Origin of the sequence: Parabacteroides sp. AF27-14, assembly GCF_003635425.1 — a bacterium.
In the GTDB taxonomy this organism is placed as follows: domain Bacteria; phylum Bacteroidota; class Bacteroidia; order Bacteroidales; family Tannerellaceae; genus Parabacteroides; species Parabacteroides distasonis.
Genome location: NZ_QTLZ01000001.1, coordinates 408,934 through 493,911 on the forward strand (window position 1 = coordinate 408,934; position 84,978 = coordinate 493,911).

At 46.7% G+C, this 84,978-nt stretch carries 59 protein-coding genes, 1 rRNA gene and 1 pseudogene; 45 read left to right on the plus strand and 16 right to left on the minus strand.

The genetic code is table 11. From position 1 onward, the window contains the following. Positions 1-44 precede the first annotated feature (44 nt). Positions 45-1,569: ribosomal RNA gene (locus DWY79_RS01825) — 16S ribosomal RNA — on the minus strand. 611 nt (positions 1,570-2,180) lie between these two features. Here DWY79_RS01825 and DWY79_RS01835 point away from each other — a divergent pair. The 10 genes from DWY79_RS01835 (at position 2,181) to DWY79_RS01875 (ending at position 8,758) form a co-directional block, all read left to right on the plus strand. After that, on the plus strand, positions 2,181-2,792 hold the full coding sequence (locus DWY79_RS01835; RefSeq protein WP_048926875.1) for a DUF4373 domain-containing protein: 612 nt from the start codon (positions 2,181-2,183) through the stop codon (positions 2,790-2,792). After that, on the plus strand, positions 2,695-3,309 hold the full coding sequence (locus DWY79_RS01840) for a DUF6633 family protein (RefSeq protein WP_087345024.1): 615 nt from the start codon (positions 2,695-2,697) through the stop codon (positions 3,307-3,309). Before DWY79_RS01835 ends, DWY79_RS01840 begins: the two co-directional genes overlap by 98 nt. Beyond that, a complete protein-coding gene (locus DWY79_RS01845; protein WP_005863971.1) occupies positions 3,296-3,523 on the plus strand; it encodes a DUF4248 domain-containing protein in 228 nt (75 codons plus the stop codon). The genes DWY79_RS01840 and DWY79_RS01845 overlap by 14 nt, the downstream gene beginning before the upstream one ends. 248 nt (positions 3,524-3,771) lie before the next feature. Further along, positions 3,772-4,218, plus strand: coding sequence for a hypothetical protein (locus DWY79_RS01850; protein WP_227713785.1), 447 nt, complete (start codon positions 3,772-3,774; stop codon positions 4,216-4,218). A gap of 11 nt (positions 4,219-4,229) precedes the next feature. Further along, positions 4,230-4,451: a hypothetical protein gene (locus DWY79_RS01855; RefSeq protein ID WP_005863967.1), complete on the plus strand. Its 222-nt coding sequence runs from the start codon at positions 4,230-4,232 to the stop codon at positions 4,449-4,451. Positions 4,452-4,520: 69 nt separating this feature from the next. Continuing rightward, complete coding sequence (locus tag DWY79_RS22465) at positions 4,521-4,811, plus strand: hypothetical protein (protein ID WP_005863966.1); 291 nt, start codon at positions 4,521-4,523, stop codon at positions 4,809-4,811. 39 nt (positions 4,812-4,850) lie between these two features. After that, positions 4,851-6,014 carry a 6-bladed beta-propeller gene (locus DWY79_RS01865; protein ID WP_048926877.1) on the plus strand — a complete coding sequence of 388 codons (1,164 nt, stop codon included), beginning with the start codon at positions 4,851-4,853 and terminating at the stop codon, positions 6,012-6,014. 16 nt (positions 6,015-6,030) lie between these two features. Then, positions 6,031-6,171, plus strand: a complete 141-nt coding sequence (locus DWY79_RS22540; protein ID WP_005863964.1) for a hypothetical protein — start codon at positions 6,031-6,033, stop codon at positions 6,169-6,171. Positions 6,172-6,324: 153 nt separating this feature from the next. Next, a complete protein-coding gene (locus DWY79_RS01870; RefSeq protein ID WP_122368744.1) occupies positions 6,325-7,539 on the plus strand; it encodes a 6-bladed beta-propeller in 1,215 nt (404 codons plus the stop codon). 7 nt (positions 7,540-7,546) lie between these two features. Continuing rightward, positions 7,547-8,758: a 6-bladed beta-propeller gene (locus DWY79_RS01875; protein ID WP_008773300.1), complete on the plus strand. Its 1,212-nt coding sequence runs from the start codon at positions 7,547-7,549 to the stop codon at positions 8,756-8,758. Between the two features lie 75 nt (positions 8,759-8,833). Here DWY79_RS01875 and DWY79_RS01880 read toward each other — a convergent pair whose 3' ends face one another. Further along, the gene (locus DWY79_RS01880; RefSeq protein WP_005863959.1) at positions 8,834-9,949 is read right to left on the minus strand and encodes an ATP-binding protein; all 1,116 of its coding nucleotides are present in this window, start codon (positions 9,947-9,949) and stop codon (positions 8,834-8,836) included. Between the two features lie 184 nt (positions 9,950-10,133). Here DWY79_RS01880 and DWY79_RS01885 point away from each other — a divergent pair, with 184 nt between their 5' ends. The 13 genes from DWY79_RS01885 to DWY79_RS01945 all read left to right on the plus strand — a co-directional run bounded on the left by DWY79_RS01885 (position 10,134) and on the right by DWY79_RS01945 (position 26,190). Continuing rightward, positions 10,134-10,568, plus strand: a complete 435-nt coding sequence (locus tag DWY79_RS01885) for an HU family DNA-binding protein (RefSeq protein WP_005863956.1) — start codon at positions 10,134-10,136, stop codon at positions 10,566-10,568. After that, positions 10,565-11,035, plus strand: coding sequence for an N-acetylmuramoyl-L-alanine amidase (locus DWY79_RS01890; RefSeq protein ID WP_008773299.1), 471 nt, complete (start codon positions 10,565-10,567; stop codon positions 11,033-11,035). The genes DWY79_RS01885 and DWY79_RS01890 overlap by 4 nt, the downstream gene beginning before the upstream one ends. 70 nt (positions 11,036-11,105) lie before the next feature. After that, complete coding sequence (locus DWY79_RS01895) at positions 11,106-12,080, plus strand: FecR family protein (protein ID WP_122368745.1); 975 nt, start codon at positions 11,106-11,108, stop codon at positions 12,078-12,080. 262 nt (positions 12,081-12,342) lie between these two features. Further along, complete coding sequence (locus DWY79_RS01900; RefSeq protein ID WP_122368746.1) at positions 12,343-15,486, plus strand: SusC/RagA family TonB-linked outer membrane protein; 3,144 nt, start codon at positions 12,343-12,345, stop codon at positions 15,484-15,486. 19 nt (positions 15,487-15,505) lie between these two features. Then, entirely contained in the window at positions 15,506-17,074 is a 1,569-nt protein-coding gene (locus tag DWY79_RS01905) for a RagB/SusD family nutrient uptake outer membrane protein (RefSeq protein WP_008773297.1), read from the plus strand. 72 nt (positions 17,075-17,146) lie between these two features. Further along, entirely contained in the window at positions 17,147-18,691 is a 1,545-nt protein-coding gene (locus tag DWY79_RS01910) for a Gfo/Idh/MocA family protein (protein ID WP_036611143.1), read from the plus strand. 98 nt (positions 18,692-18,789) lie between these two features. After that, entirely contained in the window at positions 18,790-19,596 is an 807-nt protein-coding gene (locus tag DWY79_RS01915) for a DUF1080 domain-containing protein (RefSeq protein WP_005863943.1), read from the plus strand. 6 nt (positions 19,597-19,602) lie between these two features. Continuing rightward, the gene (locus DWY79_RS01920; protein ID WP_057317643.1) at positions 19,603-20,325 is read left to right on the plus strand and encodes a galactosamine-6-phosphate isomerase; all 723 of its coding nucleotides are present in this window, start codon (positions 19,603-19,605) and stop codon (positions 20,323-20,325) included. A 15-nt stretch (positions 20,326-20,340) separates the two neighbouring features. Further along, a complete protein-coding gene (locus tag DWY79_RS01925) occupies positions 20,341-21,267 on the plus strand; it encodes an ROK family protein (protein WP_005863941.1) in 927 nt (308 codons plus the stop codon). A gap of 11 nt (positions 21,268-21,278) precedes the next feature. Then, positions 21,279-22,562 carry an MFS transporter gene (locus DWY79_RS01930; protein ID WP_122144389.1) on the plus strand — a complete coding sequence of 428 codons (1,284 nt, stop codon included), beginning with the start codon at positions 21,279-21,281 and terminating at the stop codon, positions 22,560-22,562. A gap of 117 nt (positions 22,563-22,679) precedes the next feature. Next, a complete protein-coding gene (locus DWY79_RS01935) occupies positions 22,680-24,659 on the plus strand; it encodes a glycoside hydrolase family 97 protein (RefSeq protein WP_122144390.1) in 1,980 nt (659 codons plus the stop codon). A 158-nt stretch (positions 24,660-24,817) separates the two neighbouring features. Then, on the plus strand, positions 24,818-25,534 hold the full coding sequence (locus DWY79_RS01940) for a ThiF family adenylyltransferase (protein ID WP_036611158.1): 717 nt from the start codon (positions 24,818-24,820) through the stop codon (positions 25,532-25,534). Beyond that, the gene (locus tag DWY79_RS01945; protein WP_122144391.1) at positions 25,531-26,190 is read left to right on the plus strand and encodes an ABC transporter ATP-binding protein; all 660 of its coding nucleotides are present in this window, start codon (positions 25,531-25,533) and stop codon (positions 26,188-26,190) included. The genes DWY79_RS01940 and DWY79_RS01945 overlap by 4 nt, the downstream gene beginning before the upstream one ends. Here the strand turns inward: DWY79_RS01945 and DWY79_RS01950 are convergent. From DWY79_RS01950 to DWY79_RS01980, 7 genes and pseudogenes are all read right to left on the minus strand, one after another. Then, positions 26,184-32,036 carry a hypothetical protein gene (locus tag DWY79_RS01950; RefSeq protein WP_122368747.1) on the minus strand — a complete coding sequence of 1,951 codons (5,853 nt, stop codon included), beginning with the start codon at positions 32,034-32,036 and terminating at the stop codon, positions 26,184-26,186. The two genes, DWY79_RS01945 and DWY79_RS01950, sit on opposite strands and share 7 nt — an antisense overlap. A 42-nt stretch (positions 32,037-32,078) precedes the next feature. Next, positions 32,079-33,695, minus strand: a pseudogene (locus tag DWY79_RS01955) (hypothetical protein). A gap of 24 nt (positions 33,696-33,719) precedes the next feature. Next, entirely contained in the window at positions 33,720-34,847 is a 1,128-nt protein-coding gene (locus tag DWY79_RS01960) for a FimB/Mfa2 family fimbrial subunit (protein WP_122144435.1), read from the minus strand. 167 nt (positions 34,848-35,014) lie between these two features. After that, positions 35,015-37,138, minus strand: a complete 2,124-nt coding sequence (locus DWY79_RS01965) for an Mfa1 family fimbria major subunit (RefSeq protein ID WP_233563930.1) — start codon at positions 37,136-37,138, stop codon at positions 35,015-35,017. A gap of 54 nt (positions 37,139-37,192) precedes the next feature. Further along, a complete protein-coding gene (locus DWY79_RS01970) occupies positions 37,193-38,662 on the minus strand; it encodes a DUF3868 domain-containing protein (protein ID WP_009016481.1) in 1,470 nt (489 codons plus the stop codon). Between the two features lie 18 nt (positions 38,663-38,680). Next, positions 38,681-39,271 carry a DUF3575 domain-containing protein gene (locus DWY79_RS01975; RefSeq protein ID WP_005860604.1) on the minus strand — a complete coding sequence of 197 codons (591 nt, stop codon included), beginning with the start codon at positions 39,269-39,271 and terminating at the stop codon, positions 38,681-38,683. A gap of 641 nt (positions 39,272-39,912) precedes the next feature. Further along, positions 39,913-40,872 (minus strand): site-specific integrase, encoded by a 960-nt coding sequence (locus DWY79_RS01980; protein ID WP_122368749.1) that lies wholly within the window; start codon positions 40,870-40,872, stop codon positions 39,913-39,915. Positions 40,873-40,990: 118 nt separating this feature from the next. On the opposite strand from DWY79_RS01980, the gene DWY79_RS01985 reads away from it, so the two are divergent. The 8 genes from DWY79_RS01985 (at position 40,991) to DWY79_RS02020 (ending at position 54,837) form a co-directional block, all read left to right on the plus strand. Further along, a complete protein-coding gene (locus tag DWY79_RS01985; RefSeq protein ID WP_122368750.1) occupies positions 40,991-42,355 on the plus strand; it encodes a sodium-dependent transporter in 1,365 nt (454 codons plus the stop codon). 77 nt (positions 42,356-42,432) lie between these two features. Beyond that, entirely contained in the window at positions 42,433-43,164 is a 732-nt protein-coding gene (locus DWY79_RS01990) for a helix-hairpin-helix domain-containing protein (RefSeq protein WP_036614968.1), read from the plus strand. Positions 43,165-43,250: 86 nt separating this feature from the next. After that, on the plus strand, positions 43,251-44,942 hold the full coding sequence (locus DWY79_RS01995; RefSeq protein ID WP_122368751.1) for a helix-turn-helix domain-containing protein: 1,692 nt from the start codon (positions 43,251-43,253) through the stop codon (positions 44,940-44,942). Positions 44,943-45,074: 132 nt separating this feature from the next. Further along, on the plus strand, positions 45,075-48,032 hold the full coding sequence (locus tag DWY79_RS02000) for a hypothetical protein (RefSeq protein WP_122368752.1): 2,958 nt from the start codon (positions 45,075-45,077) through the stop codon (positions 48,030-48,032). Positions 48,033-48,052: 20 nt separating this feature from the next. Then, positions 48,053-50,992, plus strand: a complete 2,940-nt coding sequence (locus DWY79_RS02005; protein WP_008773280.1) for a hypothetical protein — start codon at positions 48,053-48,055, stop codon at positions 50,990-50,992. Between the two features lie 10 nt (positions 50,993-51,002). Beyond that, positions 51,003-52,289 (plus strand): hypothetical protein, encoded by a 1,287-nt coding sequence (locus tag DWY79_RS02010; RefSeq protein ID WP_121772794.1) that lies wholly within the window; start codon positions 51,003-51,005, stop codon positions 52,287-52,289. 11 nt (positions 52,290-52,300) lie between these two features. Beyond that, positions 52,301-53,947, plus strand: coding sequence for a hypothetical protein (locus tag DWY79_RS02015; RefSeq protein ID WP_121772795.1), 1,647 nt, complete (start codon positions 52,301-52,303; stop codon positions 53,945-53,947). Between the two features lie 125 nt (positions 53,948-54,072). Continuing rightward, positions 54,073-54,837, plus strand: a complete 765-nt coding sequence (locus DWY79_RS02020) for an AAA family ATPase (RefSeq protein ID WP_008773277.1) — start codon at positions 54,073-54,075, stop codon at positions 54,835-54,837. A gap of 2 nt (positions 54,838-54,839) precedes the next feature. Here the strand turns inward: DWY79_RS02020 and DWY79_RS02025 are convergent, their stop codons facing one another. Both DWY79_RS02025 and DWY79_RS02030 read right to left on the minus strand, forming a co-directional pair. After that, complete coding sequence (locus DWY79_RS02025) at positions 54,840-55,346, minus strand: flavin reductase family protein (RefSeq protein ID WP_008778870.1); 507 nt, start codon at positions 55,344-55,346, stop codon at positions 54,840-54,842. A gap of 39 nt (positions 55,347-55,385) precedes the next feature. Further along, positions 55,386-57,713: a TonB-dependent receptor gene (locus tag DWY79_RS02030; RefSeq protein WP_122368767.1), complete on the minus strand. Its 2,328-nt coding sequence runs from the start codon at positions 57,711-57,713 to the stop codon at positions 55,386-55,388. Positions 57,714-57,888: 175 nt separating this feature from the next. Here DWY79_RS02030 and DWY79_RS02035 point away from each other — a divergent pair, with 175 nt between their 5' ends. Together DWY79_RS02035 and DWY79_RS02040 are read left to right on the plus strand one after the other, a co-directional pair. Then, positions 57,889-59,289 carry a sodium:alanine symporter family protein gene (locus DWY79_RS02035; protein WP_122368753.1) on the plus strand — a complete coding sequence of 467 codons (1,401 nt, stop codon included), beginning with the start codon at positions 57,889-57,891 and terminating at the stop codon, positions 59,287-59,289. 20 nt (positions 59,290-59,309) lie between these two features. Beyond that, entirely contained in the window at positions 59,310-60,518 is a 1,209-nt protein-coding gene (locus DWY79_RS02040; RefSeq protein WP_057328949.1) for an acyloxyacyl hydrolase, read from the plus strand. A 2-nt stretch (positions 60,519-60,520) separates the two neighbouring features. Here DWY79_RS02040 and DWY79_RS02045 read toward each other — a convergent pair whose 3' ends face one another. Next, positions 60,521-61,741, minus strand: a complete 1,221-nt coding sequence (locus DWY79_RS02045; RefSeq protein WP_122368754.1) for a pitrilysin family protein — start codon at positions 61,739-61,741, stop codon at positions 60,521-60,523. A gap of 174 nt (positions 61,742-61,915) precedes the next feature. Between DWY79_RS02045 and DWY79_RS02050 the strand changes: the two genes are divergently transcribed. The 9 genes from DWY79_RS02050 to DWY79_RS02090 all read left to right on the plus strand — a co-directional run bounded on the left by DWY79_RS02050 (position 61,916) and on the right by DWY79_RS02090 (position 73,855). Continuing rightward, complete coding sequence (locus DWY79_RS02050; RefSeq protein ID WP_121962622.1) at positions 61,916-63,484, plus strand: ATP-binding protein; 1,569 nt, start codon at positions 61,916-61,918, stop codon at positions 63,482-63,484. A gap of 4 nt (positions 63,485-63,488) precedes the next feature. Next, on the plus strand, positions 63,489-65,135 hold the full coding sequence (locus DWY79_RS02055) for a M20/M25/M40 family metallo-hydrolase (RefSeq protein WP_122368755.1): 1,647 nt from the start codon (positions 63,489-63,491) through the stop codon (positions 65,133-65,135). 94 nt (positions 65,136-65,229) lie between these two features. Continuing rightward, a complete protein-coding gene (locus DWY79_RS02060; protein WP_005860581.1) occupies positions 65,230-65,841 on the plus strand; it encodes an SIS domain-containing protein in 612 nt (203 codons plus the stop codon). A gap of 17 nt (positions 65,842-65,858) precedes the next feature. Further along, positions 65,859-66,788, plus strand: a complete 930-nt coding sequence (locus DWY79_RS02065; RefSeq protein WP_005860579.1) for a carbohydrate kinase — start codon at positions 65,859-65,861, stop codon at positions 66,786-66,788. A gap of 73 nt (positions 66,789-66,861) precedes the next feature. Further along, positions 66,862-67,917: a tyrosine-protein phosphatase gene (locus DWY79_RS02070; protein ID WP_005863891.1), complete on the plus strand. Its 1,056-nt coding sequence runs from the start codon at positions 66,862-66,864 to the stop codon at positions 67,915-67,917. Positions 67,918-68,040: 123 nt separating this feature from the next. Continuing rightward, positions 68,041-69,813: a DEAD/DEAH box helicase gene (locus DWY79_RS02075; protein ID WP_048926899.1), complete on the plus strand. Its 1,773-nt coding sequence runs from the start codon at positions 68,041-68,043 to the stop codon at positions 69,811-69,813. Between the two features lie 120 nt (positions 69,814-69,933). Continuing rightward, on the plus strand, positions 69,934-70,974 hold the full coding sequence (locus DWY79_RS02080) for a S9 family peptidase (protein ID WP_057327052.1): 1,041 nt from the start codon (positions 69,934-69,936) through the stop codon (positions 70,972-70,974). 27 nt (positions 70,975-71,001) lie between these two features. Continuing rightward, complete coding sequence (locus DWY79_RS02085; protein WP_057327051.1) at positions 71,002-72,612, plus strand: dipeptidase; 1,611 nt, start codon at positions 71,002-71,004, stop codon at positions 72,610-72,612. Between the two features lie 73 nt (positions 72,613-72,685). After that, positions 72,686-73,855 carry an aminopeptidase C gene (locus DWY79_RS02090; RefSeq protein WP_005860557.1) on the plus strand — a complete coding sequence of 390 codons (1,170 nt, stop codon included), beginning with the start codon at positions 72,686-72,688 and terminating at the stop codon, positions 73,853-73,855. Between the two features lie 139 nt (positions 73,856-73,994). On the opposite strand, the gene DWY79_RS02095 is transcribed toward DWY79_RS02090, so the two are convergent. After that, positions 73,995-76,127, minus strand: a complete 2,133-nt coding sequence (locus tag DWY79_RS02095) for a S46 family peptidase (protein WP_005863884.1) — start codon at positions 76,125-76,127, stop codon at positions 73,995-73,997. Positions 76,128-76,156: 29 nt separating this feature from the next. Next, a complete protein-coding gene (locus tag DWY79_RS02100; RefSeq protein ID WP_122368756.1) occupies positions 76,157-77,515 on the minus strand; it encodes a TIGR00341 family protein in 1,359 nt (452 codons plus the stop codon). Positions 77,516-77,647: 132 nt separating this feature from the next. Here DWY79_RS02100 and DWY79_RS02105 point away from each other — a divergent pair, with 132 nt between their 5' ends. Next, positions 77,648-79,735, plus strand: coding sequence for a sensor histidine kinase KdpD (locus DWY79_RS02105; protein ID WP_122368757.1), 2,088 nt, complete (start codon positions 77,648-77,650; stop codon positions 79,733-79,735). On the opposite strand, the gene DWY79_RS02110 is transcribed toward DWY79_RS02105, so the two are convergent. Both DWY79_RS02110 and ruvB read right to left on the minus strand, forming a co-directional pair. After that, complete coding sequence (locus tag DWY79_RS02110) at positions 79,732-81,228, minus strand: lipopolysaccharide biosynthesis protein (RefSeq protein ID WP_008778890.1); 1,497 nt, start codon at positions 81,226-81,228, stop codon at positions 79,732-79,734. The two genes, DWY79_RS02105 and DWY79_RS02110, sit on opposite strands and share 4 nt — an antisense overlap. A gap of 11 nt (positions 81,229-81,239) precedes the next feature. Beyond that, the gene (gene ruvB / locus DWY79_RS02115; protein WP_010182716.1) at positions 81,240-82,265 is read right to left on the minus strand and encodes a Holliday junction branch migration DNA helicase RuvB; all 1,026 of its coding nucleotides are present in this window, start codon (positions 82,263-82,265) and stop codon (positions 81,240-81,242) included. Between the two features lie 128 nt (positions 82,266-82,393). On the opposite strand from ruvB, the gene DWY79_RS02120 reads away from it, so the two are divergent. Further along, entirely contained in the window at positions 82,394-83,569 is a 1,176-nt protein-coding gene (locus tag DWY79_RS02120; RefSeq protein ID WP_005863873.1) for a 6-bladed beta-propeller, read from the plus strand. A 282-nt stretch (positions 83,570-83,851) separates the two neighbouring features. Beyond that, the coding region (locus tag DWY79_RS02125) for an AAA family ATPase (protein WP_122368758.1) at positions 83,852-84,978 on the plus strand (1,127 nt) is incomplete at its 3' end.

Consider the following 84,978-nt stretch of genomic DNA (forward strand, 5'->3'; position numbering starts at 1 on the left):
GGACATCGCCGACACTTGGCCAGCGACGGAATCCTTCGCTCCAGAAAGGAGGTGTTCCAGCCGCACCTTCCGGTACGGCTACCTTGTTACGACTTAGCCCCAGTCACCAGTTTTACCCTAGGCCGATCCTTTCGGTTACGGACTTCAGGTACCCCCGGCTCCCATGGCTTGACGGGCGGTGTGTACAAGGCCCGGGAACGTATTCACCGCGCCATGGCTGATGCGCGATTACTAGCGAATCCAGCTTCACGGAGTCGGGTTGCAGACTCCGATCCGAACTGAGACGTGGTTTGGGGATTCGCTCCCTGTCGCCAGGTGGCTTCCCTTTGTCCACGCCATTGTAACACGTGTGTCGCCCCGGATGTAAGGGCCGTGCTGATTTGACGTCATCCCCGCCTTCCTCGCAGCTTACGCTGGCAGTCCCACCAGAGTCCTCAGCATCACCTGTTAGTAACTAGTGGCAAGGGTTGCGCTCGTTATGGCACTTAAGCCGACACCTCACGGCACGAGCTGACGACAACCATGCAGCACCTCGCAAACGGCTATTGCTAGAAAAGGTGTTTCCACCTCGGTCCGAATGCGTTCAAACCCGGGTAAGGTTCCTCGCGTATCATCGAATTAAACCACATGTTCCTCCGCTTGTGCGGGCCCCCGTCAATTCCTTTGAGTTTCACCGTTGCCGGCGTACTCCCCAGGTGGATCACTTAACGCTTTCGCTGTGCCGCTTACACTGTATCGCAAACAGCTAGTGATCATCGTTTACTGCGTGGACTACCAGGGTATCTAATCCTGTTTGATCCCCACGCTTTCGTGCATCAGCGTCAGTCATGGCTTGGCAGGCTGCCTTCGCAATCGGGGTTCTGCGTGATATCTAAGCATTTCACCGCTACACCACGCATTCCGCCTGCCTCAAACATACTCAAGCCCCCCAGTTTCAACGGCAATTCTATGGTTGAGCCACAGACTTTCACCGCTGACTTAAAAGGCCGCCTACGCACCCTTTAAACCCAATAAATCCGGATAACGCTCGGATCCTCCGTATTACCGCGGCTGCTGGCACGGAGTTAGCCGATCCTTATTCATAAGGTACATACAAAACAGGACACGTCCCGCACTTTATTCCCTTATAAAAGAGGTTTACGATCCATAGAACCTTCATCCCTCACGCGACTTGGCTGGTTCAGGCTCGCGCCCATTGACCAATATTCCTCACTGCTGCCTCCCGTAGGAGTTTGGTCCGTGTCTCAGTACCAATGTGGGGGACCTTCCTCTCAGAACCCCTATCCATCGTCGGTTTGGTGGGCCGTTACCCCGCCAACTGCCTAATGGAACGCATGCCTATCTATCAGCGATGAATCTTTAGCAAATATCCCCATGCGGGGCCCCTGCTTCATGCGGTATTAGTCCGACTTTCGCCGGGTTATCCCCCTCTGATAGGCAAGTTGCATACGCGTTACTCACCCGTGCGCCGGTCGCCGGCGGGTATTGCTACCCCCGCTGCCCCTCGACTTGCATGTGTTAAGCCTGTCGCTAGCGTTCATCCTGAGCCAGGATCAAACTCTTCGTTGTTTAAATTGTTTTATGTCCTCGCTCCGGAATCCGTTATTGTAGTCCAAAGTCATACTTCTTTGACGGTATCAATCCGGAAAATTAATTTTCCTAATACTTGTACTACTTGTTGAATTATGTAAATCTCTCAAAGAACTCTCTCGCTATCGTTTCTCGATTGCGGCTGCAAAGGTAAGGACTTTTTTTTAATCTCCAAATTTTTCGGTGAAAAATTCTCGATTTATTTTCTCTCGTCGATCTCCGGGCGGTTGGAAATTATCGCTTGGCCCAGCCAACCTCATCCCCTACCCAAGGATACCTCCACGTTTCCATCATTTCTGAAGCGCCGTTCTCTCTCGAATGCGGGTGCAAAAGTAATGCTATAAAACATACGGTCCAAATTTATCGGGCATTATTTTGCAAGTTTTTTACGGCAACGGATATCGGGTACATTATAATATAGGATACCCTATTTAGAGTCTATATTCATCTAAAATAACTAAGTTCGCATCAAAATAGAGTTGGAAGAGAGTGTCGAATTTCGTTTTCGAGTTTGTTAGCCGAACCTTAAACCTATTTCTTCATCCCTCGTACGGGAAACTAATCTGAATGCCACACTAAATTAAAAAATTATGTCGAGACCAATCAAGAAAGGATTAAGTTATTTTCCACTGGACACCGATATGCTGTCCGATCGAAAAATACGTCGCTTATTTCAAAATTATGGATGCGAAGGTTTCTCCACCTACATGGCGATCCTGTGTGAAGCGTATGGCACCACGGGATATTACATCCGATACACGGACGATTTCTGTTTTGATATCGGATTTACGCTCAATCTGAAGGAAGAACAGATCCGTGAGATCATCGGATTTTGTGTTGAGATCCGATTATTTAATCAGGAACTATTCGCCCTGCAAGGAATCCTCACATCTTTCGGAATCCAATCCCGCTATCGGGAAATCAACAAGCGGAGCATATCCCGTATCTCCCCCGAATGGGAAATCCGGGAAGAGACCGCCCCTATTTCTACGGTAGAAATATCGGTTCCTGTTACAGAAACCCCGGTTTTAGCGACAGAAACAGCCCCAAAAGGAAAAGGAAAAGGAAATAAAACAAACACGGTAACAAAAATTCAAGCTAGAAATGAACATTCGACCTCAAATGATAACGGAGAGGCAGGCCGCAGAGCCGAGTTACTCCAAATGGCAGCCAACGCCACAAGCGCTAGCCGACATGCGTAAACGATACGGAGACGCCCAAGGTTTCCTATCGATATTCACCCCCGATCTACAGATCGCCGCCGCCCGTCACCCGGAGCGGACCTATACGGGCACGGCCCCTACGCTGGCCACGATAGCCGTCGGCTACGGTGAACCGGTAGCTATCGTATGGATCTGCATCCAGCTGGAGAACGTAAACCTGTTCGCGGGGGTAAAAGAGAAAATGCCCGTCAGCCGCCAAAAAGAGCTGTCAGCCTTGATTCTCACAGAGTACCCATTTTTAAAGGCTTCCGAGATACTCCTTTTCTTCCACCGGCTGAAATGCGGACGGTACGGACGCTTCTACGGATCGGTGGATGCCTTGACCATCACGACCTCGCTCCTGCAATTCATGGACGAGCGACGGAAAGAGAGCGTCCGCTACCGGCAACCGGACACGGCAGCTCCCGCCACGACCACCCCCTCCTCGAGTGGTATCACGTATGAAGAGTATTTAAGATTAAAAAAACAAAAACAGCAACACCATGAACACGAATAGAATCTATGGCCATCAAGAGTTGGCCCTTTTATATTTCCCGAACGTACTCCCCTCCTCGGCCTCCACACAATTGACCCGTTTCATCCGCCGGGACCCGGAGCTACTGTCTGCCCTCGAAGCCATCGGCTATCGTAAAGGCATCCGCCTTTACACGCCCTTGCAAGTGCGGACCATCGTCGATCATATGGGTGACCCCGAGAATTGGAATCTTTAATTTCCAAGCCTCAATTATCAATTTTCCATTATTAACGGCATAACGGTGATTTCTCCCGTAATCCAACTCTTTTTTTCGAGCGAATCACGGCCGTAAATGTTCTCAAAAAAACACGTACATGTTTTTCGAAAAACACGTACGACTTTTTCCGAAAACACGTACGTCTTTTTTTCGGGTACAAATCCCGACATTGACCGACACTGACCGACTGCCCTTTTTTCAGTCTCTTACCTTTGCGGAAAAAAGAAATGATGAATAAACTTGTATGTATCGGGCTAATTACCCTATCCGCATTGTCTTGCTCGGTTTCACGAGATAACAAGCAAAGGCTGTATAAACACGAGAAAGACTCCCTCTCGGCAATCCGTATCGACCATCTCTTTCGCCAAGCCAAAAGCGACAGCCGGAATCACCTATCGGCCACCCTGCGCCAAGTAACCTTCTCTTCCCCCGACAGTTCCGGGCGGCAATATCCGCTGTCCGTGACCACCGCCACCCTGCAAGAACAATCCCGGCGATCGGCAACAGACACCTCTTCCCTATCCAGCGCCCAACGATCCACGCAAACCAGTACCGCCACGCACGTATCGCAGGAGAGCAAGGAGCGAAAAAGACAGGCGACCCCTTGGTGGCTATGGCTAGCGCCGGGCCTTGCCCTCATCGTGATTCTCAAAAAAACGACCTCGACAAAATAAAAACTCATCCTATGAACCATAAAAGAAATAAGTATCAGAAAAGAATAAATATACAATTAACAGTAGCCGTGATGTTATGCCTAGCCGGCCTCTCGCTGCTGTTCATGGGATTCTGGTGTAGCCCCACGGGAGAGATCCATAATTCCGTATTAATCGGCTTCGGTGAGGTCTCCACTTTCGCCGGCGCCCTATTCGGGGTGGATTACAAATATAAGGAGAAAAGGAACTATTAAGAAATAAGAAAACGGTAGGTGATAGTATAAATTTTTTTATTACTTTTACCCCTTACATATAATGGACTTATGAGAAAAACCTTTGTTTACCTCTTAATACTAGGCTTAACCTATTTTATTTCTTGTGATAGGCCAAACCATCACCCTTCAATCTTCCAGAAGGTAGAGAGATTAATGCCCCAACATCCGGATAGCGCCTTGGCACAAAAACAGTGGGAACAAGCGGCTTTATTATCCAAACGCTATGAGTTATCGCATGATTCCATAGAAAAAGCACGTCTGGAACAAGAGCTGGAAACAGAAAAGAATAAATGTATAACCTTGAGCAAAAGAAAAGACGTTCTAACCTATGTCATGTAAAAAAATAGCGGAATAAACAATAAATAAAATAATAGGCAAATGAAAACATTCAGTTTTATAGGAGTAACCATCCTGTTTGTAGTGACAGGGTGTGGAGGCAGTCATTCATCGACCGATGAGTTTATTACCGTAGATGTAAATGAAAGTTATTCAACCAAAAAAGAACTGGTACTGCAAGACTTCATGGATGTGGAATACATTCCTCTGGAAACAAACGATGAGTTTATTAATCAGGGATATGTACAAGCGGTTGGTGAAAAATACATAATAGTGGCAAATTATAATAATGATGGGAATATATTCGTATATGACCGGAGCGGAAAGGCCATCCGTAAGATAAACCGTAAAGGACAAGGAGGGGAAGAATATATAAATTTTAGATGTGTTACGTTGGACGAAGAAAACAATGAAATATTTATAAATGATCACTATAAGAAAAGAATAAAGGTTTATGATTTAGAGGGAAATTTTAAACGCAGTTTGAAGCAGAAAACAGAAGGTGACTCTCAGTTCTATTGGGAAATATTCAATTATGACAAAGAAAATCTGATTTGTTACGATGAAATCAATGCTGAGATACCCTTCCTGCTCGTATCGAAGCAGGACGGGAGCATAACCAAGGAAATAAGACCTTCCTTTAAAGAGAAGAAGTACTTTTTTCAAGTCTTACGGATGGAAAATAGTACAAGAGCTGCCGGACCGGGATCTTACAGCAGAATCACTCCGTTTAATGGTAATTGGATTCTATTAGAACCCTCATCAGATACGATCTACACATTGATGCCCGATTGCAGTTTACGTCCGTTTATCGCACGAACGCCACCTATCCATACCATGGATCCGGAAGTGTTCTTGATTCCGAGGTTGATATCCAATCGCTATTATTTCATGGAAGGTATAAAAAACGTATATGATTTCAGGAAAGAAGAAGGATTCCCTAAAACCTACTTTGTGTATGATACCCAAGAAAAGGAGTTTTCTAGGTATATTATATACAATGGAGATTATACTTCTAAAAATGAATTCTATATGGTTATGCTGACCCCTATCAATGCCCAAGGTGAATCATGGGCTACCCTGAACGCTTTCGATCTTTGCCGGGACTATCAAAAGGGAAAGTTGAAAGGCAAACTAAAAGAAGTGGCCGCGACATTGGAAGAGGATGACAATCGGGTGGTAATGTTGGTGAAATCTAAAAAGTAAAAAAATATCAACAGTGATGGAAAACAATTCATCAGCTGGTGGTCATAGGGAATCACGCCAACACGAAGGATGCCGTCATCCGGATAAGGCATTGGAACGATCTGAGGTGAACATAGAGGGCTTTACTACCAACAAAAAGAGCCTCAATAAATGCTAGACAACACCTTTACGAAAATATCGGAGATATTATTTGCTTATATACAGGAAGAAGTATATGTTTGTCGTGAGGACTCTGTAAACACAAATCATCATTCCATTTTCATGGAATGATTCAACTTGTGTAATATTCATTGTTTAAATAATAAAACGCATGAATAAAATCATATATTACGTATCGATCACGTTACTAACGGTTGTTTCCTCATGCGGAAATAAAGAGACAAATGTATCCAGAAAGTTGACCTTGGATAATTGCCCGGTCATAGCACAGGTTATTAATCTGCAAGGAGATCCGGTGACTAATTTAGACTTTTCTTCCGTAAAGGATACATTCAATTTACCATTAAGCTCCTTGCTATCTTCCTTTCAAGTTATTCGCCTAGAAAATTCGGAAGACGCACTGACCGCCGCAGGACAAGATACCCATATAGCCGTGAGTGACCATTATATTTTAGTGAAATCTTTTAGGGCAGGCTCTTCCTGTAAGCTCTATAACCGTAATGGGGATTTCATCAGAAAGATCTCCTCCCAAGGACAAGGGCCGGATGAATATAACTTATCTATTTATGATCAGTATTTAGATGAAAATAATAATAAAATCTATCTAATGGAGATTCGTGCCTCTAAGATATTAGTGTTTGACCTCGACGGGCAGCCACAAAAACACATTCCTCTGGCCTATATAACCCATAAAGGACGATTTGTTATCAATGACGAGAAAAAAACAGTAACCGTCATGTGCATACCTTTTCAGGGAACTCCCACCGCATTGATCTGGACACAGGATTTCGAAGGCAATATCATCCAAGAATATCCGGTCTCCGACCAATTCATGTTGATCCCAAGCACTTACGATTATGAGGCACGGGAGTCCTTGAATACCAACGCTTCCGACTTCTATCTTCATAATTGTATAGCCTCGCAAGACACACTTTATCATTATGACATAGACTCGAATACGCTACACCCTGTTTTTACGATGCATACGGGTCATGAGCCGATCTGCCATTATTTCACGGAGCTGCCCAATCACTTTCTAGTCACTTGGTATACGCAAACCTCTTGGAATAATGAGTTACCCCGTTTCCCGAAAATCCTAGTAGACAAACAAAGCCTTAAAGGTTGTTTCGTGAATTTGAAATGGAATATGCTAGGGAATATAGATGGGCCTACCAATCCGTCCTTCAATCGAGGTTATTTCACTGCGATCATGGAACCTTACGCATTAAAAGAGCAATTGGAAAAAGTTTTGATTTCCAATCAAAAACTATCTCCGGAGGTGTTGAGAAAAGTAAAAGAGTTGAATAATCGAATTACCGATGATGATAATTGTATCGTCTTTATAGGAAAATTGAAAACAAAATAAAAGAAACATGAAAGCCATAATCACAATCTCAGCGATATGCATACTTTTAACGGTAGGATGCAATCGAAACCCAGAGAATCCGGATAAGTTGCGAACCATACTTTTCGAGCGATGCATAGAGACAGAGCAAAAGATGAAAATCTCCGAGATAGCCGATACCATTGAGTATTTAGAGTTGAAGACTCCACATGATATCGTAATCTCCCGCATCTTAAACATTGTCTGCGGTGATAATTTCTGGTTGATTCACACAAGGCAAGGAATTTACAAATTTACAAGAACCGGTGAATTCGTTAAACAGATAGGCCGTCAAGGACAAGGACCCGACGAATATCTCTATATTCTAGGCATAGATATAAATCCTACTCGAAAAGAGATCATCCATGCGGATACGCAACAGATCTTATATTATGATTACGATGGAAATTTTCTTCGGAAGGAGAAAATTAATGATTACTTTTTTAATATAGTCTTTGTGGATTCTGTATTATGGACTTGTAATCTTTGTATGCATATAGATAAATATATGGCTTGCGCATTGAGTTTAGCGGGTGATACCGTTACTGTCATGCCCAATCCGAATTATGGGATAGAGAGTCTCAACGAGGGATTTTCTTTTGTCTCCTCCTCTGAATTGAGAGAATTCTCGAAATATAAAGAGAATGTTTATATGAAAACCCGCTCGTCAAGAGATACCGTATATCAGTTATCGGGAACAAAATGGAGACCTTATCTCTATCTAGATATGGGTAAATACCAGATGCCCATAGAGTACGAGGCTTGGTATTCCGAGGACGCATATAACAAAAATGCGATTAATTATTGGAATATACCAAGATTGGAGGAAGACGATCGTTACTTCTTTTTCACCGCAGTCAGGCAAAAGCAGACTCAACGGGGAGAGAATGAGAATGATTACAAATTCGTGATTTACGATAAAAAAGAGAGGGAGGGTTTTGTTGTGAAAAATGAGGACGGGATGAAAATCACCGACGATATTTTAGGTGGCCCCAATTTCTGGCCTCGTTGGAGTACTAACGACCTATACATTACGACCATGGAATGGTTCGACCTAGCGCAATGGATAAAGGATAAGAAACGCACCCTATCCCCTACCTTGCAAAAACAGTTCGAAAGTTGGGGAGAAGACACAAATCAACTGATCGTGTTGTGTAGAAAAAAGAGAACAAATATTTTGGCATTTGGGCAAAGAAGATAATCCCATCATAATATTAATGGAATAATTTTTGGTAGTACGAGCGAACTGTGTCAACTAAATATTTTTCATCCGTTGTCATATCCGGCTGAGCCAAATAGACATGAACCTATCATACACGATATACCCATCCGGTTGCCTCAATATAAACTCCTTATCTATTAATATCCTTAAGGAAGTATTCACGCTACTCACCGCCTTCAAATCATACTTTTTGATGAAGGCGGCAGCATTGACCTCCCGGACGATCCCTTCCTTGGCGATCGCTTTCAATAGCTGGATTTGATTAAATGTCAACAATTGGAAATAAGTCTGGTAGGTATATTCTTCTTCCCGTAAGATCTCCATCATGAGAGAATCAAGAAGCTCCGGAGAAAGTGTTTTTTCCGGTAAAGCGAAGAGACGGTTCAAAAGATATTGCACATACCAAGTATGCCCATCTACCCATGTGTACACCTTATCAAATATTTCTTCCGGAAGCTCCTTCCCTTCCTTCTCGAAGAAAGAATGGGCAAAGGAAAAATACACCTCCTTGCTGATCTTGTCTAAAAATAATTTCTGGGTGGATTGATAGAAGGGGCGCTTGATTGAGAAGAATATATATTCCATCAAGTGCTTTTTACTCCCCGAAAAGATAAAATGAACATTCGGCAAAAATTGAATATAAGAACGCAATAGGCCTTCCACCCCTTTCTCCGGATATTCCATGATTTGCTGGAACTCGTCAATAGCCAGATAACATTCTCTTCCAGACTGCCGCAAGTAGTCGAAAATCTCCTTCAGCGTCTCCTCCTCTTTCGAAGGGACGATATCCAAGGATACAGACGGAATGCCCGATAACTCATCCATTGTTATCACGGGACGGCAACTCTTAAAAAAAGAAAGCAAGGTCTTCAGCGTAGATTGAGAGAGACTATCCAGCTTACCTAAGATCTCCCTTCCCAACAAAGCGACAAACTCACGCAAATTTTGAGTAGAGAAAATATCTAAGTAGAAGCACTTGGCATTCTTCTCCTTTTCTTGTAGCGTATAAAAAACATTCTTGATCAAACCGGTCTTTCCCATACGGCGAGGGCTTACCAACGTGATATTTCTCCCATTATGAAGAGCGGATAAAATCACTTCTGTCTCTTTCTCCCGATCACAAAAATATTCTGGACCTTGATAACCAACTATTAAAAAAGGATTATTCATATTCAGCACCTTATTTGCATTACGCAATTCACGTAACGCAAATTACGTAATAAAATACCAGAATAACAAGTAAACCGACTACTACTTACATATCCCGACACTCACCGACACTCGCCGATTCCCGTTTTTCAGAGGGTCTATCTTTGCATTGTCATTAGTAATTAACCTTTTAAAATTTAAAATTATGGCAGTGAAATTTAAAGTAGTAAAGCGTAAGGTATTGAACGGCGCAGAGAAAGACTCAGTAAAAAACTACGCGATCGCTAAAACGTCGGGGACTTCGGACCTCAACAAATTATGTAAACTGATTTGCTCTCGCTCCACGCTTTCGTCGGCGGACGTGAAAGCGGTGCTCGATTCATTAAACTGGGCGATGGATCTGGAACTTTCCTCCGGCAACGTGGTGCAATTGGGAGAATTTGGAAACTTCCGTATGTCTATTAACTCCGAAGGAACGAATACGCCCGAGGACTTCGACGCCACCAAGATAAAGGGGGCACGTATTATCTTTTTCCCGGGCTCGGCCCTGCGGACTACCCGCAATGAGGTGAATTTCGAGCCTCTGGAGGTTACGAAAAAGAGCGCAGGTTCTGATAGCGAAAGCCCGGACGAGATATGAGAAAAATTGACCTGATCGTGATTCATTGCTCGGCAACCCGTGAGAATACGGACTATAGCCCGAAGCAACTGGAGAGTGACCACAAGGCACGGGGATTCCTCCGTGCCGGTTACAACTTCTACATCCGTAAATCGGGAGAAGTGGTGAACCTGCGCCCGCTAGAGCAAATTCCGGCTCATGCGAGAGGACACAACAAACACAGCATCGGGATTTGCTACGAGGGTGGACTGGACATCACCGGACAGCCACGGGATACCCGCACACAGGCTCAAAAGACCTCGTTGTTACGTTTGATCCGGCATCTCTTAATCTGCTTTCCCGGCTCATGGGTCTGTGGGCACCGGGATCTCTCGGAGGACTTAAACGGAGACGGGACGATCTCGCCGGATGAATGGATCAAACAATGCCCCTCATTCAACGCGATCCCCGAATACAAAGAACTCGTGTATGAGCTACGAAAAAAATAAGTAAAAAATCTATGCTCCCACTAAGGGTTTTCAAATTTGGTTGCGACTATTAGTATAGAAACAACTTAAAATGGAGAATAGCATAGATCATATTATCACAAGGATATTAAGTGGCAACAGCTCCTCGGAAGATTTTCTTTCGCTGAGCGAATGGCTGAACGCAGACGAAAAGAACAAAAAAGAATTTCGGTTGCTAAAGAGTTATTGGGATGCGGAAGTCTCGTTCAGCCATTCCTTAATGCCTAATGTGTCCCTCGATAATTTGAGAAAGAAGATCGACGATCAAAGCAGGCAAAAGAGATTGAGGCTGATCCGTTTCATCGCTACTCCCATTGCGGCGGCAATCGCCTTTCTTGTTCTGTTTTTCGCTACGACGCACTTAAATACCCGGGAAGGGAAGGTTCAGCAATTCTATACCTATATAACCGATAAAAATAAATCTCATTTTACATTGGATGATGGTACGAAGATCATTTTGAACCGGAATAGTCGCTTTACCTACTCTGACGCATACGGTACGGATCAGCGAAAGGTTAATTTGGAAGGAGAAGCCTATTTCGAGGTGGCGAAAAATCCGGAAAGACCTTTCATCGTCGATATGGGAAATGCCTCCATACGGGTATTAGGAACGACCTTTAGTGTAAAAGCCGATAAAGGGAAGGATCAGATCACAGCCGTCCTGCTGGAAGGGTCTATCCGTTTCGAAAGCCCGACACAACAAGTCTTACTCGCTCCCAACCAGCAACTTACATTCATCCGTTCAACGAACAAGATTGATATCCAATCCGTCAACGCAAAAGAAAATCTGGCATGGAAAGACGGCTTGCTAAAGTATAAATCAATAGCGCTTTGTACCTTGCTGAATGAGCTTGAGAAAAGATACGAGATCCCGATCCATATAGAAAACAAGAGATTGCTGGACCCGAATGTCACTGTATCCGGAACATTCAGCGAGGATCAATCTTTAAAGGAGATTTTACAAGTAATATCTCGCAGTTTGCCGATCAAATGGTCACAAAGAGATGGAACTTACTATATTCAATAAAATAAAAATATCAACACATCTTAAAAAAACAAGCAATGCCTATGAGATAACACGGATCATATCTTTCAAAAAAACAAAACCGGCTGCAAAAATACAGCCGGCCCCATTAAAAAGAATTAATTCCTGCTTCTGCTACTCCACGACCAAATTTTGTGGCAGACGCATATTATCAACCTTTTATCAGTACAAAAATATGGAAAATGTTTCGTATTATAGGTCTTTTAGGTCCAAAGACTTAAAAAAAATGCTCTCGGTCCTAAAAATGTCCTTTATTTTACTTTTCTTGACACTGTTCCAAGCGGTAGCGACTAATTCCTATTCACAATCTGTAACGATTTCCGTGAAGACAGATCAGGCCCCGCTAACCGATCTATTCGCTATTATAGAAAAACAAAGCGATTTCTTATTCTTCTATGTGGATTCTGACGTAAAGAACGTAAAAGTGAGCGTGAACGCAACCGATAAGTCCATAGAAAATATCTTATCGCAAGCACTACGCAACACGAGTTTGAAATATTCGATCGAAGGACGGAATATCAATGTATTTAATAAAAACATTGTCGCCCAGCAAACTAAAAAACGTATTACCGGTGTCGTTAAAGATGCGGAAGGAAACGCTATTATCGGCGCTAACGTTGTCGAGAAAGGCACGACCAACGGTACGATTACGGATCTGGACGGTAAATACATGATGGAAGTATCCTCAAACGCGACCCTTGAGTTTTCCTATATCGGTTACATGACACAGTTGCAACCGGTAGGCGGCAAAAACGAGATCAATGTAAACCTGAAAGAGGACACTCAAAAACTGGACGAGGTAGTCGTAGTAGGTTACGGTACACAGACAAAACGTGAGATTACCGGTTCTATCACCAATGTGACCGCTGAGGATTTCAACCAAGGTCTGACTCGTAACGCAGCGGATTTGTTACAAGGTAAGGTGGCAGGTTTAACGATCAATACGGGTTCCGGCGACGTAACGGGCAACTCGACGATTCAATTAAGAGGTATGTCAACCTTGCAAAAGGACCAAGGTCCGTTGGTTGTTATCGATAATGTACCGGGCATGGACATGTCTACGGTTAATCCGCAGGATATCGAATCTATCTCTATCTTGAAAGATGCGTCTTCAGCCGCTATCTATGGTTCCCGTTCAGCGGGTGGTGTTATCCTTATCACTACGAAGAAAGGTTACGCCAGCAAACCGACCATCGCTTATAATGGAGCGTTCGGTGTATCTACCTTGGCCAACAAGCCGAATCTGCTGACGGCGGACCAATGGCGTAGCTATACTTCCTCTACCCCGGGTAAGGATGGTAAGGATTTTGACATGGGAGCGAACACGGATTGGTTCGACGAGATCACGAGAATCGGTTTCCAACAGGATCATGCCGTGTCTTTATCAGGAGGTGGTTCACACCATAACTATAGAGGTTCCCTTTCTTATATGCAACGTGAAGGTATCGCACGCGATAACTCCATGAACCGTTACAACGCCCGTTTCCAATTCTCCCAACGTGCGCTGGAGGATCGTTTGAAAGTAAGCATCACCGGCGTGGCTACCGTTACGGATAACGCACCGACAAATACGACAAACTTCTTGCTTGCCTACAATATGATTCCCGTACGTCCGGTTAAGCTAGAGGATGGATCTTGGTTCGACACACGTGAATACGACCAAGGAAACCCGGTACGTAACCAGAAAGAGAATACACATAAGAACCGCATCAATAATTTCTATGGAACCGCTGATGTCGGTTATACAATTATCGATGGCTTAGAGGCTAAAGTTCTTTTAGCTAAAAGCCGGAACACGGAAGATGAGAGTAAATACAGTAGCATCGAGTCTCAAGCCGGCTACAACGATGGCGGTAAGGCCGAACGTTGGTCGAGATTGCGTGATAAGGATTTGATGGAATGGACCGCCAATTACTCGGCAGAGTTCAATAAGCATAAGATCAATGCCTTGATCGGTTATTCTTGGGAAGAAGAGAATTATGAGGAGACTCACGTACAGACCCGTGGTTTCGTCACTGATTTATTAGGTGCTAACAATTTAGCCGCAGGACAAAATCTGAATCCGGGAGACGCAGAGTCTCAAAAATGGCAAAGTCGCCTGATCTCTTTATACGCAAGAGCCAATTATAGCTTCAATGAGAAATATATGTTGACAGCTACCGTACGCCGGGATGGTTCTTCTAAATTTGGAACGAATAACAAATGGGGTACCTTCCCTTCCGTTTCCGTGGGTTGGAATATCACCCAAGAGTCATTCATGGAAAAAGTAAACTGGCTTAACGACTTAAAGTTAAGTGTCGGTTATGGTATCACTGGTAATCAAACAGGATTGGACCCCTACAAAACCCTCGAGCTTTACGGCACAGATGGTGTATATTATGATACCGGTTCTTGGTTGCCTTCTTATAAGATCAGCCAGAACGCCAATCCGGACCTAAAATGGGAACAAACAGCGATGTTGAACATCGGACTTGATTTCTCCGTATTGGATAGCCGCCTAGGAGGTCGTATCGAATGGTATAACAAAAAGACCTCTGACATGCTTTATACCTATCCGGTACCAACCCCTCCTTATTTATATAATAAGATCATGGCAAACGTAGGTGATATGCGTAATACGGGTATCGAGTTGAGTTTGAACGCAGACGCTATCCGCACAAAGGATTTCGACTGGAACATTTCCTTGAACTTGGCTCACAATGAAAATGAGGTAACTCGTTTATCCAACGATGTATTCACGATGGATAAGATCTTATTAGGTGACGTATTCATCCGGGGTGGAAGCTCTAGAGGTACGCACGTATTGGAAGAAGGACGTCCTATCGGACAATTCTATGGCTTGGTTTGTAACGGTATTGACGAGAACGGTAGATATATCTTGGTAGATAAAGACGGCGACGGCGAGATTTCCGATCCGGCGGATTACGACTACATCGGTTCCGCACAGCCGAAATTGACTTACGGTATCACCAACTCTTTCCGTTACAAGAATTTTGACTTATCATTCTTCTTGCGTGGAACGATCGGTAATGATATATTGAACGCGACCCGCATGGCATACGCTCAATCCGGATTCCTGCCGGGAACGAATGCGCTGGACGATCCATTGACCTATACGTTAAGCGAAACTCCTAGATTCTCCAACTATTATTTAGAGAAAGGATCTTTTATGCGTCTCGACAACTTGACTTTAGGTTATAAGATCAAAGCTTTGAACGGTATCCGTGTTTATTTCACGGCACAAAACCTATTCGTTATCACGAAATATAAAGGTCTTGATCCCGAAGTCCCTATGGATTCAGGAGACGGTTTAACCCCGGGTGTAGAACCTCGTGAATTTTATCCGAAGGCACGCACATTCTCTGTTGGATTAAACTTGAATTTCTAATACATAAACAGTAACGATCATGAAAAGATTATTCAAAAATATAATATGTGCCGTACTCGCTCCGGTAGCGCTTGTCTCTTGCATGGATTTGGACGAGAACGTATACGACAAACTTCCTACCGACGAATTCGGGACAACGGAAAAGCAGATCAACGCAATCATGGCTCCGGCATATCAATCTTTGAAAAATATGCTAGCCTACGACGGTCCTTGGGGGGCGGCCGATATGACAGCCGATATCTTGATGGCACCGACACGTGTAGGTGGTGACTGGTGGGACGGTGGACAGTATATGGAACAATGTATGCATAGCTGGAAACCGAACTCTTACTCTGTAGAAAATTGCTGGGATTATTGTACGGGAGGCCTAACTACGGTTAACTCCGTATATAATATTATAGAGAAAAGCGAAGCCATGAGCGATGAGCTTAAGCTTCAATACTTGTCCGAGTTAAGAGGATTACGCGCTTTCTGGTATTATGTAATCGTAGATATCTTCGGTAACGCTCCACTAGTGACAGATTTTGAGGATACCTCCTTACCCTCCAGCACAAGCCGTGCGGACATTTATAAATATGTGGTTAAGGAATTAACCGAGATCATCCCGAACTTGCGCTCCGATGTATCAGATGCCAGCTACGGTAAGTTTACGCAAGGTGCAGCCCGCATGGTATTGGCGAAGATGTACCTCAACGCCGAGGAATGGATCGGTGAACCGAACTGGAAAGGTGTTGTGGAGCAGTGCGACGAGATCATGAAACTCGAATATATCATCGAACCGAATTGGAAAACCAATTTCGAGGTTCATAACGAGGTATCACGAGAGATCATTCTCCCGATCTGCTACAAGGCATCCGATGAGTGGGGCAACTCTATCCATCTTTGGACATTACATTATCTGGATCCCGATGTATTAGGTTTCACCGGCGGTATGTGGAACGGTATCAACGCCCAACCGGATTTTGTTCGTACATTTGATACGGAAGATCCTCGTTACGAAGGTTCGTTCTTGATCGGCCCGATGATCGACCCTAGCACGGGAGAGATTTTGAAAACGACCCTAGGACATGACTTGATCCATACGATCGACTTAAATGTAGTAGCGGGAACAGAGAAAACCGATGCGGACGGTAACTTAACCCCGTGGGGCGAGGTTCACCAAGAAGACGGCGCACGTATCAATAAGTGGGTATATGAGAAAGGCATGCAAAATACCAATATGGAGAACGATATCGCTATTTTCCGTCTGGCCGATGTATACCTGATGAAAGCGGAAGCCTTGGTTCGCATGGGCGGGGATCTCGGTGAAGCTACTCGTCTGGTAAACGCTATCCGGGAAAGGGCTTATGGTAATTCCGATCATAATTACACGAGCGTGACATTAGATGATATTTATAACGAGCGTGGTTATGAGTTGGCATTCGAATTTGTCCGCCGCCAAGATATGATCCGCTTCGGGACTTATCTGAAACCGAGATATATGAAGCCGAAACAGACTCCGGAATATCGTAAGATCTTCCCGATCCCGTTCAAGGCTTGGCAGAAGAACAATAATTTGGTTCAGAACCCGGGATATCCGGCATTCTAATCATATCAGTCTGTTTTTAATATCAATTCTTTAGACCCCAATTCAATTATTAATCATAATATGAACAAATTTATGAAAGAGGTAAATAAACAATCCAGTCCAACTGGAATCTCTAGAAGGGAATTCCTTGGGATGGCAGCCACAGGCGCTGCCGCCCTTACGATCCTGCCCAGCTTTACCGTAGCGGGATTAGGACATGTAGCTCCCAGCGATAAGCTTTATATCGCGAAAATAGGCTGCGGCGGTATGGGAGCCGCCGATTTGGGTAGCTTAATGAATACGCCGCATAAGAACGCGGCGATCACCTGTCTGTGCGACGTGGATGACCGTCAGTCTGTCGACGCTCGCAAGACCTACCCGAAGGCGAAGTATTTCAACGACTTCCGTGAGATGTACGAGAAGGAAGGCAAGAACTTCGATGCCGTATGTATCTCCACCCCGGATCATAACCATGCGATCCAAGCTTTCGGCGCTATGCGGATGGGTAAGCACGTATATCTGCAAAAACCGATCGCGCACGATATTTACGAGGCACGTATCCTTACCGAGGCTGCCAAGAAATATAAGGTCGTGACCCAGATGGGTGACCAAGGTAACTCTTGCGACGGTATGCGTACCCTTCGTGAATGGCTCGAGGCAGATCTGTTGGGTGACATCCAGAAAGTATATTGCTGGACCAACCGCCCCGTATGGCCGCAAGGTATTCCTTGGTCGAACCAGAAACCGCCTGTTCCTAAAGGCTTGAATTGGGATTTATGGTTAGGAACAGCGGAGTATGTAGACTATGTGGATAATTTGGTTCCGTTCAACTGGCGTGGTTGGTGGCGTTTCGGTACAGGCGCTCTTGGAGATATGGGTTGCCACATCATCGGCCCTCCATTCAAATTGCTTCAATTAGGCTATCCGACCGAGGTTTCTTGCAGCACGACCAATGTTTACTCCGGAATCTTCGAAGAAGCCTATTATCCTGAAAGTTGCCCGGTAGCCAGCTCGATCCGTTATAAATTCAAGAAGAAAGACGGAAGCGACTTGAGCCTATATTGGATGGACGGCGGTATCATGCCAGAACGTTTCGAGGAGATCGACCCAGATGCCGATATGACCTGCACGATGGGAGACTTGGATATGATGGACGTGGAAGGCGCAACCGTATTCGTAGGTACGAAAGGTATGGCTTCTTGCGGCTGGGGTGGTTCCGATCCAAGATTCTGGCCGAAGGGGGTAAAGGCGAACAAGAAACCTTTATTCGACAAAGACGTGAACATTCCTCATAAATATAAACGTATCGAAGGGGGTACGAATGGCCACTATTGGGCATGGATCGACTCTTGTATCGCAGGGTACGACAAGGCGGACGTAGAATCTCCGTTCGAAGGATACGCCGGTCCGTTGACGGAGACCGTATTGATGGGTAACTTGATCTTACGGAGCCATAATATCCGGGAACAAGTGAAACATAACGACTCGATCTACGGAGAGCGTGAAGGCTTCATCTATCCGGGAAGAAACAAGACTTTCCTATGGGATGGAGCGAATATGCGTATCACCAATTTCGAGCAGGCGAACCAATTCATCAAGCGGAAATACCGCGATGGATGGGAAGACCTGAAGTTATAAAAGCTAACAGGAATCTAACGGTAACCTAACAGGAACCTAACAAATTCCTAATAATTATCTAACAAGTTTCTAACAAACAACAAACATTCATAATAGCGATGAAAAAGATTTATAGCAGTATTATGGCCGTAGCCTTATTCGCATCGGCCTTGTCATGTACCTCCGGCGGTAATACCAACGATGCCGGAACGCAAACCGCCCAAACCCAAGCCCTTGATAGCGACGGTATCCCTACGGGAGGCGAGTGGATCACGATGTTCGACGGCAAGACCTTGAACGGATGGCGCGGCTATTGCCGTCAGGATGTACCCCAAGGTTGGGTGGTTGAAGACGGATCGATCACCTATAAAGGTAGCGACAATAAGGCAGACACGGGCTTCGGCGACTTGATCTACGACAAGAAGTTCAAAAATTTCGTTTTCGAGATCGAATGGAAGATCGACAAGGCCGGTAATAGCGGTATCTTCTATACAGCGCAAGAAATTGAGGGTACACCTATTTATTACTCCAGCCCAGAATATCAGTTACTCGACAACGAGAATATGCCGGACGCATGGGAAGGTTGCGACGGTAACCGTCAGGCCGGTGCCGTATATGACATGATTATGCCGGATCCACAACCCGTAAAACCGTACGGAAACTGGAACAAGACGAGAATCGTTGTCTATAACCAACGCGTGATCCATTACATGAACGACGTGAAAGTGCTGGAATTCCAGTTCGGTACACCGGTATGGCGCGCGTTAGTGGATCATAGTAAGTTCAGCAAGTTCAGCACGAGTCCGGAGAAATGCCCGGAAGCTTACGACTTGATGCTACAATGCGGAAAACAACCGGGTTACATCGGTATGCAAGATCACGGTTATGGTGTTTGCTTCCGCAATATCCGAATCAAAGAGCTCTAAAATCGTATGAGAATAGAGATTTGTCAATCTTATGAGGCATTAAGCCTTAAGGCAAAAGAGATTGTTACCTCAGAGTTAGGGCAGCACAAGGCACTTACGCTTTGTGCCGCCACTGGGGGCTCTCCTACCCGGATGTATGAGTTGCTGGTAGAGGAAGCCGGTCGCCAACCGGAATTATTCTCCCAATTCACGGTACTAAAGCTTGATGAATGGGGAGGAATCCCGATGGACCACCCGGGTACGTGCGAGTCGTATCTACGGAACTATTTCGTAGGTCCGCTTCAAATCCCGGAAGACCGGTATATAGCGTTCCAAAGCGATCCGGAGAACCCTGAGGCGGAATGTGAGCGGATCCAACAGATACTGGATCAAAAAGGCCCTATCGACATTTGTATATTAGGAATAGGGATGAACGGCCATATCGCCTTGAACGAGCCGGCTCCTTCCTTGCATACGAATTGCCATGTGGCTCATCTGTCCCAGAAATCCTTGCAACATCCCATGATCGCCGGGGATACGGAGAAACCGGGATACGGACTGACATTGGGCATGGCGAATATCTTTCAGTCACGCCTGATTATCCTTCTTATCAACGGGATAAAGAAAAGGGAGATTACTCAAGCTTTCCTTGAACAGAAGATCTCGACGGAGTTGCCGGCCTCCTTATTGTGGCTGCACCCGAACGTGATTTGCCTGATCGACGGGGAAGCGGCGCATAGTTCTAATTAAGCTTTTACAATTATCATGAAATACGCTATCGCATTAGACATTGGAGGAACAAGCATAAAATATACTCTTGTGAACCAGAATGGCGACATTCTTTACGAATCGTCGGAAACCACACAATCAAAAGAGAATCCACGCCCATTATCCGATACCATAAAAAGTATCGTACGGAAAATGACAGACTACGCCCGTTCCCGGGATTGGGGGATTTACGGAATTGGCATAGGTGTACCTTCCGTAGTAGATAATGGGGTGGTTCTCTTTGCCAATAATCTTCCTGAACTAGATAACCAACAATTGGATCTTGCGTTAGCGGAATTTAATCTACCGGTATTCATCGACAACGACGCAAACCTTATGGGGTTGGGCGAGGTGATATATGGGGCGGCTAAAGGTCTCTCCGATATCGTTTTCCTGACGGTGGGTACCGGCATAGGGGGCGCCTTGTTCTTGAACGGCCGGCTTTATGGCGGCTACCGGAACCGGGGCACCGAACTTGGGCACTTAATTATTCATGGTCTGAATGGGAATCAATGTACTTGCGGAGCGTCCGGTTGCCTAGAGGCACACGCTTCCGTAAGTGCGTTGATCGCCTTATATCGGCAATTATTGGAGAAGAACGGACGGGAGATACCTTCCCGTATCGATGGAAAATATATAGTAGAGCGCTATAAAGCTCAAGAGAAAGAGGCCGTACTCGCTATGGAGGATCATTTCCGGAATCTGTCCCTAGGCGTAGCGAGCCTTATCAACATTTTCGCTCCGCAAAAGGTGATTATCGGCGGAGGCATTTCGGAATCCGGAGATTTCTACATTGACAATATACGGGAGCAGGTCGGGAAATACGTGATGAAGGAAACCTCGTACTTCACGACTATCGAGCTTGCCCGATTAGGAAATAAGGCCGGATGCCTCGGGGCGGCGGCATTGGTGTTTAATCATTGAATCTATCTATCATGAATAAGAATAATTGGATCGTACTCCTCATCTTGTGTATTTGGTTTGTCATTTCTTTTGTTACCAATATATTAGGCCCTATGCTACCGATGATTATCGATAGTTTTGGGCTGAGCCTGACATTGGCCGCATTCTTACCGTTCTCATTTTTCTTGGCATATGGCATCATGTCGATCCCGGCAGGAATGATCATCGAGCGTTTCGGGGGAAAGATTTCCTTATTGATCGCTTTCAGTCTGGCATTTTTGGGTGCGGGGCTTTTCGTCATGTTCCCGACCTACCCTATCGTATTAACTTCCCTTTTCGCTATCGGTCTGGGCATGGCGATGCTACAGGTGATCATATTGCCTTTGATGCGTGAGGCGGGTGGAGAGAAAAAATATGCCTTTAATCAGGTATTGGCCCAGATCGTATTCGGGGCCGCTTCTTTCATGAGCCCGTTCGTCTTGGCCGGACTTATGCGGAAATTAACCGGTGAGGATTCGGCAAACGACTTCTTCATCCGTTTCCTCAAAGGGATAACGCCGGAGAGCTTACCTTGGAGCTCGCTCTATTTTATCTTTACGATTGTTTTTGTCATCATGTTAGTGGTTATCTCTTATGTCAAATTCCCGAAAGTAGAATTAAAGGAAGATGAGAAGGCGGGAACGATACAAAATTATAAGGAATTGCTCAGGCAAAAACAAGTTATATTCTATTTCTTAGGGATTATCGCTTATGTGGGAACCGAGCAAGGATTGGCGAATTGGATGAGCCTTTTCTTGAATATGTATCATGGGGTCAGCCCGGAAGGAGCCGGGGCTACTACGGTTGCTTGGTTCTGGGGATTGATGTCCATCGGTTGCTTGTTGGGATTGGTGATCGTTAAGTTAATCGACTCAAAGCTGATGTTACGTATCTTCTCGATGATAGCGATCCTTAATTTAGCGATAGCGCTCTTCGGTCCTACGCAAGTAGCGATTATCGCTTTCGCTTGTTGCGGCTTCTCGATCTCGATCATGTTTTCGGTGATATTCGCCTTAGCCCTTAACTCCGTGGATAAGCATCATGGGGCTTTTTCCGGTATCCTGTGTACGGGTATTTTCGGTGGGGCATTGATTCCGTTCATCATTGGTGGACTTGGAGATCTGATCGGGCTACGTTACTCTATGTTCTTCTTGTTTATCACGCTCGGTTATATCTTAAGCATTTCCTATTGGGCCCATCCATTGGTCAAGAATGAAACGATTCATCTTAAAGATTTGCTGAAGCAACTCATCCACCCCCAAAATACACCTAATTAAACTCCCCTAATTGTAGAGACGGGGCACGCCCCGTCTCTACAACTAGATGAATTCCCTCAAAAGAAAGAGGGAATTTTAATTAGTAAGCATTATCTTTGAAACATAAAATCAGTATCCATGAAAAAAGAATCTATCTACTTAATCTTATTTTTCACGCTACTCAGCCTTTCTATCTATGCGAACAAGAACGTACGATTGACCTCGCCGAATGGCAAGATCAAGTTCTCGCTGGCCCTAACGGAAAAAAGTCCGGTATATAACATAGAGTTCAATAAGCAAATGCTGATCCAAGACTCCCCGCTGACATTGACATTCGATAACGGGGCATTTGGCGAGAAGCTGAAGATGAGCAGGCCGGTGTTCAGCACGAAAGAAGAGACCTATGAGCTGATCGTCGGTAAGGCGAAACATATACATAGCCTTTCCAAAGAGGTAATCATCCCGCTAGAGGAAACCGTTCAGCCTTTTCGCAAGATTAATCTGGTCGTAAGGGCTTTCGATGACGGTATCGCCTTCCGCTATGAGTTTCCGAAGCAAAAAGGATGGGATTCGTATATCATGTATGACGAGGGAACCAGCTTCAACCTACAAGGTAACCCGAGCGTAACCACTTTATTCCTCCCCAACTACCAAAGTTCCCACGAAGGTAAATATACGGTCACGGATTATGCCGACATGGATAATAAACGATTGATGGATATGCCCGCCCTGTTCTCTTTCCCGAACCATGTTTATATGGCGATTACCGAGGCGGCGGTTCGTGATTACGCCGGTATGTACCTATGGAAAGAAAACGGGGCTCTTCTCGGGAAACTATCACCTAAACTGGGACAAGAGCGTATCAAGGTAGAGGCATCCCTACCCCATCAATCCCCTTGGCGGGTCTTGATGATCAGCGATCAAATCGGTTCCTTGATAGCGTCCAATATCCTTACGAATCTCAATGAGCCTTGTAAGATAGAGGATACGTCTTGGATTAAGCCGGGTAAGACTACTTTTACGTGGTGGAACGGAAATGTCGTTCCGGATACGACTTTCCTTGGCGGAAACAATTTACCCACGAATAAATATTACATTGATTTCGTAGCCCGTAACGGATTGGATTATCACTCGATCTACGGGAACGCCGAGCAAGCTTGGTATGACGAGGATGGAGCCGGATTCGGTTCTCCGGGCCCGAAAGCGGACATCTTGAAAGTCGTTCCGAGCCTCAATATGCAGGAGATTTGCGATTACGCCAAGAGCCAAGGCGTACGTATCCATTTATGGACCAACTGGAAACCTCTGTACGCGAAGATAGACGAGGCTTTCGCCCAATTCGAGAAATGGGGAATCGCCGGCATGATGATCGATTTCATGGATCGAGACGATCAAGAGATGATCCGCATCCAAGAAGAGTTCTTGGCGAAGGCGGCCAAGCATCATCTATTCGTGCAATTCCACGGAGCTTGCAAGCCGTCTGGATTGAACCGTACCTATCCCAATGAGTTCACCCGCGAGGGTACGCTTAATTATGAGCATTGTAAATGGGACAAGGATACCGATGCGGATCATGACATCCATATGCCTTTTACCCGTTTATTAGCGGGAGCGACAGATTATCATTTAGGTGGTTTCCGCTCTTTGCCAAGGGATAAGTTCAAGAACCAAGAACGTAACCCTTACGTAATGAGTACCCGTTGCCATATGTTAGCGATGTACGTGGTATTAGAGAGCTATCTCGGCATGATTTGCGATACGCCGGAGGCTTACGAGGGACAACCGGGATTCGAGTTCCTGAAAGCCGTGCCTACGACTTGGGACCAAACAGTCGTTCCGAACGCTTCCGTCAATGAATACGTAACGATCGCCCGCAAAAAGGGAGAGGATTGGTTTGTCGGTACGATCAATAACAGCCAAGCACGCAGTATCGATGTAGACCTCAAGTTCTTGGATAAGGACAAGAAATATAAGATAACGATCTATAAAGATGCTGAAGATACGAATATAGACTCGAACAAACTCGTAAAAGAGGTTAAGGAGATCACCTACAGGGATAAAATCACCCTTCCGCTGGCCTCCGACGGAGGATCGGTCTTTCATATTCAACCCATCTGACGCAATCCACCCACTGCAACCCGGGTTGCAGTGGTACTGCAAGGCTGATGCAGTAATACTGCAACGCCCGTGCAGTAACAAGACACAAAGCTTTCGGATAAAAGCAAGTATTGGAGGAACCGGAACAATTGATTACTTTTGTCCTCAAAAGTATATAAATGAGTTACAATTGGAATACACGGACGGAACTTTTGTTTGGAGCCGAGCGTATGGAGCGCTTATCCCGTAGCCATGTATTGGTAGTTGGGTTAGGAGGTGTGGGAGCTTATGCCGCCGAGCAGATTTGCCGGGCCGGAGTAGGAAAGATGACAATCATAGACGCCGATACGGTAAACGAGAGTAATATCAACCGCCAATTGCCCGCCCTTCATTCCACCCTAGGGATGCCGAAAGCCGAGGTCGTAGCCAAGCGTTTGCTCGATATCAATCCCCAGTTGCAACTAACCGTCCTAAATGAATTCCTGCGAGACGAACGGACGGAGGAGGTACTCCTATCGGCCCCTCTCGATTTCGTGGTAGATGCCATCGATTCCCTAAGTCCCAAAGTATTCCTCATGTACCAGGCTTATATCCATAAGATACCCATCGTGTCCTCCATGGGGGCGGGCGCTAAGGTAGACCCGTCCTTGGTACGGATTGCGGATATCTCCAAGACAATCAATTGCGCCCTTGCGAAAGCGGTGCGGAAACGGTTGCGTCCTCTAGGCGTAAGCAAGGGGATTCCCGTCGTATTTTCCACCGAGTTCGCCGATCCGGACGCCGTGATCGAAGTTGAAAACGAAACATGTAAACGTACGACCACGGGAACGGTCTCTTATATGCCGGCCACGTTCGGTTGTTTCCTTGCCTCGCACGTCCTAAGAAACTTGATATGATACAAACCAAAGGAATAACGAAAAGTTTCGGTGCCTTACAAGTATTGAAAGGCATCGACCTCACGATAAACAAGGGCGAGGTTGTCGCTATCGTAGGCCCCAGCGGGGCGGGTAAGACAACTTTGTTGCAAATCATCGGCACGCTCGACGCACCGGATAGTGGGCGACTGGTTATCAATGGCACGGAGACAAGACGATTGGGCGATAAGGAACTGGCGGCTTTCCGCAACCGGAATATCGGCTTCGTCTTCCAGTTCCATCAATTACTGCCGGAGTTCACGGCCTTGGAAAACGTGATGATCCCGGCACTGATCGCCAAGGAGAAATCGGCCGTGGCCGAGAAGCGGGCGAAAGAGATGCTGGACTTCCTAAAACTCTCCGATCGCATGGCACACAAGCCTGCCGAGTTATCCGGTGGAGAGAAACAACGGGTAGCGGTAGCCCGTGCGCTTATCAACAACCCGGCGGTCATCCTAGCCGACGAGCCTTCCGGAAGCCTCGATACCAAGAACAAGGAAGAGTTGCACGCACTCTTTTTTGAATTGAGGGACCAGATGAACCAGACGTTCGTCATCGTGACGCATGACGAACAACTGGCTACAAATACAGACCGTGTAATCCATATTAGAGATGGAGTGGTAGAAGCTGCTTATTGAACCCGCAGCTTCACCGTCTTCTGGTCGTGGGCGATCTCCGCACGGATGATGTAGATGCCTGCCGGGAGATCGAACGTATAAGTCGGACGAGCGGGATATAAAGTACGTACCAAACGACCCATCGGCGTAAACACCTGTATCCGCTTCAACGCCTCGCTAGCACTGGCCACTACCCTACCCGATACGGCGGAATAGACAGAGATAGATTCTACGTTGTCTACCCCCTCATTACCGGTAGGCGAGCCCGCACTTAGGAAGTAACGTCCATGGCTGCTACCGTCCAAACGCAAGGTATACGTATTGTCCGACAGCTCCGTACTTTTACGGGTCACGGCATCGTACAGGTAAAGCGTCTCCGCCCAATCGCCGATACCCTCTATCGTCAGTGTAACCTCGCCCTTACCCTCGCCGGCATATACGCCAAGGGGCACTTGGTCGATCCGTCGTACTACGTTCACACCCACGGCACGAGTCCCGGCGATAGTGTACACCTGCGGGATCTCCTCCAGTTCCGTATCCAGCAAGATTACGGCATCCTTATCTGCCTCATAGCTGTTCGTAGCATCATCCTGCCGCGTCAGCAAGGCCGTGCTACGATATGCATCCCGCTCCGCCGTCAGCCTCAATACCGGGTTCTTGGCCGTAGCGGTACGCAAGGAAGAAGAGACCTTCTCCGGCTCTCCTTGCATCATGGAGGGATCGAAATGAACGACCTTCAGATCGGCACCGGTTGTCGTACCTTCCGCTTTCGTTTGAGCCGCATCTTTCAGCTCTACGAAGAAGGCTTGCATGGGGACGATAACGGCTCCGGATGTAGCATCAGTAACATTTCCACCTTCCCATGCCACATCAGGTGTACCGACAACAAGCCCCTCCTTCACATCCAATTTCCAATATTTTTGCTCTAAGATAGCCTCATTCTCTTTCAAGAAACGAGCGATATCCAACGGATACATATACGGATTACCCAACAGGAAGTGCTTACCGTCGCCATCAGCAATGACACGGACGGTTCCATTATCCGTATTCCACCATTCTTCCGTTCCATTCGCATCTGTCAATACCATCTCGATAGGCTCGTTATCCGCCAGCTTGCCGGCATTGATCCGTTCCGCTAAAGTCGGGGCTTTGGTCATGGCTTTTGTCAATGGCTCGTATTTGTACCCCGTATCCGCTTTCGGTAAGCGTACCAATACTTTCTCGCCCAAGCCGGTCGCATTCTTCTTTTCTACGCTGGCATAGAATCCCTTTCCCAAAGCGTAGGGGACGTTCACATCATTGTATTCACGGCTCCAATTGGATTGGACTATCTCGTAATTCTTCTTGTCTAATTCATCGTTCCCCAAAATCAGATTGGGATTCTTATTAAGATTCGGATCTACCGGATCGACCTCACTCTTCGGCACGTACATCGTGATCGCCTTGTCCCAGGCTTTCTGGTAGAAGGCAGGGGCTTGGCGGTCGTTGTTGGCCGTGTTGTATTTGATATCAGCGAAGGCGTAGGTATTCTGTCGGCCCGTGTTCTTTACGGTGTACATATCACCGGCGAATACACTTTGCAAAGGCGATGCCATCCAATACTTCGCATCAGGTGTCATCTCGAATTCCACACGGGCGGTGTCGTACGTCAGGAATTGCTGACGGCGTAACTGCGCCTCGGGTTTGAAATAGATGGCCTTTACCTTATTTATATAGTACGGGGTTACGATCGTACTATCTCCGTCTTTGTCTACCGCCATATCATATTGGATATACTTGGTAGCCTTTGATGAGTTCGCTTCGGGAATCTGTAACAAATGATCTTTCGTCTTCAAGCCTTCCAATTCCAGCGTCTGCCCTTCCGGGATCGTGATACGGGTGAAATGAAGCGGGGCGAAGGCGGCGGTCAAGTCTGCATCATTGCCGTTGGCATCCGCATTGTTTGTTCCGTTTGGATCTATATACAATTCCCCTTTCGTAGACTGATGCCAGTTTCCGTCATTATACCATACTTCGGCATTCGGGCCTTTCCACGTCAAGTATTCCGGTACGATCTTGATAAGTAAGGTAGCATATCCCTCGCAAGAGCCTTCTACGAAAGTTCCGTTCTTATATTCACCGAATGGAATATAAAGTGAATAGATTTGCCCTTCAGCGAATTTTTCATAGGCACCCTCCTCAAAGGTCATCGAGAATAACCCGCCGCCATTATCAGTTTCAGTTTCAGCTTTCGCAGACAAAGCCGTCAAATTACCTACCTCTATATAAGTCTGTCCTTGCCGCAAGAATATAGTCGTAGCGTTACCGTTAGGTTTACCCAATTGGTCAGATCCTTCCATACCCATTGTCAAGCCTCTTCCTTGAATAGGAATATTGGTTATGCTTCCCTCCACGATATTCGGCAAGCCGATACGCAGGGGCACATTGGGATAATGCTCCATATCTTTCGGGTACTCCACATCCGGAAAGCCGGCTAACAATGTCGGGGCGGGAGCGGCTTCCAATGTTTTTTCCTGAGGTTGTTCGCAGAAAAGCCACTCGCGTCGATTGCCTTCAATAATTTTCTCTGGCAGATAAGGAATCGCTACCACTTTTTTTACCCAACGGAATTCCGCATATCCAAACTTCCCGCCAATCACTAATTTTGGCTCTGTGTCCACATCACCTAAGAGCAATGTCTTCAATTCCTTAATTAAACGCTGATCCGTATATTTGTCTTCACAATACTCAATCAAAGCTTCCGCCGGGAAAGACAAGGCTTTCTTGTCATCAAGAAGTTGATCTCTATAAGACCTCAATATCCCATCTAATGATTCCCCATACCTCTCATTGAACGATGCAAATTCCAGCGAGTCGCCCAAGAACCAATCGAACGTATATGAATAATCCTTGAAAGCTTCTATCTCTTTAAACTTATTCAGTTCCCCTGTCGGATTTTGGTTATCATCTAACTCTTCAACCCATACGGTCGCTTCCTCAATCTGACTGATCCGTCCCTCGCAAGCAATCATGCCCTCCGGCAAATCACTTTTGGTATTCGCTACGACCGTGAAGGAAGGGAGTACGGTGAAAGGGGTGGTCAGCAAGCAAGGATCTTGGAAACTACTTCCCGCATAGGCATTCGGGAAATCCACGACTTTATCGCTAGTAACTGTCGCGGCCGCACTAAAGATTACCACATCATACTTACCGGAGGCAGGCTCTACCTTCGTCCCGCTTCCGTAAGGTCTCTCACCTTTATATCTCAACTCAGTCTTGTCCACATCAATGGCACTTAAATGGATGATGTTTGAATCTTCCCCATCCCACCAAGGCACACGAGGACGAGAAATACCCATTACCGAACAAACGGCTCGTATCAGTTCTTCGTATATATCGTCATATCCATCCATTATTCTATCTATCTGGTCCCCTATTGTTTGCGGATCAGGAATGTTATAGTCCCATTCTGAGTCTGATTTACCACAAAGCTTTCCTAAATTTTGTTTCAAATATGCGATATACTCATCTTTCGGGAACGGATCCCCATTTGTTTTTTGGGCACCCTCTTCTATGTCCTTATCCCAAACTCCTTGCTCAGCTGCATCATATAAGAAATCATTGATCATACGCAGGTTTACGACAATTTGTCGTCGCATCGCAGTTTCATAATTTGTCAGATCCTCAAATCCTTGATGCTTTAACCCATCTTTAGTCGGAACGATAATACGATACACTTTGCTTCGGTTGTTATAGTTCTCATTCTTATAGTCCTTCAAATCCGTATTCAATGTAATCCAATCGTATGGTTTATCTATAGCTCCGGTTTCCCTTTTATCGGTAGCTCCAATATAAACGTTGCCGATCGTAGGATTAAGATGACTTTCCCTTTCCTTTGGATCTCCACCCATCAAACCATAGCGGTATTTCCATATATGCTTTGAATCTTCCGTTATTTTATTCCCCATATTCAGATCGGACAATACATCCGGATTAATGCTCCAACCCATATTCTTGAGCAGAAGTTCGTAATCCGTGGCAACGGTCAAGTTGGCAGAAGAGCACACGTCTACTCGCTTTACGTCGATCTTGGGCTTGGTACGGTAGATACGCAAGCCGTCGATAGCGTAATCCGCGCCGTTAGCATGGATTGTGTTGTTTTGTACCTCCAGATAAAACTCTTTATATACACTAATATTTTGTACTAAAGAGAAAGTATAAACTAACTGTTGCCATTCACCGAGACAGTCATCTCCATCTATCGCATCACCGGAAGTAAAGCGATGCAAAATATCCTCTTTACCATCCTCCTTTCTCCCAATAAAAAACAGATTAATATTAGGAGGAAGATTCGCTGTACCTTTACCTGTCATATCATTCACCCAAAAGTTCACTAAAAGTCCCGTATTCGCACAGATAGTTCCCTGATCTAACGGGATTTTAACCAAACGTCCCGGCAAGTTCGCAGCATCCACATAATAGAAATATCCTAATTTTTTACCTTTTGTATTATAATAGGTTCGATCATATACTTCTTTATCCACACCACTATTAGCAAAAAACCAAAAATTTTGTCGGTCATCATAGAAGACTTCTTTCTGTTTGGATATACCTTTAACATTTGCTGTACGGAACAATCCATATTGGTTTTGAAGTGTTTGAAAACGAGGATCCCCCCCCCATTTACCATATGCTTTTTGTATTTTATAATTATAAGGCGCATAACCTGTCATGTCCCGCTCTAACCAATATCCTGCAGTGTTTTCTTCAGTAGGGAAACCAATATTTGATATATTTCTCAGAGGTTCGGCCTTTAACTCTTCAATCGTTATCGAATCTTTTCGGTCGAAGTTTATATAACCTATCAACTCATAAAGTTCCTGATTATCGTCCGGATTTCGCGCTGGATACTTCGACCTTTCCGGATCTTTTTCCAACATAAAACCGGCACCCTTCTGCTTAATAATATTATACCGATAAATCAAGGGACTCTGATTCTCTAATGAATCAACCGCCCAAATCGTCAACTTCGTAGTATCTTTAGTAAAAGATAAACTGTCTACCATTGTTTTCCAACGATTCAACTCTTTTACAGTCCCATCTATAGCATATTTATACTTCTCCCCCACAATGAGCTCTCCGTCTGTATACCAGGCATAGTTATTAGCGGTCATACCTATTTGCACATTGACATTTCTCGCATCCTCTGAAACATACAAATTTTCTTCGATAAAAGGTTTATCAAGGATATTAGCACCGGAAGTTTTAATCCGTTCCGCAATTTCAGATGCAGGCCGAATTATAAACTTATAACGTACTGAAAGTTCAGGTTCGGTAAATGTTCTACCATCTGCGCTTATTTTATAATCATCCGCATTCAAGCTCACATCGCAAAAAACACTATCCTCTGCCACTACATCCATATCATATACGACAGTAGAAGCTCCTGTCGCATAATTACCAGCATCTTTATTAAAAAATCCTTTATACCAAAACAGAGAAGTATCAATCTTTCGTAATGATGTCCTATAAAGCTGATTACTTAATGAACCTCCATCTACATAAGAACCATCCGTCATAGGATTTATATCTTTTCCTGTTATACCCTTGCTAGTCAAATTCCCATTTTCATCAAATCGATACCAACGGACATACCAACGATAATTTTGATCAGTACTTCCATCATTGTTTCTCAGCTCGGGTATAAACAACTGTTTCTCTTTGCCTTTCTGAAAATACACCGTATCCACACGCTCCGAAACAACTTGACGTTTGCCAAATTTATATTCTATTTTTGTAATCTGCGCCGGCGCAACCGCACTAACAGACAAGATCAACAAGCAAGTTAATAACAAGGATTTATATCGTAGGTTGATTGATGGTTTCATCCGTCGGGTCCTCCTTTCTTAGTTTTAGTTACTATATTATGGTTATTGTTTGTAATTTCTTATCTTGATGGTATAAGGGATTTGCATCTCTTGCTTCTCCTGATCCACGTAATAGTTTATAATGAGCGTGAGGATGACCGTGGCCTCCGCTTTTCCACCCAGTTCTTGGGTATGGATCGTGAAGGAGCCTTTCTTTCCTTCCTTGACCGAAGCCTCGGGAAGGTAGAAACGCTGTTTCTTGTCACAATCCTCTCCATTTACGGCCGTAATAAGGTGCTTATCATCATCTTTCACTTGGATCGAACTAAATTTCACCGTTTCCGGGACTGTTTCATCCTGCGGGAGACCTTTGATCGTGAAATCTCCTGTCACGCCTTCTATCCTAGATATCTCGAAACGGATCGACAAGTCACCGGCGGCTTGCAGGGTATGCTCAACAGGCGTCAGTATCTACACGCCCGTCTTCTCACCATAGACCAAGGCGGTCGGGTAGACCCCGATGGGGAGGCGTTGCTCGGCTACTTCCAATTTCGTCGTGATGTTGGTTATCAAGACAGGGATGACCAGCAGGTCATTGCGGCGTACGAAGTCGAAGCCCGTGAGGTGCTCCGTACGAGGGCGGCCTTCGATCTCTACACCGAGGTGGATGCCACTGCCGTTCTCTCCGACGGCCGCATTGGTTTCAGGAATGTAGCGAATATAAGCCCGTTTACTACCGTTCTCGCCGTCCACAGGTTTGGCTTGTATTTCTTTTTCATTATCACCGGGTTTGATAGATTCAGTATAAAGATCCTCTAGACTTACTACAGAAGGATTCGCATCTTTCGGAAAAGATGGAACCAAAGGCTCTTCCAAGTCCTTGTCATCCTTAAACTCCAAATAATTCTCATTTCCCCAAGGCAAGAGCCAGATCGGCAGGCTTCCCTTGCGGAGGTTCATGATGTCCAATCGGTTTACGGTTATGGATTTATCTAAGTTATTGGTTATCTCCACTTGCACCTTGCCGATCATGCGGATCAAGGGAATCTCGAATTTGTTCTCTGCCGGAACGGGCAATACCGTATGCTTTTGGGCGTAACTGCTCATAGGGATGCGCTTTCGAGACGCTTCCTCGCCTCCGAATTTACCCTTTTTCTCCTCATTCCTTGTATCGATACTCGTTCCCGAGTCCAATATCTTCACCTCCGACAGCTCCGCCAAGGAATGTGCCCCGGTAATTTTTTGATACAACGATGTACCATCTTCCAGCGACTGCAAATTGGCGAACGCATAAAAAGAGTATTTGCCGAGGGGTAACCTCATCTCTACCTCCGTACGAGAATCAGGATCAGGATCATTGATATCCGGCGTCCACGTACCCTCGCTAGATGTATATCCGGCCAATTCAGCGTTCTCATCATCATACGCCACCACCAGCCAGTCCGTGATGTCTCGCTCGTATTCATCATCATCTTCCCAAGTAATTGTCTCGCCGGCTTTCGTTTGCGGCGGTCGTGCCGAGCGGGAAGTCCGCAGGGTGATGGTCACGACACAACTGTTCGGGTCATCGTTGGGGAGATCGCCCCCCCGGTCTTCGCCGCAGGCTACGCAGAGCCAGCAGAGGCAAAGACCGGCGGCGACCGCCATCAATTGGTTATATAGGGTATAACGTCTCATCATTCGCGCTATTTAATAAATCTCAGTTTACAATATACCATCGTTGATACGGATCACCCAGTCTTTCACCTGTATCTTGAAGCAGGCGTACCCCACGATCGTAGGGTCTTCCGGATCAGGCCCATCGGGATTATCCGGGTTGTCAGGATTGTCAGGGTTGTCAGGGTTGTCCGGTCCCGGCGGATCCGGAGGCGTAGGCTTATCCGGGCAATCGGGGCATACCTTCGGCGTAAGGAAGAAGATGATCGAGTACTCATCCTGCCGGTCCAGATACTCCTGCGGGGAGATACGGTGCCCCTCCATCTTGGTGAGAAGGAGGTAATCGTTGAGGTTCACGTTCAGCACATCCTTCTCCCATCCGTGGTGACGGATGATGAGGCGGTAGTTGCGACCCGCCATCAGGCGCATGGTGTTCATCTCGGCCACGGCCACGTATTGCCCGCCCACGGTAGCGCCGGGAGTCGGGTCGGCTCCCAGCTCCACGTTCTCCGTATAATAAGGCAGGTAGTGGATGGTGGGATCTTGCAGCAGGGAATTGTCGTAATCCATATACCCGTTGTCGGCCACGATCCGGAAGGAGAAGTTATTCACGTCCATGTCCTCCCCCATCACGTTTTGCAGCACGACACGTAGCTTGTTGGTATTCTTGGCGAGGCTGATCACCTTCTCCTCGGGCATGTCGCGCGTCACGGTGAAGGTATCGAGGCTATGCCAAAGCGGGTGCAGCTCGTTGGGTTGTGTCGTATCGTCCTCGCGCAAGGTACGTACCTTGACGTCTTGCGCCCTCTCGACAACCCGCGACGCCTCGGCGGGATCGTTCCACGCGTAACTGCCCTTGTCCAGCCCGGCCCAAGAGACTACCTGATAGGTACCCGGCTCCATGTCGAGGGCGATGGAGTTCCGCTCGTCCAGCTCGCTCTTCTCGATCCGCCGCAGGAAGAGGAAGTTCCCTTCTTGGTCGCAGAAGAAGAGCGTAACGAAGTCTACCTCATGCTGGAAAGCGTCGGCGAATTTCATATTATAGTCGTACTTGAAATACAGGCGGAACTCGCAAAGCGGCAGCGAGTCGTCGTGTATCCAATCGCAAGCGTATAGCCCCACGGACAAGGCAGCTACGCCAATCAACTGTTTGCAGGTATGAAATAAACGGTTCATAATCATTTTATTAAGATACACAGTAATCCTCCGACCGTACTACCGGGGATGGAGGTAAACCATGATGCCCATTATAAGGTTCTTATGATGGGCATCGTAAGGTGGCTTGGATGGGCATCGTAAGGAGCTTACAATGCCCATCGTAGGAATCCCCCGGAGGGGTAGGGTTAAATAATGATGTCTTTGTTCGTGCGTTTCACCCAATCTTTCACGTAGATGGTGACGTCGATGGTAACATCATCCGTCTCATCCGGTTTGTCCGGCGTATCCTTACCCGGCGTGTAAGGCAGCGGGTCACCTAAACCACGCACACCCGTCACGTACAATTGGTACACGTTGTTACGCACGATACAGAACTCCATCACGCCCATCATACCATCGTTCCCGTTATCGTTATGACGGATCCAGAACTTGTAATAGCTCTTTCCGCCTTTGTATAAGGAAACGTTGTAGAATTGGTACAAATTACCGATCTGATCCGGGGTGAAATCATTCGGATCAGTGTAGGTATCAGGGAGATGACCACCGCCATTCTCATTTTGTTTCTTTCTAAATTCAGTATAGCATAGGCGCATTTTTAGCTCTTCACTCCAGTTTGTTTCGCCCTTAATCATGTCACTAAGATATTTCTTAAACGCGATCTCAAATCCGTTCTGATCAGACATGGAATTAATCGCCTTTTGTACATCAGCAAAATCCGGTAATGTTGTCATCCCATCCCAGCCATTCATTAAGCCTTTCAATAAATTAGGATTCGAACCCTCTTCCAAATTAAATGCGCAAGCGGCAACAGACGGAAGATCTTTATAGACAGAACGGACAGTCGCACCCACACCGTTCTTATGGACTGCCAAAAGGAATGTTTTATTGTTATCTAAAGGAACAGACTCAATAGAACCCGCATCTTTATTATAGAAACTGACTTTAAAATTATCACCATCTGGCATAAACTCAGACTCGAAAATAACGCCGGTAGAATAACCATTTACTTGCGCCTCACGATCCAACGTGTTCTCCTTGGTGTACACGACGGGGTAATACGTTCTATCATTCATTCCTTTATAATAAGGTTCAGTCTCAGCCTCAGGAATCTTAGACATATTCTCAACCCTATTTAAGTCTTTGTTTTCCGGATTAAAATAGTTGATATAAAAGTCCTTGAATTGAGCCCAAGGATTATCGCCTTCATTCATAGGTACCTTTTTTTGGCTGATCGACGGATCCAGCACATAATTATAAGAGCCATTCGCCTCATTTAGCGTCATCATAGACCATACTTCATCACCCAAATATTTAAAGTCATTACCACTTTTAGTATAATTTCCAGCCATCGCATCCGCTAAACTTGACCCTTCGCCAAAGTTCTTAGTCGCTTTAGGAGAGACCTGCTTAAACACGTAGCTGTTACCCTTCCATTGGTTCACGACCTTGTAACCCGTCAATTTGAATGAGCCTTTATTCTTTACCGGAGAGCTTTCGAGTATTTTATCTGTCTCTAATACAGCAGCATATTCCAAGTCGATACGTGCGGCCATACGCTCCACGAATACGGTTGTTGTCGCCGGTTTCGTCTCATCTGTATTTTCCACGGAAATGCGAACAAGCGAATTCCCTATGCCATCTACGCCTTTCATCTTGTGCGTAGACATAATGAAGTGATCCGCTTTCGAAACCTGATTAGTGCCAGTCCATAAATCCTTTAAAGTTACTCTGTCTCGTAAGTCACCCAAAGTAGTAATACCCTCTATTCTATTTCCGGCATTAACTACCGTAAAGACTTGATACGTATGTCCTTCTGCTGTCAGCTCCTCATTCATCGTCACCTTCATCGTCACTTTTCCGGCACTGTCATGATTAGGCTCGCCACCTCCACTCGGATCAACACCGGTCTTAGATTCATACCAACCCTGTCCGGCAATCTCTAAACTTTTATTTACGTCATCATTAAAGAAGTCCAAGGGGTTAGAGTCAAATGTATTACCGTCATATTTCACCAAGAAGATATTAACATCATACACCTTACCCTCATTAGCGCCATCGAACTCTTCCAAGAAACCGTTGCCGTCCTCGCCCCAGCCGGCACCACCGCCATTAGGATTAGAAGGAGTTCCTCCCGCCTTCGTCAATGCCCCCTTCGACACCGTGGAGACGTTCACTGTCATATAGACTTTGCCGCCATCGTCCTCACCACCGGAATTGCCTCCGTTTTCGATATCATCGGAGCAACCCGTAACCGCCAGCAAGAAAGCGGCGGCCGCGCTTAATAAATAATTCTTTTTCATGTTTCTCATCCGTTTTTATATTTGACACTCATTATTATCATCCTGCGATCACGACTCTCGCCATCAATCAGCCAGTTCCTCCCGCTTCGCGGCGATCTGCCTCAAGTTCTCCTCCACCTGCGAGGCTACGGAAGGATCGTCGGACAACTTACCCAGCAGAGCCTCCGCCTCGTCCAAGCGGTTCTCCAGCATGGCGATGGCCGCCTCCGCCAAGGTACGCTCCGCGGAATCGGAAGTCTTCGCCAGATAACGGTGGGCCGATTCCAGGCGACCCACGTCGATCGCCGTAAGGGCGGCGTTCAGGTTCGATACCGGATCGTCCGGATACATGCGCACGGCAATCTCGAACACCTCGCGGTAAGCGTCGCTACCCGGTTCCATCGTCTGCGCCACCCGGAACATCTCGTTTAGACTCAACTGCCTAGGGTCCGAATAGATCAGCTCACGGGCCTCCTCTACCGTAAACGAGCGGATCGTGTAGCGCACCGCGTAATCCGAATGGCGCAAGGCGGGATAAATATCGCGCAAGAGCACCCGATACGAGGCCCCCCCGTTCAACGCCTTCAGCTTCGCCTCGCGGCGGTCGTAATCCTTCGGTTCGTCCGCACGGATGATGGCCAGCAGCTCCTCCTTGTCCGCAAGCGAGGAGTTCTCCACCCGTTTCTCCAATCCGGCCCAGTCCTCCGGCTCGAAATCCACCGTGAAACGGGCCTGCTCGAAGTGGTAAAGGCCCTTCACATATTCGATCAACGCCTTGGCGCGATGCTCGGCCAAATAAGTGTTATGCTTATAGGTACCTTCCGGCGATGCGAAACCCTTGATATATACCTCTGTGATGGTAGCGTAAGGATCCTCCTTCACCGACGACACGGTCTCAAGGATCTTGCGCAGCTCCGAGGGATTATCGCGATACTCGGGATATATCTCCGTGCGGTTCACCGGGAAGTCGAGGAAGGCGCTTCCTTCCTTCACACGCTCTTTCACACGCTCCGCCTCCGGCGTGACGTAGGCCAAAAGCGGCCGCAATACCACAGGCTCCGCGATTCGGATCGGGAAAAGCGGCGACTTGTCATTACTCAACGCCTCCCAACCACAACCGCAAAAATCGGCTACCAGCGACACCTCCGAACGCTCCATCCACTTGGCGAAAGGAATGGAGGCATGGTAATCGAACGTCTGCTCCTTCCCATTGTGACGGCGTAAGACAAACTCTCCGTTCGCCGTCGCGTCGCGCCCGGACCGGTCGTACTGGATCTGGCGGTTACGCCCGTTCACGATCACGGGAGGCAAAGCCCTTACGCTATCGCCCCGCTCGATCAGCGGCGTACAGACCAAACTCCGGTTGGCCGATAGCGACAACTCATCCAGCGCTAGTTTCATATCAATTATCAAGCGATCGCCCACATGCTCCACCAACCGCTCCTTCACGACGATGGCGGTAGCCGTCTGCTGCGCCTGTACGGGAATCGTAGTACCCACACAACCGGCCAAACAGGCGATCCCAAGTATCATCCATCCTTGTAGATTCTTCATTTTTCAGTCCTCCATCGATTAAAATTGGTAAATGAGATTGATCGCCGCCTGCGTAGGCCCGAAGTAATGCTTCTTGATCCCTTCTTGCTTGCGGCCGCAATTCGCGCAGGGATACTTGTCCGACTTCAAGTACAGATAGCCCACGCCCACCGTGGCCTCCAAGTTCCAATGGCGAGACAGCAGCCACGAGTATCCATAACTGATACCGGCTCCCGCGCCCCATCCCTGGTGACGCTCGCCCTCTGTACCCAGCCATTTGATATCGGCTACATTATATAATAGGTACGGAGTATGCACGCCGAGGAAATGGCCGTTAAACGTCTCGCAAAACCAATACCTCAACTCCGGGTGCAGACGCAAATGCTTCAGTGAGCGGCCATAACTCCCATCATCGTTCTTGCCGCTGAACGGATTCAAGCCTGCCTCCAACTCAAGCGTCCAATGACGGGCGAGATAAACTTCAGCCCCCAAATTAAACGTGGCAGTAGCCCAATAAGGAATATTACTCTTGATCCCAATCATGGAGCCTTTCCCTTCGGCCGGTACCCCCTGCGCTCTCGAAAGAAACGGGACTGCCAACAAGAATAGCATGAAAATCGTCTTCTTCATTCTTTCTTATTCATTATGGTTGTTAATCTTATATCTTCTCACCCTTCTGCCCCCTCAAGACCCAACTTCCTAAAATCAACTAACGGCAAGAATGGCCCGTGGACTTATTTATGGAATAAGGAGCCTCATAGAACTTATTTATGGAATAAGGAGTTTTAGCGTCAAAATAGTAACTTCCTCCCTATTAGTTCACAAAAATACATAATAAATATTTTATTATCACAACTTTTTTGCGTTAAAATTGTTAAGTCTCTTCCACTGAATAAGGGATTTAGGGGAAGTTATGTCTCTAAAATGAACCATATTCACCTTTATTGATTCACTCTCCCAACAAAGGAAGAATTTCTATACTCTAAAAATTCCTATTGAATATCAAAAATAAAAATACAATAAGCTCGTTATGACAGACCTATATATAAGCCGTTGATTGATAATCGTATAGAAACACGATCATATTTATCCGAAAACATGTACGTGTTTTTCAAAAAACATGTACGTCTTTTCAGAAAAACACGTACATGTTTTCCTGCAACGTTCTGTGTGGTTTATTGGCATACTATAAAAAATAACAATAAGATGTGATGTAACGTTTCTTTTTCGTCAACCCTTTTGAAACGCTAAACCTTATTCCATAAATAAGTTCACAAACCATCCATCCTTTTCTCTAAAATCCGATTTACAGAGCCTATCACCTTCATGTTCGCATGAGCCAAACGTGATATATCCAATTCTTCCAGATAAAAACGAGTCGTTTTCTCCGACGAGTGCCCCAACGCCTGGCTGATCAAGGCCATCGGCATATCGCAACGTAAAGCTTCTGATGCCCAGCTATGGCGAACAACATACGACGTAAACGGATTCGGTAACCGTAAAGTTTGCCCAATCCGTTTCAGCCGGGCATTATGCCGAGCCAAGCTACGCTTATACCTCAAATGGTCCGGATTCCCGGGCGGAAGAATCGGGAACAAATACGACGATCCGGTCGCTCGCTGCCGATCCGCGTATTTCCGGATCAATTGCAACATACTACTGGTTATCTCCAACCGGATCATACGTCCTGTCTTATGACGGTGATATACCAACTCATTCCCCCGGATATTCTGCCTCGTCAAGTACGCTATATCCACAAAAGGCATCCCGCAAGCCATAAAACTGAATAGGGAAAGATCTATCGATAATTCCACTTGCGGGTCATCCGCCACCTTGATCTGAGCGATTTGCTGGAACAAAGATGCGGGAATCGCACGCCTCGCCGTCATCGCACGCCGGAGTTTCAAATTCTCAAACGGATAATACGACGCAGGAATCAACGACTCTTGGCAAGCCGTATTATAAAGCGCCCGCAAACTACTGATATACGTATTTACCGTATTAGTAGCTAATCCTTTTCCCTGAAGATACGTGATGAAATCTATCACCAACGCACGATTCAAATCGGCCAAACAGAACCCCGGGTTCTTCACGAATCTTAAAAAATGCCTTACGGCCACCTCATACAACTCAGCTGTCCCTTCTTTCTTTAACTGCCGTTTCATGTCTCTTCGTTTTCCCATATAATCCATCAATGAGATTGCTAACTTTTTCTTACGTCCTCGTTTCATACTCCTTTCACTAAATTATTTATACTTTACACGAACAAATTAATTCAAATTATTACTTTTGCTCCCGAAAATAAGAAAATAGGTAACAATTAAAAGCATAAAAGCAACAATAAATAATATGGCAAACAATCGAGTCACATTCGGTAGTAAATTGGGCGTAGTACTAGCTACCGTAGGATGCGCCGTCGGATTGGGAAGCGTATGGCGCTTCCCGTATATGCTGGGAGCGAATGGAGGTGCGGCCTTCCTACTGGTCTACATACTTTTCATGATATTCTTGGGCATTCCGGTAATGATAACCGAGTTTTTCATCGGCCGGCATTCCCGCAGCAATACGGTGGGTTCTTTCAAGAAAATGGCTCCCGGTACAAAATGGTGCTGGATTGGGTACAACGGTATCTTGGCCGCGTTTTTGATCTTAAGTTATTACTCGGTCGTCTCCGGTTGGACGCTTGAATATGTTTGGCAAACGCTAAGTGGCCGTTTGTATGGACAGCCGGATATAGACTATACGGCCGATTTTCAGGATTTCGCTTCCAATGTCTTCCGTCCGATCTTTTGGATGGGCGCTTTTATCGGGTTGACTCACTTCGTGATTGTCTCGGGTGTAGAAAAAGGTATCGAACGGGCCTCTAAGATCATGATGCCGCTTTTATTCTTGATCTTGCTGATCATGTGCGTACGTTCCGTGACCTTACCGAACGCTGAGGCCGGATTGCTTTTCCTTTTCAAGCCAGACTTTAGCAAATTGACTTCCTCAGTGGTCTTGAGCGCACTAGGACAGGCTTTCTTCTCTTTGAGTTTGGGTATGGGCTGCTTGATCACTTACTCCTCTTACTTCGGGAAAGATACGAATATGCAGGCCACCGCTTGGCAGGTGACAATCATTAATACGCTTGTCGCCGTATTGGCCGGTATCATGATATTCCCGGCGGTATTCAGTTTCGGCATCACCCCTTCCGCTGGCGCGGAACTCGTGTTTATCACGTTACCGAACGTATTTGGGCAATTACCGCTGAGTGGCTTGTGGTCCTGTATTTTTTATATCTTGCTAGCGATGGCGGCACTGACTTCCACGATCTCTTTACATGAGGTAGCTACGGCCTACGTTCTTGAGGAGTTCCATATGACACGCAAGAAAGCGGCTTTGATCGTTTCCTTAGGAGTCTTTTTCTTAGGTATTTTCAGTTCACTCTCATTCGGGGTGATGAAAGGATTCACGATTGGAGGCTTGGCCTTTTTCGACGCGCTGGATTACTTGACCGCCAAGATCATGCTACCGCTGGGAGGTATGCTCACTTGTATTTTCGTAGGTACACGTGTCGATAAAAAAGTATTGAAAGCCGAGTTGACCAATGAGGGGACTCTTAAGTTACGTCTTTTCGGCGCTTACGTATTCTTTATGAAATACGTGGCCCCAATCGCCATCGGTATCGTATTTTTGAACGAATTAGGGATCTTGAAATGGATTACCGGTAAATAATACCGAGAATTCCTTGTCAATAGAAACGGAACTTCTACCTTTGTCGGTGGAAGTTCCACAAATCAAAACATAAGACTATGAAATGGCGTGATTTACTTTATTTCTCCAAGGGAGAAAGGCAGGCTCTTACCCTACTCCTTTCCTTAATAGCGATGGCATGGATCGCAATTATCTTGACGGATTTTTCCCGGACAAAGGTTCTGCCCGATGATCTGGTCACGGACAATATGAAACAAGACACCTCCCTTCCAATTACCCCGAACGGAAATCCCCCGAATCCCACCCGGAAAGAAAACAAATTCCACTCGAAAGAAAACAAAGTTCCCTCCGAACGAAATCCCAAACGCATCCGAAGGGAATCAAACCTCCATTTACCCTCATATCCAAAGGTAGAAAAATGGCCGTTAGGAACAGTTGTAGAATTAAATTCGGCCGATACCACCGCCCTAAAGAAAGTTCCGGGAATTGGTAGCGTCTTCGCCAAACGGATCATTAAATACAGGGAGCTATTAGGGGGCTTTTATAGTGTAGAGCAATTAGGGGAAGTATATGGTATCGACGAGAAACGCTATGAATCGATGAAATCGTGGTTTTCGGCAGACCGATCGGCTATAAGTCAGCTACCTGTCAACCAATTGTCGGCTAAAGAACTGGCAAGTCACCCATATGTCAGCTATAAACAGGCCCGGGTTATCGAGCGACAAGTCCGGAAGAAAGGCAAGTTACAGGGCTGGGAGAACCTAGCCTTACTGGAGGAGTTCACGGAATACGACCGGGAGCGGTTACGGCATTACTTCTCATTCCAATAGATAAAAAATCAGGTTATTCATAGAATCTTAATGCCCATCAAAAACAGATTATCCGTATCTTTGTGATCTTGAAATAACATATATTAATGAAATACTTCTTATCGATAAAATATATCCTCATAGTCTCTCTCCTACTTATCGGGGCATTGCCTTACGTTAAGGCGGAAACGACAAACCCAGTCTCCTCCCCGGATTCTTTCGAGACATTAAAGAAAGAGGCACGCAAAAGCGAATCACCCGACGATTGGAAGCGAGTTATCAATAACGCCCAAGCCCGGAAAGACACGGCAGACCTTGGATTCGCCTATGCCTCCTATCTGCAAGCGATGGCGAATATGCGTCCCGCCGGATTCAAGGAAGAGGCACGCCCTATCATGACTTTCCTGCTCGACACCCGGCAATATGACTACTACTTCGCCTTATACAACCTGCTTATCAGCCGCTTGTTCTCCGATCAAGCCTATCGCCATGCACAAGAGGAGGCCGAGCTTATGTATCAGCAAGCCAAGGGGATCGGACAACCCGTAGGTATGGCGATGGCCCTTAGGGTACAAGGCCAGATCTTCTACAAGCTCAACCTATACGAGAAGGCATATTCCGTATTACGGGAGGGCTCGCAAACCTGCCCTTCTTATAAAGAAAGCCTAAACGCCTTCACGACGGCACAAAGCCTGTGCGAATGGCAAATCATGACTTGCCAGAAAGCCGAGAGGTATGAGGAGATACTTCCCCTCGCCGACCTATATGGTGAAATGCTGGCTTACTGGAATGGGAAAGGCTGGAAAGACCCTAGCGGACATTACCCTGTCACCCATCTCTCCCTTCGTGCCATCGCTCTACTAAAAGCCGGACGGAAAGAGGAAGCGAGAGACTGCCTGCGGGAAGCCCGCACTTATATCCTTCCCGCCTTCCCCGCCCGTGCTTACGAGCATTTCTATGAGGCCCGTTATTTACTGCATTACGAGGAAGGAGCCTATAAAGAGGCGATAGCCGACATCGATACGTTGCTGGAGACACACCGGGATTATTACCCTTTCTACCTAAATGACATACGAACCAAGGCCGAACTATTATCTTTAAGCGGACAACCTCAGCAAAGTATCCGGCTGTATCGCGATTATATCCAAGCCAACGATTCCATCGCGAAAGAGGAGATCGCACGCCAGCTTGATGAATTGCGAATCCAATACGAAGTGGAGAAGACCCAGCAGGAGAACCTACAAAAAACACGGTATTTACAACTAGCTTTTATCATCATCGGTCTCGTCACCCTCTTACTTTCCTTATATATTATCTATACCAATAAACTAAACGCAAAGAACCGGCTACTCGTAACCCGGTTGGAAGAACGCGACAAATGGACGAAGAACTTCTTATCCCTTGAACCGGAATCAGAGGGACAACCGGCTGCGAAAATCACCAATCCACCCACGTCTTACGAGATCATACAACGCTTAGGCGCATTCATGATCAACGAACGGCTCTACCAGAATCCGGCATTAGACCGGAAAGAACTCGCCAAAGCCTTACAGATTAATGAACGGACACTAGCGAATGCCCTACGGGAAGAAAACGACCAGACCGTATTGGAATATATAACAATGTATCGCTTGGAAAACGCCCTCCATCTGCTCTCCCTAAAAAATCCAGTCACCTTAAAGGAAATAGCGGAACAATGCGGCTTCGGTACATTGCGTACTTTCCAGCGATTCTTCCGCAACAGATACGGGATGCCTCCCTCTCAATACCGGGAGATTATAGGCGAGAAAGAGAAATAAACCACGATGGATTCGTGCTTTTCGAGAGAAAAGCGAATTTGTCGCTCTCCTATACCGGAATTGTCGCTATTCTTTTCTTGCCCCGAACCCTACGCCCAAATACCTTTGTCCCCAAAACAAATTACTCTGTATATGAAAAAAACAAGCTGGCCGTTTTATCTCTTTTGCCTATGTGGCTTATTATTGCTCGCCTGCCAAGACGATAACGATTCGGGAGTCACGCCTCCGGGAAACGGGGACACGTTCGAGGGCTCTCAATATGTAATCACCCTGCAAGACGAGACGGAGAATTTCCATTACCCCGAGTTTATCTGTACGATGCGTACGGAAGACGGCACGGTCATTACCCGCAGGGGAGGGCACATACGTCTGGATGGTCAATCGATCCTGACCCTCGACACCGGATTGAAAGAAGGCATCTATCGGTTGCTGTACCTGACTACTCCTGTCGTAACAGAGGCCGAGGCCGATACCACTTGGAATGAATACGGGCTGGGATGCCGGATAGAGATATCGAAAGGTACGGTAAGGGTTCTCGATCCGTACAACAAGATGGCGAACCTGTCTGGAAGCGGAACCGCGGAGGATCCCTTTATCATCAGTAGTTACGATCACTTGAAACGCCTCCGCAGCATGACGAACGATCAAACCCAGAATGAATTTCTGACGGCAAGTACCTATTTCCTGCAAATAGCGGATATCAACATGGATAAGGCTTCCTATGATAGCGACCACCAGTTCGGCTGGCTATCGATCGGTAATGTCCCTAACAATCCGTTCCGGGGTATTTACGATGGCAACGGCTATAAGATCAAAAACCTGTGGGCCACCCGCCAGAACTCCACCGGTATCGCCCTCTTCGGTTACACGGAGAAAGCCATCTTTAAACATGTATGGATGGAGAATCCCAAGATGGAAGGGAATTTCGCAGTCGGCGCATTGGTCGGAGGGGCGGTATCGGCGGGCGATATGCGTGATAAGACCTCGCTCATTGGTTGCACGACTTCCGGCGGTTATATCAAGGCGAGCAAAGGAAGCGTAGGGGCCGGAGGACTGGTCGGCGTGGTAGACCTGTACGGAATGATCGCGATGGACAGTTGCGTTAACACGAGCACCCCCGTTTCCGGGTCGTATGGTGTCGGCGGTTTGTTGGGAGTCGGTTCGTTGTATTCCCAATCCTACCTGCAACAATGCGAGAATCACGCATCCGTGAGCTCGGACTATACGGGAGCCGGGGGCTTGGTGGGTTCTGTCGATTCCCTGTCTATCCTAGGGTGCGTAAATACGGGTGACATCACAGGCTCCAAGGCCTATAATCCCTCGGATGCGAGCAACGGCGGGTATGCCACCGGAGGTATCGCCGGAGGTACGGGTGTCTCTTACATATATGCGAGCACGAATGAGGGAAATATCGATGGTTACATCGGCGTGGGCGGCATTATCGGCAGTACCCGGTTGGGTTCAGATGAGTTGCTTTTCAATAACACGTTGGTAAAATCATGCGGAAATACCGGGGCGGTATCCGGTAAATCTTCGGTCGGCGGTATTTGCGGTGAGGCACAATTAGGATGCTACGCCGTTTATAACACGGGAGCGGTATCGGCCTCGGCTAGCGGCTCGTTCGTGGGCGGTATCGCCGGAAATACATCCATAGCGGTGGTGCATAACGCATTGAATACCGGAAAGGTATCCGGAAATAACAGCGAAAGCGCCGGTGGCGTGGTTGGCAAGGTTACTTGGGGTGCCTTCTTCGCCAGTCAGAACTTCGGGGATCTGGATGTTAATGCCAATTATGCCGGTGGTATCATCGGATTGGCCGGAAACTATACGATGATCAATTATTGCGGAAATATGGGCTATATATTGAACAGCGGAACCGGTCCGACCGGCGGGTTGGTCGGAGAGATCGGCGATCCGAGAGAATGGTCAAGCGAGGCTATCGCGAGCTGCGTCATAGGAAGCGTGGAATGTATGTTGGGAATATTAGGGCCTGTCATAGCGGTAGCCGGTTCGGCTCTGGAAACCGCGGCCACTACCGGAGAAAAAATTTTTAAAGGAATAGTACATGTCTTACATGTTGGAGAAACAGTGGCGGATTGGCTCCTGCTAGTCGCTGATAAAACCATGTTCCGGATCGGAGTCTCTGAAATGCTGAGCGAGGAGGAAGCCGAGCTGATGGAGGCTTCTCTCAAAGCGAAAGTATCAGAGATAGATGATGCCATTAACGACAAGATGGCCAACATCCGGAACGGCTATGCGCTGTCGGCTGGCATATTACCCTCTAGCCTGAATCAAGGAACGGCCACCGATTTTATCAATAACACGAACACGTTATTGACCTTCTACGAAACCTCCGATGATAATAACAATACGATCAACTACAACATAAATCATAAACGTGAGGAACGCTACGAGCATATTGAGCAGAACAAACATATCAAAGAGATCGTGCAAAAAGTAATCGCAGGAGTTTGCATCTGCGCAGCGGCGACGGCGGGTGTCGTTTCCGGCATAGCTACCGGCGGTACTACGACAGCTGCCGTATTCGCCACGATCGGCACGGTCGCGACCTTAGTGGGTGGAGTCAACGCAATTGTCGAAGGAGCCACCGACTATCAAAACAACGCTGTCATCATCTCGCAGTGTGTCAATATGGGACGTGTCAAAGCGGACAACGCTAGCCGTATCGGTGGCATCGTGGGGCACATGCAACAATACGGTATCGTTAAGGACTGCCTCAACGGGGGACGTTACGAGGGCAACTCAACCAAGGCCGGAGGTATCGTAGGCCGGGGCGATAGCCGATTTGAGGCACACAACTGTTTAAATGTGGGTGATAAATGGAAGGATCCGCTGATTAATAGTTACGGAGACTTCACATCGCTTTCGAACCTTTATTATTATGGCCAACCGGTAATATACGAAAATAACTCTTATCTGACAAACCTGTCTATCGACGAACTCTGCGACCCCAAGAAGTACAAAAACTGGGATATTAACAAGACGAACTCGATCTGGCATGTAACTGAGAGCAAAGGAAACTTCCCCGTTCCTTTCCATTCGGAAATGGAAGAGGAGATCAAGGAATAATCATTAATACATATCATAAAATGAATACAACAAGAATCCATATCATAGGTCTTCTCATGGCCTTGACAACTTTCCTTTGGACAAGTTGTAGCGATGACGAACTCTACCGGTCGAATGAGCAGGGCTCCCGCCTAGAGGAAATGGGAGACTTCAAGTTAAGCTCTTTCACCCTAGAGAAAGGGATCTGGGAAATCGCCGATACGATCCAGCAAATCAAGATCCACCTCAAATCGCATACCGACGATTCCATACGGGCATACGACGCTGCCGTGCTACATAGCGAAAGCAATCCTTCTTACAGCATCTATATCCCGAAGACAGACGAGATACCGGATAGCGACTACGACCTGACCGCATTCCTTATGGACGGGACCAAGTTAGGCACCAAGCTGAAGGTCACTTTCCGGGACGAGATGCTCCATACGATCATGGCCTCAACGGTACAGTATGACTTAGAGGGGGAAGGAACGGCAGAGAAACCTTACTTGATCGGCTCACAGGAGGATTTCGGCATGCTTGAATATGGCCTTAACCGTTATGATACCATCGCACACGCAGCCGGGCTCTATTTTAAACAAACCGCAGATTTCGAAGCCCCGCATCGTAGCGACGTGTACGACGGACGTTATACTTTTGGCGAGTCCTTTGCCGGTATATACGATGGTGACGGCAAGTCCATCACGATCGCCTATCTCGGTGCACAGGCAGAGAGTGATACCACTGTCGGTCTTTTTAAAACATTATATGACGGTGCTCAGATAAAGAACCTGACTATCAGAGCCAATATGCAGGGAATTAAAAAGAATGGAGGAATGTTGGCAGGCTCTTCGCAAGGAAACGTGACGCTTACGAATGTAACCGTTAGCGGTAGCATCACCGACAGCAACGAACATATCGGTGCCTTTATCGGACATGCCACAGGAAACCTGACCGCTGAACATTGTCGTCTTTTCGCCTCTGTCCATGCGAACAGTTATGTCGGTGGACTTGTCGGGTACATGGAGAACGGAATGCTTACGGTAACTGATTTCTCGAACTTACAAGAAAATTCCATGCCTTTCCTTTTCACGGTTCACGCAGGCAACCGGGGAGCCGGAGGCATAACCGGAGGTATCATGAAGGGAGGGTGTGCCTTTAAGGATATCACTCTCCAGCATTCCATAGAGAAAGAGGATTCCGGACTAAAGGTTATTTATGCTGGAGCAGACCGGGCCGGCGGACTTGCCGGTGAGATGGCACTCAACGAGGCCAGTAGCTTGAATAATATCAACATATGGGCTCCTGTCCGCTCGGAACAAAAAGATGCCGGCGGACTCGTTGGTACCGCGACCTTGACCGCCCCACTAAGTGTAAGCAACTGCACATTCGCCTCCTTGGTGAAAAGTAATGAGAAAGCCGCCGGGTTTTTCGGCTATTTAAAATGCGACAATCACTTGAACTTGGCAGAAACCAACCAGATCGTGCAAGTAAATAACGGATACCTCAACGTAGAGGCAAATAAGTACGCAGGCGGTATGTTCGGCTATGTGTATGGCGATATCAAAACGAGCGGCCTTTGCCTTATCAACATAAACGTGACCGCCACATCGAATTTCGCCGGAGGTATCATCGGAGAATTGGAGCATGGGACATTGGAAACGAAAAACTTCAGCCTCGATAACGATATGCAGGTGTATGGCAACGACGCTACCGGCGGACTGGTCGGATATGCCAATAGCAGTACGATCAAAGGGGATATAGGTGACTTGAACTTCTCCTCCATCCCCTCTCCCGACAGCTTTAAAAGCAACTATTCGGGAAAGGTCTCTTCTCCGGGAGCAGATGGAAAAGGTACGTCTATGGGAGGACTCGTCGGGTATGCCTTACATTCTCATCTGGATCATCTTTGTTTCACAGGTTCTGTTTTTGGTAGTGACAGAGTGGGTGGAATCGTCGGGCATATAAGAGGCACGGCAAGTATCACCCACTGCGTAAACAATGCCAACATTGTCGAGAATAGCACTAACACATGCACCGGAGGTATCGCGGGTAAAGTGGACTTCACCGAAGGTACTTACACGCACATGATTAATTACAGTAATATCGCAGGCATGGAGCAAACGGGGGGTATCTTTGGTTATATCGGATTAGAGACCTCCACCACCCATAACCTCAACATCCAATACGCCGTAAACGCAGGAGAGGTAAGCGGAAGCCAGAACGTAGGAGGATGTGTCGGACGTTTGTATGACGACATGAATGACGTGGAGCACAAGATCTCTTATTGTGCCAACTACGGGAAAGTAAGCAATTCCGGCAACGGTAACTTGGGAGGCATCCTCGGACAAGGAGACAGCAAGAAGATGATCATCATGAACTCTGCCAACCACGGAGAGATCGCTGGAGGATCAAATGGCGCATCACAAGTGGGTGGTATCGCCGGAAGAATGGGAAAAGATCCGAAAGGCATCACGATCGGAAACAACATGGAGCTGGCTTATTGCTGTAACCGGGGCAATATCTCTTCTGATAACGTAGATTCGCACGTCGGTGGAATCCTAGGTTACCAAGAGGAAGGAAACGATTACGATGAAAACCATTGGATGACACACGACTGTTATAATTCGGGGTCTATCACTTCCGACCAGAAATCCGATAATGGAGGCATCGTCGGTTGTGTGGATTCCTACTCGGAGGTAGTTCGCTGTATAAATATCGGAAAGGTATCCCCCAATGGCAACGGCGTAGTAGGCACCCGGAAGTCGAGCGTGATCTGGCACCACCACGACCTTTATTATCTGGACGGTACGGGAAGCGGCTGGTGCGCCGAATCGTTTAGTGATAGCGAGAAGAAAAACACCTCAACGTTCAATAATTTCGATTTCAGCGGCAAGGGTGTCTGGATTATCGATAGTGACAACTCGAAGAACAACGGCTTTCCTTATCTCAGGGACTGCCCGTTTCAATCAATTTACCAATAAATAAACAAAGATGAGATCCATATTATTTACAACATTACTATTCATGTCGTTCATAGGCTGTTCCGACAATGACCAACCAGATGAAACGATTATCGACCCCAAAGAACAATGGAGCGCTACGTTGCGGGGAGATGGCGAGATACTGGGAGCCTATCCCGACTTGTTCAGCAACTATTGGGAATATACGTATAATATGAACGAATATCCCGATGTTGCCTTACGCATCGAAGGGCAGTTCCCTCACGCCCGTTACTTCAGCTTTTCGCTCTACGACGACGAGACCGGCTCTGCCATCGGCGGTATCAACGATCATGAGATCATTCCGGACGAAGGGAGTGAGAATCCTTTCGTTAGCACGTCGGAAAAAGACAACCGTTTCACCATCTATGTCGTACCGGCCTCCATGGATGAGACACTGATAGCGAAACTTCCCTCAGAGAATATCTGCCGGGTGAACGCAGACATCAAACGGCTTGCGATCTGCATCCGGCATTACTTAGGGACGAATGCGAACGGCGATAAGGATGAATATGGAGGTGTAGCACTGCCTGCTATAAAAGGCATAGACATCCATTCGCTGAAAGAGATCCAAGCCCCGGAACGTACGGAGTCTAACATCGAGAAGGTGACAGGTCAAAGCTTCTCCCAAAAATCGGACGAGAATCGGGATGTTCCTTTCTTCTTGGCCCCGAAAGGAAGATATTATCCGAACAACTCTACCGCTTATCTGTACGCCCGCACCCATATACATGCCGACTCGGTGTTGATATTCAGTTTCATCCCGGTACCACTTCCCCGAACGGTGGAAGAATATGAGGGGGCGAAAGCCCGTTATTGGTCTATCTGCCTCGGCGCAACATCCAATACCCGTTCCTACTACTCCATCTATGATAAAGAGGCGAATGCGAAAGAAGGAGAAAAGGCGACCTTCATTATCTGCCTGAAACAAAATTCAAGACTCGCCGAGATACAAGCGAAAGTAGAGGCCCAAAAGCAATTGGGCGCTCATTGGAACCTTTTTGTATGGGATAGCGAGAAACAGGATGTCGACGGGAAACCGATCGGAGATGTTATCGCGATTATGTACCGCAACATCCTGCCGGACAAGGATTGGGAATATTCCATCTCCAGAATGACTCCCACCGAATACAAAGATGATGAAGGAGAACCGATCGATAAAGTAACAGACCCGGACAAGCAATTGTCCCATAAAGCCTTAGGAGATTACGGGCCCTACGGATTCAAGTATGCCGCAAACGATTTCCTGCGTGATGATTTTGAGGAAGAAACTTATTAATTTAAAGAAGAATGAAATACCAATTAAAAGAAAAAGCATGGAGAATGACATTTCTCGTGTTCGCAACTTGCGCTCTATTTTCCTGTTCGGACGATGAGAACGATCCCAGTAAAGACGATAACGAGCCGCCATTATCAGAAGCGACCGTTCCGACTCCCAACCCCTATCTAGCGTCAGAGCATTACAGCCTGACCCATTTCAACTCGGCGCAAACCGATGCCTTTCCCTATGCAGTAAAAGGCGGCACATTCCAAATGAATCCGGATGATTGCGCCTCCACTTGGAGTGGTCCGGTCAATTTAATGACGCTCTCATCGACCGACCCGGACTATATGTGGGGAATGTGTAGCGACCGGGTATCTTATATTCATATAGCCGATGGGGCTTTCGAGCGTGTGGCGGAAATAGGCTTGCCTAATGGTATCCAAATGAATACGGAAGAAAACTTACGGAAATTGGTCGATACCCAATATACCTCGACCGACCAATTATACGCCGATGCCGTGGAGATTCTGGGTAAATATCCACAAATGTCTATGTCTAACGGCAACTACGTGATTTGTGACAATGAGAACTATGCCTATACAAACGCCCGGACGGTCATCTGTCGCTATAAGTTGAAAGAAGCAGGTAACCCCAAAGCAGGTATCGTCTTAGACAAACAGGTCGATATGGCACCATACATGGATAATCCACAAACATTGGTAGGAATGGTAATGACATACGATGGATACTTGGTAGTCGCATCGGGCAACGGTATCGCCATCATCGATCGCACAATGAGTATGCCCCCAGTCGTCAAACTTATACCGGACGATCAAGTGATCACTAACTCCGCCGCTGTCGACGAGCATAACGGTATCTATATAGCCAGCAACAGCCGTACGCCCGGAGGCAAAGGTATCATGCACAAATTCGTATGGAAAAACGGTAAGTTATCGGAAGATGAGGCCGACGGCGCATGGACCGCTTCTTATGACGGAGGCCCCGAGGCGCCCGCCATCAAGATGGGTTATGGAACAGGTTCTACACCGACATTGATGGGATTCGGTGACGACGAGGACAAGCTAGTCGTTATCACGGACGGTGCCAAACGAATGAAGCTAGTCGCTTTCTGGCGGGATGATATCCCGGAAGATGCCGTTCCCGTTGATGCGGAAAATCCCCGCATCGCCGACCAGAAAGAAATTTCCTGTGGGCTATCTGCCTCTACGGAATGGATACAATCCGAGCAATCCGTGGCAGTATCCGGTTATGGCGCTTTTGTCGTAAATAACGTGATACCTAACACCGTACCAGACAAGATCGTGGCCGTATTATCCATCGGGCCGCTTGTCACGCCGCCTTTCGGCGTAGAGCGTTTACAATGGGATACAGAGAAAAACCAGTGGTATTCGGTATGGACCCGTTCGGATGTAAGTTCAATCAGCATGATACCGGCTATAAGTACCGCCTCTAATATGGTATTCGTCAACGGCTACACGGAGGCAGACGGCTGGGAGGTGACTGGACTGGACTGGGGAACAGGCGCTACGAGCCACCGGGTAATCTTCGGGCAAACCAGCCGGGGTAACGGGGCATACGCCATTATCCAATACATGGAAAACGGGGATCTATTGTTCAACTCCGTAGGCGGTCCCTTCCGAGTAAAGCTCTGACGAGATAAAAATTAAGAGGCTGTCTAAAAAATGAAGTGAACCCTAAAAGTTTTTTGTCTAACTTTTAGGGTTCACTTCAATATCTCCGATTATTTTCGCTATGTTTGCGACAAAACACATTCTGTATGATCTATCTGAAGCAAGTAAAATTACTGGACCCGGACTTGGTAGCCGGCAATCCCGAGGAGCTAAAGTATCCCTATAAAGCTCCGGCTGTACGTTTCACGGAATCGTTCATTTTCCGCAAGCCGGTTACTTTCCTTGTCGGGGAAAACGGGGCGGGAAAATCCACCCTGCTGGAAGCGATGATGAGTAAATATGAGGAGAGGGATGAGGAAGAACCGGGTATGCTCTATGACGGAACCGAGGCCTACAAGATTTACGCCAATGTCTTACCCGAGCATATTAAGCTGATCGAGACCCGAAAACCGGAAAAGCATTTCTTCTTCCGGGCAGAATCCTTTTTTAACCATGCGGCCGAATTGGATAGGCAAGCCCAACTGGAATTACGTAAGTACAGCAAGATCTACGCCTATAAAGCTTACGGTGGCAGGAGTTTATTGGAGCAATCGCACGGCGAGAGCTTTCTCAGCGCTTTCCTGAATTATGCCAGCCGCAATACATTATTTATATTAGACGAGCCGGAAGCCGCACTCTCTCCACAACGGCAGCTGGCCCTTTTGGTGCGTATCCATGAACTGGTGAATAACGGTTGCCAACTGATTATCTCCACGCACTCCCCGATCTTGATGGCTTATCCGAACGCGGACATTTATGCCATCGATGATACCGGAGCGCACATCACCCCGTATGAGGAAACAGAGCATTACCAGCTCACTAAATATTTCCTCACGCATACGGAGCAAATGATGAAAGAACTGCTTGGGTGAGATTACTTCTCCCAAGCATTTACGATCTCGGCAATGTAAACGATATGCGCATTGCCGTTCTTCTCATCATACCAACGAGGGAAAACGCTAGGATCTAAAAACTTAGCCTCCTCGATCTCGGACTTATAGACCACTTTGCATTCCAACGTAAGGCGAGCTTCCTCGAATACAGGATTACCAGCCTCCGTAAAGAACGGTGTCAACCCCGTAGCGGCCACTTTATCAATCTCCCGGCCGGATTTAGAGCCACAAATGCTATGGGCTTTCCGGTGCTCCGGTCCTAGGAAAGTAATCGTGAACTCATTTTTAGCGTCGATAAACTCACGGGTATAACGCTCCGGACGAATAAAAGCAAACACCACCGGACGGTTCCATAACACTCCCACGCCGCCCCAACTGGCAGTCATCATATTAAACTTCTCCTTATCACCGGCGCTTACCAGCATCCACTCCTTACCAATCAACTCGATAAAGTTGTCTTTGATCTCATTCGGATTAATCGCTTTCATATCTCATTTTATTTTCCCTCAAAGATATAAAATATTCCCTTATTTACTGGTACTCATTACCCCCGAGTCATTATCGGCATTATTCACTTTCTTCTGACCAGCGCTAAATTTACGGCCGAAAGAGAAGTTATAGGAAATCGTCGCCACAAACAAACGGGAACTTTCCTTGATGTAATTCGAACGGTGGAAAGAGGCGTATTGGTTCCAGTTCTCGGTCTCCTGCTTATAGTTATCCGTAAACGGATTAAAGACACGCAAGCCAATCATCAAGTCTTTATGCCTATAACCGAGCTGGATTCCTTGGATATTCTCACCCCCACTCATCGTCTCGCCCTTAAACCAGTTCCAATTCGTCATCAACATATACATGAGTGACCAATTTTTCCAAGTAACGGAAACATTCGCGTCGCACCACCAGTTCGTATATCGATGCGTGTAGGTATTACCGTTACTCATATAATGGTTCATACCACCATTGACAGAAAATTGCAAGATGTCCTTGATCGGACCGACCCGCAAGTTGACGGAAGCGACAACCCGTTGCCAGTTTTTCTGATTATCCCAAGTCTGGATGATCTTATTCCCTTCCAGATATTTCTCGTCCATGATAGCGTCCGGCTGATACTCATAAGCGCCCAAGGCATTCACGTAAAACAGACCTTTGCGAAACTCGTAATTCAATTCCGTATAATAACTCATATAAGACTTCAAGTTAGGATTACCCCGCTGTATTTGCAAGGAATCGATCACTTGGTCGATAGCGCTCAGCTCACCCAAAGAAGGAGTCACATTTCCCATCGTTGATTTCAAACGGATGGAAGATTCCCCGGGCAAAGCATAAAACAAGGTCAACCGAGGACTCACCGTATAACGTTCATAATCCGCATCCTCACCCCGTTGGCTATAAGACGATCGATTCACGGTCACACCCAATGAGTAATCCAGTTTTTTCACCTTTCCCTTGAATTCCGCATATACGGAACTCTCCATCTGTTCCATATGCGTCTTATAGTTATGCCCATTGATATAACTGTTATCCGAGAAAGATTGGTTATGGCGTAAACCGCCGCTCAACCGATTACCATTCGTTAATTTCTTCTCATAGATAGCCTCGCCGATAATCGAGTATTTATCACCATCCACCACATTATTCACATCAGTCAACAATTGTTCATGTTTACTCTCTTGATAGATACGGGTCGATTTCGTTTGGTTATAAGTCCCTACCACGTTAAACACCAAGGTCTGGTTATGCTTCAAATCCCGTTGGTAATACAAATCCAGCGCAGGAGCTTGATAGGCTGATCCCGATAGATCGATCATATCCACTTTATCCTCCGGATTCGCCTTATTCATCAAGACTCCTTGATAATCCCAATGCGGTTGATGATTATTCCGGTAGCGGAACGTGGCGTTAAACATATACTTATCCGGCTTTTGATAGCTATAGTTCACATTCAGGTTATGCATGAACAAACGAGCGCGCGAAGGTTCGCCTATTTCCACACGGTTCAAGGTCGTTCCATTCGCTAAATGGAACTCTTCCTCGTTATTCCGTTTCATTCCATAGAAATCACGAGGACCGATCCGATAAGAAGCGCCCCATTCCGAGTTCTTATGATTGATCTTTCCCCAAGCATTATGTTCACCCCACATGGAATTGATACCTTGCGCCATGTCCAGACCGAAACTACCTCCCGTATCCGGCCGGCGAACGATATAATCCAGCACGATATCGGCATTGCCGTAACGCAAGCCCGGGTTATCATGATATTCTATACGGATGATATCCGAGGGATTCAAGGCCTTGATCTCATCCTGTTCCACCTTCACGCCATTGATACGCACTTGGACTACCCCATTTCCCGTGGCCTTGATCTCACTGTTCAACAAATCCACCTGCACTCTCGGTAGCATCATCTGCTGCAACAAATCCATGCCGTTTCCCGAAGCCTTCATCTGGCGCTCCGATGGGAAGACCACTTTTTTATCGGCATGGCTCGTCTGGGCAGAGGCGCTAACCGTCACCCCGTCTAAGGATACCGCATCATCATTTAAGGATATTTCTCCCAAAGAAATATTCTTGGACAAGCTTTCCAAGGAAATATACTCCGTCTTAAAGCCTAGACTAGAGACAGATAGAATATAACTCCCTTTTTTAATCTTATTTAATAAAAAATGCCCCTTCATATCCGTAGTCGTACCCGCTACAAAAGAAGAGTCCATTGTTTGCAATACCACATTTGCAAATTCCAAGATTTCTTTGTTGCGAGCGTCCCGCACCATTCCCTTTATCTCCAAGTTCTGAGCAAAAGCTCCCTGTACCATACCGCCTAGCAGTATGATCCAAATCATCATCCGTTTCATTTTTATCGTATTTTTTCCGAATATAGCAGGGTGGCCTTTCCCGCTTATCATTTGTTTCTAACTATAAGACGACAGCCGTTTGGAAAACGTTACAAGAAAATGATAAAAAAATAATATTTCGATGAATTTGCTTCGTAGATACGTATCTTTGTAACCAAACAACAGATTATAAATCATGGAGCTATTGAATAATTGGATCAACGGAGTCAACGATATATTATGGTCATACATCCTTATTATCATGTTATTGGGATGCGCCGTATGGTTTACGATAAAAAGTAGGTTCGTGCAATTCCGCATGATTGGCGAGATGATCCGATTATTAGGCGATTCTGCCGGGAAAGGAGAAAAAGGGGAAAAGCATATCTCCTCTTTCCAAGCCTTCGCCGTATCTTTAGCCAGCCGTGTAGGAACCGGAAACCTAGCCGGTGTAGCGACAGCCGTAGCGATCGGCGGACCCGGATCTGTATTCTGGATGTGGCTGATCGCTTTATTGGGTTCTTCCAGCGCATTCGTGGAGTCTACGTTAGCTCAATTATATAAAGAAAAAGGGAAAGACTCGTTCATTGGCGGTCCCGCTTACTATATGCTACATGGTTTGGGGTTACGATGGATGGGCGTATTATTTGCCGTATTGATTTCGATAACCTTCGGTTTTGCCTTTAATTCCGTACAAAGCAATACGATCTGCGCAGCTTGGGAAGGCGCTTTTGGCATCGATCATGCTTGGATCGGAGCGATTCTTACGGTACTTACGTTAATCGTCATATTCGGAGGTATTCAGCGCATCGCGAGAGTAAGCAGTATTGTCGTACCGGTCATGGCATTAGGATATATAGCATTGGCGTTGGGAATCGTACTGTTTAATATCACCCGCCTACCCGCTGTTATAGAAACCATTCTGTCAAACGCTTTTGGTTGGGAACAGGCGATAGGCGGTAGTGTCGGAGCGGCGTTGATGCAAGGGATTAAACGAGGTCTATTCAGTAATGAGGCCGGTATGGGATCGGCACCGAATGTAGCGGCTACGGCGCATGTCTCCCATCCGGTCAAACAAGGATTGATCCAAGCATTAGGCGTATTTACCGACACGCTGATTATCTGTACCTGCACGGCGTTCATCATCTTGTTTAGCGGAGCGCCATTAGACGGCTCCATCAATGGAGTCCAGCTCACGCAACAAGCTTTGAGCAATGAGGTGGGCAGCATCGGCAGTACGTTTGTCGCTTTAGCGATCCTTTTGTTCGCGTTCAGTAGTATTATCGGTAATTACTATTACGGAGAAGCGAATATTCGTTTTATCACGTCCAAGAGAAGTGTCTTATTTATGTATCGTATATTAGTCGGTGGAATGGTCATGTTCGGCGCGTTGGCTAGTTTAGACTTGGCTTGGAGCCTAGCGGACGTGACCATGGGACTGATGACGATCTGCAATTTGATCGCGATCTCATTGTTGAGCCGTCAGGCGTTCCTATTATTACAGGATTACGTAGCCCAAAAGAAAGCGGGTATTAAAAGCCCTGTATTCGATAAGAACAAGATACCCGAGTTGAAAGACAAAGCGCAGTGTTGGTGATCAGACAAACGTATTGAAGTATGATAAAAAGCAAGATGATAAGCTTTTACATAGCGGTCATGATGATATGGACCTGTACGGTAAAAGCTCAAGATGATAATAAATCCCTAATCCACAAAATTGGATTCGACGTACGTCCCTCGTATGTCGCCCCGACTAGCAAATTCCTAAAAGATGATGGCTATGGAAACGGGCTTACTTTACGTAAGGCGGCTTCATTCCATTTGAAATACGGGTTCCAACTGAATCCTAACTCTAAGGAGGGCCAGCTCTATCCGCACACTTACCAAGGAATAGGCATCTCTTATAATACCTTTGGCAATCGGCAGGAAGTAGGTAATCCTTGGGCGGCATATGTTTTCCAAAGCTCCCGCATCGCCAAGATCTCTTCCCGGTTATCCTTCGATTATGAATGGAATTTCGGAGCCTCATTCGGGTGGCATCCGTATGATGAAAACAATAATTACCGTAATAAGATCATCGGTTCTAAGATCAATGCCTATATCAATCTGGGATTTTTCCTCAACGCGAAACTATCCCGTTATTGCAACCTGCTCGTCGGGGCGGATTTAACGCACTACTCAAACGGAAATACTCATCTTCCGAATGCGGGATTGAATACGATTGGCGGCCGGATCGGACTCGTCTACACGCTCAATCCTATCGAGGAAAGCCATCATGAGATAGGTACCGCACGTTCCTTACCGGCAAATCAATTATACCTCTCCAGCTTTTGGCAACGTGTCAGTTACGATGTCATCCTATATGGCGCGACCCGTGCTAAGGGAGTTATGCTAGGTGATGAGGCCCATATTTTTCCAGGTCAGTTCGGCATCCTCGGATTTAACCTCAACCCGATGTACAAATTCAACCGGTTCCTAAAAGCAGGTATCTCCCTAGACGGCCAATATGACGAAAGCGCGAATATTTATTCCGACGAGATCATCCAAGTCGGCGAAGAACCCCGATTCTACCGCCCGCCCCTACACGAGCAAATCGGTATCGGCCTCTCCGCCCGTGGCGAGTTCACGATGCCATTCTTCTCGATCAATATAGGAGTCGGACATAATTTATTTTACAACAAAGGCGATCTGAAAGGATTATACCAGATCCTAGCCCTCAAGGTATCAGTCACACGAAATTTATTCCTGCATGTCGGATACCAACTGCACAAGTTCCATAATCCGAATAACTTGATGCTGGGGGTTGGGTATAGGTTCCATAATTAGCCTCACTCATAAATCAAGCAAAACAACCGTTCCGGCGCAAGTACCTCATTAGCCACCTCAAGGATTTGCCCGGCGGTTATTTTCTCAATCTGGGCGAATACTTCGGGGAGAGTATCGTAACGGTTGTAATGGAGGTAGCTTTTTCCTAAGCCAAGGAAAAGGCCCTCCCGGTTATCGCCCGACACACCCAGTTGACCGATTACCTGCTTCTTGGCGGCGGCTAATTGAGTGGCGGACAGTTTTACGTCACGTAAACGGGCTAATTCCTTATGCACCAAACGCATCGCTTTCTCACGGTTCTTCGGGTCTGTCCCGAAATAGATACTGGCTAGTCCGGTATCGGTATAAGAGGTTATATTGGATTCTACGTTATAGACCAAGCCATGCTTTTCCCGCAAGGAGACATTCAAGCGGTTATTCATGCCCGGACCACCCAAAATATTATTCAACAAAAATAAAGGAATGCGCTTTTTATCGTGCATACTGAAAGCCCGGCCACCGATCAGTACATGGGCTTGATGGGTATCTTTATGGATCTGGCGTACGCAAGCCTCGATGGGGTCCGGAGCTTTCCGGATCCGTTCAGCCATCGGGAAAGAGATATCGCTTAAAGCGGATTCCGCTGATTTCAAGATCTTCTTGAAGTCTTTTCGTCCCATCGAGAAGAACACCATATTCTCCGGGGCGTAAAAACGACGCATGAAAGAACGACCGGACTCGGAGTCAAAGCGAAGAAGAGATTCCTCATCCCCTAAGATATTATGCCCGAGGGCATGACCCTTATAAAGCAAGTTCTCAAACTCGTCGAATATAAGTTCCGAAGGACTATCCTCATACGAATTGATCTCATCCAAGATGACATCTACCTCCTTCTCGATCTCCTGTTTGGGGAATTGGGAATGGAAAACCAGATCGGTCAATAGCTCAAACGCCCGGCCGAAATCCTCCTCCATAAAAATGGAATAAACAAAGGTCTCTTCCTTCGTAGTATAGGCATTCAACTCCCCTCCTACGTTCTCCATACGGTTCAGGATATGCCACGCTTTCCGTTTCTCCGTACCTTTGAAGATCATGTGTTCAACGAAATGCGCCAAGCCAAACTCATCCTCGTTCTCATCCCGTGTACCGGCGTTCACGGCGAAACCGCAGTAAGAGACCGGGGAATTAACCGGGAGATGTACCATGCGAAGTCCATTCGACAATGTATGAGCGATATAATCCATTTTCCTTCTTGTTTGTATCAGCCCGCAAAGGTACGAAAGACTTTCCGGAAAAACATGTACGTCTTTTTCAAAAAACATGTACGTGTTTCCGGAAAAAGACGTACGTGTTTTTTTCGATCTATTTGCCTCCTTGGAAAAAATACCTACATTTGTGTAAATTAAACAGATAAGGCTATGGGAAATATCGTCCGAAAATTACCGATAGGCATACAGAGTTTTGACAAACTACGTACAGAGAACTATTTGTATGTTGACAAGACCGAGTTCATTTATCAAATGGCATACCAAGGTGTCCCTTATTTCCTAAGCCGCCCCCGGCGATTCGGGAAAAGCTTGCTGCTATCGACATTCAAGGCTTATTTCGAGGGGAAGAAAGAATTATTCCGGGGATTAGCCATAGAGAAACTAGAGACCGAGTGGAAAGAGCATCCGGTACTTCATTTCAGCCTCAACGCCGAGTTGTACGATAGCCGCAAGGCATTGGAGAATATGCTGGAACGCCAGTTGAGGGAATGGGAAAAAATATATGATACCGGAGGAGAGGGTATCACCTATTCCGGACGGTTCATGACCATCATACGAAGGGCGGCGGAGATAACCGGAAGGAAGGTGGTCGTACTGATCGACGAGTACGATAAGCCATTACTTAGGAACCTGCACAACGAAGAGCTACAGAACGAGTTCCGGGAATTATTGACCGCCTTCTATACGGTCCTCAAAGATGCCGATCCTTGGCTGCGCTTCGTATTCATAACCGGTGTCACCAAGTTCGCCCAGGTCGGTATTTTTAGCAACCTGAATCATTTGAACGACATCAGCCTAGCCCCGCAATACGCGGCCCTTTGTGGCATGACATTGCCCGAGATCGAGGCGACTTTCCAGCCGGAGCTTCATGCCTTGGCCGAGGCGAATAAGCTTTCATACGAAGGTACCATCGAGAAAATTACACGCCGGTACGACGGCTACCATTTTGATTTCCGCAGCGGTATCGCCCTTTATAACCCGTTTAGCGTATTGAACGTGTTGAGTAAACAGGTCTTTTACGACTATTGGTTTGCTTCCGGTACCCCGACATTCTTGGCGGAGATGTTACGGAAAACGAATTACGATATACGGGAGCTGGACGGGATCGAGGTGTCCGAGGTATCCCTTTCCGACGATCGGGCGAACATCAATAATCCCGTGCCCATGATTTATCAAAGCGGATATTTGACGATCAAAAGCTATGACGAGGAATTTAGACTCTATACACTCGGATATCCAAATGAAGAAGTCAAATATGGATTTCTGAATTTTGTCGCTTCCATGTACGCTCATCTACCGGAGACAGAAACTCCATTTTACATTGGCCGATTCATAAAAGAACTCAGGAGCGGAAACACCGAGGCTTTCCTCACCCGCCTAAAGGCTTTCTTCGCCGACATACCCTACGAGCTGAATGACCGGACCGAACGTCATTACCAAGTGGTTTTCTACATCGTATTCAAGCTACTAGGGCAATTCACCGAGGCCGAGGTACGTTCGGCTCAAGGACGTGCCGATGCCATCGTAAAAACTCCTCGCTACATCTACGTATTCGAGTTCAAGCTGAGAGGTACGGCGGAAGAAGCGATCCGGCAAATCGACGATCGAGGCTATCTGATTCCTTATACGGCCGACGAACGGGAAGTAGTCAAAGTGGGGGTCGCTTTCGACGCAGCCACTCGCAACTTAGGTGAATGGCTGATTGAAAAAACATTGTAATTCTATGAGAAACATGAAAATAATAACCTGTTTACTAACAATCACTTCCTTGGTTTTTACCGCTTGTGGAGGAGGAAGTAATGATATAGAGAAAGCGAAAAGCGTAGCGACCACGGAACATTTAAAGCGATACACCGAGGCCATCTCGCATGACTCCTGCCAAGGCCGTAAACCATTCTCGGAAGGGGCCGACCGTGCGGTGAACTATATCGCCCGCCAAATGAAGGAAATCGGCCTGAAACCCATCAACGGAGATTCTTATCTCCAACAGGTTAATATCATATCCTCACGTACGCAATGCCCGAAGCCGATGGTCTTGAGTACCCCGGAAGGAAAGATCTCATTGGATTGGCTAGAGGGCTATACCGCTTTCTCCGCACGGATCGAGCCGGAGATCGATATAGACAACGCGGAACTGGTATTCGCCGGCTATGGGATCGTAGCCCCCGAGTATGGGAAAAATGATTTCGAGGGAATCGAGAACCCGCGGGATAAAGTAGCGGTCGTTATCGTAAATGACCCGGGACTCGGAAGCGACAACACGGATTATTTTAACGGTGATATCATGACCTATTACGGCCGTTGGATGTATAAATTCGAGGAGGGCGCCCGACAGGGATTAAAAGGAGTCTTGATCATCCATGAAGACCGGGGAGCGGGCTACCCTTGGTCGGTCGTACGAGCTTCCGCCCAATCTAAAATGTATGTGGACAGCGATAGCGATGCTTATCATTGCCCGCTAAACGGCTGGATCCAATTCAATGCCGCCAAGCAATTGCTAGCCGATAACGGCTACGACATTGACCAACTAATCGAGCAATCTAAATCGCCGGACTTCAAGCCCATCTCCTTGAAATCTACGGTAACCGTCTCGATGAGGAACATCTTCGACCGCCAGCAAAGCCCCAACGTAATCGGTTATATTCCCGGTAGCGGGAACACGGATGAGAGTGTTATTTATCTAGGCCATTGGGACCATCTAGGCTATGGAGCACCGATCAACGGCGACAGTATCATCAACGGCGCTACCGATAACGCCGTAGCCATCGCATGGATGCTCGAGATGGCACGTTGTTTCAATGCCTTGAAAGAGAAACCCCGCCGGAATATCGTCTTCCTCTCCCCTACTTGCGAGGAGACCGGATTCCTCGGTACGAAATACTATGTGGAGCACCCGTTGTTCCCGATCGATAAGATAGCCGCCGTAATCAATCTGGATGTCTTCCCGCTATGGGGCGAGAACAACGATGTCACGATCACCGGATACGGCAACTCCGAGCTGGATGATACTCTAGCCGAGCTAGCGAAGAAATACAACCGTTACATCATGCCCGACCCCGACGCTTATAACGGGATGTTCTACCGCTCCGACCATTTCCCTTTCGTACAAAAAGGCATCCCGGCCATGTTCGCCAAAGGTTGGAACGACAACCGCAAACAGGGTAAGGAGTGGGCCAAAGAGCATATCGCACGCTATTGGGCGGAAACTTACCACAAACCGACCGACCAGACCCATCCCGACACGGATGATTACAGTGGTCTGTTGCAAGAAGTACAATTATTCTTCGACCTCGGTTATAAACTGGCGCAAAATACCAGATACCCGAAATGGAAGCCGAAGTCCGAATTCGCAAACGTCTTAAAAAGATAAATTGTCTGAAATAGATGATGCCAATATCAGTAAATATAAATACTTTCGCGATCGTTATTCAGGCAGGAATGCCGTAAAACAATCAATCAACAATATGGTAAACGAAAATATCACCTCTTTATTGGAGCAGGAAGCGGAAGCGGTTCGCAACATACCCGTTACGCCCGGATATGAGGAAGCGGTATCGCTTATAGTGAAACATGTACACGACCTAGGTGGAAAACTGATCATGAGTGGAATGGGGAAAGCCGGGCAAATCGCCTTGAATATCGCTACCACCTTTAGCTCGACCGGTACACCTGCTTTTTTCTTACATCCCAGCGAGGCACAACACGGAGATCTGGGAATCGTATGCAAGAACGATATCATGTTATTGATCTCCAATTCAGGAAAGACACGTGAACTGGTGGAATTGGTAGATCTCACGAGGGGTTTGGTGCCAGACATGAAATTTATCGTTATCACCAGTAACCCGGATAGTCCTCTAGCCGCCGAGGCGAACGTATGCCTGTTGACCGGCGCTCCCAAGGAAGTTTGCCCGTTAGGCCTTACGCCGACTACCTCCACGACCGTCATGACGGTAATAGGCGATATCCTCGTGGTCGGAACCATGAAGCGTATCCATTTCACCAACAAGGATTACGCCAAGCGCCATCACGGGGGCTACTTAGGCTCCAAGAGCCGTGAGCTAAGCAAGAATGAATAACAAACCAGTATATAGTCATGAGAAAAGTCTTTGGTATAGGAGAAACCATCCTCGATATCATTTTCAGGAACGACCAGCCACAGAAGGCCGTTCCCGGTGGTTCCGTTTTCAACGGATTGATATCATTAGGTCGATTGAATGTCCCCGTATCCTTTATCAGCGAGCTGGGCAACGACCGGGTTGGCGACATGATTCGGGATTTCATGGAAGATAACCACATCACGACCGAGTTCGTAGACCGTTTCCCCGATGGGAAAAGTCCTATATCACTCGCTTTTCTGGACGACGATAAGAACGCTAATTATATCTTCTACAAGGATTACCCGGCGCAACGGCTGGAGGTGCCCCTGCCTAAGATCGAGAAAGACGATATTTTCGTGTTTGGCTCTTATTATTCCCTGAACCCGGTCTTGCGGACTCGTATGGTAGAATTTCTGCAATACGCCCAAGAACGGAAAGCGATCATCTATTACGATCCCAATTTTCGCAAGGCACACGCTCATGAGGCGATCCGCCTCATGCCTACCGTACTGGAAAATCTGGAATTCGCCGACATCGTCCGGGGCTCGGACGAGGACTTCCAGAACCTTTATGGCAAGAGCGACGCGCAGGAGGTTTACAAAGAGCATATTCAGTTTTATTGTGATCGTTTCTTAACAACTCACGGGGCAAACGGAGTCAATCTCCACACCCGTAATTTCACACGACATTTCGATTCCCCGCAAATCCAGCCGCTTAGTACCATCGGCGCCGGCGACAATTTTAACGCGGGTATTATCTACGGACTTCTAAAGTATGACGTACGCCATGCCGACCTTCCCTCTCTGGATCAGGATACTTGGGGAAAAATCATCCGCTGCGGAATGGACCTCGCCTCCGAGGTTTGCCAAAGCTATGATAATTATATATCCAAGGAGTTCGCGGCGAAGTATGTTAGTCAGTCTTAAATATCATTAATGAAGAAGCGGGAAAAACTTGTTTTACTATCTTTGTAAGGAAAGCTTATTATAATAGAAGACAATGTTAGGAAAGATTCTCTCTCTATTCGCCAGTGTGATCCTGTTAGTGGGTTGTTCCTCTAACGCGCCCGACATACGAGCGATTTGCCTACGTGATGACATCGGAAATTACGTGATAAAATGGGAAACCGATCCGGTAATGGAGGGGATTGTCAAGATGACCGTGTCCGACAACCCGGATCTTTTCACCAACGAGTCCCCGATCATTTACGCCAACATCAAGGATGGCGTGGCTACTTACATCACGAACGATAATATATCACGTAAGTATTTCCGCCTTTCTTTTAATGATAAATACGCACGGATCATCGGGGCACGCTCGGCGGTTATGGATAGTGTACAGAATTTCCGGGATCTAGGCGGTTATACCTCTACAAACGGGAAGACGGTGAAATGGGGCAAGGTATTTCGCTCCGGCGAGTTAAGCAGCTTGAGCGAATGGGACTCCATCCGATTGGATAATCTAGGGATCAAGACCATCATCGACCTCCGTACGAACCAAGAAACCCTCACCGCCCCTATCAAATATACGAAAGCAAATATCCTGCAAATCCCCATCTCGGTCGGCAAGATCGCCGATGCCCCCCAACGTGTTATCGAGGGACGAATGCGGAAAGGAGACGCCGGGGTATATATGGAAGACGAGTACCTGCAATTCGTGACAGATAATACCGATCAGTTCGCCAAGGTACTGGAACAGTTCCAGAACGAGGATAATTACCCCATTCTCATCAGTTGTTCCTACGGAAAGGATCGTACCGGGTTTCTCACCGCCATGTTACTCGCCGCCTTGGATATTCCCCGGGATGCCATCATGGAGGACTACTTGACTTCCAATCAATATATCGATACGAGTCATTTAGCTGATATCGTGAAACATCTCTCCACAGACGCCCAAGAAAGCATTACGGTATTCCTTACGGCCAACGAGGGACTCATGGACCTAGCTTTCCATAAAATCAAGAAAGAGTACGGTTCCACCGAGAAATATTTGTCGAAAGGATTACGTCTTACTGATAAGAAACGTGAAAGGCTAAAAGATATATTACTTTATTGATATGAATCCGAATTATTTACGTACCTTTGCGGCCACTGAATATTATCATATATACACAATCGCATTTTGAAAACATTTGAAGAATTAGGAGTTGCCGCACCGATATTAAAGGCAATTCAAGAGATGGGCTACGAATCGCCCATGCCCGTACAGGAAGAAGTGATTCCTTTCTTACTGGGAGAAGATAACGACGTAATCGCATTGGCACAAACAGGAACCGGCAAGACAGCCGCTTACGGCCTGCCGATCCTGCAAAAGATCAATGTCTCTCAATATCAGCCCCAAGCGCTTATCCTTTGTCCGACACGCGAGCTTTGCCTACAGATAGCGGATGATTTGAACGATTATTCTAAATACATCGATAACCTGAAGGTTCTCCCTGTATACGGAGGTTCCAGTATAGAGAGCCAGATCAAGACACTGAAGAGAGGTGTACACGTGGTAGTGGCTACCCCGGGACGTTTGATCGACTTGATGAACCGCAAGACGGTTGACTTAAGCAACGTAAAGAACGTCATCCTCGATGAGGCGGACGAGATGTTGAACATGGGTTTCACCGACAGTATCAACGAGATCTTGGCGGCTATACCGGAAAACCGAAATATGCTGCTCTTCTCCGCTACCATGCCGAAAGAGATCGCCTCTATCACCAAGAAATACATGAAGGATCCGAAAGAGATCGTCATTGGCAGGAAGAACGAGGGAAACAAGAATATCCGCGACATTTATTATATGGTTCGTGCGCAGGATAAATATCTCGCCTTGAAACGTCTAGCCGATTATTACCCGAACATCTACGGTATCATCTTCTGCCGTACCCGTAAGGAGACACAGGAGATCGCCGATAAATTGATTCAAGACGGTTATAACGCCGACTCCTTGCACGGCGAGCTGAGCCAAGCGCAACGTGACTACGTGATGCAGAAGTTCCGTATCAAGAATATCCAGTTATTGGTCGCTACGGACGTAGCCGCACGTGGTTTGGACGTGGATGACTTAACCCATGTAATCAATTACGGTCTGCCGGATGAGGTAGAATCTTATACCCACCGCCGCGGACGTACGGGCCGTGCGGGAAAAACGGGTATCGCTATCTCTATCTGCCACGTAAGGGAAAAAGGCAAGATTCGCGAGATCGAACGGATCATCAACAAGAAATTCGACAGGGGCGAGATGCCTACCGGTGAGCAAATCTGTGAGAAGCAATTGTTCAACTTGGTAGACCAAATCGAGAAAGTGAAAGTGAACGAGGAGGAAATCGCCAGTTTGATGCCTTCTATCTACCGTAAATTGGAATGGCTGGATAAGGAAGATATCATCAAACGTGTCGTATCCTTGGAGTTCAACCGGATGATCGACTATTATAAAGATAACGATGATATCGAGGTTGTAGACGAGAACGCTCCCCGAGAGAGAGGTAAACGGGGTGGCAGAGGCGAAGCGGAAGAAGGTTACACCCGTTTCTTTATCAACTTCGGAAAGACAGACGAGCTTACGCCTCCTCAACTTATCGAGTTAGTCAACAAGTGCGTACCAGGCAAGGTTCGTATCGGTCGTATCGACTTACGTGATAATTTCTCATTCTTTGAGGTAGAAGAGGGAGAAGCCAACCGTGTCATGGACTCGATGAACGGCTTCGAGGTAGACGGACGACGTATCTCCGTGGAACCGGCGCAAGCGAAAGGCGAGGGAGGAAAAGGTGGACGTAGTCCTCGTGGAGGCAGTCGTGGAGGCAATGGCTTCCGAGACAGACGGGATAGCGGTAGAGGAGGCAGAGACAGCCGCCGGGAAAGTGACCGTGGAGACCGTGGCGGCAGACGTTCCAGCCGTAGTGACGACAAACCGAAGCGCAAATTCTATGAGGACACTCCTCGTAGCAGGAAGAAACGCAAGTAACATACAACTTATACATAATTTATCAAAGAAGCGTGGTTCGTTTATTACGGATCACGCTTCTTTTATTGTATATTTACAGCCGGAAAATCACAGTCAATCACAAATTCAAAGATAAGTCACATGAAGACACTGCTTAAACATCTTTCCTGCTTTTGCCTCTTCTTTATATTCGGAGCAAACTATGCCATAGCGCAAAACTACCAACATGATTTTGACCAAGTCGTAAAGAAGGTAGATGACCTCCTATGGTACGAGAAAGTGGGCGACATCGCCCATATCGACAAAGTCTACCTTTGCGGCCCCGCCCGCTGGAAAGAAACGAATCCTACCGGGATGAGCGCCGGAAACGAACTGAAATTCTGGACTTATATCTTCATCCCTAAAAGTGTGGATCCCGACAAGAAATATCCTTTGATCGTTCTCCCGCATAGTGGCGTACACGCAGATTTCAACACGTATTACGCCCATATCGTCCGGGAACTGATCGCCCAGGAATACATCGTGGTCTCCGCCGAATACCGGGGTAGCACGGGGTATGGCAAAGCTACTTACGATAATATCGATTACGGAGGATTAGAAAACGAGGATGTCTACGTTAGTCGTAATTATATAGTAGAGAATTTCGATATCGTAGATGCCAATCGTATCGGTATCATGGGATGGAGCCACGGGGGAATGATCACACTGATGAACCTCTTCACCTACCCCGGTAAATATAAATGCGGTTTCGCCGGAGTACCGGTAAGCGACGTGATCATGCGCATGGGATATTCCACCGATGATTATCGGAAAATCTTCTCCGACGAAGGCCATATCGGGAAGACTCCCCGGGAGGATATGGCGGAATACAAACGCCGCTCACCGGTCTGGCATGCGGAAAAACTACAAGATCCCCTGCTCATCCATACCAATACTAGCGACGATGACGTGAACGTAGTGGAAGTAGAGCATATGATACGCGCTCTCAAGGCCGAAGGAAAGAAGTTCGACTACAAAATATTCGACCGTGCTCCCGGTGCCCATAGCTTCGACCGGACCGACACGAAACAAGCTTCCGAGATACGACTCGGCATCTACCAGTTCCTCGCCAAGCATCTAAAACCCAATAAGCCATTCAAATCCGTAAAAGACGTACGAAAAGCGGCCTACAAATTTAATTGATACAAACATCTAAATAACACAAGAAAGATGAAGAAACTTTTTACCTATGTTCTTATGCTTTGCGCCAGCCTATCCGTTTCGGTGGCGCAACAAATCCAGTATCCGGAGCCGATCTTGAACCCGGAGAGTTGTACGAGTATCATGGTCGGCAAAAAAGCCTCGGCGGATGGCTCCGTGATGACTAGCCACACCTGCGATAGCAATTACCGCACTTGGATGGATATCGTACCTTCCGCCTCGTACGATCACGATACGACAACCACGGTCTATACCGGACGTATGCATACCGAATATGACGAGGGAACCCGGGGGATGATCGCGAAAGGAACACTGCCCGAAGCGCGGTCTACGTATCAATTCCTCAACACGGCCTATCCTTGCCTGAACGAGAAGCAACTAGGCATCGGGGAAACAACAATCACCGGCCGGAAAGCCCTTGTCAACAAGAAAGGTATGTTCATGATCGAGGAACTTCAGCGAATCGTCTTACAACGTTGCACGACCGCCCGTGATGCCATCCGTGTGATGGGCGAGTTGATCGAGAAATACGGATATGGCGACTGGGGCGAGTGCCTTACGATAGCGGATCCAAAAGAGGTATGGCATTTCGAGGTCTTCGGCGAGGGTCCGGATAAGATCGGTGGCGTATGGGCGGCGATCCGTATCCCCGACGATCATGTAGGCGTATCGGCGAATATCCCGCGTATCTCTAAGGTCGATCCGAAAGATACGGACAATTGCATGGCTTCCGCCAACGTATTCGAGGTAGCCAAGCGCATGGGCTTCTGGGACGGAAAGAAACCGTTCCGCTTCTGGGAAGCGTATGGAGGCGGAAATTATTCCGGTGAGATGAAATCCTTCAGTATCCGTGAGTTCTTTATATTGAATAAATTAGCGCCTTCCTTACGTTTATCGTATGACGCGGAAGAACTTCCCATCAGCGTAAAGCCGGACCGGCAAGTATCCGTAACGGATGTGATGGCTCTCCTCTCCGAAACGTACGAGGGTACGGAATACGATATGACCCAGAACTTGAAAGTAGCCGTAAAGAAAAAAGATAGTAACGAGACCGATACGGTTATCAGTCCGGTAGCCAATCCTTGGATGACTCGGGATATGGTGAACATGTTGAATGGGTTAAAACCGGACGCCGTAAAAAGCTACCGTTTGGTTGCCGTACCACAATGCTCCTACTCTACCGTGATCCAGTTACGTGACTGGTTACCCAATGCGGTAGGCGGCGTGGTTTGGATGGCCTATGATAATCCCGGACAAAGCCCCCGCATCCCCATCTTCTGTGGGACGAAAGATCTCCCGGCTTGCTTCAAGGTTTGCGGACAGCACCGTTACCGGGAAGATGCCGCCGTATGGGCTTTCCGTCGTGCCAATAAACTCGCTACCGTACGTTGGGGAGCGACTAAAGATCGTATGAAAGCATCTATCGCCCATTTTACGGAGAAAGGGCAGACAGAACTTCCTTTCGTAGAGAGCCGTTACAAAGAGATTCTTACCCAACAAGGTGAGGAGGCCGCAAAAGAATACCTAACCGGATATACCGCCGATTTCGCCGGAGCCACGATGCTACGCTGGAGAGAAATGGGAGACTCATTCTGGACCCAATTCGAAAGAGGCTTCTAATCACCACATCCGATAGTAAAGACGAGGCACGCCCCGTCTCTACAATAATAATATAAACTTAAATTCATATACAATGAGAACATTCATTCTATCATGCGCCTTAGCGTTAGGCTCCTTGAGCACATTCGCTCAAGGCTACCAATTTACGGATGTAGTAAAGGTACCCGCCACGCCAGTCAAGAATCAAGCATCCACGGGAACCTGCTGGTGTTTCGCCACGACCTCTTTCATGGAGTCCGAATTACTCCGTATGGGAAAAGGGACGTACGATCTCTCCGAGATGTTTATCGTCCGCCAGAAATACATGAACCAGTTGCAGGATAATTATGTCCGCCAAGGTAGAGGTAATATCGGTCAAGGAAGTCTCTCCCACACCTTCATGAACGCTTTCAACCAAGTAGGTATCGTTCCTGAAGAGGTGTACTCGGGTATCAACTACGATTCCGACCGGCACAATCATGCCGAGATGGTAAAATACATCAAGGCGATCGCAACGACCGCCGTGGATATGAAAAAACGGAGCCCGGAATATTACAAACTAATCGATAACCTATTCGATACCTACCTAGGCAAGCTTCCGGAGAAATTCACCTATCAAGGCAAGGAATATACCCCGAAGACATTCGCCGCCTCCCTAGGGTTGAATATGGACGATTATATCGAGCTGACAAGCTTCACGCATCATCCGTATTACCAGAAATTCGAGGTAGAGGTTCCCGATAACTGGGAGCATGCGCAAATGTATAACCTACCATTGAATGAAATGATGGAAGTAGCGGATTATGCGTTGAATAACGGTTACACGGTATGCTGGGATGGCGACGTGAGCGAGAAAGGCTTCTCTTTCAAGAATGGCGTGGCGATCAACCCGGAGGTAAAGAAGGTGGAAGATTACTCGACTACCGACCGTGCTCGCTTTGAGAAAATGGACGAGAAGGAACGTCTGGAGGAAGTCTACAAATTCGAGAAACCTTTCCCGGAAGTAAACGTCACCCCGCAGGTCCGTCAAGAAGGCTTCGAGGCGTTCGTCACGACCGATGACCATTTGATGCACCTTACCGGCATCGCCAAAGATCAAAACGGCACGAAATATTATATCACGAAGAACTCTTGGGGAACCGAGCGTAATACTTTCGGCGGATACTTGAACATGTCCGATAGTTTTGTCCGTGCCAAGACGATCTATATCATGGTACATAAGGATGCGATACCAAAGGCAATCAAGTCTAAATTAGGCATTTAGAACTTCCCTATCGTATAGGATATTACAATGCCCATCGTAAGGTTGTTAGAATAGGCATTCAAAGCACCTTACAATGGGCATTATTAGCTCCTTAGAATGGGCATCCGCGAAAATCATGGATGCCCATCTCTTTTTTCTCTCATCGAACGAGCCTCAACTCTTCAATCAACCTTGGGCATTTACCCCATTTATCGATCATGAAAAGGACATAGCGGATATCTACGCCGATGCAACGTTGCAAATCCGGTTCAAAAGCGATATCACCACTCATCGCCTCCCAGTTACCGTCGAAAGCAAGTCCGATCAAACGGGCGTTTTTATCGAATACCGGGCTACCGGAATTACCACCAGTGATATCATTGTTCGAGAGGAAGCACAGCTGCAATTCCCCTTTTTCATTCGCATAAGGTCCGAAATCACAGCTACGAACCAGATCCAGTATCTCCGGTTGTACCCAGAACTCATCGCTCGTCGGGTCCTCTTTCTCTAGGATACCTTTATCCGTTGAGTAATAATTGTACCATGCGGCATCATAAGGACGATACCCTCCGATAGAACCATAGCTTAAACGCATCGTGAAATTAGCGTCGGAAGACAAAGCTTTCTCCGGATACATCTCCTTCAAGCCCGCGAAATACAAACGTTCTCCCTTAGCGATATCATACTCCGCATCGCCCATCAACTGCTGTAACTGGAAGATAGACACCAATACGGACAAGCTCAGTTCCGCCGCCGGATCTTTTCTCAATTTCTCATATTGCTTCGGATTTCTCAACATCTCGGCGATCTTGTCGTACGACAATAAGGAAGTCTTCTTAAATACATCCGCCGCATATTTCTCATAATTTCCTTTATACTTCTTATCAACGCTCGTATAAATATCCGGCAAGAACTCCGGAGATACACGTTCTTTCGCGATCTTCATCATCGCGGCCAGTACCTTCTGATCCAAAGACGGCTCGTAATCCTTGAAGAACGGTTGGATACGATCCTCTAAAAAGACAGTAATCTCTTCCGGGGTAGCTCCTTCAATATCCACCGATTGCACCATACGGGCCAAACGAATAATCTCCGCTCCACTAGAAAACGCCTCATTCAAATAGGTCAAAGCCTCTCTATATTTATTGGTCGAGGTATATCCTTTTTCCAGCAAATTCAAGACCTCGCCATATTTAGCGCCCCGGGCCTGATCTTTCGCTACCCAATCAGCGAAGGCCGTCTCCTCCGCACGTTTACGTTCGATCACGTTTAGATTCGCCAATCCTTTATTCATACCGATCGAGTTCTTCCAATAATTGGAGCTTCCCGCATACTTAGAAGCATATTTGATACGTACAGCGTCGCTAGCCAACATCGCCTCTTTCCAGATGCCCTGCTTGATGCCACGCACCTCGATACGAGGCTTATTACTATTCTCGATACGCTGTTGCACGCCCCAAGAGCACAAATAACGATCCGTGCTTCCCGGAAAACCGATTGTCATGGCATAATCTTTATCTTGATAGCCTTGCATAGACACCTCCGCTACATATCTCGGGGTATAAGGCTTATTATCCGCGTTGTATTCCGCCGGTTTATTATCTGCGTTGGCGTACACACGGAATACGGAAAAATCACCGGTATGCCGAGGCCACATCCAGTTATCCGTATCGCCACCGAACTTACCGATAGAGCTAGGCGGAGCGAAAACCATACGCACGTCACGATAAACATCGTACACCACCAAGAAATATTTATTATTGCTATAGAAAGGGACAACATCAGCCGCTAGGAACTCATTATTTCCCACGGAATCACAAATCACACGACCGATAGAATCAGCCGCCGACAAACGCTGGAACTCATCCTCGATACCGGAGATCTGGCTGTTGATACGATCGCTCACGTCTACGGTCTCTTTCAGGTAACGTACCGTCAAGCCTGGAACCGGAAGTTCTTCCTGTTTACTTTGAGAGACAAAACCATCTTTCAGATAGTCGTGCTCCACACTACTCAACTGCTGGATGGCTCCGAAACCACAATGGTGATTCGTGAAGATCAATCCCTCGTTAGAGACCGTAATACCGGTACATCCCCCACCGAAGATTACCACGGCGTTCGCCACGCAAGGATCCGTCTCACTATACAACTGATCATAGGATGGGGTAAAACCCAACTCAGCCATTCTCGCCAAATTCTGCTTATTTAATTCCTTCAGCACCCACATGCCCTCATCGGCATATAACTGGCCGGAAGCGGCTAAAAGCAACAAAGCCGCCCACACTCTTTTCATCAACTTCATTCTACTCTGATTAGTCTAAATTATTCGATTAGTAATTTAATATTTTTCATTTCCACACGAGCCGACAGCCATTCCCTGATCTTCTTACGTTCCGCATCTTTAATGATCGTCTTACTTTTCAGATAAACCAGCATAACCGTATCCGGCTTCGCCGTCTCCGTATTCACGATATACGTATTCGAGCAAGATGCCTCAACTACATAGGGGAAAAGAACCTTCATCTCCGGGATCAACTCGGATGTCAAACGCCTATAACTCTGATATTTGTCAACCTGTCGTTTTAACGAATCTATCTGGATGGTCTGCGCACGTAGTACCTCCTCGCTATTCTTATATAAATCCTGCATCAAGAGGCTTTTCAACTCATTGATATCCGTGGCCTCTTGTCCGAAGCCTTGTTGCACGACTAAATGCACATCTTTCAATCCATACTTAGGCAATTTAGCCCGGGCGTTAGCGATCATCTCATCCGGTACCGTCTGGCCGATCAAGACTACTTTCACCTCCTTTTTCTCGCTCGTATCCGTAACGACCTTATTCAAGATTTGCGTATTCGGGAAAGTCAACTCCTCCGATACGAAGTTACGTACCCGATCATTGAAATAACTACTCCGGATCAAGTTATAACTCAAGAAAAGGCTCGGCACGATCGTGAAAAAAACAATGATACCCACGTAACGAGTCACGATCTTTTCCCGTTGTTTATCCAAGAAAACTTTCTTCGGATATTTCAACAAACGAACGACGACAAACGTAGCCAAACTGATAAAAACCGTATTGATAAAATACAGATAAAAAGCACCGAAAAAGTAATACAAATTGCCACTCGCCAACCCGAATCCAGCCGTACAAAGCGGAGGCATCAAAGCCGTAGCGATAGCTACACCCGGAATCACGTTACCCTTACTCTTTGTCGAGCTCGCCACGATTCCGGCCAGACCGCCGAAGAAAGCGATCAATACATCGTATACCGTAGGTTGCGTACGGGCAAGCAACTCGCTTTGCGCCTCGCTGATCGGTGAGATCAAGAAATATAAGGTGGAGGTAATCACGCTAAACATAGTAGCGGTAGCGAAATTACGGAACGAACGCTTGATCAACTCGAAATCGGAGATTCCCAATCCCAAGCCGAATCCCATGATCGGTCCCATCAACGGCGAGATCAGCATGGCGCCGATAATCACGGCCGTAGAGTTCGTATTCAATCCGAGAGAGGCCACAAACGTAGCGAAAATAAGTACCCATAAGTTCGTCCCCTTAAACTCTATCCCCTTTTTAATGGATTCTATCGTCTCCAGCTCATCCTCTTTGTCCTGCCTGACGTCGAAATTACGGACAAAAAAATCCATAATCTGTTTATGTAGCAATCCTTTTTCCATGCGGTATTAATCTTGTCCCATATTTATGCAAAGATATTCCAATTGTTTGTTTTTCTAACTATTTAATAGCTTTTTTATGGTGAGATTACGTATATTTGCATTTACAATACAACAACAAGAGATCCTATTTGTATGAAACGATATCTAATGCTTTTATGCTTATTGTTTACGTCCTTTGTCGTTTCATCTCAAACGACAACGCCAGACTCGCTTAAAAGCGCCTTGCAAAAAGCAACCTCCGAACGCTCTAGACTGGAAATCCTTACCAATTTAATGGATATCTCACGAAACGATGACATATTAGTAAACGCTAAACAACTCTATCAGGAGGCCTTAAAAGCGAATGACAATTACTATAAGGAAGCGGCGTTGACCGAGATTCTCCGACGTTATATCAACACGGACCAAACCGATAGCGCAAATATCTACATCGCCAAGGCCGAGCAGGAGCTAAAAGGAGAAGCCAGAGCCAGCCTCGTGTCGTTCATGAAAATGATACAAGATACGCGCGTCATATTCTACACATCCGGTGAACCGAGAAAGAAAGTCCTCATGAATTGCCTATTCAAGCTGGAAGAACCTGATAAATTGTCTCCCTACGAGAAAATAGCCTGCAATTATATACTTGGTATGGCTGTCAGCAACAGCATTATGGAAGAAAATATGCTTAAGGAGGACTTTAAGCAAGGAAGAGAATATTTCGACAATGTTCTGGCCGAGGCGGAAAAACTGCCCCTACGATATGCGTACAATTTCTTGCCTAACACCTATTTCATGCTATGCGCTTATGCGAGTAACCCTCAAGAACGAGGACAATATGCTACCCGTTACCTAAATACGATCTTAGGTTACTCTAACATCCCGGAGATGAGGAAACGTCCTTACGCAGTCAACAAACGTCAATTATTAAGCGCTTATTCAAACCTTGCCATTAGCGCCGAGGCTATTGGAAAGGATTTGGCGACCTCTTATTACCGTAAGTTCATGAATCTGCTGAAGGCTTATCCGGAATCAGCTAGCGCCGCCCCGGAGTATGAGCTCTACTACACCTCATCGAATTATTACCTAGGTATTAAGGACTATAAGAAATTCATTGAGTTCAGTGACTCTTTGATCAATTTCTCCAAACAGATACCGCTTTACAAGGAACATGTAATCGCTTATGTGTCCGCGAAAGCTGCCGCTTACGACAGCCTCCGGATGTACAAGGAAGCCTATGAGACATCCAAGGAATACGCTGTATTGCTAGACACCTTACGTATGCAAGAACTCAGGAAGAAAATGGAAAATCTGGAGATCGAGAAAGGGGCGAACGAGTTGGTGATCGAAAAGAGATCATTGGAATTGGAATTACAGAAAAGCAAGAAAGAGAATTACCTGTATATATCCTTATTGCTTCTAGCTTTATGCGCCGTGTTCTATATCTTTTTCCGGCTAGGCAAAATGAGATCCCTCTATCGGGCATTGCAGAAGTCTAACGAGCTGGTCTTGATAGCGAACCAGAAAGCACAAGAAAGCGAGGAGATGAAGACCGCCTTCATCCGGAATATGTCGCATGAGATACGGACTCCCTTAAACGCAATCAACGGTTTCTCGGAACTCATCACCAACGACGATATCTCCATGGACGAGAAACAGGCTTTCAGCCGTATTATCTATGAAAACTGTTACCACTTGACTTCCATGCTGAACAATCTCCTTGAGATCGCCCAGCTTGATAGCGGCAATGATTCCCTTCCTCTTGTTCCCACACGTATCCATGAGCTTTGTTTACATGAGATGCAACAGGTAAAGAAATATCAAGAGAAGCCGGAGATCAACTATGTGGTGGAAGGCGATAAGGAGAATGATATGGTCTTGACCAACCGTGCTTATTTCAGTTTGATCATCTCGCATCTGCTGGCAAACGCGAATAAATTCACGGAGAAAGGAAGCATCACGCTTTCATACCATCTGGATAGCGGAGCCAATTTAGTGACCTTGTCGGTAACAGATACGGGTTGCGGCATCCCTCAAGACAAACAGGAATGGATATTCGAGCGTTTCACGAAGACCAATGATTTCATTCCCGGCTCTGGCCTGGGGCTTTACCTATGTCGCTTGATCGTTAACCGGCTAAACGGTAAGATAAAGACAGATCCGTCTTATACGAAAGGCTCACGCTTCGTTATCACGATGCCAATCGCCACGCCGTCCAAGCCCTCCGAACCTACCGATTAACGGAAGAAACGTCCTACGTACGGGAGTTCTCGTAAAGGTAAATCCCTTTTAACCATAAATGCGATGAATACGCCTAATAAGATCGTGCGGTATCCCAACCGGAGCCATTCAGACTGTATCGGCAGTGCCATGCCTGCCACGTATAACACCGTCGCCACTCCGAAATAAAGAAATGCGGATTTCAAGTCGTACTCGATCGGGAATTTCTTTTGTCCTACAAAATAGGATAAAAGCATCATCAATAAATTACAAAAGAACGATGCCCACGCACAAGCCATATAACCGTACGAGGGACCGAACAGCAAGATGATAGAGACCGTGGCCACACATCCGATCGTGGAGAAATAGGCGCCCCATCGTGTCTGGTCGATCAGCTTATACCATAAGGAGAGGTTGAAATAAATACCGAAGAACAACTCGCCCAGCATCACGATCGGCACTACCCGTAATCCGGGATAATAAGCCGGCCCGACAAAGTACTTCAAGATATCGATATAGAACATTACCCCGAGGAAGATAAACAAGGCGAATATGATGAAATATTTCATCGCTTCCGAGTAGGCTTTCTTATTATCATCGCTCTTGTTTTTAGCGAAAATAAACGGCTCATAGGCATACCGGAAAGCCTGCGTGAACATCACCATCACCACGGCGATCTTGAAGCATGCGCCGTATATACCCAATTGCTCGTTCGCGTACTCCTTATCATCAAACAAGAATGGAAACAGGATCTTATCTGCCGTCTGGTTAAAGATACCGGCAATACCTAGAATGAGGATCGGGAAGGAATAACGCAAGATTTGTTTCAATACCGTTCCGTCTACTTTCGCCCGTATGCCCGGCAAGATATCCGGGATCAAAAGCAATAAGGTTATCAGTGTCGTAAACACGTTCGCCACGAATACATAGCCTACCCCATAATCCGGACGATAGAACCAGCTTATCGCCTCCGGATAGTGCGCATGCAACCACGGACAAGTGATCAAGAAGAATATATTCAAGATAATATTCAAGAAAATACTCAGCAACTTAATCCCGGCGAAACGCCATGCTTTCCCCTTATACCGAAGATAAGCGAACGGAATGCAACAAAAAGCGTCTACCGCCACGATACCCGCCATCATCCCGATATACTCCGGATGGTCGCCATATCCCAAGCCGGCACTAATAGATGGTAACAAAGCGAAAACCGCTACGCTAAACAGCGCCGAACTTCCCAGCAGGCAATACAGCACGGAAGCGTACACCCGCATCGGCTCTTGCTCCTCTTTCTTATTGATGAAACGGAAGAACCCCGTCTCCATGCCATAAGTAAGCAAGACCAGCAACAGGGCTGTCCAACCATATAAATTCGTCACGATCCCATAATCCCCTGTCCCGGCCAACACACGTGTGTACATCGGCACCAACATCCAATTCAGGAAACGCCCCACTATACTACTCAATCCATAAACGGCTGTCTCTTTAGCGAGCCGCTTCATTCCTCCTGCCATATCGTATCTGTCTAATCAAATAAAAAACCTTGTTCCCCCACCCGGCTACGTCCCAGATGGGTATAAGCTAAATCGGTGACCTCACGGCCACGGGGCGTGCGTTTGATAAAGCCCTCTTTGATCAAGAAAGGCTCGTACACTTCTTCTAGCGTTCCGGGGTCCTCGCCCAAAGCCGTGGCGATCGTCGTTAATCCGACCGGGCCTCCCTGGAATTTATCAATGATCGTCGTCAGCAACTTATTATCGATCTGATCCAAGCCATACCGGTCTATATTCAACGCCTCCAGAGAGAAGCAAGCGATCGCCTTATCGATATCTCCGTTCCCCTTCACTTGAGCGAAATCACGCACACGGCGCAATAAAGCGTTGGCGATACGAGGCGTACCCCGGCTACGGGAAGCGATCTCCCTAGCGGCGTTCAACTCACATTTTACATTCAAGATATTAGCACTACGGAGCACGATCTTCGTCAGCGTCTCCATATCATAATACTCCAAGTGCATATTGATGCCGAAACGGGCACGCAGCGGACTAGTCAGCAAGCCGCTACGGGTCGTAGCGCCAATCAATGTAAACGGAGCCAAATCGATCTGTATCGAGCGAGCGCTTGGTCCTTTATCGATCACGATATCGATCCGGTAATCCTCCATAGCGGAATACAGGTATTCCTCCACGATCGGGCTCAACCGGTGAATCTCATCGATAAAAAGCACGTCGTTCTTCTCCAGCGAGGTCAATACCCCGGCCAGATCTCCCGGCTTATCCAGCACCGGCCCCGACGTGACCTTGAAACCAACCCCCAACTCGTTCGCTATAATATTCGACAACGTCGTCTTTCCCAACCCGGGAGGTCCATGCAAAAGCACATGATCCAGCGCCTCCTTACGCATGCGGGCAGCCATGACGAACACCTTCAGGTTCTCCACCACCTTCGCCTGCCCGCTGAAGTCACGGAGCGAAAGCGGCCGAAGCACGTTCTCGTACTCTCGTTCGTTTTCCGGCATCCGGGCATCCCTTATATCAAAATCATCTTCCATATTCACGTTCATTGACTTGCAAAGATAATGTTAAACAACACATTCACGAAAATAGATGTATAAAATATTTTTCTAACAGTGAGAAAAGCATATGTTTGCTAAAGGGACACCTTTAAAAACATACTACCATGAAACTTATACTCACAATCTCTGCGATGATCCTGTTCCTGATAACGGGATGCGAAAGTGGTAAGCAACCGGCTAACGACTTTTTAACCGTGGATATCACGGCAAATTATCCGAAGAAGGAACTGATTCTTCAAGACTTTTTGGATGTGGAATACATCCCATTAGAAACGAATGAGGAATTCATAACCTCAGCCAGCATGCAAGCCATCGGCAAAAATCTCATAATCCTTAGAAACAAGAACGGACAAGACGGAGATATATTTATCTTCGACCGGACCGGAAAAGGCCAGAGAAAAATCAACCGCAGCGGCCAAGGTAGCCAAGAATACACGAATATCGGGTCTATTGCCCTCGATGAGGAGAAAGGTGAGCTGTTTATCAACAACTACTATTCGAGCCAGTTTATCGTATACGACCTGTCCGGAAACTTTAAGCGAACTTTAAAGTACGATAAAGATTTTAATTTCAATAGCGGGAAGATATACAATTTCGATCAAGACAACTTAATCTGCTACGATGAGATTGGCAATTATAAAAATCTGAGAAAAAGCGCATTTTGGCTCCTGTCCAAACAAGACGGGAGCATTGTCAAGGAAATCGAACTCCCTTATGAGCATAAGATATCACCGTTTTTATCAAAAGGAATTTGGTCCGCAGGACCTCGTAATACCGAATTAATTTCCCAAAATGGAAGTTGGGTCTTAATAGAGCCATCTACAGATACGATTTATAGTTATTCCCAAGATCACTCTATCAAACCCTTTATCGTAAGGGCTCCACCTATCCGCTCTATGGCCCCGGAAGTATTTCTTTATCCAAGTATTCTTACCGACCGGTATTATTTCATGCAAACAACAAAGAAACAATGGGATTTTGAGAAAGAAACCGGATTCCCCAGAACCGACTTGGTATATGATAAACAAGAGGACGCTATCTTTGAGTGTGTCGTATATAATAACGATTTCGTAGATCAGACACCCGTTGATATGTGGTACGAACACGGAATACTAAAGATCATCAATAACGATGGGATCGCTTTCATAAAGAAACTAGAAGCCAATGAGTTGGTGGAAGACTACGAGAAAGGTAAGCTGAAAGGCCGCTTGAATGAGATCGCAGCGGGATTGAATGAGGAATCCAACCCCGTGATTATGGTGGCTAAGTATAAGGAATAAAAACTTCTTACTTATTGTCTGTTTTTCCAGACTTGTTTTTTATTCGTACATGTTTTTCGGAAAACACGTACGTGAATTCCCAAAAACACGTACGTGAATCCGTGAAAACATGTACGTGTTTTTACGGAAATTCGACAAGCATATTTATCCATCTTACTGTCAGCAAGTTATAAATCTACTTCATAGTAAGATATTATTGTTGAAAATTTACTTCTAAAGATACGGTTCCTCTCCTATATTTTATGTAACTTTGCTTATAAGTCGCATAAAATATAGGACGATATGAACCAGACAATTTATCCCATCGGCATACAGAACTTCGAGAGCCTTCGCAAAGATGGTTATCTCTATATTGATAAGACCGCCCTAATCTACCAATTAGTAACAACCGGACGATATTATTTCCTCAGCCGCCCCCGACGCTTCGGGAAAAGCTTGCTGCTGTCCACGCTGGAGGCCTATTTCCAAGGAAAGAAGGAGCTGTTCGAGGGACTGGCAATGGAGAAATTGGAAAAAGACTGGATAAGATACCCCATCTTACATTTGGATTTAAATGCGGAGAGATATTCTGACCCTGGGGCATTAGAGAGTATATTACGACGTTATCTGAACCTTTGGGAAGACCTGTGGGGGAAAGACGAGAGAGAGATAACACCATCCGATCGTTTCACCGGCGTGATACGCCGTGCCTATGAGAGAACAGGACGGAGAGTGGTCATACTGGTAGACGAGTATGACAAGCCTTTGCTACAGGCGATCGGGAATCCGGAGTTACAGGAGGCCTACCGCTCTATACTGAAAGCGTTTTACGGCGTTCTGAAGAGCATGGACGGATATATCCGCCTAGCGTTCCTGACCGGCGTGACCAAGTTCGGCAAGGTAAGCGTATTCAGCGACCTCAACAACCTCATGGACCTGTCGATGGATAATCGGTACGTCGAGATATGCGGCATCACAGAGAAAGAGATACATGCCTATCTGGATGACGAAGTGAAGGAACTGGCTGATACCCAAATGACGACCTACGAGGAAACCTGCCTAAAACTCAAGCAACGCTATGACGGATACCATTTCACTGCCAAGTCCGAGGGTATATACAATCCATTCAGCCTATTGAATACCTTCGCTAAGATGGAATTCGGAGACTACTGGTTCGAGACCGGAACACCCTCCTACCTCGTGGAGCTGCTCAAGCACACCCATTACGACCTCTACGAGATGGCCAACACGGAGACCGACGCCGATGTGCTGAACAGCATCGACTCCGCCTCGAACAATCCCATACCCGTCATCTACCAAAGCGGGTATCTGACCATCAAGGGCTATGATCCTGAGTTTGGCATTTATCGACTGGGTTTCCCGAACAAGGAGGTGGAAGAAGGTTTCGTCAAATACCTACTTCCTTTCTA

What these genes read in the sequence shown, in the direction of transcription:
- DWY79_RS01835 (WP_048926875.1), top strand. Translation starts at nt 2,181, where the DNA reads ATGTCGAGACCAATCAAGAAAGGATTAAGTTATTTTCCACTGGACACC.
- DWY79_RS01840 (WP_087345024.1), top strand. Translation starts at nt 2,695, where the DNA reads ATGAACATTCGACCTCAAATGATAACGGAGAGGCAGGCCGCAGAGCCG.
- DWY79_RS01845 (WP_005863971.1), top strand. Translation starts at nt 3,296, where the DNA reads ATGAACACGAATAGAATCTATGGCCATCAAGAGTTGGCCCTTTTATAT.
- DWY79_RS01850 (WP_227713785.1), top strand. Translation starts at nt 3,772, where the DNA reads ATGATGAATAAACTTGTATGTATCGGGCTAATTACCCTATCCGCATTG.
- DWY79_RS01855 (WP_005863967.1), top strand. Translation starts at nt 4,230, where the DNA reads ATGAACCATAAAAGAAATAAGTATCAGAAAAGAATAAATATACAATTA.
- DWY79_RS22465 (WP_005863966.1), top strand. Translation starts at nt 4,521, where the DNA reads ATGAGAAAAACCTTTGTTTACCTCTTAATACTAGGCTTAACCTATTTT.
- DWY79_RS01865 (WP_048926877.1), top strand. Translation starts at nt 4,851, where the DNA reads ATGAAAACATTCAGTTTTATAGGAGTAACCATCCTGTTTGTAGTGACA.
- DWY79_RS22540 (WP_005863964.1), top strand. Translation starts at nt 6,031, where the DNA reads ATGGAAAACAATTCATCAGCTGGTGGTCATAGGGAATCACGCCAACAC.
- DWY79_RS01870 (WP_122368744.1), top strand. Translation starts at nt 6,325, where the DNA reads ATGAATAAAATCATATATTACGTATCGATCACGTTACTAACGGTTGTT.
- DWY79_RS01875 (WP_008773300.1), top strand. Translation starts at nt 7,547, where the DNA reads ATGAAAGCCATAATCACAATCTCAGCGATATGCATACTTTTAACGGTA.
- DWY79_RS01880 (WP_005863959.1), bottom strand. Translation starts at nt 9,949, where the DNA reads ATGAATAATCCTTTTTTAATAGTTGGTTATCAAGGTCCAGAATATTTT.
- DWY79_RS01885 (WP_005863956.1), top strand. Translation starts at nt 10,134, where the DNA reads ATGGCAGTGAAATTTAAAGTAGTAAAGCGTAAGGTATTGAACGGCGCA.
- DWY79_RS01890 (WP_008773299.1), top strand. Translation starts at nt 10,565, where the DNA reads ATGAGAAAAATTGACCTGATCGTGATTCATTGCTCGGCAACCCGTGAG.
- DWY79_RS01895 (WP_122368745.1), top strand. Translation starts at nt 11,106, where the DNA reads ATGGAGAATAGCATAGATCATATTATCACAAGGATATTAAGTGGCAAC.
- DWY79_RS01900 (WP_122368746.1), top strand. Translation starts at nt 12,343, where the DNA reads ATGTCCTTTATTTTACTTTTCTTGACACTGTTCCAAGCGGTAGCGACT.
- DWY79_RS01905 (WP_008773297.1), top strand. Translation starts at nt 15,506, where the DNA reads ATGAAAAGATTATTCAAAAATATAATATGTGCCGTACTCGCTCCGGTA.
- DWY79_RS01910 (WP_036611143.1), top strand. Translation starts at nt 17,147, where the DNA reads ATGAAAGAGGTAAATAAACAATCCAGTCCAACTGGAATCTCTAGAAGG.
- DWY79_RS01915 (WP_005863943.1), top strand. Translation starts at nt 18,790, where the DNA reads ATGAAAAAGATTTATAGCAGTATTATGGCCGTAGCCTTATTCGCATCG.
- DWY79_RS01920 (WP_057317643.1), top strand. Translation starts at nt 19,603, where the DNA reads ATGAGAATAGAGATTTGTCAATCTTATGAGGCATTAAGCCTTAAGGCA.
- DWY79_RS01925 (WP_005863941.1), top strand. Translation starts at nt 20,341, where the DNA reads ATGAAATACGCTATCGCATTAGACATTGGAGGAACAAGCATAAAATAT.
- DWY79_RS01930 (WP_122144389.1), top strand. Translation starts at nt 21,279, where the DNA reads ATGAATAAGAATAATTGGATCGTACTCCTCATCTTGTGTATTTGGTTT.
- DWY79_RS01935 (WP_122144390.1), top strand. Translation starts at nt 22,680, where the DNA reads ATGAAAAAAGAATCTATCTACTTAATCTTATTTTTCACGCTACTCAGC.
- DWY79_RS01940 (WP_036611158.1), top strand. Translation starts at nt 24,818, where the DNA reads ATGAGTTACAATTGGAATACACGGACGGAACTTTTGTTTGGAGCCGAG.
- DWY79_RS01945 (WP_122144391.1), top strand. Translation starts at nt 25,531, where the DNA reads ATGATACAAACCAAAGGAATAACGAAAAGTTTCGGTGCCTTACAAGTA.
- DWY79_RS01950 (WP_122368747.1), bottom strand. Translation starts at nt 32,036, where the DNA reads ATGAAACCATCAATCAACCTACGATATAAATCCTTGTTATTAACTTGC.
- DWY79_RS01960 (WP_122144435.1), bottom strand. Translation starts at nt 34,847, where the DNA reads ATGAACCGTTTATTTCATACCTGCAAACAGTTGATTGGCGTAGCTGCC.
- DWY79_RS01965 (WP_233563930.1), bottom strand. Translation starts at nt 37,138, where the DNA reads ATGAGAAACATGAAAAAGAATTATTTATTAAGCGCGGCCGCCGCTTTC.
- DWY79_RS01970 (WP_009016481.1), bottom strand. Translation starts at nt 38,662, where the DNA reads ATGAAGAATCTACAAGGATGGATGATACTTGGGATCGCCTGTTTGGCC.
- DWY79_RS01975 (WP_005860604.1), bottom strand. Translation starts at nt 39,271, where the DNA reads ATGAAGAAGACGATTTTCATGCTATTCTTGTTGGCAGTCCCGTTTCTT.
- DWY79_RS01980 (WP_122368749.1), bottom strand. Translation starts at nt 40,872, where the DNA reads ATGAAACGAGGACGTAAGAAAAAGTTAGCAATCTCATTGATGGATTAT.
- DWY79_RS01985 (WP_122368750.1), top strand. Translation starts at nt 40,991, where the DNA reads ATGGCAAACAATCGAGTCACATTCGGTAGTAAATTGGGCGTAGTACTA.
- DWY79_RS01990 (WP_036614968.1), top strand. Translation starts at nt 42,433, where the DNA reads ATGAAATGGCGTGATTTACTTTATTTCTCCAAGGGAGAAAGGCAGGCT.
- DWY79_RS01995 (WP_122368751.1), top strand. Translation starts at nt 43,251, where the DNA reads ATGAAATACTTCTTATCGATAAAATATATCCTCATAGTCTCTCTCCTA.
- DWY79_RS02000 (WP_122368752.1), top strand. Translation starts at nt 45,075, where the DNA reads ATGAAAAAAACAAGCTGGCCGTTTTATCTCTTTTGCCTATGTGGCTTA.
- DWY79_RS02005 (WP_008773280.1), top strand. Translation starts at nt 48,053, where the DNA reads ATGAATACAACAAGAATCCATATCATAGGTCTTCTCATGGCCTTGACA.
- DWY79_RS02010 (WP_121772794.1), top strand. Translation starts at nt 51,003, where the DNA reads ATGAGATCCATATTATTTACAACATTACTATTCATGTCGTTCATAGGC.
- DWY79_RS02015 (WP_121772795.1), top strand. Translation starts at nt 52,301, where the DNA reads ATGAAATACCAATTAAAAGAAAAAGCATGGAGAATGACATTTCTCGTG.
- DWY79_RS02020 (WP_008773277.1), top strand. Translation starts at nt 54,073, where the DNA reads ATGATCTATCTGAAGCAAGTAAAATTACTGGACCCGGACTTGGTAGCC.
- DWY79_RS02025 (WP_008778870.1), bottom strand. Translation starts at nt 55,346, where the DNA reads ATGAAAGCGATTAATCCGAATGAGATCAAAGACAACTTTATCGAGTTG.
- DWY79_RS02030 (WP_122368767.1), bottom strand. Translation starts at nt 57,713, where the DNA reads ATGAAACGGATGATGATTTGGATCATACTGCTAGGCGGTATGGTACAG.
- DWY79_RS02035 (WP_122368753.1), top strand. Translation starts at nt 57,889, where the DNA reads ATGGAGCTATTGAATAATTGGATCAACGGAGTCAACGATATATTATGG.
- DWY79_RS02040 (WP_057328949.1), top strand. Translation starts at nt 59,310, where the DNA reads ATGATAAAAAGCAAGATGATAAGCTTTTACATAGCGGTCATGATGATA.
- DWY79_RS02045 (WP_122368754.1), bottom strand. Translation starts at nt 61,741, where the DNA reads ATGGATTATATCGCTCATACATTGTCGAATGGACTTCGCATGGTACAT.
- DWY79_RS02050 (WP_121962622.1), top strand. Translation starts at nt 61,916, where the DNA reads ATGGGAAATATCGTCCGAAAATTACCGATAGGCATACAGAGTTTTGAC.
- DWY79_RS02055 (WP_122368755.1), top strand. Translation starts at nt 63,489, where the DNA reads ATGAGAAACATGAAAATAATAACCTGTTTACTAACAATCACTTCCTTG.
- DWY79_RS02060 (WP_005860581.1), top strand. Translation starts at nt 65,230, where the DNA reads ATGGTAAACGAAAATATCACCTCTTTATTGGAGCAGGAAGCGGAAGCG.
- DWY79_RS02065 (WP_005860579.1), top strand. Translation starts at nt 65,859, where the DNA reads ATGAGAAAAGTCTTTGGTATAGGAGAAACCATCCTCGATATCATTTTC.
- DWY79_RS02070 (WP_005863891.1), top strand. Translation starts at nt 66,862, where the DNA reads ATGTTAGGAAAGATTCTCTCTCTATTCGCCAGTGTGATCCTGTTAGTG.
- DWY79_RS02075 (WP_048926899.1), top strand. Translation starts at nt 68,041, where the DNA reads ATGGGCTACGAATCGCCCATGCCCGTACAGGAAGAAGTGATTCCTTTC.
- DWY79_RS02080 (WP_057327052.1), top strand. Translation starts at nt 69,934, where the DNA reads ATGAAGACACTGCTTAAACATCTTTCCTGCTTTTGCCTCTTCTTTATA.
- DWY79_RS02085 (WP_057327051.1), top strand. Translation starts at nt 71,002, where the DNA reads ATGAAGAAACTTTTTACCTATGTTCTTATGCTTTGCGCCAGCCTATCC.
- DWY79_RS02090 (WP_005860557.1), top strand. Translation starts at nt 72,686, where the DNA reads ATGAGAACATTCATTCTATCATGCGCCTTAGCGTTAGGCTCCTTGAGC.
- DWY79_RS02095 (WP_005863884.1), bottom strand. Translation starts at nt 76,127, where the DNA reads ATGAAAAGAGTGTGGGCGGCTTTGTTGCTTTTAGCCGCTTCCGGCCAG.
- DWY79_RS02100 (WP_122368756.1), bottom strand. Translation starts at nt 77,515, where the DNA reads ATGGAAAAAGGATTGCTACATAAACAGATTATGGATTTTTTTGTCCGT.
- DWY79_RS02105 (WP_122368757.1), top strand. Translation starts at nt 77,648, where the DNA reads ATGAAACGATATCTAATGCTTTTATGCTTATTGTTTACGTCCTTTGTC.
- DWY79_RS02110 (WP_008778890.1), bottom strand. Translation starts at nt 81,228, where the DNA reads ATGGCAGGAGGAATGAAGCGGCTCGCTAAAGAGACAGCCGTTTATGGA.
- ruvB (WP_010182716.1), bottom strand. Translation starts at nt 82,265, where the DNA reads ATGGAAGATGATTTTGATATAAGGGATGCCCGGATGCCGGAAAACGAA.
- DWY79_RS02120 (WP_005863873.1), top strand. Translation starts at nt 82,394, where the DNA reads ATGAAACTTATACTCACAATCTCTGCGATGATCCTGTTCCTGATAACG.